Origin of the sequence: Pseudomonas sp. MRSN 12121, from assembly GCF_000931465.1 — a bacterium.
In the GTDB taxonomy this organism is placed as follows: Bacteria; Pseudomonadota; Gammaproteobacteria; order Pseudomonadales; family Pseudomonadaceae; genus Aquipseudomonas.
In genome coordinates, this window is record NZ_CP010892.1 from 2086513 (window position 1) to 2201855 (window position 115343).

At 63.2% G+C, this 115343-nt stretch carries 91 protein-coding genes, 1 other RNA gene and 1 pseudogene (1 of these 93 running past the window's edge); 45 read left to right on the forward strand and 48 right to left on the reverse strand.

Going from position 1 to position 115343, the window contains the following annotated elements:
- Window positions 1–166: 166 nt before the first annotated feature.
- On the forward strand, window positions 167–1651 hold the full coding sequence (prpD, locus tag TO66_RS09575) for a 2-methylcitrate dehydratase (protein ID WP_044462108.1): 1485 nt from the start codon (window positions 167–169) through the stop codon (window positions 1649–1651).
- A gap of 48 nt (window positions 1652–1699) precedes the next feature.
- Here the strand turns inward: prpD and TO66_RS09580 are convergent, their stop codons facing one another.
- Window positions 1700–2518, reverse strand: a complete 819-nt coding sequence (locus tag TO66_RS09580; protein WP_044462109.1) for a pyruvate, water dikinase regulatory protein — start codon at window positions 2516–2518, stop codon at window positions 1700–1702.
- A gap of 174 nt (window positions 2519–2692) precedes the next feature.
- Here TO66_RS09580 and ppsA point away from each other — a divergent pair, with 174 nt between their 5' ends.
- From ppsA to TO66_RS09620, 8 genes are all read left to right on the forward strand, one after another.
- Entirely contained in the window at window positions 2693–5068 is a 2376-nt protein-coding gene (gene ppsA, locus TO66_RS09585; protein ID WP_044462110.1) for a phosphoenolpyruvate synthase, read from the forward strand.
- Between the two features lie 99 nt (window positions 5069–5167).
- A complete protein-coding gene (locus TO66_RS09590) occupies window positions 5168–6157 on the forward strand; it encodes an alpha/beta fold hydrolase (protein ID WP_044462111.1) in 990 nt (329 codons plus the stop codon).
- Between the two features lie 266 nt (window positions 6158–6423).
- Window positions 6424–6915 carry a ribonuclease E activity regulator RraA gene (rraA, locus tag TO66_RS09595; RefSeq protein WP_044462112.1) on the forward strand — a complete coding sequence of 164 codons (492 nt, stop codon included), beginning with the start codon at window positions 6424–6426 and terminating at the stop codon, window positions 6913–6915.
- Between the two features lie 24 nt (window positions 6916–6939).
- Window positions 6940–7935 carry a zinc transporter ZntB gene (locus tag TO66_RS09600; RefSeq protein ID WP_044462113.1) on the forward strand — a complete coding sequence of 332 codons (996 nt, stop codon included), beginning with the start codon at window positions 6940–6942 and terminating at the stop codon, window positions 7933–7935.
- 63 nt (window positions 7936–7998) lie between these two features.
- Entirely contained in the window at window positions 7999–8244 is a 246-nt protein-coding gene (locus TO66_RS09605; protein WP_044462114.1) for a hypothetical protein, read from the forward strand.
- A gap of 2 nt (window positions 8245–8246) precedes the next feature.
- On the forward strand, window positions 8247–9071 hold the full coding sequence (locus TO66_RS09610; protein WP_044462115.1) for a mechanosensitive ion channel family protein: 825 nt from the start codon (window positions 8247–8249) through the stop codon (window positions 9069–9071).
- A gap of 89 nt (window positions 9072–9160) precedes the next feature.
- Window positions 9161–9751 (forward strand): RNA polymerase sigma factor SigX, encoded by a 591-nt coding sequence (gene sigX, locus TO66_RS09615; RefSeq protein ID WP_044462116.1) that lies wholly within the window; start codon window positions 9161–9163, stop codon window positions 9749–9751.
- 107 nt (window positions 9752–9858) lie between these two features.
- Complete coding sequence (locus TO66_RS09620; protein ID WP_044462117.1) at window positions 9859–10845, forward strand: OmpA family protein; 987 nt, start codon at window positions 9859–9861, stop codon at window positions 10843–10845.
- A 77-nt stretch (window positions 10846–10922) separates the two neighbouring features.
- Here the strand turns inward: TO66_RS09620 and cobA are convergent, their stop codons facing one another.
- From cobA to TO66_RS09655, 7 genes and pseudogenes are all read right to left on the reverse strand, one after another.
- A complete protein-coding gene (gene cobA, locus TO66_RS09625) occupies window positions 10923–11672 on the reverse strand; it encodes a uroporphyrinogen-III C-methyltransferase (RefSeq protein ID WP_044462118.1) in 750 nt (249 codons plus the stop codon).
- 10 nt (window positions 11673–11682) lie between these two features.
- Window positions 11683–14400: a nitrate reductase gene (locus TO66_RS09630; protein ID WP_044462119.1), complete on the reverse strand. Its 2718-nt coding sequence runs from the start codon at window positions 14398–14400 to the stop codon at window positions 11683–11685.
- A gap of 8 nt (window positions 14401–14408) precedes the next feature.
- Window positions 14409–15638 (reverse strand): annotated as a pseudogene (locus TO66_RS09635) (NAD(P)/FAD-dependent oxidoreductase); the annotation flags it as partial.
- 409 nt (window positions 15639–16047) lie between these two features.
- Complete coding sequence (locus tag TO66_RS09640; RefSeq protein WP_044462120.1) at window positions 16048–17718, reverse strand: bifunctional protein-serine/threonine kinase/phosphatase; 1671 nt, start codon at window positions 17716–17718, stop codon at window positions 16048–16050.
- A gap of 7 nt (window positions 17719–17725) precedes the next feature.
- Window positions 17726–18937: a NarK/NasA family nitrate transporter gene (locus TO66_RS09645; protein ID WP_044462121.1), complete on the reverse strand. Its 1212-nt coding sequence runs from the start codon at window positions 18935–18937 to the stop codon at window positions 17726–17728.
- A gap of 342 nt (window positions 18938–19279) precedes the next feature.
- Window positions 19280–19855 carry an ANTAR domain-containing response regulator gene (locus tag TO66_RS09650; protein WP_044462122.1) on the reverse strand — a complete coding sequence of 192 codons (576 nt, stop codon included), beginning with the start codon at window positions 19853–19855 and terminating at the stop codon, window positions 19280–19282.
- A gap of 15 nt (window positions 19856–19870) precedes the next feature.
- Window positions 19871–21082: a CmpA/NrtA family ABC transporter substrate-binding protein gene (locus TO66_RS09655; protein ID WP_044462123.1), complete on the reverse strand. Its 1212-nt coding sequence runs from the start codon at window positions 21080–21082 to the stop codon at window positions 19871–19873.
- A 240-nt stretch (window positions 21083–21322) separates the two neighbouring features.
- On the opposite strand from TO66_RS09655, the gene TO66_RS09660 reads away from it, so the two are divergent.
- A complete protein-coding gene (locus TO66_RS09660) occupies window positions 21323–22351 on the forward strand; it encodes a quinone-dependent dihydroorotate dehydrogenase (protein WP_044462124.1) in 1029 nt (342 codons plus the stop codon).
- A gap of 127 nt (window positions 22352–22478) precedes the next feature.
- Here the strand turns inward: TO66_RS09660 and rmf are convergent, their stop codons facing one another.
- A complete protein-coding gene (rmf, locus tag TO66_RS32395) occupies window positions 22479–22694 on the reverse strand; it encodes a ribosome modulation factor (protein ID WP_002553055.1) in 216 nt (71 codons plus the stop codon).
- Between the two features lie 555 nt (window positions 22695–23249).
- On the opposite strand from rmf, the gene rlmKL reads away from it, so the two are divergent.
- Together rlmKL and TO66_RS09670 are read left to right on the forward strand one after the other, a co-directional pair.
- On the forward strand, window positions 23250–25511 hold the full coding sequence (rlmKL, locus tag TO66_RS09665; protein WP_044462125.1) for a bifunctional 23S rRNA (guanine(2069)-N(7))-methyltransferase RlmK/23S rRNA (guanine(2445)-N(2))-methyltransferase RlmL: 2262 nt from the start codon (window positions 23250–23252) through the stop codon (window positions 25509–25511).
- A gap of 115 nt (window positions 25512–25626) precedes the next feature.
- Window positions 25627–28026 carry a diguanylate cyclase gene (locus TO66_RS09670; protein WP_044462126.1) on the forward strand — a complete coding sequence of 800 codons (2400 nt, stop codon included), beginning with the start codon at window positions 25627–25629 and terminating at the stop codon, window positions 28024–28026.
- A gap of 51 nt (window positions 28027–28077) precedes the next feature.
- On the opposite strand, the gene dacB is transcribed toward TO66_RS09670, so the two are convergent.
- Entirely contained in the window at window positions 28078–29538 is a 1461-nt protein-coding gene (gene dacB, locus TO66_RS09675; protein WP_044462127.1) for a D-alanyl-D-alanine carboxypeptidase/D-alanyl-D-alanine-endopeptidase, read from the reverse strand.
- Window positions 29539–29771: 233 nt separating this feature from the next.
- On the opposite strand from dacB, the gene TO66_RS09680 reads away from it, so the two are divergent.
- Entirely contained in the window at window positions 29772–30116 is a 345-nt protein-coding gene (locus TO66_RS09680) for a YggL family protein (protein WP_044462128.1), read from the forward strand.
- Between the two features lie 339 nt (window positions 30117–30455).
- Here the strand turns inward: TO66_RS09680 and TO66_RS09685 are convergent, their stop codons facing one another.
- Window positions 30456–31646 carry a benzoate/H(+) symporter BenE family transporter gene (locus tag TO66_RS09685; protein ID WP_044462129.1) on the reverse strand — a complete coding sequence of 397 codons (1191 nt, stop codon included), beginning with the start codon at window positions 31644–31646 and terminating at the stop codon, window positions 30456–30458.
- Window positions 31647–31939: 293 nt separating this feature from the next.
- On the opposite strand from TO66_RS09685, the gene TO66_RS09690 reads away from it, so the two are divergent.
- Window positions 31940–32704 carry a GntR family transcriptional regulator gene (locus TO66_RS09690; RefSeq protein ID WP_044462130.1) on the forward strand — a complete coding sequence of 255 codons (765 nt, stop codon included), beginning with the start codon at window positions 31940–31942 and terminating at the stop codon, window positions 32702–32704.
- Between the two features lie 132 nt (window positions 32705–32836).
- On the opposite strand, the gene guaD is transcribed toward TO66_RS09690, so the two are convergent.
- The 4 genes from guaD to xdhA form a co-directional block, all read right to left on the reverse strand.
- Window positions 32837–34141, reverse strand: a complete 1305-nt coding sequence (guaD, locus tag TO66_RS09695; protein ID WP_044462131.1) for a guanine deaminase — start codon at window positions 34139–34141, stop codon at window positions 32837–32839.
- Between the two features lie 24 nt (window positions 34142–34165).
- Window positions 34166–35008 carry a xanthine dehydrogenase accessory protein XdhC gene (gene xdhC, locus TO66_RS09700; RefSeq protein WP_044462132.1) on the reverse strand — a complete coding sequence of 281 codons (843 nt, stop codon included), beginning with the start codon at window positions 35006–35008 and terminating at the stop codon, window positions 34166–34168.
- A gap of 140 nt (window positions 35009–35148) precedes the next feature.
- Window positions 35149–37548, reverse strand: coding sequence for a xanthine dehydrogenase molybdopterin binding subunit (xdhB, locus tag TO66_RS09705; RefSeq protein WP_044462133.1), 2400 nt, complete (start codon window positions 37546–37548; stop codon window positions 35149–35151).
- Window positions 37541–38995 (reverse strand): xanthine dehydrogenase small subunit, encoded by a 1455-nt coding sequence (xdhA, locus tag TO66_RS09710; protein WP_044462134.1) that lies wholly within the window; start codon window positions 38993–38995, stop codon window positions 37541–37543. Before xdhA ends, xdhB begins: the two co-directional genes overlap by 8 nt.
- 268 nt (window positions 38996–39263) lie before the next feature.
- Here xdhA and TO66_RS09715 point away from each other — a divergent pair, with 268 nt between their 5' ends.
- From TO66_RS09715 to ffs, 5 genes are all read left to right on the forward strand, one after another.
- Window positions 39264–39923, forward strand: a complete 660-nt coding sequence (locus TO66_RS09715; RefSeq protein ID WP_044462135.1) for a GntR family transcriptional regulator — start codon at window positions 39264–39266, stop codon at window positions 39921–39923.
- A gap of 2 nt (window positions 39924–39925) precedes the next feature.
- Window positions 39926–43414 carry a chromosome segregation protein SMC gene (smc, locus tag TO66_RS09720; RefSeq protein ID WP_044462136.1) on the forward strand — a complete coding sequence of 1163 codons (3489 nt, stop codon included), beginning with the start codon at window positions 39926–39928 and terminating at the stop codon, window positions 43412–43414.
- A 261-nt stretch (window positions 43415–43675) separates the two neighbouring features.
- Complete coding sequence (gene zipA, locus TO66_RS09725; protein ID WP_044462137.1) at window positions 43676–44521, forward strand: cell division protein ZipA; 846 nt, start codon at window positions 43676–43678, stop codon at window positions 44519–44521.
- Between the two features lie 113 nt (window positions 44522–44634).
- Window positions 44635–47001 carry an NAD-dependent DNA ligase LigA gene (ligA, locus tag TO66_RS09730; protein ID WP_044462138.1) on the forward strand — a complete coding sequence of 789 codons (2367 nt, stop codon included), beginning with the start codon at window positions 44635–44637 and terminating at the stop codon, window positions 46999–47001.
- Between the two features lie 284 nt (window positions 47002–47285).
- An RNA gene (ffs, locus tag TO66_RS32405) (signal recognition particle sRNA small type) lies at window positions 47286–47382 on the forward strand.
- Window positions 47383–47466: 84 nt separating this feature from the next.
- On the opposite strand, the gene TO66_RS09735 is transcribed toward ffs, so the two are convergent.
- A complete protein-coding gene (locus TO66_RS09735; RefSeq protein ID WP_044462139.1) occupies window positions 47467–48342 on the reverse strand; it encodes a LysR family transcriptional regulator in 876 nt (291 codons plus the stop codon).
- A gap of 100 nt (window positions 48343–48442) precedes the next feature.
- On the opposite strand from TO66_RS09735, the gene TO66_RS09740 reads away from it, so the two are divergent.
- Window positions 48443–49426: a DMT family transporter gene (locus TO66_RS09740; protein WP_044462140.1), complete on the forward strand. Its 984-nt coding sequence runs from the start codon at window positions 48443–48445 to the stop codon at window positions 49424–49426.
- Here TO66_RS09740 and TO66_RS09745 read toward each other — a convergent pair.
- Together TO66_RS09745 and TO66_RS09750 are read right to left on the reverse strand one after the other, a co-directional pair.
- The gene (locus tag TO66_RS09745; protein WP_044462141.1) at window positions 49360–49734 is read right to left on the reverse strand and encodes a VOC family protein; all 375 of its coding nucleotides are present in this window, start codon (window positions 49732–49734) and stop codon (window positions 49360–49362) included. The genes TO66_RS09740 and TO66_RS09745 overlap by 67 nt on opposite strands.
- A gap of 141 nt (window positions 49735–49875) precedes the next feature.
- Window positions 49876–50190 (reverse strand): helix-turn-helix domain-containing protein, encoded by a 315-nt coding sequence (locus tag TO66_RS09750; RefSeq protein WP_044462142.1) that lies wholly within the window; start codon window positions 50188–50190, stop codon window positions 49876–49878.
- 428 nt (window positions 50191–50618) lie between these two features.
- On the opposite strand from TO66_RS09750, the gene TO66_RS33245 reads away from it, so the two are divergent.
- The gene (locus tag TO66_RS33245; protein ID WP_156162051.1) at window positions 50619–50765 is read left to right on the forward strand and encodes a hypothetical protein; all 147 of its coding nucleotides are present in this window, start codon (window positions 50619–50621) and stop codon (window positions 50763–50765) included.
- 18 nt (window positions 50766–50783) lie between these two features.
- On the forward strand, window positions 50784–52484 hold the full coding sequence (locus TO66_RS09755; RefSeq protein ID WP_044462143.1) for a bifunctional diguanylate cyclase/phosphodiesterase: 1701 nt from the start codon (window positions 50784–50786) through the stop codon (window positions 52482–52484).
- Window positions 52485–52487: 3 nt separating this feature from the next.
- Here the strand turns inward: TO66_RS09755 and TO66_RS09760 are convergent, their stop codons facing one another.
- On the reverse strand, window positions 52488–53255 hold the full coding sequence (locus tag TO66_RS09760; protein WP_044462144.1) for an ABC transporter substrate-binding protein: 768 nt from the start codon (window positions 53253–53255) through the stop codon (window positions 52488–52490).
- A 137-nt stretch (window positions 53256–53392) separates the two neighbouring features.
- Here TO66_RS09760 and dnaX point away from each other — a divergent pair, with 137 nt between their 5' ends.
- From dnaX to TO66_RS09785, 5 genes are all read left to right on the forward strand, one after another.
- On the forward strand, window positions 53393–55486 hold the full coding sequence (gene dnaX, locus TO66_RS09765) for a DNA polymerase III subunit gamma/tau (protein WP_044462145.1): 2094 nt from the start codon (window positions 53393–53395) through the stop codon (window positions 55484–55486).
- Between the two features lie 66 nt (window positions 55487–55552).
- Window positions 55553–55891: a YbaB/EbfC family nucleoid-associated protein gene (locus tag TO66_RS09770; protein ID WP_034138927.1), complete on the forward strand. Its 339-nt coding sequence runs from the start codon at window positions 55553–55555 to the stop codon at window positions 55889–55891.
- A gap of 175 nt (window positions 55892–56066) precedes the next feature.
- Window positions 56067–57101, forward strand: coding sequence for an NADP-dependent oxidoreductase (locus tag TO66_RS09775; RefSeq protein ID WP_044462146.1), 1035 nt, complete (start codon window positions 56067–56069; stop codon window positions 57099–57101).
- 65 nt (window positions 57102–57166) lie between these two features.
- Window positions 57167–57769 (forward strand): recombination mediator RecR, encoded by a 603-nt coding sequence (recR, locus tag TO66_RS09780; RefSeq protein ID WP_044462147.1) that lies wholly within the window; start codon window positions 57167–57169, stop codon window positions 57767–57769.
- A gap of 154 nt (window positions 57770–57923) precedes the next feature.
- Window positions 57924–59072, forward strand: coding sequence for an acyl-CoA dehydrogenase family protein (locus TO66_RS09785; protein ID WP_044462148.1), 1149 nt, complete (start codon window positions 57924–57926; stop codon window positions 59070–59072).
- A 159-nt stretch (window positions 59073–59231) separates the two neighbouring features.
- On the opposite strand, the gene TO66_RS09790 is transcribed toward TO66_RS09785, so the two are convergent.
- The 16 genes from TO66_RS09790 to ccoN (TO66_RS09865) form a co-directional block, all read right to left on the reverse strand.
- Window positions 59232–59780 (reverse strand): adenine phosphoribosyltransferase, encoded by a 549-nt coding sequence (locus tag TO66_RS09790; protein ID WP_044462149.1) that lies wholly within the window; start codon window positions 59778–59780, stop codon window positions 59232–59234.
- Between the two features lie 85 nt (window positions 59781–59865).
- Window positions 59866–60600 carry a Crp/Fnr family transcriptional regulator FnrA gene (fnrA, locus tag TO66_RS09795; protein WP_009047936.1) on the reverse strand — a complete coding sequence of 245 codons (735 nt, stop codon included), beginning with the start codon at window positions 60598–60600 and terminating at the stop codon, window positions 59866–59868.
- A 303-nt stretch (window positions 60601–60903) separates the two neighbouring features.
- Window positions 60904–62286 carry an oxygen-independent coproporphyrinogen III oxidase gene (hemN, locus tag TO66_RS09800; RefSeq protein WP_044462150.1) on the reverse strand — a complete coding sequence of 461 codons (1383 nt, stop codon included), beginning with the start codon at window positions 62284–62286 and terminating at the stop codon, window positions 60904–60906.
- Window positions 62287–62401: 115 nt separating this feature from the next.
- The gene (locus tag TO66_RS09805; RefSeq protein ID WP_044462151.1) at window positions 62402–63085 is read right to left on the reverse strand and encodes a sulfite exporter TauE/SafE family protein; all 684 of its coding nucleotides are present in this window, start codon (window positions 63083–63085) and stop codon (window positions 62402–62404) included.
- Window positions 63078–63308 (reverse strand): cbb3-type cytochrome oxidase assembly protein CcoS, encoded by a 231-nt coding sequence (gene ccoS / locus TO66_RS09810; protein WP_044462152.1) that lies wholly within the window; start codon window positions 63306–63308, stop codon window positions 63078–63080. The genes TO66_RS09805 and ccoS overlap by 8 nt, the downstream gene beginning before the upstream one ends.
- 24 nt (window positions 63309–63332) lie before the next feature.
- Entirely contained in the window at window positions 63333–65783 is a 2451-nt protein-coding gene (locus tag TO66_RS09815; RefSeq protein ID WP_044462153.1) for a heavy metal translocating P-type ATPase, read from the reverse strand.
- 81 nt (window positions 65784–65864) lie between these two features.
- Complete coding sequence (locus TO66_RS09820; protein WP_044462154.1) at window positions 65865–66404, reverse strand: FixH family protein; 540 nt, start codon at window positions 66402–66404, stop codon at window positions 65865–65867.
- An 11-nt stretch (window positions 66405–66415) separates the two neighbouring features.
- Window positions 66416–67831 carry a cytochrome c oxidase accessory protein CcoG gene (gene ccoG / locus TO66_RS09825; RefSeq protein ID WP_044462155.1) on the reverse strand — a complete coding sequence of 472 codons (1416 nt, stop codon included), beginning with the start codon at window positions 67829–67831 and terminating at the stop codon, window positions 66416–66418.
- A 299-nt stretch (window positions 67832–68130) separates the two neighbouring features.
- A complete protein-coding gene (gene ccoP, locus TO66_RS09830) occupies window positions 68131–69117 on the reverse strand; it encodes a cytochrome-c oxidase, cbb3-type subunit III (protein ID WP_044462156.1) in 987 nt (328 codons plus the stop codon).
- Window positions 69114–69299 (reverse strand): CcoQ/FixQ family Cbb3-type cytochrome c oxidase assembly chaperone, encoded by a 186-nt coding sequence (locus tag TO66_RS09835; protein ID WP_003183474.1) that lies wholly within the window; start codon window positions 69297–69299, stop codon window positions 69114–69116. Before TO66_RS09835 ends, ccoP (TO66_RS09830) begins: the two co-directional genes overlap by 4 nt.
- Window positions 69300–69304: 5 nt before the next feature.
- On the reverse strand, window positions 69305–69913 hold the full coding sequence (gene ccoO / locus TO66_RS09840; RefSeq protein ID WP_009042961.1) for a cytochrome-c oxidase, cbb3-type subunit II: 609 nt from the start codon (window positions 69911–69913) through the stop codon (window positions 69305–69307).
- The gene (gene ccoN, locus TO66_RS09845) at window positions 69913–71355 is read right to left on the reverse strand and encodes a cytochrome-c oxidase, cbb3-type subunit I (RefSeq protein WP_044462157.1); all 1443 of its coding nucleotides are present in this window, start codon (window positions 71353–71355) and stop codon (window positions 69913–69915) included. The genes ccoO (TO66_RS09840) and ccoN (TO66_RS09845) overlap by 1 nt, the downstream gene beginning before the upstream one ends.
- Before the next feature lie 475 nt (window positions 71356–71830).
- The gene (gene ccoP, locus TO66_RS09850) at window positions 71831–72784 is read right to left on the reverse strand and encodes a cytochrome-c oxidase, cbb3-type subunit III (protein ID WP_044462158.1); all 954 of its coding nucleotides are present in this window, start codon (window positions 72782–72784) and stop codon (window positions 71831–71833) included.
- Complete coding sequence (locus TO66_RS09855) at window positions 72781–73005, reverse strand: cbb3-type cytochrome c oxidase subunit 3 (protein ID WP_044462159.1); 225 nt, start codon at window positions 73003–73005, stop codon at window positions 72781–72783. Before TO66_RS09855 ends, ccoP (TO66_RS09850) begins: the two co-directional genes overlap by 4 nt.
- 3 nt (window positions 73006–73008) lie before the next feature.
- Window positions 73009–73617 (reverse strand): cytochrome-c oxidase, cbb3-type subunit II, encoded by a 609-nt coding sequence (gene ccoO / locus TO66_RS09860; RefSeq protein WP_044462160.1) that lies wholly within the window; start codon window positions 73615–73617, stop codon window positions 73009–73011.
- A 10-nt stretch (window positions 73618–73627) separates the two neighbouring features.
- On the reverse strand, window positions 73628–75052 hold the full coding sequence (gene ccoN / locus TO66_RS09865) for a cytochrome-c oxidase, cbb3-type subunit I (RefSeq protein ID WP_044462161.1): 1425 nt from the start codon (window positions 75050–75052) through the stop codon (window positions 73628–73630).
- Window positions 75053–75151: 99 nt separating this feature from the next.
- On the opposite strand from ccoN (TO66_RS09865), the gene TO66_RS09870 reads away from it, so the two are divergent.
- Window positions 75152–75847, forward strand: a complete 696-nt coding sequence (locus TO66_RS09870; protein ID WP_044462162.1) for an alpha/beta family hydrolase — start codon at window positions 75152–75154, stop codon at window positions 75845–75847.
- A gap of 176 nt (window positions 75848–76023) precedes the next feature.
- Here TO66_RS09870 and TO66_RS09875 read toward each other — a convergent pair whose 3' ends face one another.
- From TO66_RS09875 to acnA, 3 genes are all read right to left on the reverse strand, one after another.
- Entirely contained in the window at window positions 76024–77589 is a 1566-nt protein-coding gene (locus TO66_RS09875) for a PAS domain-containing methyl-accepting chemotaxis protein (RefSeq protein ID WP_044462163.1), read from the reverse strand.
- Window positions 77590–77766: 177 nt separating this feature from the next.
- A complete protein-coding gene (locus TO66_RS09880; RefSeq protein ID WP_044462164.1) occupies window positions 77767–78558 on the reverse strand; it encodes a CPBP family intramembrane glutamic endopeptidase in 792 nt (263 codons plus the stop codon).
- Between the two features lie 162 nt (window positions 78559–78720).
- Window positions 78721–81462 carry an aconitate hydratase AcnA gene (gene acnA / locus TO66_RS09885; protein ID WP_044462165.1) on the reverse strand — a complete coding sequence of 914 codons (2742 nt, stop codon included), beginning with the start codon at window positions 81460–81462 and terminating at the stop codon, window positions 78721–78723.
- 204 nt (window positions 81463–81666) lie between these two features.
- Between acnA and rlmM the strand changes: the two genes are divergently transcribed.
- Together rlmM and tusA are read left to right on the forward strand one after the other, a co-directional pair.
- Entirely contained in the window at window positions 81667–82737 is a 1071-nt protein-coding gene (gene rlmM / locus TO66_RS09890; protein ID WP_044462166.1) for a 23S rRNA (cytidine(2498)-2'-O)-methyltransferase RlmM, read from the forward strand.
- Window positions 82738–82880: 143 nt separating this feature from the next.
- Window positions 82881–83132, forward strand: a complete 252-nt coding sequence (gene tusA / locus TO66_RS09895) for a sulfurtransferase TusA (protein ID WP_007921329.1) — start codon at window positions 82881–82883, stop codon at window positions 83130–83132.
- Here the strand turns inward: tusA and TO66_RS09900 are convergent.
- A complete protein-coding gene (locus tag TO66_RS09900) occupies window positions 83129–84535 on the reverse strand; it encodes an MATE family efflux transporter (protein ID WP_044462167.1) in 1407 nt (468 codons plus the stop codon). The genes tusA and TO66_RS09900 overlap by 4 nt on opposite strands.
- A gap of 179 nt (window positions 84536–84714) precedes the next feature.
- On the opposite strand from TO66_RS09900, the gene pdxB reads away from it, so the two are divergent.
- A complete protein-coding gene (pdxB, locus tag TO66_RS09905; protein WP_044462168.1) occupies window positions 84715–85860 on the forward strand; it encodes a 4-phosphoerythronate dehydrogenase PdxB in 1146 nt (381 codons plus the stop codon).
- A gap of 101 nt (window positions 85861–85961) precedes the next feature.
- Here pdxB and TO66_RS09910 read toward each other — a convergent pair whose 3' ends face one another.
- Window positions 85962–86141 carry a PA1571 family protein gene (locus TO66_RS09910; RefSeq protein WP_044462169.1) on the reverse strand — a complete coding sequence of 60 codons (180 nt, stop codon included), beginning with the start codon at window positions 86139–86141 and terminating at the stop codon, window positions 85962–85964.
- A gap of 327 nt (window positions 86142–86468) precedes the next feature.
- Between TO66_RS09910 and TO66_RS09915 the strand changes: the two genes are divergently transcribed.
- Window positions 86469–88241, forward strand: coding sequence for an ABC transporter transmembrane domain-containing protein (locus TO66_RS09915; protein ID WP_044462170.1), 1773 nt, complete (start codon window positions 86469–86471; stop codon window positions 88239–88241).
- Window positions 88242–88320: 79 nt separating this feature from the next.
- On the opposite strand, the gene TO66_RS09920 is transcribed toward TO66_RS09915, so the two are convergent.
- Window positions 88321–90249, reverse strand: coding sequence for a transglycosylase SLT domain-containing protein (locus TO66_RS09920; protein ID WP_044462171.1), 1929 nt, complete (start codon window positions 90247–90249; stop codon window positions 88321–88323).
- A gap of 213 nt (window positions 90250–90462) precedes the next feature.
- Between TO66_RS09920 and TO66_RS09925 the strand changes: the two genes are divergently transcribed.
- Window positions 90463–92382, forward strand: coding sequence for an ATP-binding cassette domain-containing protein (locus TO66_RS09925; RefSeq protein WP_044462172.1), 1920 nt, complete (start codon window positions 90463–90465; stop codon window positions 92380–92382).
- Between the two features lie 90 nt (window positions 92383–92472).
- Here the strand turns inward: TO66_RS09925 and TO66_RS09930 are convergent, their stop codons facing one another.
- The gene (locus TO66_RS09930) at window positions 92473–92910 is read right to left on the reverse strand and encodes a universal stress protein (protein ID WP_044462173.1); all 438 of its coding nucleotides are present in this window, start codon (window positions 92908–92910) and stop codon (window positions 92473–92475) included.
- A 104-nt stretch (window positions 92911–93014) separates the two neighbouring features.
- On the opposite strand from TO66_RS09930, the gene TO66_RS09935 reads away from it, so the two are divergent.
- From TO66_RS09935 to TO66_RS09975, 9 genes are all read left to right on the forward strand, one after another.
- Window positions 93015–93452: a hypothetical protein gene (locus TO66_RS09935; RefSeq protein ID WP_044462174.1), complete on the forward strand. Its 438-nt coding sequence runs from the start codon at window positions 93015–93017 to the stop codon at window positions 93450–93452.
- A 567-nt stretch (window positions 93453–94019) separates the two neighbouring features.
- Window positions 94020–96167, forward strand: a complete 2148-nt coding sequence (fadB, locus tag TO66_RS09940) for a fatty acid oxidation complex subunit alpha FadB (RefSeq protein ID WP_044462175.1) — start codon at window positions 94020–94022, stop codon at window positions 96165–96167.
- Window positions 96168–96196: 29 nt separating this feature from the next.
- Window positions 96197–97372, forward strand: coding sequence for an acetyl-CoA C-acyltransferase FadA (gene fadA, locus TO66_RS09945; RefSeq protein ID WP_044462176.1), 1176 nt, complete (start codon window positions 96197–96199; stop codon window positions 97370–97372).
- A gap of 99 nt (window positions 97373–97471) precedes the next feature.
- Window positions 97472–97708 carry a DUF1653 domain-containing protein gene (locus TO66_RS09950; protein ID WP_044462177.1) on the forward strand — a complete coding sequence of 79 codons (237 nt, stop codon included), beginning with the start codon at window positions 97472–97474 and terminating at the stop codon, window positions 97706–97708.
- A 114-nt stretch (window positions 97709–97822) separates the two neighbouring features.
- Window positions 97823–100435 (forward strand): type I DNA topoisomerase, encoded by a 2613-nt coding sequence (gene topA, locus TO66_RS09955; protein ID WP_044462178.1) that lies wholly within the window; start codon window positions 97823–97825, stop codon window positions 100433–100435.
- Between the two features lie 143 nt (window positions 100436–100578).
- Window positions 100579–101100 (forward strand): DUF6586 family protein, encoded by a 522-nt coding sequence (locus TO66_RS09960; protein WP_044462179.1) that lies wholly within the window; start codon window positions 100579–100581, stop codon window positions 101098–101100.
- 50 nt (window positions 101101–101150) lie between these two features.
- A complete protein-coding gene (locus tag TO66_RS09965) occupies window positions 101151–102185 on the forward strand; it encodes a hypothetical protein (RefSeq protein WP_044462180.1) in 1035 nt (344 codons plus the stop codon).
- The gene (locus TO66_RS09970; RefSeq protein ID WP_044462181.1) at window positions 102186–102740 is read left to right on the forward strand and encodes a LemA family protein; all 555 of its coding nucleotides are present in this window, start codon (window positions 102186–102188) and stop codon (window positions 102738–102740) included.
- 110 nt (window positions 102741–102850) lie between these two features.
- Window positions 102851–103084: a hypothetical protein gene (locus TO66_RS09975; RefSeq protein WP_044465990.1), complete on the forward strand. Its 234-nt coding sequence runs from the start codon at window positions 102851–102853 to the stop codon at window positions 103082–103084.
- A 103-nt stretch (window positions 103085–103187) separates the two neighbouring features.
- Here TO66_RS09975 and sulA read toward each other — a convergent pair whose 3' ends face one another.
- Window positions 103188–103661, reverse strand: coding sequence for an SOS-induced cell division inhibitor SulA (gene sulA / locus TO66_RS09980; protein WP_044462182.1), 474 nt, complete (start codon window positions 103659–103661; stop codon window positions 103188–103190).
- Between the two features lie 10 nt (window positions 103662–103671).
- The gene (lexA, locus tag TO66_RS09985; protein WP_007921301.1) at window positions 103672–104280 is read right to left on the reverse strand and encodes a transcriptional repressor LexA; all 609 of its coding nucleotides are present in this window, start codon (window positions 104278–104280) and stop codon (window positions 103672–103674) included.
- A gap of 252 nt (window positions 104281–104532) precedes the next feature.
- Here lexA and TO66_RS09990 point away from each other — a divergent pair, with 252 nt between their 5' ends.
- Both TO66_RS09990 and nagZ read left to right on the forward strand, forming a co-directional pair.
- Window positions 104533–105240, forward strand: a complete 708-nt coding sequence (locus tag TO66_RS09990; RefSeq protein WP_044462183.1) for a TetR/AcrR family transcriptional regulator — start codon at window positions 104533–104535, stop codon at window positions 105238–105240.
- Between the two features lie 204 nt (window positions 105241–105444).
- Window positions 105445–106443, forward strand: coding sequence for a beta-N-acetylhexosaminidase (gene nagZ, locus TO66_RS09995; protein WP_171820132.1), 999 nt, complete (start codon window positions 105445–105447; stop codon window positions 106441–106443).
- Window positions 106444–106497: 54 nt separating this feature from the next.
- On the opposite strand, the gene TO66_RS10000 is transcribed toward nagZ, so the two are convergent.
- The 3 genes from TO66_RS10000 to mfd are packed head-to-tail and all read right to left on the reverse strand — an operon-like array spanning window position 106498 to window position 113226.
- Window positions 106498–109191, reverse strand: a complete 2694-nt coding sequence (locus tag TO66_RS10000; protein ID WP_044462185.1) for a DEAD/DEAH box helicase — start codon at window positions 109189–109191, stop codon at window positions 106498–106500.
- Window positions 109192–109202: 11 nt separating this feature from the next.
- Window positions 109203–109766, reverse strand: a complete 564-nt coding sequence (locus tag TO66_RS10005) for a CsiV family protein (RefSeq protein ID WP_044462186.1) — start codon at window positions 109764–109766, stop codon at window positions 109203–109205.
- Between the two features lie 10 nt (window positions 109767–109776).
- Window positions 109777–113226, reverse strand: coding sequence for a transcription-repair coupling factor (gene mfd, locus TO66_RS10010; protein WP_044462187.1), 3450 nt, complete (start codon window positions 113224–113226; stop codon window positions 109777–109779).
- A 349-nt stretch (window positions 113227–113575) separates the two neighbouring features.
- On the opposite strand from mfd, the gene TO66_RS10015 reads away from it, so the two are divergent.
- Complete coding sequence (locus TO66_RS10015; RefSeq protein ID WP_044462188.1) at window positions 113576–115039, forward strand: glyceraldehyde-3-phosphate dehydrogenase; 1464 nt, start codon at window positions 113576–113578, stop codon at window positions 115037–115039.
- 131 nt (window positions 115040–115170) lie between these two features.
- Here TO66_RS10015 and TO66_RS10020 read toward each other — a convergent pair whose 3' ends face one another.
- Window positions 115171–115343, reverse strand: the final stretch of a protein-coding gene (locus TO66_RS10020; protein ID WP_044462189.1) for an MFS transporter. Its footprint extends 1129 nt past the window's final position; 173 of the gene's 1302 nt are visible here — the last part of the coding sequence; the start codon falls outside the window, past its right edge; the stop codon is at window positions 115171–115173.

Here is a 115343-nt window from a genome sequence, read left to right on the forward strand (position 1 = left end):
AGGAGCGAGCTTGCTCGCGATAGCGATACCCGGCTGGCCATCGATGTCGACAGTCCATCCGTCATCGCGAGCAAGCTCGCTCCTACAATAGGGATTATAAAAATCACCCGATCAGCCTGACCTCGAGGATGCAACCACCCCCAAACCCTTGATGGAGTGAACTGCCATGAGCGCCAATGTCGATCTGAACGACCGCCCCGATTACGACCAGGTCCTGCAGGACATCGCCGACTACGTCCTGGACTACCGGATCGAGTCCCGCGAGGCCCTGGATACCGCGCGCAACTGCTTGATGGACACCCTCGGCTGCGGCCTGCTGGCCCTGCGTTTTCCCGAATGCACCAAGCACCTGGGGCCGATAGTGGAGGGCACGGTCGTGCCGTTCGGCGCGCGGGTGCCGGGCACGAGTTGGCGCCTGGACCCGGTCAAGGCGGCCTGGGACATCGGCTGCATCGTCCGCTGGCTGGACTACAACGACACCTGGCTCGCCGCCGAGTGGGGGCATCCATCCGACAATCTCGGTGGCATTCTCGCGGTGGCCGATCACCTCTCGCAAAAACGCGCGGCCAACGGCGAGGCGCCGCTGACCATGCGCAGCGTGCTCGAGGCCATGATCATGGCCCATGAAATCCAGGGGGTGATTGCCCTGGAAAACGCCTTCAACCGGGTCGGGCTGGACCATGTGCTGCTGGTGAAAGTCGCCTCGACCGCGGTCGCCGCCAAATTGCTGGGCGCCAACCGCGAGCAACTGCTGGCGGCCCTGTCCCAGGCCTTTGTCGACGGCCAGGCGCTGCGTACCTACCGCCATGCGCCGAACGCCGGTTCGCGCAAGTCCTGGGCGGCGGGGGACGCCTCCAGTCGCGGTGTGCGCCTGGCGGACATTGCCCTGCGCGGCGAAATGGGCATTCCGGGGGTATTGAGCGCGCCGCAGTGGGGCTTCTACGACGTGCTGTTCAGCCATACCAACAAGGACCTGGCGCTCAAGCCGCAGGACCGGCGGCGCTTCAGCTTCTCGCAGAAGTACGGCAGCTATGTGATGGAGAATGTGCTGTTCAAGATCAGCTTCCCGGCCGAGTTCCATGCGCAAACCGCCTGCGAGGCCGCGGTCACCCTGCACCCGCTGGTCAAGGATCGCCTGCATGAGATCGACCGGATCGTCATCACCACCCATGAGTCGGCGATTCGCATCATTTCCAAGGTCGGTCCGCTGGCCAACGCCGCCGACCGCGACCATTGCCTGCAGTACATGACCGCGGTGCCGCTGGCGTTCGGCAACCTGGTGGCCGAGCACTATGAGGACGCGTTCCACGCCGCCCATCCGATCATCGATCAGTTGCGCGAGAAGATGCAGATCGTCGAGGAGCCACGTTTCACCCGCGAGTACCTGGAAGCCGACAAGCGCTCCATCGCCAACGCGTTGCAGGTGTTCTTCAAGGACGGTTCGGCTACCGAACAGGTGGTGGTGGAGTACCCGCTCGGCCATCGCCGGCGTCGCGCCGAGGGTATTCCGTTGCTGGAGGCCAAGTTCAAGGCCAATCTCGCCACGCGCTTCACCGCCCAGCGTTCGGCGCAGATCTTCGCCTTGTGCAAGGATCAGGCGCGGCTGGAGGCCACGGCGGTGCATCGGTTCCTGGAGCTGTGGGTGATCTGAAGGGCAAGGCGGACCGTCGGTTCGGTCCGCCTTCTGTCGGAAAAAAACTTATTTGAAACGCCGTTCGACGCCTTTTTCCACCAGGATCTTGGCCGAGATCTCTTCCACCGAAAAATGCGTGGAATTGATGTGCGGAATGTTCTCGCGACGGAACAGGTTTTCCACCTCGCGCACCTCGAACTCGCACTGGGCGTAGCTCGAATAGCGGCTGTTGGGCTTGCGTTCGTTACGGATGGCGGTGAGCCGGTCGGGGTCGATGGTCAGGCCGAACAGCTTGTGCTGGTGGGCGCGCAGGGCGGCCGGCAACTGCAGGCGCTCCATGTCGTCTTCGGTCAGCGGGTAGTTGGCAGCGCGGATGCCGAATTGCATGGCCATGTACAGGCAGGTTGGCGTCTTGCCGCAGCGCGACACGCCCACCAGGATCAGGTCGGCCTTGTCGTAGTAGTGGGTGCGGGCGCCGTCGTCGTTGTCGAGGGCGAAGTTCACGGCCTCGATCCGCTCCATGTAGTTGGAGTTGCCGCCGATCGAATGGGACTTGCCGACCGAGTACGAGGAATGCTCGCTCAGCTCCAGTTCCAGCGGGGCGAGGAAGGTCGAGAAGATATCGATCATGAAACCATTGGACGTTGCGAGGATCTCACGGATGTCCTGATTGACGATGGTGTCGAAGATGATCGGGCGAAATCCGTCCTTTTCGGCGGCCATGTTGATTTGTTGTACCATGGCGCGCGCTTTGTCGACGCTGTCGATATAAGGCCGCGTGAGTTTGCTGAAGGTGATGTTTTCGAACTGCGCCAGGAGGCTCTGGCCGAGGGTTTCAGCCGTGATGCCGGTACCGTCGGAGATAAAGAAAGCAGATCGTTTCATTTGCACCTTGGGCCTTAAGCTAGTGACGAATCTTGGATATGATAGGCGCGATTTGCCGGCCTCCAATGGCCCGCATTCTCACTTATTTTCCAGGTCCAGGCCATACAGCCGGCATGCGCTCCCCCGAGTAGCCGGCTTCTGAGCTTTTCCAACACAGTTAGTGGAGAGATCACCTTGGTAGAGTACGTAGTTTCCCTCGATAAGCTCGGCGTCCATGATGTAGAGCATGTGGGGGGCAAGAACGCATCCCTGGGCGAGATGATCAGTAACCTCGCAGGTGCCGGCGTATCGGTGCCTGGGGGCTTTGCCACGACGGCTCAGGCCTATCGTGATTTTCTCGAGTTGAGCGGTCTGAACGACCAGATCCACGCTGCCCTCGACGCCCTGGACGTCGATGACGTGAACGCCCTGGCCAAGACCGGCGCGCAGATCCGCCAATGGATCATGGAAGCCGAGTTCCCCGAGCGTCTGAACACCGAAATTCGTGCCGCGTTCGCCGAAATGTCCCAGGGCAACCCGAACATGGCCGTTGCCGTACGCTCCTCGGCCACCGCCGAAGACTTGCCGGATGCCTCCTTCGCCGGCCAGCAGGAAACCTTCCTCAATATCCGTGGCGTCGACAACGTCATTCGCGCCGCCAAGGAAGTCTTCGCTTCCCTGTTCAACGATCGCGCCATTTCCTACCGCGTGCACCAGGGTTTCGACCACAAGCTGGTCGCCCTGTCCGCTGGCGTGCAGCGCATGGTCCGTTCGGAAACCGGCACCGCCGGCGTGATGTTCACCCTCGACACCGAGTCGGGCTTCCGTGACGTGGTCTTCATCACTGGCGCCTACGGCCTGGGTGAAACCGTGGTCCAGGGCGCCGTGAACCCGGACGAGTTCTACGTCCACAAGAACACCTTGCAAGCCGGTCGCCCGGCCATCCTGCGCCGCAACCTGGGCAGCAAGGCGATCAAGATGATCTACGGCGAAGAGGCGAAGGCCGGTCGCTCGGTCAAGACCGTCGACGTCGACCCGGCCGATCGCGCGCGTTTCTGCCTGACCGACGCCGAGGTCAGCGAGCTGGCCAAGCAGGCCATGATCATCGAGAAGCACTACAAGTGCCCGATGGACATCGAATGGGCCAAGGACGGCGACGACGGCAAGCTGTACATCGTCCAGGCCCGTCCGGAAACCGTGAAGAGCCGCACCCAGGCCAACGTCATGGAGCGCTACCTGCTGAAAGAAACCGGCACCGTGCTGGTGGAAGGCCGTGCCATCGGCCAGCGCATCGGTGCCGGCAAGGTGCGGATCATCAAGGACGTGTCGGAGATGGATAAGGTCCAGGTCGGCGACGTACTGGTGTCCGACATGACCGATCCGGACTGGGAACCGGTGATGAAGCGCGCCAGCGCCATCGTGACCAACCGCGGCGGTCGTACCTGCCACGCCGCGATCATCGCCCGCGAGCTGGGAATTCCGGCCGTGGTCGGTTGCGGCAATGCCACCCAGCTGTTGAAAGACGGCCAGGGCGTGACGGTCTCCTGTGCCGAAGGCGACACCGGCTTCATCTTCGAAGGCGAACTGGGCTTCGACGTGAAGAAGAACTCCGTCGATGCCATGCCTGAGCTGCCGTTCAAGATCATGATGAACGTCGGCAACCCGGACCGCGCCTTCGACTTCGCCCAGCTGCCGAACGCCGGCGTGGGCCTGGCCCGCCTGGAATTCATCATCAACCGCATGATCGGCGTGCACCCCAAGGCCCTGCTGAACTACGCCGGCCTGCCGCTGGACATCAAGGAAAGCGTGGACAAGCGCATCGCTGGCTACCACGACCCGGTCGGCTTCTATGTCGACAAGCTGGTCGAAGGCATCAGCACCCTGGCCGCGGCGTTCTGGCCGAAGAAGGTCATCGTGCGCTTGTCGGACTTCAAGTCCAACGAGTACGCCAACCTGATCGGCGGCAAACTCTACGAGCCTGAAGAAGAAAACCCGATGCTGGGTTTCCGCGGCGCTTCGCGTTACATCAGCGAATCCTTCCGCGACTGCTTCGAGCTCGAGTGCCGCGCCCTCAAGCGTGTGCGCAACGACATGGGCCTGACCAACGTCGAAATCATGGTGCCGTTCGTCCGCACCCTGGGCGAAGCCAGCCAGGTGGTCGACCTGCTGGCCGAAAACGGCCTCAAGCGCGGTGACAACGGCCTGCGCGTGATCATGATGTGCGAGCTGCCTTCCAACGCGATCCTGGCCGAAGAGTTCCTCGAATACTTCGACGGCTTCTCCATCGGCTCCAACGACCTGACCCAGTTGACCCTGGGCCTGGATCGCGACTCGGGCATCATCGCGCACCTGTTCGACGAGCGTAATCCGGCGGTCAAGAAGCTGCTGGCCAATGCCATCGCCGCGTGCAACAAGGCCGGCAAATACATCGGTATCTGCGGCCAGGGGCCATCCGACCACCCGGACCTGGCCAAGTGGCTGATGGAGCAGGGGATCGAAAGCGTCTCGCTGAACCCGGACTCCGTGCTGGAAACCTGGTTCTTCCTGGCCGAGGGCCAGGGCGCGGTCTGATCGGAATGAAGCGCCGGTCAGCCCAGGGCAGGCCGGCGCTTTGAGATTCAAGTAGGGCGGGCTCCATCCGGATGCCGCCCTTTTTTGTGCAAGAAGATTATGCAAAGCAGCAGCAACTTATTTCCCGTCGCCTTGATCAGTGCCGAACGTCGGGGCGACCTGAGCGAGGATGTCTATCGCCTCAAGCCCGGCAACAGCCCGGACGCCACGGTCGAACTGGCTGTCACCCGCCTGGGGATGGCGGACAAGGCCGAATCCTGCGGTGTTCCGGTGATCCTGCTGCACGGCAGTTTCTCCAACCGGCGTTTCTGGTATTCGCCCAAGGGCATCGGCCTGGGGGCTTATCTGGCGCGTCAGGGGTTCGATGTATGGATCCCCGAGATGCGTGGCCACGGCCTGTCGCGACGCAATGCCGACTATCGCAAGAACCGTGTGGCGGACTACGCGCAATACGATCTGCCCGCCATCGGCGCTTTTGTGCGTGAGCAAAGCGGGCAGATTCCACACTGGATCGGCCATTCCCTGGGTGGTATCACCCTGGCCGCGGCCTTGGGCGGGCAATACCTGGGGGAGCCCGCGGTGGCGTCGGTGGCCCTGTTCGGTTCGCAAGTCAGCCGCACCTATTGGCCGCTGAAAATCCCGGCGGTGGAGTGGGGCGGTCGGTTCATCCTCAAGCGTTTTGCCCAGCTTTCCGGTTCGCGCCTCAAGCGCGGCCCCGAGGACGAGCCCATTGGCCTGGCGCTGGAGAGCCTGCGCTGGTACGGGCTGTTCGGACGTTTTGGCGATGGCAAGAAAGACTGGTGGGCCGGTTTGTCGGATGTGTCGATGCCGGTACTGGCGGTGAGCGCCACCGGTGACCATCAGGACCCTGCCTGGGCTTGTCGCAAGCTGCTCGAGCAGATCGGCTCCGAGCACAAGCAGTTTGTCTGCCTGGGACGCGAACAAGGATTCAGCAGCAATTTCGGCCATGTCGAGATGCTGGTCAGCAAAGCCGCCCAGGCCGAAGTCTGGCCTGTGGTCGCGCGGTGGTTGCAGGATCCACAAAGCGCGTTGCTGGCGCCAAGTGCCGAACTGGCTGCCGCGAGTTGAGTGCGTAGGCCCTGAAAAGGGCATTTCGTTCCGAGGCGCTTGCGGCTAAGATATGACGCATTTGGCGGTTCTGGTCATATTCAGTCGGCGGTTCGGCAAGTTGTTCGTGCCGAGCCGGTCCGCTGAAATCGGCGTATGGTGGGCCGGATAGAGGAACGAGGGGCCGGGACGAAGTTAAACCTTCAGGGGCCGCACTCGTATCTCTTCGTATGAACCCTGCAAATTTCGACACCGCGACGTGTTCTTTCCATTACAGGAGTTGTTCGATGAATCATTACCTCACGCCAGACCTGTGCGATGCCTATCCGGAACTGGTGCAGGTGCTTGAACCGATGTTCAGCAATTTCGGTGGCCGCGATTCCTTCGGCGGCGAAATCGTGACCATCAAATGCTTCGAAGACAACTCGCTGGTCAAGGAACAGGTCGAGCTCAAGGGCCATGGCAAGGTGCTGGTGGTCGACGGTGGCGGTTCCCTGCGTCGCGCGTTGCTGGGCGATATGCTGGCCGAAAAGGCGGCGAAGAACGGTTGGGAAGGGCTGGTGATCTACGGCTGCATTCGTGACGTCGATGTGATCGCGCAAACCGACCTGGGTGTCCAGGCGCTGGCCAGCCACCCGATGAAGACCGACAAGCGCGGTATTGGCGATCTCAACGTAGCGGTGACTTTCGCCGGGGTGACATTCCGTCCGGGCGAGTATGTCTACGCCGACAACAATGGCGTGATCGTTTCGCCAAGCCCGTTGAAAATGCCTGAATAAACGGTCGACCAACAAGGGATGAGGATGTTCGAGGAAGACAACGCGCAATGGGGGCTGGTACATGCCCTGGTGTTGGACGGTAAAGGTGGTGCGCGTGCGATTGCCCGAACTGAACTGGACGACCTGCGGCTGCAACCCCAAGAAAGCCTTTGGCTGCATTGGGATCGCAGCCATCCGCAGACCCAGACCTGGCTGCGCCGATCCAGCGGCCTGAGTGGCTTCAGCTGTGACCTTCTACTCGAGGAAAACACCCGGCCGCGCTTGCTGGCGCTGCCGGATTGCGAGTTCCTGCTGTTTTTGCGGGGCATCAACCTCAACCCCGGTGCCGAACCGGAAGACATGGTTTCGGTGCGCATTTTCGGCTCTGCCCAACGGGTGATCTCCCTGCGCTTGCGGCCATTGCGTGCGACCGACGAGTTGCTGGTGCAGTTGGCTGAAGGCAAGGGACCGAAAAATGCCTCCGAACTCATCCTTTATATGGCCGAGTACCTGACCCATAAAGTGCAGGATCTGGTCAGCGACCTCTCTGAAGTGGTCGATGCCGAGGAAGAAAAGCTGGATGCCGACGAACGGTATACCCCCGAGCACAGCAATATCCTGCAGATCCGCCGGAGGGCTGCCGGGCTCAAGCGTTTCCTCGCTCCGCAGCGGGATATTTTCGGGCAGCTCAGCCGTATCAGGCTGCCTTGGTTCGCCGATGACGATGGCGATTACTGGAACGAATTGAACAACAGCCTGACCCGTTACCTGGAAGAGCTCGAATTGACCCGGGAGCGCGTGGGGCTTGTGCTGGAGGCCGAAGACCGGCGCTTGAGCGTGCGCATGAATCGCATCATGTTCCGCTTCGGGATCATCACCGGAATCTTCTTGCCGATGAGTTTTCTGGCCGGATTGCTGGGGATCAACGTAGGAGGCATTCCGCTTTCCAACAGCCCCTACGGATTTCTGGTCGCCTGCCTGCTGATGGCGCTGGTCGCGCTGGGGCAATGGTGGTTATTCCGACGTTTGCGCTGGGTCTGACGATGAACCATGTGACCCGAAGAAAATTGACTGCGTCTTTCACAGACATATCGAGAGGTGCGTATGCACGATCCTTTTGAACAGTCGTTGCGTGACATGCTCAAGGCCACGCCGTCCACCCGGGACGACGATGCCTGCCTGGGCCGCGTGCTGAAAACCGCCAACCGGCAGGTGGGGGCGGGGGATCTGTTCAGCCTGCTCGGCCGTTGGTTGCCCGCGCTGATGATTGCTCTGAACAACGGATCGGCCCATATCTCGCCGGTTTCCCGTCGAAAATCTACTGCTCGCACTGCTGATAAGGCTGATTGAATATGGAACTTGATCTCTGGACTCAGAGCCTCGTCACTGCGATGACCGCCTTGTGGACCAAGGTCGCGAACTTCATTCCCAACCTGTTTGGCGCGCTGGTCGTGCTGTTGTTGGGGTTCGTGGTCGCCAAGCTGCTGGATACCCTGCTTTCGAAATTGCTCGCCAAGCTGGGCCTCGACCGCCTGATGGGTGGCACCGGCCTGACTAAACTGCTGTCCCGTGCGGGTTTGCAGGTGCCGATCTCTACCTTGATCGGTAAAATCGTGTATTGGTTCGTTCTGCTGATTTTTCTGGTTTCTGCTGCAGAATCTCTTGGTCTTGAGCGAGTTTCGGCTACGCTCGACATGTTGGCGTTGTACGTACCGAAGGTTTTCGGTGCTGCGCTGGTGCTGTTGGTGGGGGTATTGCTGGCGCAACTGGCCAATGGGTTGGTGCGCGGAGCGGCCGAAGGGGTCGGTCTGGATTACGCCAGTGGCCTGGGGCGAATCGCCCAGGGGTTGGTGATCATCATCAGTATTTCCGTTGCGATCAGTCAGTTGGAGGTCAAGACCGACCTGCTCAACCATGTGATCGTGATCGTTTTGATTACCGTTGGTCTGGCTGTTGCCTTGGCCATGGGGCTGGGAAGCCGGGATATTGCTGGTCAGATTCTTGCGGGAATCTATGTGCGTGAGTTGTACCAGGTTGGGCAACAAGTGCGAGTTGGCGAGGTCGAAGGGCAGATCGAGGAGATCGGCACGGTTAAAACTACATTGCTGACCGACGAGGGTGAGCTAGTCTCCCTCTCCAATCGGATCCTGCTGGAGCAGCATGTAAGTAGCCGCTAACCCGGCAAACCCTGCTAATGTATGCCGCCGCAAAAATGCCCTTGCCTGGGCTGCGGTGGACATTGACCTGACTGTCGGCCCGACTCGTTTTGAATAAAGCCCAATCGCTATCCACGCGCTATGACCCCCGTGAGCTCTCTGACGAGGAGTTGGTTGCGCGTTCGCACACGGAGCTGTTTCACGTAACGCGTGCGTATGAAGAGTTGATGCGACGCTATCAGCGAACCCTCTTCAACGTTTGTGCGCGTTATTTGGGGAACGATCGTGACGCGGACGATGTCTGTCAGGAGGTGATGTTGAAGGTGCTGTATGGCCTGAAGAACTTCGAGGGGAAATCGAAGTTCAAGACATGGCTCTATAGCATCACGTACAACGAATGCATCACTCAGTACCGGAAAGAACGGCGAAAGCGTCGGTTGATGGATGCGTTAAGTCTTGATCCCCTTGAGGAAGCGTCTGAAGAAAAGGCGCCGAAACCTGAGGAGAAGGGCGGGCTTGACCGCTGGTTGGTGCATGTGAACCCGATTGATCGGGAAATTCTGGTGCTACGTTTTGTCGCAGAGCTGGAATTTCAGGAGATCGCAGACATCATGCACATGGGGTTGAGTGCTACGAAAATGCGGTACAAGCGTGCGCTTGATAAATTGCGTGAGAAATTTGCAGGCATTGCTGAAACTTAGTTCGGCGCAAATATCTCTTACGTCTAGGTAAGTTCTGATAGACTTACCGCCGAGTTGTCCCCCGGTATGTGGGACTGCTTTACAATCACCAGATGGGGATTTAACGGATGAAACTGAAAAACACCTTGGGCATTGCCATTGGTTCTATTGTTGCCGTGACTTCGTTCGGCGTTCTGGCGCAAGGCCAAGGCGCGGTCGAGGGTGAACTGTTTTACAAAAAACAGTACAACGACAGCGTTAAGCACATCGAAGACGGCTTCAACCCAGGCGCCCGCATCGGCTACTTCCTGACCGATGACCTGTCGTTGGACCTGAACTACGACAAAACCAACCACACCCGTTCGAACGACGGCACTGGCAACCAGAAGATCAAGGGTGACACCGGCAGCCTGCTGGCTACCTACCACTTCGGTCAGGCTGGCGTAGACTCCCTGCGTCCATACGTTTCGGGTGGTTTCGGTCACCAGAGCCGTACCAACGTACAGGCTGACGGCCACAGCGGTCGCGACCAGTCGACCCTGGCTATCGTTGGTACCGGTGTTAAGTACTACTTCACCGACAACCTGTTCGCTCGTGCCGGCGTTGAAGCCGACTACGCAATGGACAACGGCAAGTGGGACTACTCCGCTCTGGTTGGTCTGGGTGTGAACTTCGGCGGCAACGCTGGCAAGGTCGCTCCAGCTCCTGCTCCAGTTCCGGAGCCAACTCCAGAGCCAGAAGCTCCGGTTGCTGAAGTTGTTCGCGTTGAGCTGGACGTCAAGTTCGACTTCGACAAGTCGGTCGTGAAGCCTAACAGCTACGCTGACATCAAGAACCTGGCTGACTTCATGAAGCAGTACCCACAGACCACCACCGTTGTTGAAGGTCACACTGACTCCGTCGGTCCTGACGCTTACAACCAGAAACTGTCTGAGCGTCGTGCAAACGCCGTTAAGCAAGTTCTGACCAGCCAGTACGGTGTTGAGTCGAGCCGCGTTCAATCCGTCGGCTACGGTGAGTCCCGCCCAGTTGCTGACAACGCAACTGAAGCTGGCCGCGCTGTAAACCGTCGCGTAGAAGCGCAGGTTGAAGCACAAGCTCAACAAGCTCAGTAATCTGTAGCTTGCAGCTTTGAAAAACCCGGCCTCGGCCGGGTTTTTCTTTGTCTGCGATTTGCGTGAAGAGACGCGGATCAGGCCGACTTGGCCGTCCCGCAAAGCGCAGCCAGTTGTGCGCCATACGCAGCGACTTCGCCAACGACCAGGATGGCCGGGCTTTTGAGTCCGAAGGCCTGGGCATCATCGCGCAGGGTGTCCAGGGTGCTTCGGCATAGCCGCTGCTCGGGCAGGGACGCGTTCTCGATCATGGCCACCGGTGTTTGCGGCGCCAGCCCTCCGGCGACCAGCTGTTCACGGATTTCCGCCAGTTTGGCCACCCCCATGTAAATCACCAGCGTCGTGCCGCTTTGCGCCAGGGCCTGCCAGTTCAGGCTGCTGTCATCCTGGGTATGGGCGGTGATCAGGGTGACGCCACGGGCGATACCGCGCAGGGTCAGCGGGATGCCGCATTGAGTCGCTCCGGCCAAGCCGGCGGTGATGCCATTCACCAATTCCACGTCGATTCCCCTTTCCTGCAGCCACTGCGCTTCCTCGCCGCCGCGGCCAAAGATGCACGGATCACCGCCCTTGAGGCGCACCACGCACTTGTCTTGCCGGGCGTAGCGCAGCATCAGCCGGTGAATGAACGCCTGGGGCGTCGAGCGACAGCCTCCGCGTTTGCCTACGGCAATGACCCGCGCCTGCGGGCAGTGTTCCAGCACCGCCGGATTCACCAGGTCGTCGATCAGCACCACGTCGGCACCGCCCAGGGCTCGCACGGCCTTGAGGGTCAGCAGTTCAGGATCGCCAGGGCCCGCGCCCACCAGCCAGACTTTTGTGCTCATGTTTATTTCCTCACAGAGGGATTGCGACGGGCTGTGCCGAGGTGGCCAGCAGACGTTTTATTTCGGGGACGCAGGAGCCGCATTGAGTGCCACAGCCCAGTTCCTGTTTCAGGCCGTCCAGGTCCAGGCCGCGGGAAATCCCGGCACAGACCGCGCTCTGGCTGACGTTCTTGCAGTTGCACAAGGTCTTGCCGGTCGTGGCGATCAGCCCGACCGCTGCCGGCGGAGTGCTTATCGGCGCCAGTAGCCAGCGCCGCAATTGCTCGTCGGCCTCGCCTTCCAGCCACAGGTTCCGCAACCAGTGCTGGGCCAGGGTTTCACCGGCCAGGCGGATGGCGGTGATTCGCCCCTGATCGAGGCGTACCCGTTTGCCGATGGCGCGCCGGGGATCGTCATAGGCCAGGACCGGGCCTGCGCTGAGCCCCAGCAACTGGTCGATATCCTCGATCAATTGTGGTGCCGCAGGCTCGGGATTGGCCGCGCGCAGCAGCAGGGCCGGGCGATCGCGCCCGGCCAGGCTCAGGCTGACATAGGCGAAGCTTTCGCAGAGTGGGCGCAGGGCCTCGAAGTGCTGTTGTACGTTGCCTTCGATCAGGACGAACAGCTGCCATGGCAGGTGCACCGGTTCCAGGCGGACACCGCTGTGCTTGAGTTCCGGCTGCTTGGACAACGGGTCGAAGGCCGGTTGGGTCACGGCGTTGATGCCGCCCTTGAGAAAACGATCGCCCCAATGCATCGGCAGAAAAGCCTGGCCCGGGCGTACGCTGTCGTCGTCGGTCACGGCGACGATCACGCTGCCGCGACGGCTTTTCAGCGATACCAGGTCGCCGGGTTTCAGGTTCTGGTGGCGCAGTTCGTCCGGATGCAGGCCCAGGACCGCTTCGCTCACATGTCCGAACAGCTGGGCCGCGGTGCCGGTGCGGCTCATGCCGTGCCATTGATCGCGCAGGCGGCCGGTGATCAGGGTCAGGGGGAATCGCGCGTCCCGCTGTTCCTTGGCCGCCCGGTACGGGTCGCTGATGAAATGCGCCCGCCCGCTGGCGGTCGGAAAGCGGCCGTCAACGTACAGCCGTGGTGTTCCTTGCCCGGCACCGGCGGGGAGAGGCCATTGCTGTGGGCCCAACCGGTCGATCAGCGCGTGACTGATGCCGCACAGGTCCAGGTCGCGACCGCGGGTCAGCCATTTGTACTCTTCGAACACCTGTGCCGGCGTATCCAGGGCGAACAGGCTCGGCCGGCCCGGACGCAGGCGTCGTTCCAGGCGTCGGGCGAAGTCCAGGGTAATGGCCCAGTCCGCCCGTGCTTCGCCGGGGGCGGCCACGGCGCGGCGCACATGGGAGATGCGCCGTTCCGAGTTGGTCACGCTGCCTTCCTTCTCGCCCCAGCTGGCGGCGGGCAGCAGCAGGTCGGCGAACGCCGCGGTCTCGGTGGTGCGGAAGGCCTCTTGCAGGACCACGAACGGGCAGGCCAGCAACGCCTCGCGCACGGCGTTCTGGTCGGGCAGCGATTGCGCCGGGTTGGTGCAGGCGATCCACAGCGCCTTGATCTTGCCGCCGCGCAATTGCTCGAACAGTTCGATGGCGCTCAGGCCGGGGTTGGCCGGCAACTGCTCGACTCCCCAATAGGCCGCGACTTCGGCCCGGTGTTGCGCATTGGCCGCGTCGCGATGCCCCGGCAGCAGGTTCGACAGGCTCCCGGTTTCCCGGCCACCCATGGCATTCGGCTGGCCGGTGAGGGAGAAGGGGCCGGCCCCTGGGCGGCCGATCTGTCCGGTGGCCAGGTGCAGGTTGATCAGCGCGCTGTTCTTTGCGCTGCCGGCGCTGGACTGGTTCAGCCCCATGCACCACAGCGACAGGAAGCTCGGCGAGGTGCCGACCCATTCGGCGCACTGGCGCAACTGCGCGACGCTGATGCCGCACAGTTGCGCGACCCTGTGCGGGCTGTAGTCGTGGACCAGGTCCTTGAGTTCGGCGAAACCCTCGGTATGGGCCGCGATGAAATCGCGATCGATCCAGTCCTGCCACAGCAGCAGGTGCAGGATGCCGTGGAACAGCGCGACGTCGGTGCCGGGCAGGATCGCCAGGTGCAGGTCGGCCAGTTCGCAGGTGTCGGTGCGCCGCGGGTCGATGACGATCACTTTCATCTGTGGCCGCAGGCGCTTGGCCTGCTCCAGGCGCCGGAACAGCACCGGGTGGGCATAGGCCATGTTGCTGCCGACGATCATCACGCAGTCGCTCAGCTCGATGTCTTCGTAGCTGCAGGGCGGTGCGTCGGCGCCCAGGCTGCGCTTGTAGCCGACCACCGCCGAGGACATGCACAGCCGCGAATTGCTGTCGATATTGTTGGTGCCCACCAGGGCCCGGGCCAGCTTGTTGAAGGCGTAGTAATCCTCGGTGAGCAGTTGCCCGGAGATGTAGAAGGCCACGCTGTCCGGGCCGTGCTCGGCGATGGTCTCGGCGAACACGTTGGCCGCATGTTCCAGGGCGCTGTCCCAATCCGTGCGGGCGCGGGCCAGGGCCTTGCCCAGGCGCAGCTCCGGGTACAGGGCGCGTGCGGCGAGGTCGCCGGTCAGGTGCAGGGTGGAGCCCTTGCTGCACAGTTTGCCGTGGTTGGCCGGGTGGCTCGGGTCGCCGGTCACGCCAAGAATGCGTTCGCCGTCGTGCTCGATCAGCACGCCACAGCCAACGCCGCAGTAGCAGCAGGTCGAGGCGGTCGTCTGGCTTTTCATCGGTCGGCATCCCCCAGGGCCTGCTCCATGCCACTTGAGCCGCCGAACATCAGGTGGTCGCGGATTTCGCCGATGGCGTGCTTCTCGCGGATCTGCCGGAAGTACCAGCCGCCGTCGGCGGTGTCGCCGTACAGGCAGGCGCCGACCAGCACGTCGTCCTTGATCACCAGCTTTTTGTACACGCCGCCGATGGGATCGGAGAGGGTGATGGTCTCGGTGCCTTCGCCGCCCATGAAATCGCCGGCGGAGAACAGGTCGATGCCGGTGACTTTCAGCTTGGTCGAGGTCACCGAGCCCTGGTAGCGGGCGAAGCCCAGTTGCGCCAGGTGGTTGGCGCAGACCTTGGCCTGCTCGAACAGCGGGGCCATCAGGCCATAGGCAATGCCGCGGTGGCTGGCGCATTCGCCGATCGCGTAGATGCGCGGGTCGTTGGTTTGCAGGGTGTCGTTGACCAGGATCCCGCGGCTGCAAGGCAAGCCGGCGCGTTCCGCCAGTTCGGTATTGGGGCGGATGCCGGCGGCCATCACCACCAGGTCGGCGGGAATGACGTCGCCATGCTTGAACTGCACCGAGCCGACCCGGCCATTGCCCGCGTCATGCAGGGCCTGGGTCTGTTCGCCGAGGCGGAATTTCAGGCCGCGGCTTTCCAGGGCGCTTTGCAGCAACTGGCCGCTGGTCTGGTCCAGTTGCCGATCCAGCAGCCATTCGCCGATGTGCACCACGGTCACGTCCATGCCGCGCAGCATCAGGCCGTTGGCGGCTTCCAGGCCGAGCAGCCCGCCGCCGATGACCACTGCGTGCTGGTGGGTCTTGGCGGTATCGATCATCGCCTGGGTGTCGGCGATGTCGCGGTAGCCGATCACCCCCCGCAGGTCGTTGCCGGGAATCGGCAGGATGAACGGGGTCGAACCGGTGGCGATCAGCAGGCGGTCGTATGCGGCTTCGCTGCCGTCTTCGGCGATTACACGGCGCCTGGTGCGGTCGATCTGCACCACCTTGCGGTTGAGCAGCAGCTTGATGCCGTTTTCCTGGTACCAGCCAAGGTCGTTGAGCACGATCTCTTCGAAGGTCTGTTCGCCGGCCAGCACCGGGGACAGCAGGATGCGGTTGTAGTTGGCGTGGGGTTCGGCGCCGAAGACCGTGATCTCGTATAGCTCGTCGCTCAGCTTGAGCAGTTCCTCCAGGGTGCGGACCCCGGCCATGCCGTTGCCGATCATCACCAGCTTGAGTTTTTTCATGTCGATCTCCGCGTAGACAGGCTGCCGCTCACGGTGGGCCGGGCCTGGCTCGATAAACGTTGCGCAAACAAAAAAGGCGCCTCGCCAGTTGCCTGGTGAGGACGCCTTTGTCCGGTCCCGTTCTCTCGGGAATACCCACCCTTCGTCGTTGAAGGCCGGGTGGTATGTGCTGTGGGGAGAGTCAATGCAGCGCTTGTGCCAAGTTGCGCCAACCACGGTTTCAGTGCAGGCGCGGCGGTTTTCGGGCGTGGCGAGGGCAAAACCGCACCGATTCAAAGCGCCTTGCCCATTTGCGGAGCATCTGTGTGGTCTGCCAGACCCACAGGGTCGTCTGGCCTGGCGACCGCGGAGTTCCGTAAACCTGGCCACTCGACCTGCATGATTCACACCGTCGTTTGGCTTGGGGCTGTCAGTGATGCAGGAACAGGTAGAGCAACAACAGGTTGAGCAGCAGCGAGGCCAGTGCCAGGGTGCGCCAGACCTTCAGCGGTTCGCGTTCCAGCAGTGGGCGAGGGCGGACGCTGAGGCTGCGGCGCTCGCCCTGTTCGAGGACCAGCAGCCACTCTTCGGCGGTTTCGTAGCGCTGCGCCGGATCGGCCTGCAACGCGCGGTCCAGGCTCTGTTCGAGCCAGTCCGGCAGGTCCGGCCGATAGCGGCTGGCGCTGATTGGCGTGGTGAAGCGCGGTCGCTGGAAGGCTTCGATTTCGCCGTAGGGAAAATGTCCGGTCAGCAGCCGATACAGGGTCACACCCACGGCATAGAGATCTTGCCGGGGGCACGGCGCCGCGCCGCCGAAGGCTTCCGGGGCGATATAGCTCGGGGTGCCGGGCAGCAGGTGCGCCTGGTCTTCCGACAGGCCCGGGCAATAGGCCAGGCCGAAATCCAGCAGGCGCAGTTCGCCGTCGTCGCCGAGCAGCAGGTTTTCCGGCTTGATGTCGCGGTGCAGGATCTGCCGCCGGTGCAGCAGGCCCACGGCGCGCAGCAGGCGCTCGGCCAGGTCCTGCCATTGCGGCAGCGGCAGGGGGCCCTGTTGCTTCAGCGAGTCGGCCAGGGTGATGCCCGGGTATTCGCGCATCACGTAATACAGGTGCTGGCGGGCGGTCGCGGCATGCACTTCGGGAAAGTGCCGGCCGGCCACCCGGCGCAGGAACCACTCTTCCGACAGCAGCGATTGCCCGGCCTGGTGATCGTTGTGCAGGTGGCCGGGCAGGGTTTTCAGCAACCAGGGTTGTCGCTGCGTGTCATGCACCCGGTACAACAGCGATTGCTGGCTGTGCCCGAGCACCTCGGTGACCCGCCAGCCCTCGAAGTCCTGGCCGGGCCTGAGGGCGGGCGGCAGCGGCCATTGCTGCAAGTGGATCAGCGCATCGCCAATGGAGCTTGCGCCCAGGGCGTCGACCCTTACCAGCAGCGCGCTGGCATTGTCCTGGCTACCGGCCAGGTGCGCGGCGCTGACCAGGGTCTGCACCGCGTCGTCGAGGTCGGGCTGATCGCGCAGGATGGCGGCGATGGCGGTGTCGCCCAGGGTGGCCCAGACCCCGTCGCTGAGCATCAGGAAGCTTTCGTTCTCCCGCAATTCGCCGTCGAGGAAATCCACCACCAGGTGCTGGTCCAGGCCCAGCGCGCGCTTGAGCACATGCTGCATGCCGGGCTGGTCCCAGACATGATCGATGCTGATGCGTTGCAACTGCTCGGCGTGCCAGCGGTAGACCCGGCAGTCGCCGACATGGGCCAGGGTGAAGCGCCGGCCCCGCAGCACCAGGGCGCTGACTGTGGTCAGCAGCGGCTGGCCGCCGCCGTTGGCCTGCAGCCAGCGGTTCTGCGCCAGCAGCAGGCGTTCCAGGGCCTGGGCCACGGCCCAGGTTTCCGGGGTGGCGTAGTAATCCAGGGCCAGCGCCTGCAAGGTCGAGCGCGCGGCCAGGCCGCCGTCGGCGCACTGGCTGACGCCATCGGCGATGGCGAACAGCAGGCCCTTGCTGGCGGCCAGGGCCGGTGCCGGGGTGACCAGGCGCAGGGCGTCCTGGTTTTCCGCGCGCGGGCCGATAGCGCTGGCCTGGGCGTGGCTCAGTCGCAGGCTCATGGGAGCTTCAGACCCGTGCCGCGGTGACGGCGGCGGAGCCCCAGGTGGTTCTCCAGCGACGTTTCACCCCATGCAGGCCGAACCAGGCCAGCACCCCGAGGCTGGCGAACAGCCACAAGGCCAATTGATAGCTGCCGGTGCTCTGCTTGATCGCCCCCATGCCCGCCGCCAGGGCAAAACCGCCGATGCCGCCGGCCATGCCGATCAACCCGGTCATCACCCCGATCTCGCGGCGGAAACGTTGCGGCACCAGTTGGAATACCGCGCCGTTGCCGGCCCCGAGGCCGAGCATGGTGCACACGAACAGCGCCAGCGCCGCATAGGAGCTTGGCAGGTTGAAGCCGACCGCGGCGATGCACACCGCCGCGACGCTGTACATCACCAGCAGGGTACGGATACCGCCGAAGCGATCGGCCAGGGCGCCGCCCAGCGGGCGCATCAGGCTGCCGCCGAACACACAGGCTGCGGTGTAGTAGCCGGCGGTGACCGGGCTCAGGCCGTACTGGTCGTTGAAGTAGCCGGGCAGGGCGCTGGCCAGGCCGATGAAGCCGCCGAAGGTCACGCTGTAGAAGAACATGAACCACCAGCTGTCACGGTCGCCCAGGGCCTTGAAGTAGTCGGCCATGGATTTGGCCCTGGGCCGTTGCGGAGCGTTCCTGGCCAGCCAGGCGAACAGCCCGAGGGTCAGCACCAGCGGGATCAGGGCGAAGCCGAACACATTGCCCCAGCCAAACACCCCGGCCAGCAACGGCGCGAACAGCGCCGCGAACACCGTGCCGGAGTTGCCGGCCCCGGCGATACCCATGGCCTTGCCCTGATGCTGTGGCGGATACCATTGCGAGGCCAGCGGCAGGGCCACGGCGAACGAGGCGCCGGCCATGCCCAGGAACAGTCCCAGCAGCAGGGCCTGTTCGTAGCTGTGGATGCCCAGCTGCCAGGCGCAGAACAGCGCGCCGATGACAATCACCTGGCCGATCAGCCCGGCGGTCTTGGGCGACAGGCGATCGGCCAGCAGGCCCATGGCGAAGCGCAGCACGGCGCCGGCCAGGATCGGCGTCGCCACCATCAGCCCGCGCTGCTGGGTGGTCAGTTGCAGGTCGGTGGCGATCTGCACGGCCAGCGGGCCGAGCAGGTACCAGACCATGAAGCTCAGGTCGAAATAGAGAAAGGCCGCGAACAGGGTCGGGGTGTGGCCGGATTTCCAGAAGCTTGAATTCATCGCGCACCTCAGCTGTAAAGAATCTCGAAAGAAGTCATGAGCTTTCAGGTGGGGCGCCGTTGACGGCCGCTCCACCGGCCCCGGGCTGTGGGGCCAAAACGCAAAAGACGCCGCCACCCGTTTCGCCGGAGCGAGCAGGGTGGGCGACGTCTTTGTCGTAGGTGGGGCAACCGCCGTTGGTTACCTGTGGTGATTACATAGCCAGATCTGTGCCAAGAGCTGGCGTGCCGTTGTCCCCTATCGCGGGCAAGCTTCGCTCCTACGGTTCGCAGTGATCTGTAGGAGCGAGCGGGCGGCGATCCGACTTGCCCGCGATAGGGCCGTATTGGCGCGTCGAAGATTTCAGCCGAGCAACTCGTTCATGGCGATGATCTGCTCCGCCACCTGGATCAGCTTCTGCTGCCGGCTCATGGCCTGGCGGCGCATCAGGGTGTAGGCCTGTTCTTCGTTGCAATCTTTCATTTTCATCAGCATGCCCTTGGCCAGCTCGATGCGCTTGCGCTCGGCCAGTTGCTGGTCGCGGGCCTGCAGTTGTGCGCGCAGGGCCTGGTCGCTCTCGAAGCGGGCCATGGCCACGTCGAGGATGGGTTGCAGGCGCTGGGCCTGGATGCCCTCGACTATGTAGGCACTGACCCCGGACTTGATGGCGTGGCGCATCACGTTCGGGTCGTGCTCGTCGGTGAACATCACGATCGGCCGCGGCTGGTCGCGGCTGACCAGCACCACTTGCTCCAGCACATCGCGGCTCGGTGACTCGGTATCGATCAGGATCACGTCCGGGCGCACCGTTTCGACGCGCGCCGGCAGGTCGATAGTCAGGCCCGATTCGTCGATCACCTCGAAGCCGGCTTCCGTCAGGGCCGCCTTGAGCCGCCCGACCTTCCTGGCGGTGTCGTTGATCAGCAGGATACGCAGCATGGTCTCAGGCTCCTGTCAGCGACTGGCGAGAAGAGGCGAGCTGTCGCTCATGGCATGCAACGGGAAGCTGCGGGCATAGGCGGCCGGGTCCGAGCCGTCCCAGCGCTTGCCGTCGATCAGCTGGCTGCTGCGCATGTCCTGGCCCCAGGACGCCACGCCGACGGCGGTGGCGGCCTCGCGATAGAGCGCCAGTTGCTGTACCTGTTGCGCGACGCCAAGGTAATCCGGGTCTTCGCGCAACAGGCCCCAGCGGCGGAACTGGGTCATGAACCACATGCCGTCGGACAGATAAGGCAGGTTGACCGCGCCGCCGTCGTGAAAACGCAGGGCGTGGGGATCCTGCCAGTGGTTGCCGAGGCCATCGGTGTATTCGCCATGCAGGCGCGGCTCGATGCAGGCCAGCGGCGCGTCGAGGTAGGCGCTGGCGCTCAGCAGCTGTGCGGTGCTTTGGCGGTTTTCGCGGCTCTGTTCGATGAAGCGGCTGGCCTCGAGCACCGCCATCACCAACGCGCGCGCGGTGTTCGGGTACTGCTCGACGAAGGCGCGGGTGCAGCCGAGGACTTTTTCCGGGTGGTCCGGCCAGATCGCCTGGCTGGTGGTCAGGGTGAACCCCAGTTCCTGGCTGACCGCGCTGGCGCTCCAGGGCTCACCCACGCAGAAGCCGTCGATACGCCCGGCCTGCAGGTGCGCGACCATCTGCGGCGGCGGTACCACCACGCTGTCGACGTCCCGCAACGGGTGGATGCCCTGGGCGGCCAGCCAGTAATACAGCCACATGGCATGGGTGCCGGTGGGGAAGGTCTGGGCGAAGGTCAGCCTTGCCCGGCTTTGGTGCACGTGGCTGTACAGCGCTTCAGGACTGTTCACGTTCAGGGCCTGCAGCTCGCGCGACAGGTTGATGCTCTGGCCGTTCTGGTTCAGGCCCATTAGCACCGCCATGTCGCTGGCGTTGACCCCGCCGATGCCCAGGTGCACGGCGTAGACCAGGCCATACAGGCAGTGGGCGGCATCCAGTTCGCCGCTCACCAGCTTGTCGCGCAGGCTGGCCCAGGATGCCTGGCGCTTGAGGTTCAGGGTCAGGCCGTAGGGCTGGGCGAAGCCCTGGGTGGCGGCGACCACCACCGAGGCGCAGTCGCTCAGGGCCATGAAGCCGAGATCGATGGTGGTCTTTTCCGGGGCATCGCTGCCGTTGACCCAGGCCAGCGGGCTGACGGGGAGTTCATTCATGGGGGACCGTCCCTAAAAAGCGGCATAAAAAAACGTCGTACCCCCGGGCCAGGCGGAGCCGGGCCGGGTGACGACGCCTTTGTCTTGCGCCCCCGCACCGTCTTTGGCATGGGGACCGATGGAGGTTGTGGTGCAAGGCATATGCCATTGGCCACCGATTTCACCGCGTGCCTCGCCTGCGGGCCCGATGCCCGGCTATAATCGCCGCCTTATTTCGCCGCCACCGAGTCAAGCCCGCCCATGTATACCCTGGCCCGCCAGCTGTTGTTCAAACTCTCCCCGGAAACCTCCCACGATCTGTCCCTGGACCTGATCGGCGCGGGCGGGCGTTTGGGCCTTAACGGCTTGCTGTGCAAGGCGCCGGCGCAGATGCCGGTGAACGTCATGGGCCTGGACTTTCCGAACCCGGTTGGCCTCGCGGCGGGCCTGGACAAGAACGGCGCGGCCATCGACGGCTTCGCCCAGCTGGGCTTCGGCTTCGTCGAGATCGGCACCATCACCCCGCGTCCGCAGCCGGGCAATCCCAAGCCGCGGATCTTCCGCCTACCGGAGGCCGAGGCGATCATCAATCGCATGGGCTTCAACAACCTGGGTGTCGATCACTTGCTGGCCCGGGTGGCGGCGGCCAAGTACAAGGGCGTACTGGGGATCAATATCGGCAAGAACTTCGATACCCCGGTCGAGCGCGCGGTGGACGACTACCTGATCTGCCTGGACAAGGTGTATGCCCATGCCAGCTACGTGACAGTCAACGTCAGTTCGCCCAACACCCCGGGCCTGCGCAGCCTGCAGTTCGGCGAGTCGCTCAAGCAGCTGCTTGGCGCCCTCAGCCAGCGTCAGCAGGCACTGGCGGTGCAGCATGGCAAGCGGGTGCCGCTGGCGATCAAGATCGCTCCGGACATGACCGATGAAGAAACCGCCGAAGTGGCGCAGGCCCTGATCGAAACCGGGATGGATGCAGTCATCGCCACCAACACCACCCTGAGCCGCGTGGGCGTCGAAGGCATGGAACATGGCGACGAGGCGGGCGGCCTGTCCGGCGCGCCGGTCCGCGACAAGAGCACCCACACGGTGAAAGTGCTGGCGGGTGAGCTGGCCGGGCGGTTGCCGATCATCGCGGTGGGCGGCATCACCGAAGGCAAGCATGCAGCGGAGAAGATCGCCGCCGGGGCCAGCCTGGTGCAGCTGTATTCGGGCTTCATCTACAAGGGCCCGGCGCTGATTCGCGAGTCGGTGGATGCGATCGCGGCCTTGCGTCGAGGCGCGTGACCTTTTGCGCGGCCAATAAAAAGGGCTCCTGAAAGGAGCCCCTGGGCCGCAGCCCGCCGTCCGGATGGGACGTGCGTGGTTAAGTCGTTACGTATTCAGATTTTGGTGTCGGAATGTGTGCCCTGTTTTAGCCGACGGCGTGAAGTTCGTTGAGTCTGTGGATCCCCGCAGTGCCGGTCATACCGTCCCAGTTGTCGCCGCGTCCTTCGCGCCAGCCATTGATCCAGGCTTGGCGTACTGACGGTAGAGTAAATGGGCAAAGCTCACGGGACTTGCCATGAACGCCATACTGATATCCGCGCAAAAATGCTCTTTCCAACGGATCACGCTTAAGTCTTCTCATAGGGTGTTTCCCTCACTTGTTGACTGTCTTATGTCCCGTCGGCCTCGTCTGAGGCCGGGCAGAATGCTTCTGCCGTTGGTGCTCGCTGCCGGCGTCGCGAGCGTGGTGTTGGCGTCGTTGCGGCGCCAACCTGAGTTGATTTCTAACCAATGCGTCACAACGTGTGAATGATCGTTTTGTCATAAGGACGTAACGATACTGGTGGTAAGGCCATAAGAATGGCCTGCCTCTTGAACGGGCGATCAGGCAAACCTCGCTATGATCAGCCTCTTACTGAATGATGGGCTTAATGGTTTAGTGAGAATCCCATCCTGTTGCACTCGGGTATTATTCGATGAAAGGTCTACTTATGACCTTTTGTTACGCTGACTTTTTTATCTGCCCCGGCATCTAAGCTCTTTTGACCTCGATGGTCAGCGCAAGCGGTGAGCTGAACAGCAGGGGTGGGACGGCACAGACGGTGCCACGCGAGCGCTCTTCGAGAAAAGCGCTTGATTGAAAACCGGGCGGGCGATGCGTTGTCCGCTCATTTATTGCCAAAGGCCTTGAACTCCCATGTCGGATCGCTACGAACTCTTCCTCACCTGTCCCAAAGGCCTCGAAAGCCTGCTCATCGAGGAAGCCGCCGGGCTTGGCCTTGAAGATGCGCGCGAACATACCTCGGCCGTGCGCGGCATGGCCGACATGGAAACCGCCTACCGCTTGTGCCTGTGGTCGCGCCTGGCCAACCGGGTGTTGCTGGTGCTCAAGCGCTTCCCGATGAAAAACGCCGAAGACCTCTACGACGGCGTGCACGCTATCGACTGGCAGGACCACATGCTGGCGGATGGCACCCTGGCGGTGGAGTTCAGCGGCCACGGTTCGGGCATCGACAACACGCACTTCGGCGCCTTGAAGGTCAAGGATGCCATCGTCGACAAGCTGCGCACGCCGACCGGCGAGCGCCCCTCCATCGACAAGCTCAACCCGGACCTGCGCATTCACCTGCGCCTGGACCGCGGCGAAGCCATTCTCTCCCTCGACCTGTCCGGCCACAGCCTGCACCAGCGCGGCTACCGCCTGCAGCAGGGCGCGGCGCCGTTGAAGGAAAACCTCGCGGCGGCGATCCTGATCCGTTCCGGCTGGCCACGCATCGCGGCCAACGGTGGGGCCCTGGCCGACCCGATGTGCGGCGTGGGGACCTTCCTGGTGGAAGCGGCGATGATCGCCGCCGACATCGCGCCCAACCTCAAGCGCGAGCAATGGGGCTTCACCGCCTGGCTCGGCCATGTCCCGGCGTTGTGGCGCAAGCTGCATGAAGAGGCCCAGGCGCGGGCCCAGGCCGGCCTGGCCAGGCCGCCGTTGTGGATTCGCGGTTACGAAGCCGATCCGCGGCTGATCCAGCCGGGGCGCAACAACGTCGAGCGCGCGGGCCTGAGCGAGTGGATCAAGATCTACCAGGGCGAAGTGGCGACCTTCGAGCCGCGTCCGGACCAGAACCAGAAAGGCCTGGTCATCAGCAACCCGCCCTACGGCGAGCGCCTGGGGGACGAAGCCAGCCTGTTGTACCTCTATCAGAACCTGGGCGAGCGCCTGCGCCAGGCCTGCCTGGGCTGGGAAGCGGCGGTGTTCACCGGCGCGCCGGACCTGGGCAAGCGCATGGGCATCCGCAGCCACAAGCAGTATTCGTTCTGGAACGGCGCCTTGCCGTGCAAGCTGCTGCTGATCAAGGTGCAGCCGGACCAGTTCGTCACCGGCGAGCGTCGTACCCCGGAGCAGCGCCAGCTCGAGCGCGAGCAGGCCGAGGCCGACCAGGCGCCGGTGGTGCAGGAGCGCCAGTACAACAAGAACGGCAACCCGATCAAGCCGGCCCCGGCACCGGTGGTCGAGCAGGCGCGCCTGAGCGAAGGCGGGCAGATGTTCGCCAACCGCCTGCAGAAGAACCTCAAGCAGCTGGGCAAGTGGGCCAAGCGCGAGGGCGTCGAGTGCTATCGCGTCTACGATGCCGACATGCCGGAATACTCCCTGGCTATCGACCTGTACCAGGACTGGGTGCACGTGCAGGAATACGCTGCGCCGAAATCCGTCGATCCGGAAAAGGCCCAGGCCCGTCTGTTCGATGCCCTGGCAGCCATTCCCCAGGCGTTGAACGTCGACAAGAACCGGGTGCTGATCAAGCGTCGCGAACGCCAGAGCGGCACCAAGCAATACGAGCGCCAGAACGCCCAGGGCAAGTTCACCGAGGTCAACGAGGGCGGCGTGAAGCTGTTGGTCAACCTCACCGATTACCTCGATACCGGGCTGTTCCTCGACCACCGACCGATGCGCATGCGCATCCAGAAAGAAGCCGCCGGCAAGCGTTTCCTCAACCTGTTCTGCTACACCGCCACGGCCAGCGTGCACGCGGCCAAGGGCGGGGCACGCAGTACTACCAGCGTCGACCTGTCGAAAACCTACCTCGACTGGGCGCGACGCAACCTGTCGCTCAATGGCTTTTCCGACAAGAACCGCCTGGAGCAGGGCGATGTCATGGCCTGGCTGGAGACCTGCCGCGACGAGTTCGACCTGATCTTCATCGACCCGCCGACCTTCTCCAACTCCAAGCGCATGGAAGGGGTGTTCGACGTGCAGCGCGACCACGTGCAACTGCTGGACCTGGCCATGGCCCGGTTGGCGAGCGGTGGCGTGCTGTATTTCTCCAACAACTTCCGCAAGTTCCAGCTCGAGGAAAACCTCATGGCGCGCTACGCGGTGGAGGAGATCACCGCCAAGACCATCGACCCGGATTTCGCCCGTAACGGCAAGATCCACCGGGCCTGGAAAATCACCGCCCGCTGAGTCCGATTGGATCCACAGAGCCTTGATTTTCAAGGCTCTTTGCTCTAGCCAAATTAGTGGCGAATAGCTATAACTCAAGGCACGCTCACGTTCGCTGGTGTTATGAGTTTCGCTTATGTCGTTGCACTCGATGCGCCCGAAAATCCTGGGCTTTATCAGCGAAGATGTGTCGGCCTGGCTGGTCGCGTTACTGGTGTTGCTGGGAGGCTTCGTGCTGACCGGGCTGCTGGCCTGGTCGACGCTCAATCTCTATCAGCAGCAACTGCGGCAGCGTTTCCAGTTGCTGGCCAGCGAGCGCTATAGCCGCATCGAGGAACGCTTCGACGACCAGGAGCAGCGCCTGGACGGCCTCAAGCGTTTCTTCATCAATTCCGGCGCGGTCTCGCGCCAGGACTTCGACGGTTACACCAAGCCTCTCTTGCACCGCACCCAGGCCTATGCCTGGGCGCCGCGGGTCAGTGGTGCCGAGCGCGCGCTGTTCGAGCGCCGGGCCCATGAGCAGGGCGTGCCGGATTTTTTCATTGCCGACCTGAATGCCGATGGCCATTTGCAGCGAGCCGCCGAGCGCGATGAATACGTGCCGGTGCTCTACAGCCAGACCCAGAGCCCGCTGGGCTCGCCCCTGGGCTTCGACCTGCTGGGCCAACCGCTGCGACGCGACACCCTCGAGCGGGCGCGTTTGCGCGATGGCGTGGCGGTTTCGCAGCCGGTGCAATTGGTCGGCGTCGAGCCTTCCTTTGCGCGGGGCATCATCCTCGCCACCCCGGTCAGGGTGCGCGCCGATGCCGCCTTGCCGCTTCCCGAACCCCACGGTTATGTGATCGCGGTGATCAGCATGCGCCAGTTGGTGGTCGACGGTCTGCCCGAGCAGAACCATGACAACCTGTTCATGCAGATCATCGACCTGTCGACCGATGAAGCCTATGGCCGGCTCTATGAGTCGAGCAATGGCCCGGGGGACAGCCCGTTGGCCGTGAGCCGGGTGCTGAGCCTGGCCGACCACGATTACCAGGTGAATATCCGTCCCAGCGCGCTGTTCCTGCGGGCCAACCATTCTTCGATTACCAGCCAGGTCATCCTGGGCTGCCTGCTCAGCCTGCTGCTCAGTGCCTTGCTGTATGTGCTGGTCAGCCAGCGGCAACGGGCGCTGCGCCTGGTGGAGCAGCGCACCGCAGAGCTGCGGCAGCGGGAGCAGGAATTGCGCGGCACCCACGGGCAGTTGCGCAGCGTGCTGAACGCGGCGACCCAGGTGGCGATCATCGCCACGGACCTGCGGGGCGTGATCAGCACCTTCAACGCGGGCGCCGAACATATGCTTGGCTATGACAGCGCCGAGGTAGTGGGCTGCCGGACGCTGGACAGCCTGCACCTGCCCGAGGAACTGAATGTGCGGGCGCAAGCGCTCAGCCAGCGTTACGGTCGGCAGATTCCGATGTACCAGGCGATGCTGGTAGATGGTTCCGAGGAACGGGGCGAGGAAACCCGGGAATGGACCCTGGTCCGCCGGGATGGCAGCCACCTGGTGGTGAACATGCTGGCCACCCCGGTGCTGGACGACCACGGCCTGTGGGTCGGACACCTGGCCATCTGCATCGATATTACCGAGCGCAAGCGGGTCCACGAGGCGCTGGCGGCCCGCGACCGGCTGTTGAAAAAACTCAGCGCCCACGTGCCTGGCGGCATCTATCAGTTCCAGCTGGATGCCGGGGGACACGCCAGTTTCCCCTACGTCAGCGACGGCATCCGCGACATCTATGAGATCGAGCCGCAACAACTGCAACGGGACGCCGAGCCGGTGTTCGAGCGTATTCACCCCGACGATGTAGCCGCGGTACGTTCATCGATCCTGACGTCGGCGAAAAAACTCAGCCCCTGGCGCGAGGAGTATCGGGTGCTCCTGCCGCAGCGCGGCTTGCGCTGGGTGCGCGGCGAAGCGACACCGGAAAGACTGCCCAGTGGCCGGGTGCTGTGGCATGGCTACCTGACCGATATCTCCGACCTCAAGCGGGTCGAGGAAGAATTGCGCGCCTTGTCGGTCACCGACTCGCTGACCGGCATCTACAACCGGCGCTACTTCCAGGAGCGCCTGCGGGCCGAGATGGCCCGGGTCGAGCGCGGGGGCGGGCAGTTGGCGGTGATCATGCTGGATATCGATCACTTCAAGCGGATCAACGACCAGTACGGCCATGCCATTGGCGACAGGGTCTTGCGCGCTGTCTGTGATCGCATCAGCCATCGCCTGCGGCGCACGGATGTGTTTTGCCGGCTGGGCGGCGAGGAGTTCATGGTCCTGTGCCCAGACACCGATGGGCATCAGGCCTGCATCCTGGCCGAGGAGCTGTGGCGTGGGCTGCGCGGTTCGTCGATCGATGGCGTGGGCCTTGTCACCGCCAGCTTCGGCATCGCCAGCTGGCGTGAACAGGAAGGCGCCGACGGTTTGTTGTTGCGGGCGGATTCCGGGGTCTATGCGGCCAAGCAGGCGGGGCGCGACCGGGTCCAGGCCGAGCTGGCGTAAGGCGGGAATGGGGTGACGCGAGGTTGCCCGCGCGTCACTTCCAGAGGGGGCTTACAAGGCCGAGGCGGTGGCCGCCAGTTTCGGCTGGCGGTACAGGTCCAGCAGCACCTGATCGAGCACCGAGGAGGCACCCCAGGGTTTCGGATCGTTGAGGATCGCCACCACCGCCCAGGTGTTGCCGTTGCTGTCGCGGCTGTAGCCGGCGATGGCGCGCACGGTGTTCAGGGTCCCGGTCTTCACGTGGGCTTCACCGGACATGGCGGTGCGCTTCAGGCGCTTGCGCATGGTGCCGTCCATGCCGGCAATCGGCATCGAACTGATGAACTCCGCCGAATACGGGCTTCTCCAGGCCGCTTGCAGCATGGAAGCCATTTCCCGGGCGCTGACCCGTTCGGCACGAGACAGGCCCGAGCCGTTCTCCATCACCAGGTGCGGCGCGGTAATGCCTTTCTTCGCCAGCCACTGGCGCACCACACGCTGCGCGGCCTTGGCATCGTCGCCGTCGGCGTCGGTGCGGTATTGCGCGCCGAGGCTGAGGAACAGTTGCTGGGCCATGGTGTTGTTACTGTATTTGTTGATGTCGCGGATGATCTCCGCCAAGTCCGGCGAGAAGGCCCGGGCCAGCACCTTGGCGTTGGATGGAACGGCAGCCAGGCGGTCCTTGCCCTGGATGCTGCCGCCCAGTTCCTTCCAGATGGCGCGCACGGCGCCGGCGGTATAGGTGGCGTGGTCGAGCAGCGACAGGTAGGTCTGCGAGCTGCAGCCATCGCCCAGTTGGCCGTTTACGGTCACGGTGACGCTGCCATCGGCCTCGGTTACCGGGTTGTAGCGGACATTGCCGGTGCACTGCTTGCCGCCGACGGCCTTGACCTGATTGTCGATACGGATGCTGGCGATCGGCGGTTCGACGGAAATCAGCACCTTGCCCGAATCGTTGCGCGCCACGAAGCGCAGGGCCTTGAGGTTGACCAGCAGGGCATCGGGCTTGACCAGGAACGGTTTGTTCTCGTCATTGCCGTCGTCATTGAACTGCGGCAATTGCGGTTGCACGAAGAAGTTGCGGTCCAGCACCAGGTCGCCCGTCACTTGCTGCACGCCGTTGGCCCGCAGGTCGCGCATCAGCAGCCAGAGTTTTTCCATGTTCAGCTTGGGATCGCCGCCGCCCTTGAGGTACAGGTTGCCGTTGAGGATGCCGCCGCTCAGGGTGCCGTCGGTGTAGAACTCGGTTTTCCACTGGTGGGTCGGGCCGAGCATTTCCAGGGCGGCGTAGGTGGTGACCAGCTTCATGGTGGACGCCGGGTTAACCGATACGTCGGCGTTGTAGACCGTGGCCGTGCCCGGGCCATTGAGCGGAATCATGACCAGCGACAGGGCGTTGTCCTGCAGCTTGCTGGCCTTGAGGGCCTGCTGGACCTTGGGCGACAGAGTGGTGTTGACGGGGGCGGCGGAGACGGAAATGGCCAGGGGCAGAAGAAGACCGGCAAGAAACAATGGACGCAAAGATTTGATCATGTGAAGTAAAACCCTACAGCCGAGGGGAAAAAAGACGAGGGCATGACGATAAATTCCCTCGGTGGTCACAAAAGTGTCGGCATTATGCCCCAAGGTATAGCGGCTTGTGCCGTGCCACGGCGGGCTAATCCGCTATTTTTTTCCCAATGGCGCGCCGAGCTCCTCATAGAGTCAGGCAATCGGTTGCTTAAACTGTTAAAGTGCCGCCCGTTATTACTTATGAGGATTGTTCCATGGCCACTAACCGTTCCCGTCGTCTGCGCAAAAAACTGTGCGTGGATGAATTTCAGGAGCTGGGTTTTGAGCTGAACCTGGATTTCAAAGAGGATCTGGCCGAAGAGGCTATTGACGCTTTCCTCGACGCGTTCCTGAAAGAAGCGATGGAAGCCAACGGCCTCGGCTATGTGGGTGGCGATGACTTCGGCCTGGTTTGCTTGAGCAAGCGCGGTTCGGTCAGCGAAGAGCAGCGTGCCAAGGTCGAAGCCTGGCTCAAGGCCCGCCCCGAGCTGACCACCGTTGAAGTCAGCCCGTTGCTGGACGTCTGGTACCCGGAAAACTCGATCAATCCGGTAGCCTGATGCACTGAGCCGGTGGCCCGTCCGGGCCGCCGGCTCATGGCTGTCGCCGTACAGCCGTTGTCGATTTATTCCCCCCTTTCCAAACCTTTTAGAGCTCGGGCCTGTTTCCCGGGAATTCGCGTGGGTGGTATTCGTAGCTGCTGCCGCGGGAATGGATATAGCCCGTGTAGCCGCTGCCAAGCGCCAGCGAGGCTGCGATCGCTTGCGTAGCAGGCGCTGGCTCAGGCGAAGCGATCAATCGGACACAACGCGGCGTCAGGTTTTGCGGGGCGGCGTCGGAATGCCGCCCCACCCGATCGCCGCCTCGCCAAGGCTCGGCAGCGGCTTATATGGGACGGATCACGCCTTGTTCCAGTTCAGGATCATCAGGGTCAGCACGCCGGCGACGATGCCCCAGAACGCCGAACCGACGGAAAACAGGGTCAGGCCCGAGGCGGTCACCATGAAGGTGATCAGCGCCGCCTCGCGCTCCTTCGCTTCGCTCATGGCGATGCTCAGGCCATTGATGATCGAACCGAACAGCGCCAGGGCGGCGATCGACAGCACCAGCTCCTTGGGCAACGCCGCGAACAGCGCCGCCAGGGTTGCGCCGAAGATCCCGGCGATGCCGTAGAAAATCCCGCACCAGACCGCCGCGGTGTAGCGTTTGTTGCGGTCTTCATGGGCATGGGGCCCGGTGCAGATGGCGGCGCTGATGGCCGCCAGGTTGATACCGTGGGAGCCGAACGGCGCCAACAGCAGCGAGGCGATGCCGGTGGTGGTGATCAGCGGCGAGGCCGGGACGTTGTAGCCGTCGGCGCGCAATACGGCGACGCCGGGCATGTTCTGCGAAGTCATGGCTACCACGAACAATGGGATGCCGATGCTGATGGTCGCAGCGAGGGAGAAGTGCGGGGTGGTCCAGACCGGCGTGGCGACCTCCAGGTGGAATGCGCTGAAGTCCAGCAGGCCCATCACCCCGGCCAGCGCGGTGCCGACCAGCAGTGCGGCGAGTACCGCATAGCGAGGCGACAGGCGCTTGATCAGCAGGTAAGTGAAGAACATGCCCAGTACCAGGCCGGTGCGGTGCTGCGCGGCGACGAAGATCTCGCTGCCGATCTTGAACAGGATGCCGGCCAGCAACGCCGCGGCGAGGGAAGCCGGGATGCGCTTGACCAGGCGTTCGAAGCTGCCGGTCAGGCCGCAGAGGGTGACCAGTACCGCGCAGGTGATGTAGGCGCCGATGGCTTCGCCGTAGCTCACGCCGGACAGGCTGGTGATCAGCAGCGCGGCGCCCGGGGTCGACCAGGCGATGGTGATCGGGGTGCGGTAGCGCAACGATAGGCCGATGCTGCAGATCGCCATGCCGATGGAAAGGGCCCAGATCCAGGACGATATCTGGCCACTGGTCAGCCCGGCGGCCTGGCCGGCCTGGAACATCAGCACCAGGGAGCTGGTGTAGCCGGTCATCATGGCGATGAAGCCGGCGACTATGGCTGAGGGCGAGGTATCGGCCAGGGGGCGCAATGGCGCGAGGGAGGCATCGGACATGAAACGGCGTTCCTTGTTCTGGTGAAGGCCCTGTCATCCGCGAGCCAGGGGCAGGCGGGCGACGAAAACAGGGTTCAAGCCTAAACGTAAAGGCCGCCCTTCATTGCAATACAGCCAGGGCGGCAAATGGCCGTACAGTCGCGCCAATTGCCAGGGGCCAATACAGTTATTGCGAATGAACCCCATGGGTTGTGTACAATGTGCCAGTGTTTTTACGCGATACTTGTCAGCGACCCGCTGTGCCGTATTACAGTCACGGTCAATTCGCCGCCGTTCTCCCGACTCGAGTGCCCATGAACGAACAGTTGCAACCCCTCAAGAAACAACCGCGAGCAGGCAAGGCCGGTCGCAGCGGGACCCAGGACGATATTGTCTACGCGCATATCTTCGAGGCCATCCTCGAACAGCGCCTGGCGCCCGGCACCAAGTTGAGCGAAGAGGCGCTGGGGGAAATTTTCGGGGTCAGCCGTACCATCATCCGTCGTGCGCTGTCGCGCCTGGCCCATGAAGGCGTGGTGCTGCTGCGGCCCAATCGCGGCGCGGTCGTGGCCAGCCCGAGCGTCGAGGAAGCGCGCCAGGTGTTCATGGCGCGGCGGCTGGTGGAGCGGGCCATCACCGAGCTGGCGGTGCAGCATGCCACCGCCGAGCAGCTTGCCGAGCTGCGGCAGATGGTCAACGACGAGCGCGACAGCTTCTCCCGGGGCGATCGCGGTGCCGGTATCCGCCTGTCGGGCGAGTTCCACCTGAAGCTGGCCGAAGCGGCGAAGAATGCGCCGCTGATCAGCTTCCAGCGCAGCCTGGTGTCGCAGACGTCGCTGATCATCGCCCAGTACGAAAGCGGCAACCGTTCGCACTGTTCCTACGACGAGCACACCCAGTTGATCGACGCCATCGAGGCCCGCGACGCGGAGCTGGCGGTGAACCTGATGATGCATCACATGGATCACATCGACAGCAAGCTCAACCTCGACGAGGAAAGCGCCTCGGACGATTTGCACGCGGTGTTCTCGCACCTGCTGCAGACCAAGAAGCCGGGCCGTTCACCCGCCAAGCTCTGAGCCAGCGCGGTGCGCCCTTCGCGGGCATGGCAATTCTGTAGGCGCGAGGCTTGCCCGCGATGACGGCCTGAAAGGCACAAAAAATCCCCCGGAATCCAACGATCACGGGGGATTTTTTATGCCTGGAAGCCCTTAGCGCTGGTGCACCAGATTACCCGCGGCATAGGTTTGCGCCACGGTGCGGTCGTCGCCCAGGGTCATCAGCACGAACAGCGTCTCGGCAATGTCCTTGGCCTGTTTCAGGCGATAGCTCAGCAGCGGCGTGGCGTGGTAGTCGAGCACCAGGAAGTCGGCGTCGGTGCCCGGCTGCAGGGTGCCGATCCGCTCTTCCAGGCGTAGCGCGCGGGCGCCGCCGAGGGTCGCCAGGTACAGCGACTTGAATGGGCTCAGGCGGGCGCCCTGCAACTGCATGACCTTGTAGGCCTCGTTCAGGGTGTGCAGCAGCGAGAAGCTGGTGCCGGCGCCGACATCGGTGCCCAGGCCGACATTCAGCTTGTGCTTCTCGGCCATCGGCAGGTTGAACAGGCCGCTGCCGAGGAAGAAGTTCGAGGTCGGGCAGAAGGCCACGGCCGAGCCGGTCTCTGCCAGGCGCGCGCATTCGTCGTCGCACAGGTGCACGCCATGGGCGAACACCGAGCGCTCGCCGAGCAACTGGTAATGGTCGTACACATCCAGGTAGCCCTTGCGCTCCGGGAACAGTTCCTTGACCCACTGGACTTCCTGCAGGTTTTCGCTGATGTGGGTCTGCATGTAGAGGTCGGGGTATTCACCGAGCAACTGCCCGGCGAGGGTCAGCTGCTCCGGGGTGCTGGTCGGCGCGAAACGCGGCGTCACCGCATAGTGCAGGCGCCCCTTGCCGTGCCAGCGCTCGATCAGCGCCTTGCTTTCCAGGTAGCCGGATTCGGCGGTATCGGTCAGGTAGTCCGGGGCGTTGCGGTCCATCATCACCTTGCCGGCGATCATCCGCAGGTCGAGCTTCTCGGCGGCGGCGAAGAAGGCGTCCACCGATTGCGGATGCACGCTGCCGAAGACCAGGGCGGTGGTGGTGCCGTTGCGCAGCAGTTCCTTGATGAAGATATCCGCCACTTCCCTGGCGTGGTGCGGGTCGGCGAACTGGCTTTCGCAGGGAAAGGTGTAGGTGTTCAGCCAGTCCAGCAATTGTTCGCCATAGGCGCCGACCATGCCGGTTTGCGGCAGGTGGATATGGGTGTCGATGAAGCCGGGGGTGATCAGCGCGTCCGGGTAGTGGGTGATCTCGGTATCGGCGGCAAGGCTGGTGAGCAGTTCGCTGGCTGGGCCGATGGCACTGATCCGGCCGTTCTCGACCACCAGCAGGCCGTCCTCGAAATACTCGTAGGAGGCTTCGATGCCGACCTCGGCGGGGTCGGCGATGCTGTGCAGGAGGGCGGCACGGTAGGCTTTGCGAGTCAGAGGCATGGGGCAGTCTCGGGTTGTGGCGTTTTAATGAGTGGCCTGACTGCGGCGCGAAGCCGGCAGCAGTTTGGCAATGGGTTCGGCGCGGGCGCTGTGCTGGCCGAAATGGGCGTTGTAGGTGGCGATGATCTCGCCGGCGATCGAGATGGCGATTTCCACAGGCAACTTGCCTTTGACTTCGCCAAGCCCCATCGGGCAGCGCATGCGTTGCAGCACGCCGCTGTCGAAGCCGCGATCGCGCAGGCGGTGCTCGAACTTCACCCGCTTGGTTTTCGAGCCGATCAGGCCGAAGTAGGCGAAGTCGTTGCGCTTGAGAATCGCGGCGGTGAGTTCCAGATCGAGCTGGTGGTTGTGGGTCATGACGATGCAGTAGCTGCCCGCGGGCAGGTCATCGACTTCATCGACCGGCTCCTCGCTGAGGATCTTGCGCACCCCAGGGGGGAGCTGTTCGGGAAATTCCTGTTCCCGCGAGTCGATCCAGCGCACCTGGCAGGGCAGGCTGGCCAGCAGCGGCACCAGGGCGCGGCCGACATGGCCCGCGCCGAACACCGCGATCTGCGCCTGGACCTGGCCCATGGGCTCGAACAGCAAGACCGTGGCACCGCCGCAGCACTGGCCGAGGCTGGCGCCCAGGCTGAAGCGCTCCAGGTGGGTGTCCTGCCGGCCGCTGGCGAGCATCTCGCGGGCGATCTGCATGGCCTTGTATTCCAGGTGCCCGCCGCCGATGGTGTCGAAACTCTGGGCGGCGCTGACGACCATCTTCGAGCCGGCATTGCGTGGCGTCGAGCCCAGTTCCTCGATGATGGTCACCAGCACGCAGGGTTCGCCGCGGGGCTGCAGGTCGGCGAGGGCGCTGATCCAGTTGTACATGTTTCACCTCGGCATCGCTGTTGTCTGTTCGGGCCTCATCGCGGGCAAGCCTCGCTCCTACAGGTTGGGCGTCGTTCGCGCCGTCGCGATACGTGCCTGTCCGTAGGAGCGAGGCTTGCCCGCGATGGGCGCACCCTGGTCTAGAGCGGAGCCAGCTCCGATTCGCTCTCGACGACCTTCGCCACCTTCAGCTGGCGCATCTGCTCGCAGCCCCAGAGCACCCGCTCCGGCGTTGCCGGGGCGTCGATCCGCGGCTGGTGCCGGTAGTCGCCGAGGCTGGCCACGGCATCCTTGATCGCGCACCAGGCGGCGATGCCGAGCATGAACGGCGGTTCGCCCACGGCCTTGGAGTGGAACACCGTGTCTTCCGGGTTCTTGCGGTTTTCCACCAGCTTGACCCGCAGGTCCAGCGGCATGTCGGCCACCGCCGGGATCTTGTAGCTGGCCGGGCCGTTGGTCATCAGCTTGCCCTTGGCGTTCCACACCAACTCTTCCATGGTCAACCAGCCCATGCCCTGGATGAAGCCGCCTTCCACCTGGCCGATGTCGATGGCCGGGTTCAGCGAGGCGCCGACGTCATGCAGGATGTCGGTGCGCAGCATCTTGTACTCGCCGGTCAGGGTATCGACTATCACCTCGGCACAGGCCGTGCCGTAGGCGAAGTAGTAGAACGGTCGGCCACGGGCCTGGGCCCGGTCGTAGTAGATCTTCGGGGTCTTGTAGAAGCCGGTGCTGGACAGCGACACCTGGGCGAAATAGGCCTGCTGGATCAGCGCCTCGAAGGTCAGGACCTGGTCGCGGACGCGCACATGGCCGTTGTGGAATTCCACGTCTTCCTCGCTGACCTTGTAGTGCCGCGCGGCGAATTCCACCAGGCGCTTCTTGATGGTTTCGGCGGCGTTCTGCGCGGCCTTGCCGTTCAGGTCGGCACCGCTGGAGGCGGCCGTGGGCGAGGTATTGGGCACCTTGTCGGTGTTGGTCGCGGTGATCTGCACCCGGTCGATTTCCACCTGGAACACCTCGGCCACCACCTGCGCCACCTTGGTGTTCAGGCCCTGGCCCATTTCCGTGCCGCCATGGTTCAGGTGAATGCTGCCGTCGGTATAGACGTGCACCAGGGCACCCGCCTGGTTGAGGAAGCTGGCGGTGAAGGAAATGCCGAATTTCACCGGGGTCAGCGCCAGGCCTTTTTTCAGGATCGGACTGTTGGCGTTGTACAGGCGGATCGCTTCGCGGCGCTCGGCGTACTGGCTGCTGGCTTCCAGCTCGGCGGTCATCTCTTCGAGCATGTTGTGCTCGACGGTCTGGTAGTAGTGGGTGACGTTGCGCTCGGTCTTGCCGTAGTAGTTGGCTTTGCGCACCGCCAGCGGGTCGAGGGCCAGGTGGCGGGCGATGGCGTCCATCACTTCCTCGATCGCGACCATGCCCTGCGGGCCGCCGAAGCCGCGATAGGCGGTGTTCGACGCGGTGTTGGTCTTGCAGCGATGTCCATTGATGGTGGCGTCGCCCAGGTAGTACGAGTTGTCGGCGTGGAACATCGCGCGGTCGACGATCGAGGCCGACAGGTCCGGCGAGCAACCGCAGTTGCCGGCCAGCTCCAGCTGGATGCCATGCAGGCGGCCGCGGCTGTCGAAGCCGACGTCGTATTCGATATAGAAGGGGTGGCGCTTGCCGGTCATCAGCATGTCCTCGACCCGCGGCAGGCGCATCTTGGTCGGCTGGCCGGTGAGGTGCGCGATCACCGCGCACAGGCACGCGGGGCTGGCGGCCTGGGTTTCCTTGCCGCCGAAGCCGCCGCCCATGCGGCGCATGTCGACCACGATCTTGTTCATCGACACGTCCAGCACTTCGGCCACCAGCTTTTGCACCTCGGTGGGGTTCTGGGTCGAGCAGTAGACGATCATGCCGCCGTCTTCGGTGGGCATCACCGAGGAAATCTGCGTTTCCAGGTAGAAGTGTTCCTGGCCGCCGATGTGCAGCGTGCCCTGGAGGCGATGCTCGGCGCTGGCCAGGGCCTTGGCCGAGTCGCCGCGCTGGTGGGTGTGGCTGTCGAGGACGAAGTGGCGCTTGCGCAAGGCTTCGACCACATCCAGCACCGGCTCCAGGTCCTCGTATTCGATGATCGCGGCCATGGCCGCCTGGCGCGCGGTTTCCAGGTCACGGGCGGCTACCGCCAGCACCGGCTGGCCGACGAACTGCACATCGTCGATGGCCAGCAGCGGGTCGCCGGGCAGCAGCGGGCCGATGTCCTTGAGCCCGGGAATGTCCTGGTGGGTAATGACGATACGCACGCCGTCGAAGGCGTAGCAGGGCGCGGTGTCGATGCTGAGGATCTTCGCGTGGGCCCGGTCCGAGAGGCGCGCGTACACGTGCAACTGATTGGGGAATTCCAGCCGGTCGTCGATGTACACCGCTTCGCCCGAGACATGCTTGGCGGCGCTGTCGTGCTTGACGCTGCGCCCCACGCCGGTGGTCAGGTCCTGTTGGAACAGGGCGCTCAGTTCGGCCTGGGTCTTCTCGACGTTGTGATGATTAGACATAAGCGGTCACCCGAGTCTCGATGTGCGGTGTTTGCAGTTCGATGAAGTATTTGCGCAGCAGGTTCTGCGCGCTGAGCAGGCGGTACTCCTTGCTGGCGCGGAAGTCCGACAGCGGCGTGAAGTCCTCGCCCAGGGCGGCGCAGGCGCGCTCGAGGGTGGCTTCGTTCCAGGGTGCGCCGAGCAGGGCGGCTTCGCAGTGCCTGGCGCGTTTCGGCGTGGCGGCCATGCCGCCGAAGGCGACGCGGGCATCGGTGACCACGGCGTTTTCGATACGCAAGTTGAAGGCCGCGCAGACTGCGGAAATATCGTCGTCCAGGCGCTTGGACACCTTATAGGCGCGGAACAGCCGTGCCGCGCTGGCCCGGGGCACGATGATCTTTTCGATGAACTCGCTTTCCTGGCGCGCGGTGACGCGGTAGTCGATGAAATAGTCTTCCAGGGCCAGGGTGCGGCGGGTGTTGCCTTTGCACAGGACGATCTGCGCACCGAGGGCGATCAGCAGGGGCGGTGAGTCGCCGATGGGCGAGGCGTTGCCGATGTTGCCGCCCAGGGTGCCCTGGTTGCGGATCTGCAACGAGGCGAAGCGTTGCAGCAGTTCGCCAAAGTCCGGGTATTCGGCCTTGAGGGCGTCGTAGCAATCGGAGAGGGGGGTGGCGGCGCCGATTTCCAGGCGGTCGTCGAAGCGCTCGATGCGCTTCATTTCGGCGACATTGCCGACGTAGATCATCACCGGCAACGGACGGTGGAACTGGGTGACTTCCAGCGCCAGGTCGGTGCCGCCGGCCAGCAGCCGGGCTTGCGGGTAGGCGTCGTAGAGATCGGCCAGGTCGCTGACGGTCAGCGGCACCAGGCAGCGCTTGTCGCCGCTGTTCAGCTCGCCGGTATCGCGGGGGGCGATGGCTTTCAGGCGCGCGATGGTCTCGGCTTCGCGGGCGTCGAACTGATCCGGCTGTTTATTGCAGCAGGCCTGTTCGGCGGCGGCGAGGATCGGCCGGTAGCCGGTGCAGCGGCACAGGTTGCCGGCCAGGGCTTCATGGGCCTGGTGCGCATCGGGCTGGCTGGCGTTCTTCTGCAGGGCGAACAGCGACATGACGAAGCCGGGCGTGCAGAAGCCGCATTGCGAGCCGTGGCAGTCGACCATGGCTTGCTGCACGCTGTGCAACCGGCCCTGGTGCTTGAGGTCCTCGACGCTGATCAGTTGCTTGCCATGCAGGGACGAAACGAAGGTCAGGCACGAGTTGAGGCTGCGATACCGGATGTGCTCCGTGCCGGTGTGGTCCGTCTGCAATTCGCCGACCACCACGGTGCAGGCGCCGCAGTCGCCGCTGGCGCAGCCTTCCTTGGTGCCGGGCTTGCCCAGATGCTCGCGCAGGTAATTGAGCACAGTCAGATTCGGGTCCAGGGTGTGCTCGCTACGGAGCTCCTGGTTGAGTAAAAACTGGATCACGGAAGGCCTCGCAGACTCATTATTGTTGTTAACCGACGTGGGCCGAATTTAGTCAGGTCTGACTTTTCGGTCAATGAATTTCTGACTTAAGGGTCAAGAAATTGCCTTTCGCCGATCAACAGCCGCTTTCAAACAGTATTGACCCTCCCGGGTCGCCATGCTTTTTGCTAATTGCGTGCCAAATTCAGGCCCCTGGGCACTCCGCCATGAGCCAGCAATTGCGCTACACTGCGCCGCTTGTACCGATCTAAGAGTTTGAAGGAAAACCATGACGTTCAAGGCGCCGGACAGCCTCGCCGAGCAAATCGCTCACCACCTCGCCGAACGCATCATTCGCGGGGAGCTCAAGCCTGGGGAGCGGATTCAGGAACAGAAGGTCACGCTGGCCCTCAACGTCAGCCGCGGCTCGGTACGCGAGGCCTTGCTCATCCTCGAACGTCGGCACCTGATCGCGATCCTGCCGCGCCGCGGCGCCCACGTGACCGAGCTCACCCCGCACAAGGTGCAGAGCCTGTGCACCCTGATGAGCGAGCTGTACATCCTGCTGGGCAATTCGGTGGCCGAAGGCTGGGCGCTGCAGGCCGACATGGCGCCGTTCCTGCAGATCCAGCAGCGCCTGATCGCTGCCTACGAGCGCCAGGACATCCGCAGCTTCGTCGAAGACAGCTTCAACGTGATGCGCGCCGCCTATCCCTTTGCCAACAACCCGTACCTGCAGGAAACCGTCGAGAGCCTGCAACCGGCGATGAGCCGTGCCTATTTCCTGGCGCTGGAGCAGCGCAAGGCGGAAATGAGCGAGTTCCTCGATCTGTTCGAGCAACTGCTGGCCGCGGTGCTGGCCCGTGACCTGCCGACGATCCGCCTGGTGCTGACGGCCTATGCCCGGCGCAGTTGCGATCTGGTGGTCGCTGCCTTGACGGTTGCCTGAGCGTGCGGCTCAAGTGCATCAAGCTGGCGGGGTTCAAATCCTTCGTCGACCCGACCACGGTGAACTTCCCCAGTAACATGGCGGCGGTGGTCGGGCCCAATGGGTGCGGCAAGTCGAACATCATCGACGCCGTGCGTTGGGTGATGGGCGAGAGCTCGGCCAAGAACCTGCGCGGCGAGTCGATGACCGACGTCATCTTCAATGGCTCCACCAGCCGCAAGCCGGTGAGCCAGGCGAGCATCGAACTGGTTTTCGACAACTCCGACGGCACCCTGGTCGGCGAATACGCGGCCTACGCGGAAATCTCCATTCGCCGCAAGGTCACCCGGGACAGCCAGAACAGCTATTTCCTCAACGGTGCCAAGTGCCGCCGTCGCGACATCACCGACATCTTCCTTGGCACCGGCCTGGGGCCGCGCAGCTACTCGATCATCGAGCAGGGCATGATCTCCAAGCTGATCGAGGCCAAGCCGGAAGACCTGCGCAATTTCATCGAGGAAGCGGCGGGGATTTCCAAGTACAAGGAGCGGCGGCGGGAAACCGAAAACCGCATTCGCCGCACCCACGAAAACCTCGCGCGCCTGACCGACCTGCGCGAAGAGCTGGAGCGCCAGCTCGAACGCCTGCACCGACAGGCCCAGGCCGCCGAGAAGTACCAGGAATACAAGGCCGAGGAGCGCCAGCTCAAGGCTCAGTTGTCGGCCCTGCGCTGGCAGGAACTGAACGAACAGGTCGGGCAGCGCGAGTCGATCATCGGCAACCAGGAAGTCGGTTTCGAAGCGCTGGTGGCGGAGCAACGCAACGCCGATGCGGCCATCGAGCGCCTGCGCGACGGTCACCATGAGCTGTCCGAGCGCTTCAACCTGGTGCAGGGACGCTTCTACTCGGTCGGCGGCGATATCGCCCGGGTCGAACAGAGCATCCAGCACGGCCAGCAGCGTTTGCGCCAGTTGCAGGACGACTTGCGCGAGGCCGAGCGTGCGCGGCTGGAAACCGAATCCCACCTGGGACACGACCGCACCTTGCTCGCCACCCTCGGCGAAGAGCTGGAAATGCTCGAGCCCGAGCAGGAAGTCACCAGCGCCGCCGCGGAAGAGGCGGCCGCAGCCCTGGAAGAAGCCGAAACCACCATGCACGGCTGGCAGGAACAGTGGGACGCCTTCAACCTCAAGTCCGCCGAGCCGCGACGCCAGGCCGAAGTGCAGCAATCGCGCATCCAGCAGCTCGAGGGCAGCATGGAGCGCCTGGCCGAACGCCAGCGGCGCCTGGAGGAGGAGCGGGCGTTGCTGGCCGCCGATCCGGAAGACGCGGCGATCCTCGAACTCAACGAACAACTCGCGGCCAGCGAGGCGACTCTGGAAGACCTGCAGGCCAGCGAGGAAGGCCAGGTCGAGCGCCTGGAGCAATTGCGCCAGGAACTGCAGCAAGCCACCCAGGCCCAGCAACAGGCCCAGGGTGAATTGCAACGTCTCAACGGTCGCCTGGCGTCGCTGGAGGCCTTGCAGCAGGCTGCGCTCGATCCGGGAACCGGCGCGGCGCAATGGCTGCAGGAGCACCAGTTGGCCGATCGCCCGCGGCTGGCCGAGGGCCTGAAGGTCGAGGCGGGATGGGAACTGGCGGTGGAAACCGTGCTCGGCGCCGACCTGCAAGCGGTACTGGTGGACGATTTCGCCGGTTTCGACCTGGCGGGCTTCGAGCAGGGCGATTTGCGTCTGCTCCAGCTGGCTGGCGAGGGTGCGCGGGTGCCGGGCAGCCTGCTGGATAAAGTGGATGCCCAGGTCGATCTGGCGCCCTGGCTGGGGTCGGTCAAACCGGTGGAAAGCCTGGAGCAGGCCCTGGCCTTGCGTGGCCAGTTGGCGGCGGGCGAGAGCCTGATCAGCCGTGACGGTTTCTGGGTCGGCCGGCATTTCCTGCGGGTGCGTCGCGCCAGCGAAGCGGAAAGCGGCATGCTCGCGCGCAACCAGGAAATCGAACGACTGAGCCTGGAACGCGACGAGCGCGAAGCCAGCGTGGAAGACCTGGAAGCCCGCTTGCAGAACCTGCGCGCGCAACAGCGCCAGCAGGAGAACGGTCGCGAACACCTGCGTCGCCTGCTGCAGGATGAAGCCCGCCAGCAGGGGGAACTCAAGGCCAAACTCTCCGCCGGCAAGGCCAAGGCCGAACAGCTGGCCTTGCGCCGCACCCGTCTGGACGAAGAGGTGGCGGAACTGGGCGAGCAGCGTTCCCTGGAACACGAGCAGGTAGGCGAGGCCCGCCTGCAACTGCAGGAAGCCCTCGACAGCATGGCCCTGGACACCGAGCAGCGCGAGTTGCTGCTGGCCCAGCGCGACAGCTTGCGCGAACGCCTGGACCGGGTGCGCCAGGAAGCCCGCCAGCACAAGGATCATGCGCATCAGCTGGCGGTGCGCCTGGGGTCGCTCAAGGCGCAGCACGACTCTACCCGTCAGGCGCTGGAGCGCCTCGAACTGCAATCGGAGCGCCTGACCGAGAAGCGCGAGCAACTCAGCCTCAACCTGGAAGAGGGCGCCGCACCGCTGGAAGAGCTGCGGCTGAAGCTCGAAGAGTTGCTGGAAAAGCGTATGACCGTCGACGTCGAGCTCAAGAGCGCGCAGATCGCCATGGAAGACGCCGACCGCGAATTGCGCGATGCGGAAAAGCGTCGTACCCAGGCCGAGCAGCAATCGCAGCTGATCCGTGGCCAGCTTGAACAGCAGCGGATGGAATGGCAGGCGCTGACCGTGCGCCGCAAGACCTTGCAGGACCAGTTGCTGGAAGATGGCTACGACTTGCAGGGCGTACTCGCCACGCTGACCGAGCAGGCCAGCGAGAAAGAGGCCGAAGAGGAACTCGAGCGGATCGCCGCGCGTATTCAGCGCCTGGGGGCGATCAACCTCGCGGCCATCGATGAATACCAGCAACAGTCCGAGCGTAAGCGTTATCTGGATGCCCAGGATGCCGATCTGGTGGAAGCGCTGGATACCCTGGAAAACGTGATCCGCAAGATCGACAAGGAAACCCGTAATCGTTTCAAGGATACCTTTGATCAGATTAACGGCGGTTTGCAGGCACTCTTTCCAAAAGTTTTCGGTGGCGGCAGCGCTTATTTGGAACTGACGGGCGAAGATCTACTCGATACAGGGGTGACGATCATGGCGCGTCCACCCGGAAAGAAGAACAGCACCATTCATTTGTTGTCCGGTGGCGAGAAAGCATTGACCGCACTGGCATTGGTATTTGCCATCTTCAAGTTGAATCCGGCGCCGTTCTGCATGCTTGACGAAGTTGACGCACCGCTGGATGACGCTAACGTTGGACGCTACGCGCGACTGGTTAAAGAGATGTCGCAGACGGTGCAGTTCATCTATATCACTCACAACAAGATCGCCATGGAAATGGCCGATCAATTGATGGGGGTAACGATGCATGAGCCAGGCTGTTCGCGCCTGGTGGCAGTGGATGTCGAGGAGGCGATGGCGATGGTCGACGCCTGATATCCGGGCGACCAGGGCCGGCAGGCAAGTGGCAAGTAAGAGGTTTTTACCCGCACTGAATGCTGGCTGATCGACATATTGAATGAAGCCGTTGCGACAGACGGTGTAAAGTTGTCTTTGGTCGTGCTAGTTTAATGTCAATTTTTCCTATACGTGGGCAAAAGGCCAGTCAGAACATAGAGTTGGCGCCACGTTTTAAAGCGGTTTGCAGTTTGCTAAACCTCTTATTTTTCAGCATTTTTCATAGAGGCACGGGATTACATGGAAATCGGTCTGCGCGAGTGGCTGATCGTCATCGGCATCATTGTCATTGCCGGTATTCTTTTTGATGGCTGGCGCCGTATGCGCGGCGGCAAAGGGAAGTTGAAATTCCGTCTGGATCGCAGCCTGTCCAATCTGCCGGACGATGATGGCAATACCGAACTGCTGGGCCCATCCCGCGTGCTGGATACCCATAAGGAACCGCAACTCGATGAGCACGACCTGCCGTCGATGAGCGCCCCGGTGCGCGAGCCGCGCGAATCCTCTAAGCGCGGCAAGCGTGCCAGCGAGCCGCAGCAGGGCGACCTGAACCTCAACCTGGATCTGGATGGCGGCCCGAGCTTCAGCAGCCGCGATGACGATTTCCCGGATGAAAACAAAGCGTCCGGGTATGCCGACAAAGACCAGCCGCAAGCCGAAGAAGTGTTGGTGATCAGTGTGATCTGCCGGGACTCCGGCGGCTTCAAGGGGCCGGCGCTGTTGCAGAACATTCTCGAAAGCGGCCTGCGTTTTGGCGAGATGGATATTTTCCACCGTCACGAAAGCATGGCCGGCAATGGCGAAGTGCTGTTCTCCATGGCCAACGCAGTCAAGCCGGGTATCTTCGATCTGGACGACATCGATCATTTCAGTACCCCGGCCGTGAGCTTCTTCCTCGGCCTGCCGGGCCCGCGTCATCCGAAACAGGCTTTCGACGTGATGGTGGCCGCGGCACGCAAGCTGTCCCAGGAGCTCAATGGCGAACTGAAGGACGACCAGCGCAGTGTGCTGACCGCCCAGACCATCGAGCATTACCGTCAGCGCATCGTCGAATTCGAGCGCCGTGCCCTGACCCAGAAGCGCTGAGTCTTCCGCTCCTGGATCGATATTCGGGAGCGGGCTTGCTTCAGGGCCGCAAGGTCCGCCCGAAACATATATTGAGCAGCCTCGGCTGCTCTTTTGCTTTATGAGAGAACATCATGACCGCCGCCGAAACCCGCATTCTTGAGCTGCGCGCTGAGCTGGATCAGCACAACTACCGCTACCACGTACTCGACGAGCCGAGTATTCCCGATGCGGAGTACGACCGCCTGTTCCATGAGCTCAAGGCGCTGGAAGCCGAGCACCCGGAACTGGTCAGCAGCGACTCGCCTACCCAGCGTGTGGGCAGCGCGGCGCTCTCGGCCTTTACTCAAGTGCGCCATGAAATTCCCATGCTCAGCCTGGGCAATGCCTTCGAAGAAACCGACATGCGCGAATTCGATCGTCGGGTGACGGAAGGGCTCGATCTGCCGGTGGGCGATCTGTTCGGCGGTGGCGCGGCAGTGGAATACAGCTGCGAGCCGAAGCTCGACGGCCTGGCGGTCAGCCTGCTGTATCTGGATGGGGTGCTGGTGCGTGGCGCGACCCGGGGCGACGGCACCACCGGCGAAGACATCAGTGTCAATGTGCGCACCGTGCGCAATATTCCGCTGAAGCTGCAGGGCACTGGCTGGCCGGCGACCCTGGAGGTGCGCGGCGAGGTTTACATGTCCAAGGCCGGTTTCGAGCGCCTGAACGCTGCGCAGTTGGAAGTCGGTGGCAAGACTTTCGCCAACCCGCGCAACGCCGCGGCCGGCAGCCTGCGCCAGTTGGACTCGAAGATCACCGCCAGCCGTCCGCTGGAGTTCTGCTGCTACGGGATCGGCCAGGTCACCGCCGACATCGCCGACACCCACATCGGCAATCTGCAGCAGCTCAAGCGGTGGGGCATGCCCATCAGCCGCGAGCTCAAGCTGGCCAAGGGTATCGGCGAATGCTTGGATTACTACCGCGAGATCGGCGAGCGCCGTAACGGCCTGCCTTATGAAATCGACGGTGTGGTGTTCAAGGTCAACAGCATTGCCTCGCAACGCGAACTGGGCTTTCGTGCCCGCGAGCCGCGCTGGGCGATTGCCCATAAATTCCCGGCCATGGAAGAGCTGACCGAGCTGCTGGATGTGGAATTCCAGGTCGGCCGTACCGGCGCGGTGACCCCGGTGGCACGCTTGAAGCCAGTCAAGGTGGCGGGCGTCACCGTCTCCAATGCGACCCTGCACAACATGGACGAGGTCGCGCGCCTGGGCTTGATGATCGGCGATACCGTGATCATCCGTCGGGCGGGCGATGTGATCCCGCAAGTGGTGCAGGTGGTGGCCGAGCGCCGCCCGGAAAATGCGCGCCAAGTGGATATTCCGCACACCTGTCCGGTGTGTGGTTCCCATGTCGAGCGCACGCAACTGATCAAGCGCAGCAAGGGCAAGGAAACCGTCAGCGAGGGCGCTGTGTATCGCTGTGTCGGGCGCCTGGCCTGTGGTGCGCAGCTCAAGCAGGCGATCATCCACTTCGTGTCCCGCCGGGCCATGGATATCGAAGGGCTGGGCGACAAGACCATCGAGCAACTGGTGGACGAAAAACTCATCGGCTCGCCGGCCGATCTCTACAAGCTCAAGTACGAGCAGATCATCGATCTGGAAGGCTTTGCCGAGGTCTCCAGCAACAAGCTGCTCAAGGCCATCGAAGACAGCAAGCAGCCGGGGTTGGCACGCTTCATCTACGCCCTGGGCATTCCCGATGTGGGCGAGGAGACGGCCAAGGTCCTGGCGCGTTCCCTGGCCTCCCTGGAGCGCGTGCAGCAGGCCTTGCCGGAAGTGCTGACCTATCTGCCGGACATCGGCCTGGAAGTGGCGCACGAGATTCATAGCTTCTTCGAAGACAGCCACAACCAGGAGGTGATTGGCGCCTTGCTCGATCCGCAACAGTGCGGCCTGCAGTTGCAGGATCAGGGCGAACTGGGGGCCGAATTCGCCGCCAGCGCCACCCTGGGCGGCATGCTCGACAAGCTGAACATTCCATCGGTGGGACCGGGCGCGGCGCAGAAGCTGGCGGACAAGTTCGTGACCCTGGAGGGCGTGATCAAGGCCGACTGGCTCGACATGCGCCAGACCTTGCCGGAAAAACAGGCCAAGGCGGTGCGCGAGTTCTTCGACAACGCGGAAAACGCCGAACGGGCCCTGGCCATCGAAGCGCAATTGCAGGCCTTCGGCATGCACTGGCAGAGCGAGAAAAAGGTGGTGGAAGGCCTGCCGCTGGCCGGTCAGACCTGGGTGCTCACCGGCTCCCTGGAGCTGATGAGTCGCGATGTGGCCAAGGACAAGCTGGAAAGCCTGGGCGCCAAGGTCGCCGGTTCGGTGTCGGCCAAGACTCACTGCGTGGTAGCCGGTCCCGGCGCCGGCTCCAAATTGGCCAAGGCCAATGAACTGGGCCTGAAAGTGCTGGACGAAGAAGCCTTCGTGGCCTTCCTCGGCCAGCACGGCATCGCGGTCTGATCCCGTCGCTACCGTTCACGGGCCTTGTAGGAGCGAAGCTTGCTCGCGATAGCATCCCCGCAGTATTCTGCCGGACTGCGTTGTTTGCATCGCGAGCAAGCTTCGCTCCTACAGAAATAGGGCTCGCCCGGGATTACCGCCGCGGAATCGGCGAGCGGCCAGGGCAATGATCCAAGTGCTTGAAGCCGTTCAGATTTTTTAATCTGCATGCAGCGGTTGTAACTTCGCCTCAGATAGGTACAATGGCGCGGCTCGCCGTCAGGTGAGCGTCGTTATGGTGGCCCCATTGGTCCCCTCGCAACGATCAGCCGTGAACCCGGTCAGGCCCGGAAGGGAGCAGCCGCAGCGGTGACATTGTGTGCCGGGGTGTGGCTGGTGGGGTCGCCTCCATAACGCCCTCCATCGGTCTTCGATGGATGTTCTAAATTCTCCCTCTGCTTTCCTTCTGATCTGGCCTTCAGCCAGTCATTCGTCCCGTTTCCCCAATTGCTCCCGCAACAGTTGCGCGAACGCATCCCGTGCCGTGTGCCGTTCTATCTCCTTGTTCCAGACAAAACGAATATCGATCGGCTGCAGCTCGGCGAAGCGGTAGCGCGCCAGGCCTGCGGACAGCGTGTAGCGGTCGAGCACGCCTTCCGGGGCCAGGGTCATGCCGGCGCCGGCGCTGACACAGTCGATGATGGTGCCCCAGCTGGCGTAGCCGGTGAGGGAAGCGGTCACGCCGTGGGTGTCCAGCCATTGTTCCAGGGCGCGGCGATAGGGGCAGACGCCTGGCCACATGAACAGCGTCTGGTCCTGCAGGTCCTGCGGGCGCAGTACGGGAGCGGCAGTGGCGCTGGCGACCAGTACCAGGGGCTCGCTGTAGAGCGTGGTGCGATCCAGTTTCGGGTGGGGGATGTCGACGGCGACGAGCGCGCCGTCGAGCCGATGGTGCTGAAGTTCCTCGAACAGCTGTGACCAGGTGCCGGTCACCAGCTCCAGGGTGACCTGTGGAAAGCGCCGATGAAACTCCGCCAACAGTGGCGGCAGCCGCCCGCCGGCACAGGATTCGATGGCGCCGATACGCAGGTGTCCGCTGGGCTCGGCCTGGCGATCCACGGCACGCTTGGCTTCCTCCACCAGCGCCAGGATGCGCTCGCTGTAGCCGAGGATGATTTCCCCGTCAGGGCTGATCTTCAACCCGCGACCGGCGCGGATAAACAGGCTGGTGCCCAGCTCGCCTTCCAGTTGCTTGAGGCGGTTGGTGATATTGGAGGGCACGCAATGCAGTTGCTCGGCCGCGCGGGCAATGCTGCCGGTGCGGGCCACCGCTTTCACCATCTTCAGTTGGGCCAGTTCCATTGCTCATTTCCTGTGAGGTCTGGGCTCAGTATCCGTTAATTGTGGTGAGTTGTGGTAGGTGGGAGACTGAAGGCCTTTCTCGTCGCTGAGTATCCGTCCCTTGAAAACCTCGCCTGTGTTGAAGTTGGTCCTGGCGACCGCTGTGGTGATTGTGTGTTGGGCCTATTCCCCGGTGGGCATCCATATCGGCCTGGAGGGTTATGAACCTGGGCAACTGGCACTGCTGCGCTTTCTGATCGCCTCGTCGTTCATGGGAGTGATCGCGCTGGTGAAAAGAATTGCCCTGCCGCGCTGGCGCGATCTGCCCTGGCTGCTGGTGCTGGGGTTTTTCGCCATTACCCTGCATCACGTCAGCCTCAACCATGGCCAGCAGGGGCTGAGTGCCGGGGCGTCCAGTGTGCTGGCGCAGTCGGCGCCGATCTTCAGCACCCTGATTGCGTTTTTCTGGCTGAAGGAGCCGGTCACGGGCTGGCGCTGGGGCTGCGTCGGGTTGGGCTTGCTTGGGGCGGTCGTGGTGGTGTGGGGCGACCAGGGCATGGCGTCGATCAGGCCGGAGGGGTTGCTGGTGCTGGTGGCGGCCTTTTCGTGGGGCTTGTATTTCGTCCTGCAGCGACGCTATTCGGGGCGCTACGACCTGCTGACCACTGTGTGTTACATGATCTGGTCCGGCACTGTACTGCTGAGCCTGTACGGGTCGGGACTGACCGCGGCGGTGGCGCAGGCGTCGTGGCGAGTGAATCTGGCGGTGCTGCTGTTGGGGGTATTTCCCAGCGCGCTGGCTTACCTCGCCTGGGCCTATGTATTGGCCCGGGTCGAGGTCAGCCGTGCGTCTATCGCGATGTACCTGATACCGCCGGTTGCCATGTTGCTGGCGGCGCTCATCCTGCATGAGCGGGTGCATGGCGTGGTGATGGTGGGGGCGGCGATCGTCCTCGGCAGCGTGATGGCGATGCAGTTGGAGGGGCGCTGGGGGCGGCGCCGCAGCGGGCCGGGTGTGGCTGTCCGCGTGTCGCCCGTTCAGTCCGGGGTCGGGCAGAACATCCTGAGTCGGTGCCCATCCGGGTCCAGGGCGACGAAGGTGTAGCCGAAGTCCATGGCCGTCGGAGCCTGGGCGATGCTCACGCCGGCGTTGGCCCATTGGCTGTGCAGTTGGTCGACCGTCTGGTTGTCGGCCACAGCCAGGGCCAGTTCGCCGCCCCCGCCGGACACCTGGGCGGCGGGCTCGGCATCCTGTCTGGACCAGAGTCCGAGTTTGAGCCCCGAGTCGAGAATGAACAGGGCAAAGGTCGGCGACAGTTCGACCGGCGGCTTGTCCAGCAGGCGGCTGTAGAAGTTGGCGCTGGTAGCGGGGCTGTCGACGTACAGCAGAAGGTAAGTGCTGGTAACGGTCATCATGACTCCTGGGTGGTTGAGCGGTGCGCATCAGCTTAAGGAGCAGCGCTGTCAATTCCTGTCAGGAGTCGTACGGTGGAAATAAAAAGGAGGCAGGCTATCGGCTTCGATAAGTCTGCCTCCTTTTCGTGTTGCTCGGCTCTAAGGCTTGGACAAGGCCAGGTCTACCGCTGCTATCAGCTTTCCCAGGTCCTTCGGGGTGGCTTTATGAATGACACCGAACAGGTACGCCCGCTGTTCGTCTTCGTCGCCCATATCTGCGAAAAAGGCTTTCAGCTTCACTCCCAGCACATCAGCCAGCAGGAACAGGGCTTCGACGCTGGGGGTGTAGGTGCCGGTTTCGAAGCGGCTGATGGTTTTAGGGTCAAAACCGGTTTTTTCGCCTAGTTCAGCCTGAGTAAGCCCCGCTACCTTGCGGTAACGTCTGATGGCTGGACCCAAACTTGAAATTTGCATCGCTCAATTCCCATTTAGAATCAAGAACTTAACGATAAATCTTTGCATTAGGCAACGCCATGATTCATCACCTTGCCTTGCAAAATGTGATGCAATTCGTAGAATCGTCGCTTCGGACAGACATTTGGTGATCTAGTTTCAGAAGATGAATTGATGAAACAGGAACTCATTGCATTTTCCTTGTTCACCAAAATCGAGGGTATGGCGCAGGCGCGAACGTCTCGCTGATGGTTGCCAGTGTCTCATCCGCCAAATTCGGCTGATCCTTAACTGATTTTAGTTGATCTCCGTCGATTCGAAGGCTGCTGCCCGTGCGGGCCGCTGTACGGCTGCATCAATTATGTCAGGTGGGACGAGACGATGCGCCATTTACCGTGGCCGGCCTCCTGCCGGCCGAGTAGGCCGAATGCTGTCTATGGAGTTTTAACGTGCGTCTGAATGTGCCGGTCACCTCTGTCGAGCAGATATTTTCGGGCCAGCAGCCCAAGCCTGCCTGGTACCGCGAAAATAGCGAGGATGAGCGTCCAAACATCTCTTCCGGGCCTCGTGCCCTGGTCGAGCGGTTCAACCGCTAGCGACAGTGAGTCAGACTCATGGATGAGAAATACCGCAGGGCCGTGGACGCAGCCGCCATCTTTTCCGAGACCGACCTCAGCGGTCGGATCACCTACGTCAACGATCAGTTCTGTTCGATTTCCGGCTACAGCCGCGAAGAGCTGCTGGGCGCCAATCACCGGATCCTCGGGTCTGGCCTGCATCCTCCCGAATTCTTCAGCACCATGTGGCGCACCATTGCCCTGGGCCAGGTGTGGAAGGGCGAGATCTGCAACCGCGCCAAGGACGGGACCTTGTATTGGGTCGACAGCACCGTTGTGCCGTTGCTCGATGAAGCCACCGGTCGGGTCCAGCGTTATGTGGCGATTCGTTTCGACATCAGCGAAAAGCGCCAGCTGTTGCACTCGTTGCAGTGGCGGGTCGGCCACGATGTGCTGACCGGCCTGCCCAACCGTTCCTTCCTGTCCGACCTGCTCAACCAGGCGCTGGAATTTTCGCGCAGGGAGAACATTGCGTTGGCGGTGTGCATGCTCGACCTCGACGGTTTCAAGGCGGTCAACGATGGCTATGGGCATGCCAGCGGCGATCTGTTGCTGGTGGAAGTGGCGTCGCGCCTGCGCTCCATCATTCGTGGCGAGGATGTGGTGGCGCGGCTGGCCGGCGATGAGTTCGTGCTGATCCTGCGGCACGTGCGCGACATCAGCGAATTGCGGGCGGCGCTGCATCGGGTGCTGGGGGTGATTGCCACGCCCTATCTGATCCAGGACAAGGAGATCAACGTCTGCGCCAGCATCGGCGTGACGCTGTTTCCCGCCGACAACGACGACGCCGATACCTTGTTGCGGCATGCCGACCAGGCGATGTATGTGGCCAAGCAGAGCGGGCGCAATCGCTTTCATTTGTTCGACGTTTCCCGGGATCGCGAGGTCAAGGCCACCCACCAGACCGTCGAGCGGGTCAGGCAGGCGCTGGCGTCCGGCGAGCTGTGCCTGCACTTCCAGCCCAAGGTCAATATGCGCAATGGCACGGTGGTCGGCTTCGAGGCACTGCTGCGCTGGCAGCATCCGCAGCACGGCCTGGTCGCTCCCCGGGAATTCCTGCCGTTGGTGGAGGAAACCGACCTGATCGTCGAGATCGGCGAATGGGTGATGGAGCAGGTCATGGTGCAGTTGCGGCAATGGCAATTGGTCGGGCAGCGCTGGCCAATCAGCGTCAATATTGCCGCCCGGCATTTCCAGCGGGCGGATTTTGTCGACCGGCTCAAGGCAGTGCTCGAACGCCATCCCCAGGTTTCTCCGCAACTGCTGGACCTGGAGATCGTCGAGGCGGTGGCGGTGGAGAATATCCAGCACGTCAGCGCCTGTCTCGATGCGTGTCAGGCGCTGGGGGTGCAGTTCTCGCTGGGGGATTTCGGCACCGGGCATTCGTCGTTGAGTTATCTCAAGCGCCTGCGTACCCAGACCATCAAGATCGATCGCATGTTCGTGCGCGAGATTCTGCATGACAAGGGCGATCTGGCGTTGACCCAGGCCCTGATCGGCCTCGCCCGGGCGTTTGATCGGCAAGTGGTGGCCGAGGGCCTGGAGTCCATGGAGCACGGCGAGTTGTTGATGTCGCTGGGGTGTGATGTCGCGCAAGGCTATTTCATCGCGCCACCCATGCCGGCCAGCGAGGTGCCGGGCTGGGTGGCGACCTTCCTGCCGCCGCTGGAGTGGTGCCCGCAAGAAGAGGTCGGTTGATGCCTAGGGCGTCTCGTAGCTCAGCGAAGGGTCTTCGGTAGGCCTGCGGCCGGTGTAGAGGCCGATCAGGTCGTCGATTTCCCCCGACATTTTCATGCGCAGCAAAGTGCGTAGCACGCGCTGCACCGGCAGCGCCGGATCGTTGCGGATGATGCAGCCGACCGCCTGTTCCTGCAGGACGGCCACGCCATGCAGTTGCTGGTCGGCTGGCAGGGTCTGGTTGAACCAGTCCAGCGTCCACTGGTTGCTCACAGCGTAGCGATAACGGCCGGCCCAGAGTTTCTGCAGCACTTGCTCCTGATTGCGCGCATCGTCGCGCAGCAACTGGTGGCTGTCGAACAGCGGTTGCAGGGAAGGGTAGGTATAGCTGAGGACGGTGCCGATGGGTTGCGGCGACAGGTCCTTTGGGGTGATCGGGAGGTGTTCCCGGGCGACCAGCAGATCGCGCTGAACGAACAGCGGGACGCTCCAGAAGTAGTCGCCAGGCTGGTCGGCTAGCCAGGACTTGGCGGCGTAGCAGCGGATGTCGATTTCCTTGTGGTCCATGGCCGCCTGCACCCGGGCCCGGGCCAGTACGTGAAATTCCGCCGGGCGCCCGACCTGGGTCGCCAGGCTGGCCAGCATGTCGTGGAGAATGCCCTGGGTGGGCCGGCCACGTTCGATCTGGACCACGGGCATGGCCCAGCTGTCGGCGATCGAAAAGCGCAGTGGGGGCTCGGCGGCAAGACCCTCCATGGTAACCAGCAGCAACGCCCCCCAGGCTGAACGCATAGAGTCTCCGCGCGAAATGGCCTTCGATCAGTCCGACAAAAAGCAGCTTAGCCAGATTAGACGAGCGCACCGGATGCAATTTCGCCCTTGCTCCGCTAGCATTACGGGCTTCCGCTTTCCAGTTGCGACGGTTTTCGATGAGTTATCAGGTTCTTGCACGTAAATGGCGTCCGCGCTCGTTCCGCGAAATGGTCGGCCAGACCCATGTGCTCAAGGCTCTGATCAATGCCTTGGACAGCCAGCGGCTGCACCATGCCTATCTGTTCACCGGCACCCGCGGGGTGGGCAAGACCACCATCGCGCGGATCATTGCCAAATGCCTGAACTGTGAAACAGGTATCACTTCCACGCCCTGTGGCACCTGCTCGGTATGCCGCGAGATCGACGAGGGGCGCTTTGTCGACCTGATCGAGATCGACGCTGCGAGCCGGACCAAGGTCGAGGACACCCGCGAGCTGCTGGACAACGTGCAGTACGCACCGAGCCGCGGGCGCTTCAAGGTCTACCTGATCGACGAAGTGCACATGCTCTCCAGCCACTCGTTCAACGCCTTGCTGAAGACCCTGGAAGAGCCGCCGCCCTACGTCAAATTCATCCTGGCGACCACCGATCCGCAGAAACTTCCTGCAACGATTCTGTCGCGCTGCCTGCAGTTCTCGCTGAAGAACATGACGCCGGAGCGGGTCGTCGAGCACCTGACCCATGTCCTGGGCGCCGAGAACGTACCCTTCGAGGACGATGCGCTGTGGCTGCTGGGCCGCGCCGCCGATGGCTCGATGCGCGATGCCATGAGCCTCACCGACCAGGCGATCGCCTTCGGTGAAGGCAAGGTCATGGCGGCCGATGTGCGGGCGATGCTCGGTACCCTCGATCATGGCCAGGTCTACGACGTCCTGCACGCGCTGATCGATGGCGATGCCAAGGCCCTGCTGGAGGCCGTGCGGCACCTGGCCGAACAGGGCCCGGACTGGAACGGCGTGCTGTCGGAGATGCTCAATGTCCTGCACCGCGTGGCCATTGCCCAGGCGCTGCCGGACGGTATCGACAATGGCCATGGCGACCGCGATCGGGTGCTGGCCCTGGCGCAGGCCTTGCCGGCCGAAGATGTGCAGTTCTATTACCAGATGGGCCTGATCGGCCGGCGCGACCTGCCGCTGGCGCCGGACCCGCGTGGTGGTTTCGAGATGGTCCTGCTGCGGATGCTGGCCTTCCGGCCGGCCGACGCGGCAGATGCGCCGAGACAGCCACTAAAGCCAGTGGGGATCAGCCAGGCCACAGTTGATTCCGCCCAATCCGTGGCGGGTGCGGCCGTTGCCGCGCCGGTAGTCGCCGCTGTCGCGCCGGTTGCGGCTCCGGCTGTGGTGGCGGCTCCGGCCGTGGCTCCCGTCGCGGTGCCTGAGCCGGCTCCGGTAGCGCCCGCGCCGCAACCCGTAGTCGATACACCGCCAGCGGCTGTCGCCGCCGAGGAAGTGATCGACCTGCCGTGGAACGAGCCGGCCGAGCCGATCGTCGAGCAACAACCCGCTGTCGAGCCGGTGCTGGACACCGTGGCGGAGCAGCCCGTGCTGACGCCGATGCCGCTGCCCACGCCGGACAGCGTGGTGCCGGATGCCCCGGAATGGGTCAACGCCCCCGTGCCCGAGCCCAGCGCTGCCGAAGTCGAGGCCGCGACGCCGGGCATGGACCTGGACGACGAGCCGCCGCTGGACGAAGACTACATCGAGCCGGACATGGATTCGGCCTACAGCTACCTGGACGAGTTGGCCAGCGAGCACGCCGCCGAGCCCGAGCCGGAGCCTGAACCTCTGCCGGCCGCCCAGCCGGCCACCGGCCTGGCGCTGGAGTGGCTGGAGCTGTTCCCGAAGTTGCCGATTTCCGGAATGACGGCGAGCATCGCCGCCAACTGCACCTTGATCGCCGTCGACGGTGACAACTGGTTGCTGCATCTGGATCCGGCCCACAGCGCCCTGTTCAACGCCACGCAGCAGCGGCGCCTGAACGAGGCCCTGAACCAGTTCCATGGACGCACGCTGACGGTGAGCATCGAACTGATCAAGCCCGAGCAGGAAACCCCGGCCCAGGCCGCATCGCGCCGCCGCGCCAATCGCCAGCGCGAGGCCGAGGAGTCGATCCACGGCGATCCGTTCATCCAGCAGATGGTGCGGGAGTTCGGCGCGGTGGTCCGTCACGATACTATTGAGCCTGTCGAGGCCCTGGCCAGCCAGGGCTAATAACTGAAGGACGCCGGGTTTTGATGCCGGGCGTCGTTTTTATCCAAGTACTTTGAGGTGATTCCCATGATGAAAGGTGGCATGGCCGGCCTGATGAAGCAGGCGCAGCAGATGCAGGAAAAGATGGCCAAGATGCAGGAAGAACTGGCCAACGCCGAAGTCACCGGCAAGGCGGGCGGCGACATGGTCAGCGTGGTCATGACCGGTCGTCACGACATCAAGCGCGTGAGCATCGACCCGAGCCTGCTCGAAGGCGTCAGCGACGATGACCGCGAAGTGCTGGAAGACCTGTTCGCCGCTGCGGTCAACGACGCGGTGCGCAAGATCGAAGCCAACAGCCAGGACAAGATGTCCGGCATGACCGCTGGCATGCAACTGCCACCGGGTATGAAACTGCCGTTCTGATTCGCGCCAGCGCGTCGTCCGAACCCGAAAATGCCAGGCCTCGTGCCTGGCATTTTTGTTTGTGGGGTGCTGGCGCAGAGCACTGGGCAAGGCAAGGGAAATATCGAACGTCGATCGTTGTACGATGGTCAGCACAATGTGTGGCCCGATCAATTCTCGATAAGGAACTTCTCTGATGTCGCAAGCATTGACCCTCAACCAACGCATCGTGCTGGTTTCCCGGCCCCAGGGCGCCCCCGTGCCGGAAAATTTCCGCCTGGAGCGCGTGGCGTTGCCGGATCTGGCGGATGGCCAGGTGCTGCTCAAGACGCTTTATCTATCACTCGACCCCTACATGCGTGGGCGCATGAGTGATGCGCCGTCCTACGCCGCCCCGGTGGAAATCAACGAAGTGATGACGGGCGGTGCTGTCAGCCGGGTCGAGCGCTCGCTGAATCCGAAATTCCAGGAAGGCGATCTGGTGGTGGGGGCTACGGGCTGGCAAAGCCACTGCATCAGTGACGGTCGCAACCTGATGCCCGTGCCGGCGGGCTTGCCCAGTCCGTCGATGGCCCTCGGGGTGCTGGGCATGCCGGGCATGACGGCGTACATGGGGCTGATGGACATCGGCCAGCCCAAGGCCGGGGAAACCCTGGTGGTGGCCGCGGCATCCGGTGCGGTGGGCTCGGTCGTGGGGCAGGTGGCCAAGATCAAGGGGCTGCGGGTGGTCGGTGTGGCAGGGGGAGCCGACAAGTGCCGCTACGTGGTCGAGGAGCTGGGGTTCGATGCCTGTATCGACCACCACAGTCCGGATTTCGCCGACGAGCTGGCCCAGGCCTGCTTCAAGGGCGTGGACATCTATTTTGAAAACGTGGGTGGCAAGGTATTCGACGCGGTACTGCCGCTGCTCAACGCCAAGGCACGGATTCCGCTGTGCGGGCTGATCGCCCAGTACAACGCCCAGGGCCTGCCCTCGGGCCCTGACCGCCTGCCGCTGTTGCAGCGCAGCCTGCTGACCAAGCGCGTGCGCATCCAGGGGTTCATCGTGTTCGACGATTATGGCGACCGGCAGCCGGAGTTTGTCAGCGCCATGGCGCCCTGGGTGCTGCAGGGCAAGGTCAAGTTCAAGGAAGACATAGTCGACGGCCTGGAGCAGGCCCCGGAGGCCTTCATCGGCCTCCTGGAGGGACGCAACTTCGGCAAGCTGGTGGTGCGGGTCGCGGCGGACTGAGCATTTGACGCTAATCGGAGGCGCGGGTATAAACCGCGTCTCGTCGTTTTGTCGGACCTTTGCCCATGAGCTTCAGCCCCCTGATTCGCCAACTGATCGATGCCCTGCGCACCTTGCCGGGCGTGGGTCAGAAAACCGCCCAGCGCATGGCCTTGCAGCTGCTGGAGCGTGACCGCAGCGGCGGTACGCGGCTGGCTCAGGCGCTCAGCCAGGCCATGGAAGGCGTGGGCCATTGCCGCCTGTGCCGCACCCTTACCGAAGACGATCTGTGCCCGCAATGCTCCGACCCGCGGCGTGACGACACGCTGCTGTGCGTGGTCGAGGGGCCGATGGACGTCTATGCGGTGGAGCAGACCGGATACCGCGGTCGCTACTTCGTGCTCAAGGGGCACCTGTCGCCTCTCGACGGCCTGGGGCCGGAAGCCATCGGCATTCCCCAACTGCTGGCACGGATCGAAGAGCAGGGCAGTTTCACCGAGGTGATCCTGGCCACTAACCCTACGGTGGAAGGCGAGGCGACCGCCCATTACATCGCCCAGCTATTGACCGACAAAGGCCTGATCGCCTCGCGCATCGCCCATGGCGTGCCTTTGGGCGGCGAGCTGGAACTGGTGGACGGCGGCACCCTGGCGCACTCGTTTGCCGGGCGCAAGCCGATCACGCTCTAAGGATTTCGGTCGCATCGATCCTCTCGCGAGCAAGCTCGCTCCCACAGGAGCAGTGAGCTTGTTCGGGATTTGCGCTTTGTCGCTTGCATGCGACGCTTATTGAAAACCAAGCAAGCGCTAGGTAAGTTTCCTCAACCTTCAGAGGAGCGTGCCGATGTCTGCCTGCCAGGAATACTTCGACCCCAGCCATCAGTTGGTCCGTGACAGCGTTCGACGTTTCGTCGAGCGGGAAATCCTCCCGGACATCGATCAGTGGGAGGAAGCGCAAGGCTTTCCCCGCGAGTTGTACCTCAAGGCCGGCGCGGCCGGCATCCTCGGCATCGGCTATCCGGAGGCGCTGGGTGGCAGCCATGAGGGCGATCTGTTCGCCAAGATCGCCGCCAGCGAGGAACTGATGCGCTGCGGCTCCGGCGGCCTGGTGGCCGGCCTGGGCTCGCTGGACATCGGCTTGCCGCCGATCGTCAAGTGGGCACGCCCCGAGGTCCGTGACCGGGTGGTGCCGCAGGTACTGGCGGGCGAGAAAATCAGCGCCCTGGCGGTCACCGAGCCCGGTGGGGGATCGGACGTGGCCAACCTGCAGACCCGAGCCGTGCGCGACGGCGACTGCTACCGCGTCAGCGGGAGCAAGACCTTTATCACCAGCGGCGTGCGCGCCGATTTCTATACCGTGGCGGTGCGCACCGGCGAACCCGGCTTTGGCGGCATCAGCCTGTTGCTGATCGAGAAGGGCACGCCGGGGTTCACCGTCGGCCGGCAGTTGAAGAAGATGGGGTGGTGGGCTTCCGACACCGCCGAGCTGTTCTTCGACGATTGCCGAGTACCTGCCAACCAGTTGATCGGCGCCCCGAACATGGGGTTCGCCTGCATCATGGGCAACTTCCAGAGCGAGCGCCTGGCCCTGGCCTTGATGGCCAACATGACGGCGCAACTGGCGTTGGAGGAGAGCCTGAAGTGGGCCCGGGAGCGCGAGGCGTTCGGCAAGCCGATCGGCAAGTTCCAGGTGATCAAGCATCGGCTGGCGGAGATGGCGACCGCGCTGGAGGTATCGCGTGAATTCACCTATCGCCAGGCGGCGAAGATGGCGGCGGGCCAGGCGGTGATCAAGGAGATCTCCATGGCCAAGAACTTCGCCACCGACACCGCCGACCGCATCACCTCTGACGCGGTGCAGATTCTCGGTGGGCTGGGCTACATGCGCGAAAGCCTGGTGGAGCGCCTGTATCGCGACAGCCGCATCCTTTCCATCGGCGGCGGCACCCGCGAAGTGATGAACGAAATCATCGGCAAGCAGATGGGGTTGTAGGCCTGCCTAAGGCATGGGCTATCCGTAGGAGCGAAGCTTGCTCGCGATGGTCGTTAACGATACCGAGTATTGACTGGGTAAACGTGGCGCTCTCGAGTTCATCGCGGGCAAGCCTCGCTCCTACAGTTACCGGCCCGGCCCCCTTTTCGGCTGTGTGCTTTACCGCTCGCTCAGCGAGAACTGCGTCAGGCAGAAGGTCGGGATGCCCATGTCTTCCAGGCGCTGCGAGCCGCCCAGCTCGGGCAGGTCGATGATGGCGGCGGCTTCGTGTACCTCCGCCCCCATGCGCCGGACCAGGTTGACTGCGGCGATCAGGGTGCCGCCCGTAGCGATCAAGTCATCGAACATCAGCACCGAATCGCCTTCGCACAGGCTGTCGGCGTGGACTTCGAGAAAGGCTTCGCCGTATTCGGTCTGGTAGCCCTCGGCAAGCACGTCGGCAGGCAGTTTGCCCTGCTTGCGGAACAGGATCAGCGGCTTGTTCAACTGGTAGGCGAGGATCGAGCCGATCAGGAAACCCCGGGCGTCCATGGCGCCGATGTGGCTGAAGTCTTCTTCGACATAACGCTGGGCGAAGCTGTCGACGACCAGGCGCAAGGCCTTGGGCGACTGGAACAGCGGGGTGATGTCGCGGAAGATCACGCCGGGCTTGGGAAAGTCGATGACGGGGCGGATCAGGGATTTGATGTCGAAGGAATCGAAAGCCATTGTGGCGGTGTCCTGGCGGGCAAAAAGGAGGGGCGCGCCAGTATAGCCCCGACCGAGCCGCTTGGCTCGGCCGGGAGGCTCTGGTTCAGCCTTCCAGGGAGCCGCCGGCGAGGGCGCACAGCTGGATCGGATCGAGGATGTGCACTTCCTTGCCTTCGGCGGCGATCAGCGCGTTCTGCTGGAAGCGGGTGAATACCCGGGACACGGTTTCCACCGCCAGGCCCAGGTAGTTGCCGATTTCGTTGCGCGACATGCTCAGGCGGAACTGGTTGGCGGAGAAGCCACGAGCGCGGAAACGCGCGGACAGGTTGACCAGGAAGGTCGCGATGCGCTCGTCGGCGGTCTTTTTCGACAGCAACAGCATCATTTGCTGGTCGTCGCGGATTTCGCGGCTCATGACCCGCATCAGCTGGCGGCGCAGTTGCGGCAGCTGCAGGGCCAGTTCGTCGAGGCGTTCGAAGGGGATTTCGCAGACTGACGTGGTTTCCAGGGCCTGGGCGGAAACCGGGTGGATCTCGGTGTCCATGCCGGACAGGCCGACCAGTTCGCTGGGCAGGTGGAAGCCGGTGATCTGTTCTTCGCCGCTGTCGCTGAGACTGAACGTCTTCAGGGCACCGGAGCGTACTGCGTAGACGGAGTCGAAGGCGTCGCCCTGGCGAAACAGGAATTCACCCTTTTTCAGTGGGCGGCCACGTTTGACGATTTCGTCCAGCGCATCCATGTCTTCCAGATTCAGAGAAAGTGGCAGGCAGAGGGGGGCCAGGCTGCAATCCTTGCAATGGGCCTGGTTGTGAGCGCGCAGTTTGACTGGCTCGGACATTCAATAAAATCCTTGTGGGAAAACACACATAAGCCGTAAGGGTAACTCACGGGAGGAGGTTCCGGCCAGTCCGTGGCGTATTGGCGCTTAGTCGTAAAGCTGTCCGTTTATGGCCTCCAGGCCATCGCGGAAAAGTGCGCTCGTGCAGTCCATTCAGGGTATTTCCAGTGCTGGCCGTCACTTGCACCTGCTGATGCTGGTAGCGTCAAGTATCAGGCTCGCAAAGGGTCGGGTTGCAGCGTCGATTTTCTCCTCGTGCCTGCGACAAGTCGTCGCGCCCATTGGCCAGGTAGCGGCCCGTTTTTAGATGACGCGGGAAAAACGCTGTCGATTCTGTTGCTCCAGGTAAGCGTCGAACACCATGCACACCGAGCGCACCAGCAGACGGCCGGCAGGCAGCACTTCGATGCCTTGGTTGGTCAGTTTGATCAGGCCGTCCGCGTCCATGGCCTGCAATTGCGGCCACAGCTCGCCGAAGTAACCGCGAAAGTCGATGTTGAACTGCTGCTCGATGGCCTCGAACTCGAGGCTGAAATTGCAGATCAGTTGCTGGATCACCGCGCGTCGCAAGCGGTCGTCCTGATTGCACACCAGGCCACGGCTGGTGGCCAGTTGCGCGCCGCCCAGCTGGTTCTGGTAGTGGGTCAGGTCGCTGCTGTTCTGGCAGTACAGGTCGCCGATCTGGCTGATCGCCGAGACGCCCAGGCCGATCAGGTCGCAGTGGCCATGGGTGGTGTAGCCCTGGAAGTTGCGTTGCAGGGTCGATTCTTCCTGGGCGATCGCCAGCTCGTCGTCGGGCAGGGCGAAATGGTCCATGCCGATGTAGCGGTAACCGGCGGTGGTCAGCTGTTCGATGGTGCGCTGCAGCATCTGCAGCTTTTCCGCTGGCGCCGGCAGCTCGTGGCTGTTGATCCGCCGCTGCGGCATGAAGCGTTCCGGCAGGTGGGCGTAGTTGAACACCGAGAGACGGTCGGGCTGCAGGCTGATGACTTCCTCGACGGTGCGGGCGAAGTTGTCCGGTGTCTGTTTGGGCAGGCCGTAGATCAGGTCGATGTTGATCGAGCGAAATTGCAGGGTACGCGCGGCCTCGATCACCGCCCGGGTCTCTTCCAGGCTCTGCAGGCGGTTGACCGCGCGCTGTACCGCCGGGTCGAGGTCCTGCAGGCCGATGCTGACACGGTTGAAGCCCAGCTCGCGCAACAGGCCCATGGTCGACCAGTCGGCTTCCCGTGGGTCGATCTCGATGCCGTAGTCGCCGGAATCGTCGTCCAGCAGGTTGAAATGCTGGCGCAGATGGCCCATCAACTGGCGCAGCTCGTCATGGCTGAGAAAGGTCGGGGTGCCGCCGCCGAAGTGCAGTTGCTCGACCTTCTGGTTGGGGTCCAGGTGACAGGCGATCAGCTGGATTTCCTGCTCCAGGCGCTGCAGGTAGGGCAGGGCACGGCCGCGGTCCTTGGTGATGACCTTGTTGCAGGCGCAGTAGTAGCAGATGTTTGCGCAGAACGGCACATGCACGTACAGCGACAGCGGGCGCAGCGCCTTGCGACTTTCGCGCAGGGCATGCAGCAGGTCGAAGGTGCCCACCTGGCTGTGGAATTGCACAGCGGTCGGGTAGGAGGTGTAGCGTGGTCCCGCCAGGTCGTAACGGCGGATCAGATCGGTGTCCCAACGAATGGCGTCGAGCATGCGGGAATTCCCCCGGTAGGCTGGCAATGCTCGCGAGTCTAGGGGGTGGAGGCCCGAGCCATCTTGATTTGCATCAAGGATGGCTGGCGCGTGGCGCCTGTGGCGGCGCCGGGTTTCAGTGGCCCATCAGCCAATGCTGATGGGGCCCGGGCAGGGTCCAGAGGCCGAACAGTATCACCAGCAAGCCACCGGCCATGCGCACGCTGCGCCGCCGCAGCAGCGCCGTGATCCGTTCCGCCGCGAGCCCGGTGGCCAGGAGCACCGGCCAGGTGCCCAGGCCGAAGGCCAGCATCAACAGGGCGCTGTCCAGCGCGTTGCCCTGGCTGGCGGACCACAACAGGGTGCTGTAGACCAGCCCACAGGGCAGCCAGCCCCAGAGCGCGCCCAGCAGTAGCGCGCGCGGCAGGCTGGAGACGGGCAGCAGGCGGCTGGCCACGGGCTGTATATGGCGCCACAGGCCGCGACCGAGGCTTTCGATGCGGGTCAGGCCGCTCCACCAGCCCGCCAGGTACAGGCCCATGGCGATCAGCAACAGGCCGGCCAGTACGCGCATGGCCATGGCTGCCGGGCTGCTGGCCACGGCCCAGCCGGCCAGGCCGATCAGTAACCCGGCCGTGGCGTAGCTGAGGATGCGCCCCAGGTTATAGGCCAGCAGCAGGCGTAACCGGCGGCTGCGCTGCTCCGGGGGGATGGCCAGGGTCAGGGCGCCCATCAGGCCGCCGCACATGCCCAGGCAGTGGCCGCCGCCGAGCAGGCCGAGAATCAGCGCGGAAACCAGCAGGGGCGCCAGCTCAAGCATGGGGCGGTGCCTGGTCTTTGTGCGGCGGCTGGGCGTCCGGTGCTTCGCCCTTGATTTCGTCGACCGCGGCGGTGTGCTTCGGGTCTTGGTCGTCGAACAGAATGCTGTGGGCCGGGCCGTCGAGGTCGTCGTACTGACCGCTGTCGACCGCCCAGAAGAAGATGTAGAGGGCGATGGCCACGATCAGCAGCGCCGCCGGGATCATCACGTAGAGAGCTGGCATGGGTAGGCTCCATGCCCGCGCGGCTCAAGCCGGCAGCGGGCGGGGTTGGGGCGTGGCGTCGGCCCGGGGCCGGCCCGGCAGGCGGGTCAGGCGTAGGGCATTGAGCACCACGGTCAGCGAACTGATGGACATGCCGATGGCGGCCCATACCGGGGTGATCCAGCCGAGGGCCGCGAACGGCAGCATGAGGCCATTGTACAGCCCGGCCCACAACAGGTTCTCGATGATTATCCGGCGGGTACGGCGGGCCAGGCGGAAGGCCTGCACCAAGGCGTCCAGGCGGTTGGACAGCAGCACCGCGTCGGCGCAGGTCTTGGCCAGGTCGGTGGCCGAGCCCATGGCCACGCTGATGTCCGCGGCGGCCAGCACCGGCACATCGTTGACCCCGTCGCCGAGCATCAGCACCTTGCGGCCCTGGCGATGCAGCTGTTGCAGCACGTGCAGCTTGTCGTCCGGGCGCAGGCCGCCGCGGGCCTCGTCGATGCCCAGTTCGGCGGCGACGCTGGCGACCATCGGCGAACTGTCGCCCGAGAGCAGCAGGGTGTTCCAGCCGCGCGCCTTGCAGGCGGCCAGCAACGCCGGGGCATCGCTGCGCAGGCGATCGTCGAGGACGAACCAGGCCAGCGGCCCCCGGTTGTCGCCCAGCAGCAGCCATTGGCCGGCTTCGTCCGGCATCGGCGGGACCGTACAGGCGCTGAGTTCGCAGACGAAGGCAGGCTGGCCGATGCGCAGGGATTGTCCGGCTACCCGGCCTTCCAGCCCCAGGCCGGGCACGCTCAAGACCTCTTCGGCGGCTTGCGGCGCGCGGCCGAAGGCCCGGGCTATCGGGTGTTCGGAGCGGTTCTCCAGGGCGGCGGCCAGGCCCAGGCACTGCTGGCTGTCGAGGTCGCCCAGAGGAAGGATCGAGCGCAAGGCCAGGCGCCCTTCGGTGAGCGTGCCGGTCTTGTCGAAAATCACTGTGTCGATCTGGTTCAGGCCCTCGATGACATGCCCGCGGGTCAACAGCAGACCCAGTTTGTGCAGGGTGCCCGTGGCGGCGGTCAGCGCGGTCGGGGTGGCCAGGGACAGTGCGCACGGGCAGGTGGCGACCAGCATCGCCAGGACGATCCAGAACGCCCGCGAGGCATCCAGTTGCCACCAGAGCAGGCCGATGGCGGCCGCGGCGATCAGGGAAAACAGCAGGAACCATTGCGCGGCGCGGTCGGCGATTTCCGCCAGACGCGGTTTTTCCGCCTGGGCCCGGTCCAGCAGGCGGACGATGGCCGACAGGCGCGTGTCCTGGCCCAGGGCCAGGACTTCGATGGTTAGCGCGCCCTCGACGTTCAGGGTGCCGGCGGTGACCGTGTCGCCGACGCTGCGCGGTTGTGGCAGGTATTCGCCGGTGAGCAGCGATTCGTCGATGCTCGACTGGCCGTCGAGGATCTTGCCGTCGGCCGGCAGGACCGCGCCAGGATGCACCAGCACGCGGTCGCCCAGGCGCAGTTCGCTGAGCAGGATGCGCTCGCTCTGGTCGTCGGCACCCAGGCGCAGGCACGAGGCCGGCAGCAGATTGACCAGTTGGGCGGTGGCGGCGGCGGTGCGTTCGCGGGCGCGGCGCTCCAGGTAGCGGCCGGCCAGCAGGAACAGGGCGAACATGCCCACGGCGTCGAAATACAGCTCGCCGATGCCGGTGATCGAGGTCCAGATCCCGGCAATGTAGGCGGCGCCGATCGCTAGGGACACCGAGACGTCCATGGTCAGGTGACGGGTCCTTAGATCCCTAAGGGCGCCTTTGAAGAACGGCGCGCAGCTGTAGAACACGATCGGCGTGGTGAGAAACAGCGCGACCCAGCGCAGGATGGTGTGCAGCTCGGGGCTCAGGTCGATATTGAATTCCGGCCAGGTGGCCATGGTCGCCATCATCGCCTGGAACCACAGCAGGCCCGCCACCCCGAGCTGGCGCAGGGCCAGGCGGTTTTCGCTGGCCAGCTGCTCGGCGGCGCGGTCGGCCTGGTAGGGGTGCGCGGCGTAGCCGATCGCGCGCAGCTCGCTGAGCATCTGGCTCAACGGCAATTGGCTGTCGGCCCAGCGCACATGCAGGCGATGGTTGGACAGGTTCAGCCGCGCCTCGGCCACCGCAGGCAGGCTGCGCAGGTGTTTCTCGATCAGCCAGCCACAGGCGGCGCAACTGATGCCTTCCATCAGCAGGGTGGTTTCGGCCAGCTCGCCCTCGTGCCGGACGAAGGGCTGTTGCACGTCCGCCCGGTCGTACAGCGCCAGTTCGTCCACCAGTTGCACTGGCAGGGTTTGCGGGTTGGCCGAGGCTTCGCTGCGGTGGCTGTAGTAACTCTCCAGGCCGCCGGCGACTATGGCCTCGGCCACCGCCTGGCAGCCCGGGCAGCAGAACTCGCGGGGGGCGCCGAGCACGACGGCGGTGAAGCGGCTGCCGGCGGGAACGGGCAGGGCGCAGTGGTAGCAGGGCAGTGGCGTGGTCATCGCGGGGTCTTGGTTCCGGGGACGGACCTGATCGCCAGCGGCGGCCTGCGGGGCCGCCTGCTGGCGATGCTCGGTGGGTGCTTACTGGTCCAGGTGTTCCGCGCCTTGCAGCGGCTCGTCACCCAGCAGCAAGTCCTTGTCGTGGCTGACCTGTTCTTCCTCGAACATGCGCCAGGTCTTGTCGCCTTCGACGCCCAGCAGTTCGACGAAGCGCCGGCCCTCGACCTTGTCGCTCAGCTGGCCGATGTAGCGGTCCGGCTCGGTTTCGCTGCGGGCGAGGGTGATCTTGCGGTCCTTTTCCGGCTGGGTCGGCGAGATCAGGTTCAACTCCAGGGTGGCGGGCGCGCTGTTGCCGTTCAGGCGCAGCTCGACTTCGCCGGTGAGGCTGTCCAGGTGCACGCTGGCGCGCAGTTGCAGGGTCTGGGCCAGGAGTTCGCGGTCCAGCGAGCGGTTGATGCCTTTGCCGGCTTCGTAGTAGTTGTCGTTGACCAGGTTGTCCGGGTTGCGCACGGCGATGCTGACCATGGTCAGGCTCAGGCACACCGAGGTGGTCAGGATGCCGATGATGATCCAGGGCCAGAGGTGCTTGTACCAGGGGCTTGTGGCGGTCGCTGCGGGCATGATGACTTCTCTTAACGAATTTGTGGGCCGATGAACCGGCTCTTGGCTTCAACGTGGACGCTTTCGTCGTCGGCGTCCTTGAGGATGAATTTCACCTCGTTGGTGCTCGACGGCAGCTGTTCCGGCGAACTCGACAGCTCGACCGGCATGCTGACGATATCGCCGGCCGCCACCTTGATCTCGCGTTTGCCCTGCAGCTTGAGGTCCGGCAGGCCGGCGGCGTCCAGCACATAGGTATGGTCGCGCTGGTCCTTGTTCATGATCTTCAGGCTGTAGACGTTCTCGATCCGGCCCTCGGCGTTCTCGCGGTACAGCACGCGGTCCTTGCTGACGTCGAAACCCACCAGCGAGCGCATGAAGAACGCGGTGACCAGTAGGCTGATCATCGCCAGCAGCACCAGCGCATAACCGACCAGGCGCGGGCGCAGTTTATGGGTTTTCTGCCCGGACAGGTTGTGTTCGGTGGTGTAGCTGATGAGGCCGCGGGGGTAGTCCATCTTGTCCATGATGTTGTCGCAGGCATCGATACAGGCGGCGCAGCCGATGCATTCGATCTGCAGGCCGTCACGGATGTCGATGCCGGTCGGGCAGACCTGGACGCACATGGTGCAATCGATGCAGTCGCCCAGGCCCATGGCCTTATAGTCGACGCCTTTCTTGCGCGGGCCGCGACCTTCGCCGCGGCGCGGGTCGTAGGAGACGATCAGGGTGTCCTTGTCGAACATCACGCTCTGGAAGCGCGCGTACGGGCACATGTAGATGCACACCTGTTCGCGCAGCCAGCCGGCGTTGCCGTAGGTGGCGAGGGTGAAGAAGCCGACCCAGAAGTACGACCAGCCATCGGCTTGGCCGGTGAAGAAGTCGATGACCAGTTCGCGGATCGGCGAGAAGTAGCCGACGAAGGTCATGCCGGTGACGAAACCGATCAGCAGCCAGAGGCTGTGCTTGCTGAATTTGCGCAGGAACTTGTTGGCGCTCATCGGCGCCTTGTCGAGCTTGATGCGCTGGTTGCGGTCGCCTTCGGTGACCTTCTCGCACCACATGAAGATCCAGGTCCAGACGCTTTGCGGGCAGGTGTAGCCGCACCAGACGCGCCCGGCGTACACGGTAATGAAGAACAGGCCGAAGGCGGCGATGATCAACAGCCCCGACAGCAGGATGAAGTCCTGGGGCCAGAAGGTGGCGCCGAAGATGAAGAACTTGCGCTCCGGCAGGTTCCACCAGACGGCCTGGTGGCCGCCCCAGTTGAGCCAGACCGTACCGAAATACAACAGGAACAGTGCGGCACCGCCGACCATCCGCAGGTTGCGGAAGAGGCCGGTGAAGGCGCGAGTGTAGATTTTTTCCCGGGAGGCGTAGAGATCTACGCTGTTGTTCGAATTCTTGGCAGGCGGGGTAACGTCATGTACCGGAATCTGGTTGCTCATCATTGCATCCCACGGCAGTGGAGAAATGCCCCGGTCAGTACGTGCCGACCGCGATCAAGTAGGGGTGTTGCAGTGGCGCAATGATACGCCTGTCGCTCTAGCTCAAGGGTGCGACCTTTGGTCGCGTTGGGGGAAATCAATTGATGGTGTAATGACTTGAATCAATTGACTTGTGGATTATGGACGCTTTTCCCCGTGCCTGCGTTCAATCGCATCGAAGTGCTTCGGGGGAGGGCGAAATGAAAAGGCCCCGCCAACTTCCGTTGGCGGGACCTTTTTTTTACCCGAAGGCGTCTGCCTTATTGGGCTTCCTGGGCATCCGCCGGCTTGTCGCCGTGGGACAGGCTGTAGACGTAGGCGGCCAGCAGGTGGACCTTGTCGTTGCCTTGCAGCTGTTCCTGGGCAGGCATCTGGCCCTGGCGGCCGTAACGGATGGTCTGCTGCAACTGGGCGAAGCTCGAGCCGTAGATGAACGCGCCCGGATGGGTCAGGTCAGGCGCGCCCATGGCGGGGGTGCCCTTGCCGGCCGGACCGTGGCACGCCACGCAGTTGGCGGCGAAGATCTTCTGGCCGTTGGCCGGGTCGGCCTTGGCGCTTTCCGGCAGCTTGCGGCCATCGAGGTTGGTCAGCACGTAGGCGGCAACATCGCTGACGCCCTGTTCGCCGATGACTTCGGCCCAGGCCGGCATCACCGCGTGGCGACCGCCCATGATGGTGGTCTTGATGGTTTCCGGCTCGCCGCCCCAGCGCCAGTCGGCGTCGGTCAGGTTGGGGAAGCCGTAGGCACCCTTGGCGTCGGAACCGTGGCAGACCGAGCAGTTGGAGGCGAACAGGCGGCCACCCATCTTCAGGGCCTGCGGGTCCTTGGCCACTTCCTCGATCGGCATCGAGGCGAACTTGGCGAAGATCGGACCGAACTTGGCGTCCGAGCGGGCCATTTCCTTTTCCCATTCATGCACACCGGTCCAGCCGCTCTGGCCATTGGCGAAGGGGGTCTGCTTTTCGGTGTCCAGGTAGTTGTAGCCTGGCAGCAGGCCTTTCCAGTTGCCCAGGCCCGGGTACAGCACCAGATAACCCAGGGCGAAGACGATGGTGCCGACGAACAGCATGAACCACCATTTCGGCAGCGGGTTGTCGTACTCCTCGATCCCGTCGAAGGAGTGGCCGACCGTCTCGTCGGTCTGCTCGGCGCGCTGGCCCTTGCGGGTCGACAGCAGCAGCCAGGTCAGGGCGAAGATGGTACCCAGACTGAGGACTGTGACGTACAGACTCCAGAACGTAGTCATTCTTTGTTACTCCTAGAAGCTTGCTCGACGTGCTTGATGGCTTCGGGATCATCCGCGAACGGCAGCAAGGTCGCGTCATCGAACTCGGATTTGCGCTTGGGGCTGAACACCCACAGCGCCAGGCCGATGAAGGCCACCATCACAACAACGGTGCCCAGGCCACGAATCATCCCGATATCCATCTAAATCACCGTTTGCTTTTGATGATGGTGCCCAGGCCTTGCAGATAGGCCACCAGCGCGTCCATTTCGGTTTTGCCCTTCACGGCGTCCTTGGCCCCGGCGATGTCTTCGTCGGTATAAGGGACGCCGAGCGTGCGCAAGACTTCCATTTTTTTCGCGGTGTCTTTGCCGTCGAGCTTGTTTTCTACGAGGAACGGGTAAGCCGGCATTTTCGACTCGGGTACTACGTTGCGCGGGTTGTACAGGTGCGCACGCTGCCAGTCGTCGGAGTAACGACCGCCGACGCGGGCCAGGTCCGGACCGGTACGCTTGGAACCCCACAGGAACGGGTGGTCCCAGACGCTTTCACCGGCGACCGAGTAGTGGCCATAGCGTTCGGTTTCGGCACGGAACGGACGGATCATCTGCGAGTGGCAGCCGACACAGCCGTTGGCGATATAGACGTCGCGACCTTCCAGTTCCAGGGCGGTGCGCGGCTTCATGCCTTCCACCGGCTTGTTGGTGACGTCCTGGAAGAACAGCGGGACGATCTGGGTCAGGCCGCCGATGCTGACGGCGATGACCATGAAGAAGGCCAGCAGGCCGATATTCTTTTCTACGGCTTCATGCTTCATCAGTGAGCTCCAACTACAGCGATCTGAGCAGCGGCTTCCGCTTCAGCCGGGTTCGAGGCGCGAACGGTGCGGAACACGTTGTAAGCCATGAACAGCATGCCGGTGGCAAAGAACGCACCGCCCAGGGCGCGGACGATGAAGCCAGGGTGGCTGGCCTGCAGGGCTTCGACGAAGGAGTAGGTGAGGGTGCCGTCATCGTTGATCGCACGCCACATCAGGCCCTGGGTGATGCCGTTGACCCACATCGAGGCGATGTACAGCACGGTACCGATGGTAGCCAGCCAGAAGTGGGTGTTGATCAGGCCGATGCTGTGCATCTGCTGGCGACCGAAGACTTTCGGGATCATGTGGTACAGGGCGCCGATGGAGATCATCGCGACCCAGCCCAATGCGCCGGCGTGTACGTGGCCGATGGTCCAGTCGGTGTAGTGCGACAGCGAGTTGACGGTCTTGATCGCCATCATCGGGCCTTCGAAGGTCGACATGCCGTAGAACGCCAGGGATACCACCAGGAACCGCAGGATCGGGTCGGTGCGCAGCTTATGCCAGGCGCCCGAGAGGGTCATCATGCCGTTGATCATGCCGCCCCAGCTTGGCGCCAGCAGGATGATCGACATGGCCATGCCCAGGGACTGGGCCCAGTCCGGCAGCGCGGTGTAGTGCAGGTGGTGCGGGCCGGCCCAGATGTACAGGGTGATCAGTGCCCAGAAGTGCACGATGGACAGGCGATAGGAGTAGATCGGACGCTCGGCCTGTTTCGGCACGAAGTAGTACATCATCCCCAGGAAGCCGGTGGTCAGGAAGAAGCCCACGGCGTTGTGGCCGTACCACCACTGGATCATGGCGTCGGTCGCACCCGAATAAGCCGAGTAGGACTTGAAGAAGCTGACCGGCAGGGAGGCGTGGTTGACGATGTGCAGCATCGCGGTGACCACGATGAAGGCACCGTAGAACCAGTTGCCCACATAGATGTGCTTGGTCTTGCGCTTGACGATGGTGCCGAAGAACACCAGGCCGTAGGTGACCCAGACGATGGCCAGCAGGATAGCCAGGGGCCATTCCAGTTCCGCGTATTCCTTGGTGGTGGTGTAACCCAGCGGCAAGGTAACGATCGCGCCGACGATCACGGCTTGCCAACCCCAGAAGGTGAAGGCCGCGAGGCTGTCGGAAATCAGTCGCGTTTGGCAGGTTCGCTGCACGACGTAGTAAGAAGTGGCAAACAACGCACATCCACCGAAGGCGAAAATCACCAGGTTGGTGTGCAGCGGGCGCAGGCGTCCAAAGGTCGTCCATGGCAGGCCGAAGTTCAATTCCGGCCAGACCAGTTGCGAGGCGATGAAGACACCGAGCCCCATGCCAAGGATCCCCCAGACCACCGTCATGATGGCGAACTGGCGGACTACCTTATAGTTATAAGCAGTCGGACTGATTGCTGTGCTCATTCTAAGGTTCCACGGTTTGGGTGTTTTATTGGAGTAAAAATCGGCCGCAAGTATGGAGAAAGCAGGGGGTCATTGCAACGCGCCATGACCTGGGTCAATGCTTTCAAAAGCTGATTCTGCGGCCTTTCCATGCGCGGAGTAAGGGCAAAATCGGCCCGGGACAAAATGTCGCAGCGGATGAAAAAGGCGAGGGGTACAGGTCAGTTGTAACCGGGTGTGTGGCGAGCGCCTGAACGAGCGACAGACGGTAACTGGCGCGACAGCCGGTATATACCAGCCTTTGCGGCCTGTCCTCGAGCGACGGCTTCGAATGGAACGGCTACTTCTGCTCTGTGACCGGCCGTTGCCAGTCCACTGCGAAGCAGCTTAGACCCGAATCCGGAGAGTGGAAAGGCAGGAGGTAGAGAGGGTGCGACACTTGGTCGCGCAAGGGCGGGGAACTGCCGCATCGAGCGATGCGGCAGGGCAGGAGCGGTTATTGCCCGCTTGCGGTTTCAGGCTGCGGCTGGGCAGCCGCGTTGTGCGACAGGCTGTAGACATAGGCCGCGAGCAGCTGGACCTTGTCGTTGCCGAGCAGTTCGTTCTGCGCCGGCATGTGGCCCTGGCGACCATGGCGAATGGTCTGTTGCAGCTGGGTCAGGCTGGTGCCGTAGATGAAGCCGGCCGGTTGCGTCAGGTTCGGCGCGCCCATGATTTCAGTGCCCTGGCCATTGGCGCCGTGGCAGGCGACGCAGGTGGTGGCGAACGCCTGCTTGCCGGCGGCCAGGTCGGCGCCGCTGTCGGCCGGCAGCGGCAGGCCGGCCAGGTCGTGGCGTACATAGGCGGCGACGTTCTTCACCCCATCCTCGCCCAGCACTTCGCCCCAGGCCGGCATGGCGGCCATGCGGCCGCCCATGATAGTGGCCTTGATGGTGTCGGCACTGCCGCCCCAGCGCCAGTTGTTGTCGGCCAAGTTGGGGAAGCCGAAGGCGCCCTTGGCGTCCGAGCCGTGGCAGACCGAGCAGTTGGAGGCGAACAGGCGTCCGCCCATCTTCAGGGCTTGTGGGTCCTTGGCCACCTCTTCCACGGGCATGGCCGCGAATTTGGCGAAGATCGGCCCGAACTTGGCGTCTGCCTTGTTCATCTCCTTTTCCCATTCCTTGGTCTGGGTCCAGCCGTCCTCGTAGCCGGGCAGGACGCCTTTCCAGTTGCCCAGGCCCGGGTAGAGGATCAGGTAGCCGACGGAAAACACCAGGGTGCCGGCGAACAGCAGGAACCACCACTGCGGCAGCGGGTTGTCGTACTCCTCGATGCCATCGAAGCTGTGGCCCATGGTCTGGTCGACGCTGCCCTTGGTCTCGCCCTTGCGCGTGCCGATCAACAGCCAGGTCAGGCCGATCAGGCTGCCTATGGTCAGTACGCAGATGTACGTACTCCAGAAGGTGGTCATGGCCGAATGCTCCTTGTCGCATGCTCTTCGGATTGAGCGTCATCAGATGAAGTGCCGGGCAGTTCCGGCGCAGGTTCGTCGGCAAAGGGCAGCAGGCGTGCCTGGGCGAACTCCGGGTTGCGCTTGGCGTTGAAGACCCAGATCGACAGGCCGATGAAGGCGATCATCACCACCAGCGTGCCGAGCCCGCGGATCATGCCGGTATCGAGTTCAAGACCCATGGCTCACCTCTTGCTCTTGATGGCAGTGCCGAGCACTTGCAGGTAGGCGACCAGGGCATCCATCTCGGTCTTGCCCTTGAGGGAGGCAACGGCTCCGGCGATATCGTCGTCGTTGTAGGGCACGCCGAGGGTGCGCATGGCGCGCAGCTTGGTTTCGGTGTGGCTGCTGTCGACCGGCTGGGTGACCAGCCACGGGTAGGCCGGCATCTTCGATTCGGGCACCACGTTGCGCGGGTTGTACAGGTGCGCGCGGTGCCAATCGTCGGAGTAGCGGCCGCCGACCCGGGCCAGGTCCGGACCGGTGCGCTTGGAGCCCCACAGGAACGGGTGGTCCCAGACGCTTTCGCCGGCGACCGAGTAGTGGCCGTAGCGTTCGGTCTCGGCGCGGAACGGACGGATCATCTGCGAATGGCAACCGACGCAGCCTTCGCGGATGTAGATATCGCGGCCTTCCAGCTGCAGGGCGGTGTAGGGCTTCATGCCTTCCACCGGCTTGTTGGTGACGTCCTGGAAGAACAGCGGGACGATCTGGGTCAGACCGCCGATGCTTACGGCAAATACCATCAGCAGCATCAGCAGGCCGACGTTTTTCTCGATGACTTCGTGTTTCATGGCGGACTCCTCAGGCCATCTGCGCAGCGGCGGTGATTTCGGCAGGCTGTGCCGAGCGCACGGTGCGCCAGGTGTTGTAGGCCATCAGCAACATGCCGAAGAGGAAGATCGCGCCGCCGGCCAGCCGCACGATGAAGCCTGGGTGGCTGGCCACCAGGGTTTCGACGAAGGAGTAGGTCAGCGTCCCGTCTTCGTTGACGGCGCGCCACATCAGGCCCTGGGCGATGCCGTTGACCCACATCGAGGCGATGTAGAGCACGGTGCCGATGGTGGCCAGCCAGAAGTGCGCGTTGATGAGGCCGATGCTATGCATCTGCTGGCGACCGAAGACTTTCGGGATCATGTGGTACAGGGCGCCGATCGAGATCATCGCGACCCAGCCCAATGCGCCGGCGTGTACGTGGCCGATGGTCCAGTCGGTGTAGTGTGAGAGGGCGTTGACGGTCTTGATCGCCATCATCGGACCTTCGAAGGTCGACATGCCGTAGAACGCCAGGGACACCACCAGGAAGCGCAGGATCGGGTCGCTGCGCAATTTATGCCAGGCGCCCGAGAGGGTCATCATGCCGTTGATCATGCCGCCCCAGCTGGGCGCCAGGAGGATCAGCGACATCACCATGCCTAGCGACTGTGCCCAGTCCGGCAGTGCGGTGTAGTGCAGGTGGTGCGGGCCGGCCCAGATGTACAGGGTGATCAGCGCCCAGAAGTGCACGATCGACAGGCGATAGGAGTACACCGGGCGTTCGGCCTGCTTGGGCACGAAGTAGTACATCATCCCCAGGAAGCCCGCGGTCAGGAAGAAGCCCACCGCGTTGTGGCCGTACCACCATTGCACCATGGCGTCGGTCGCACCGGCATACACCGAGTAGGACTTGGTCAGGCTGACCGGCAGTTCCAGGTTATTGACGATGTGCAGGATGGCCACGGTGAGGATGAAACCGCCGAAGAACCAGTTGCCCACGTAGATGTGCTTGGTGTTGCGCTTCATCACCGTGCCGAAGAACACAATGGCGTAGGCCACCCAGACAATGGTGATCAGGATGTCGATCGGCCATTCCAGCTCGGCGTATTCCTTGGAGCTGGTGTAGCCCAGCGGCAGGCTGATGGCCGCCAGCAGGATCACCAGCTGCCAGCCCCAGAAGCAGAACGCGGCGATTTTCGGCGCGAACAGCTGGGTCTGGCAGGTGCGTTGCACCGAGTAGAAGGAGCTGGCGAACAGTGCGCAGCCACCAAAGGCGAAAATCACCGCGTTGGTGTGCAACGGGCGCAGGCGACCGAAACTGGTCCAGGGCAGGTTGAAGTTGAGTTCGGGCCAGACCAACTGGGCGGCGAGAAAAACCCCGAGCCCCATGCCGACGATGCCCCACACCACCGTCATAATGGCGAATTGGCGGACCACCTTGTAGTTGTAGGCGGTACTGATAGAAGTGTTCATGGTTCCCCATCCACGGTTCAGCTGAAGTGAAAGCGACTGCGCACGGCAAGGCGCGCTCACTTCTTCTGGAGTTATAGGCAGACTAAAAGCGAGGTAAGCATGGGCAAACGGCAAGGGGCTGTTATTGACGGGGATCAATGGGCGCAATGCGTGCGGGAACAAGGCTGGCTGTGGGATGTCGCGCGGCAGCCGGCGGCCGGCGAAGCGCTGACCCTGATCCTCGCCCATGGTGCCGGCGCACCGATGGACAGCGCGTTCATGAACGATATGGCTGCACGCCTTGCGGGGCATGGGGTCAACGTGCTGCGCTTCGAGTTTCCCTACATGGCCCAGCGTCGTCTCGATGGTGGCAAACGGCCGCCTAACCCGGCGCCGAAGCTGCTGGAGTGCTGGCGCGAGGTCTATGCCCAGGTGCGACCTCATGTCGCTGGGCGATTGGCCATCGGTGGCAAGTCCATGGGCGGGCGCATGGCCAGCCTGCTGGCCGACGAGCTGGGCGCCGATGCGCTGGTGTGCCTGGGGTATCCGTTCTATGCCGCCGGCAAGCCGGAGAAGCCCCGGGTCGCCCACCTGGCGCAGCTGCGCACCCCGACCCTGATCGTGCAGGGCGAACGCGATGCCCTGGGCAACCGTGCGGCGGTCGAAGCCTATGCGCTGTCGGCGGAGATCGAGTTGTACTGGCTGGCGGCGGCCGACCATGACCTGAAGCCGCTCAAGGCCTCTGGCCTGACCCATGAGCAGCATCTGGAAGCGACCGCGCAGAAGGTCGCCGAATTTCTGCGCCGGCTGCACTGAGCCCCTGCATCTTGTAGGAGCGAAGCTTGCTCGCGATTGCTCTTCAAGGCGATGACGATGCTGACTGACACACTGCATCGCGAGCAAGCTTCGCTCCTACAGGAGGGGCGGGGAGCTGGGAAATCGGCAATAAAAAACCCGGGAGGCGGGCCTTCCGGGTTTTTTATTGCCTGGGTTCAGCGGTTGAAACGTTCGACCAGCGAGTACTGCGTGTTGGCGGTGCGGGTCAGCTCTTCGCTGAGCTGCGCCGAGTTCTGCGCCTGTTCCGAAGTCTGGTCGGCCAGCTGCGCAATGGTGCTGATATTGCGGCTGATCTCTTCGGCCACCGCACTCTGCTCTTCGGTGGCGGCGGCGATCTGGGTGGTCATGTCGGTGATATTGGCCACCGCTTCACTGATGCCCACCAGCGCCTGGTCGGCTTCCAGCACCCGAGCCACGCCTTCCTCGGCCTGGCGATGCCCGGCGTCCATGGTCTGCACCGCGGTGCTGGCCGTCTGCTGGAGCTTGGCGATCAGGTTGTGGATCTGCCCGGTGGACTCGCTGGTGCGTTGCGCAAGCTGGCGAACCTCGTCGGCCACCACGGCGAAGCCGCGGCCCATTTCCCCGGCGCGGGCCGCTTCGATGGCGGCGTTCAGCGCCAGCAGGTTGGTCTGGTCGGCGATGCCCTTGATCACATCGACCACGCCACCGATCTCGTCGCTGTCCTTGGCCAGCTGGGTCACGGTCAGGCCGGTTTCGCCCACCACCACCGACAGGCGCTGGATGGCTTCGCGGGTTTCCCCGGCGATGTCCCGGCCGCGGCCGGTGAGGCGGTTGGCTTCCTGGGTGGCATCGGCCGTGCGCTGCACATGGCTGGCCACTTCCTGAGTGGTGGCGGCCATCTGGTTGACCGCGGTGGCCACCTGTTCGGTTTCCACCCGCTGGCGTTCCAGGCCAGTGGAGCTGTTGTGGGCCAGGGTGTCGGATTGCCGGGCCTGCTCATTGAGGTGCTCGGCGGTGTCCTGCAAACGGGTCAGGCAGGTTTTCAGGCGGGCTTCCTGGCTGAGGATCGACATCTCCAGGCGCGCCTGGGCGCCGCGGCTGTCGGTGTACATCTGGGCGATCAGCGGGTCGGAGGTGGTCTGCTCGGCCAGGCGCAGCAGGCGCTTGAGGCCGCGCTGTTGCCAGCTCAACCCCAGCAGGCCGAGCGGCACGGAAAGGCCGGCGGCGAGGGCGAAGCCCCAGGAGGAGTTGAGCCAGGCGCCAATCAGGAAGCTCAGTTGGCTGACCAGGATGAAGGGCAACCAGTCCTGGAGGATCGGCAACCATTTGTCCCGCTTCGGAATGGCCGACTTGCCCTGGTTGATGCGTTGGTAGAGCGCTTCGGCCCGGCGGACCTGCTCGGCGGTGGGCTTGACCCGCACCGACTCGTAGCCGACCACTTGCTGGCCTTCGAACACCGGTGTCACGTAGGCGTTGACCCAATAGTGGTCACCGGTCTTGCAGCGATTCTTGACAATGCCCATCCATGGCAAGCCTTGTTTCAGGGTCGCCCACATGTGCGCGAACACCGCAGCGGGGACGTCGGGGTGACGGACCAGGTTGTGCGGTGCGCGAACCAGTTCCTCACGAGAAAACCCGCTGATTTCAACGAAGGCATCGTTGCAGTAGGTGATCACGCCTTTGGCATCGGTAGTGGAAATCAACCGCTGCTGAGCCGGAAAGGTACGTTCGCGCTGGGTGACAGGCTGGTTGTTACGCATGGTTTTTCTATCCGCAAGGCTTTGAAAGGTTGTCGGCGGTCTTCGCCATTTGTTGAAGTTTTTTTCAGAGATTTGAGAAGTGCCTCATTGACAGGGGCTTGAATCGACCGCAAGCCGCCTGTAGAGGCGAAGAACCAGAAAAGCCGAGGCCCGGTGCGGGGCCCCGGCTCAGCGTAGTCAACCCGCCAGCATCGGGTAGGTGAACAACCCGAAGTGCAACAGGTTCAAGCCGAAGTGGGTGGCCACCGCGGCGCCCAGGCCGCCGAAACGGTAGGCCAGGCCGTAGCCGACGCCGGCGATGCTCGCCAGCAGCCACCATTGCCAGCCGGCCCCCACATGCACCAGGCCGAACAGCAGAGCCGCGCACAGCAAGGCCAGGTTTTCACCGTAGGGCAGGTGCTGGAAGCGACGGCTCAGGCCACCCTGGATGTAGCCACGGAACAAGGCTTCTTCCACCAGCGTCACCAGCAGCAGGTTGTTCAGTACCCATAGCCAGGCCTGGTCCGGCCATTTCGGTGCCCAGCTGATGATGCCCAGCAGCACCGCGCCGCCCAGGGCCGCCACGGCGGTCAGGGTCAAGGCCAGGGCGGTGGCATAGAGGGACAGGCGCAGCGAGCGTCGTCCGACTATCCAGGGGCAGGCCAGCAACAGCCAGAAGCCGATCAGGGGTTTGTCCTGGTTCAGGTACATGGAAAACGGCACGGCATCGGCGGTGAGGCGCTCAGGGGCGATGGCGCGGCCGTTGTAGAAGCCGGGCAGCCAGTGCATCGCCAGCGCCAGGGCCAGCACCACAAACAGCCCGTGCCCGAGGTAGCGCGCATACAGGCTTTTCTGCTGGCGCACGGCAAAGCCGGCACACAGCAGCAAGGCGATGGAAACCAGCGCCAGCAGGCCCAGCTGGCCATAGACCAGGGCCAGGGCATAGCCAATGGAAAGAAGTGCCAGGTACATCCATGGCAGAACGGTCATGGGAAATCCTTGTTGCGAAAAGAATGGAATCAGCCGCTCGCGCCATCTGCGTCAGCGATCATTGGATAGAACGAACGGGAGGGCAGTATAACGAGGCAGGCGCGATGAATAAGTGAAAACAAAAACACCGCCCGAAGGCGGTGTTGGTGGTAGAGCGTGAGGTTACGCGGCGATCAGCTGCCGCAGGACGTAGTGCAGGATCCCGCCGGACTTGAAGTATTCCACCTCGTTCAGGGTGTCGATGCGGCAGAGCACCTCGACCTTTTCCTGGCGGCCGTCCTCGCGGGTGATCACCAGGGTCAGGTTCATCCTCGGGGTCAGTTCGACGCCGCTCAGGCCCTGGATATCCAGGGTTTCCCGGCCGGTGAGGTTCAGGCTCTTGCGGTTCTGGTCGAGCTTGAACTGCAGTGGCAGCACACCCATGCCCACCAGGTTGGAACGGTGGATCCGCTCGAAGCTCTCGGCAATCACTGCCTTGACCCCGAGCAGGTTGGTGCCCTTGGCCGCCCAGTCGCGGCTGGAGCCGGTGCCGTACTCCTGGCCGGCGATCACTACCAGCGGCGTGCCTGCCTGTTGATAGCGCATGGCCGCGTCATAGATCGACAGTTTTTCGCCGGTGGGAATGTAGAGGGTATTGCCGCCTTCTTCGCCGCCGAGCATCTCGTTGCGGATACGGATGTTGGCGAAGGTGCCGCGCATCATCACTTCATGGTTGCCGCGACGCGAGCCGTAGGAGTTGAAGTCCCGCGGTTCCACGCCCTGCTCGCGCAGGTAGCGGCCGGCCGGGCTGTCGGCCTTGATGTTGCCGGCCGGGGAGATGTGGTCGGTGGTCACAGAGTCGCCGAGCAGCGCCAGGACTCGTGCGCCCTTGACGTCCTCGATCACCGGCAGCGGGCCGGCGATGTCGTCGAAGAACGGCGGATGCTGGATATAGGTGGAGTCCTGCTGCCACACATAGGTGGCGGCCTTCGGCACTTCGATGGCTTGCCACTGGGCGTCGCCGGCGAACACTTCGGCGTATTCCTTGTGGAACATCCGCGTGTTGACCTGGGCCACGGCGGCGGCGATTTCCTGGCTGCTCGGCCAGATGTCGCGCAGGTACACCGGCTTGCCGTCCGCCCCTTCGCCCAGTGGCTCGCGGCTGATATCGATGCGCACGCTGCCGGCCAGGGCATAGGCGACCACCAGCGGCGGCGAGGCCAGCCAGTTGGTTTTCACCAGCGGGTGTACGCGGCCTTCGAAGTTGCGGTTGCCGGACAGCACCGAGGCAACAGTCAGGTCGGCTTTCTGGATGGCTTTCTCGATCGGTTCCGGCAGAGGCCCGGAGTTGCCGATGCAGGTGGTGCAGCCGTAGCCCACCAGGTCGAATCCCAGGGCGTCGAGGTATTGGGTCAGGCCCGCGGCCTGATAGTAGTCGGTGACCACTTTCGAGCCGGGCGCCAGCGAGCTCTTCACCCAGGGCTTGCGCTTGAGGCCTTTTTCCACGGCCTTTTTCGCCACCAGGCCGGCCGCCATCATCACGCTGGGGTTGGACGTGTTGGTACAGGAGGTGATGGCGGCGATCACCACTGCGCCGTTTTTCAGGCGATAGGTCTGGCCCTCATAGTCGTAGTCGGTTTCCCCCACCAGATCGGCATTGCCCACGGCGACGCCACCGCCGCCTTCGCTTTCCAGGCGGTTTTCTTCCTTGCTGGCGGGTTTGAACTGCAGGTCGAGGAAATCACTGAAGGCCTGGCCGACGTTGGGCAGCGAGACCCGGTCCTGGGGCCGTTTCGGTCCGGCCAGGCTGGCTTCGACCGTGGCCATGTCGAGGGCCAGGCTATCGGTGAAGACCGGTTCCTTGCCGGGCAGGCGCCACAGGCCCTGGGCCTTGCTGTAGGCCTCCACCAGCTTGACCACGGCATCCGGGCGACCGGACAGGCGCAGGTAGTCCAGGGTGACTTCGTCCACCGGGAAGAAGCCGCAGGTGGCGCCGTACTCGGGCGCCATGTTGGCGATGGTGGCGCGGTCGGCCAGCGGCAGGTCGGCCAGGCCATCGCCATAGAACTCGACGAATTTGCCGACCACGCCTTTCTTGCGCAGCATCTGGGTCACGGTCAGCACCAGGTCGGTGGCGGTGATGCCCTCCCTGAGCTTGCCCGTGAGCTTGAAGCCGATGACTTCCGGGATCAGCATCGACACCGGCTGGCCGAGCATCGCCGCCTCGGCCTCGATACCGCCCACGCCCCAGCCGAGTACGCCGAGGCCGTTGATCATGGTGGTATGGGAGTCGGTGCCCACCAGGGTGTCGGGGAAGGCGTAGGTGCGGCCGTCTTCCTCTTTGGTCCAGACCGTGCGGCCCAGGTATTCCAGGTTGACCTGGTGGCAGATCCCGGTGCCCGGCGGTACCACGCTGAAGTTGTCGAAGGCGCTCTGGCCCCAGCGCAGGAAGGCATAGCGCTCGCCGTTGCGCTGCATTTCAATGTCGACGTTCTGCTCGAACGCGCTACTGCTGGCGAACTTGTCGACCATCACCGAGTGGTCGATCACCAGGTCCACCGGCGACAGCGGGTTGATGCGCTGTGGGTCGCCACCGGCCTTGGCCATGGCCGCCCGCATGGCCGCCAGGTCGACCACTGCCGGTACGCCGGTGAAGTCTTGCATCAGCACCCGCGCCGGACGGTACTGGATCTCGCGGTCGGAGCGACGCTCCTTGAGCCAGGCGGCGAGGGCCTTGAGGTCGGCGCCGGTCACGGTTTTTTCGTCTTCCCAGCGGAGCAGGTTCTCCAGCAGGACTTTCAACGACATCGGCAGCGGGTCGAGGTCGCCCAGGCTTCTGGCGGCTTCCGGCAGGCTGAAGTAATGGTAGGTCTTGTCGTCGATCTTTAGTGTTTTAAGGGTTCTCAGGCTATCGAGGGATGGCATTGAATCACTCCTTGTGGTCCGCACGGCTACGGACCTGACGGGACGGACAGAGCTCTTAACCTAGCGCTGTTTTCCTTAGCTGGCTAATAACTGGACTCTATGGACAAGTCCAAGGTTCCGATCTCGGCTATCATGCGCCGGTTTTCGTGACAGGCTTTGCGCACTTCGGGCAGGTTTGCGCGTGATCGATTGCCAGGAGATTCGATGAACACCCTCTTTATGCACTGCCGTCCGGGCTTCGAAGGCGAAGTCTGTTCCGAAATCGCCGACCAGGCTGCGCGCCTGAACGTGGCCGGGTATGCCAAGGCCAAGCCGGGCAGCGCCTGTGCCGAGTTCGTCTGCAGCGAGGCGGATGGCACCGAACGCCTGATGCGCGAACTGCGTTTCGCCGAGCTGATCTTTCCGCGGCAATGGGCGCGGGGCGCTTTCGTCGAGCTGCCGGAAACCGACCGCATCAGCGTGATCCTGGCCCAACTGGCGAGTTTTCCGACCTGCGGCAGCCTGTGGCTGGAAGTGCTGGATACCAACGACGGCAAGGAGTTGTCGAACTTCTGCAAGAAATTCGAGGGCCCGCTGCGCAAGGCGCTGACGGCCGCCGGCAAGCTGGTGGAGGATGCGGCCAAGCCGCGCTTGCTGCTGACCTTCAAGAGCGGCCGCGAGGTCTTCGTCGGCCTGGCGGACGCCGGTAATTCAGCGATGTGGCCGATGGGCATTCCGCGCTTGAAGTTCCCCCGGGAAGCGCCGAGCCGTTCGACCCTGAAGCTGGAGGAAGCCTGGCATCACTTCATTCCCCGCGATCAGTGGGATGAGCGCCTGCACGGCGACATGACCGGCGTCGACCTGGGCGCGGCCCCGGGTGGCTGGACCTGGCAACTGGTCAACCGCGGCATGCTGGTCACCGCCGTCGACAACGGGCCGATGGCTGAAAGCCTGATGGACACCGGCCTGGTACAGCACCTGATGGCCGACGGTTTCACCTTCAAGCCCAGGCAGCCGGTGGACTGGATGGTCTGCGACATCGTCGAGAAGCCGGCGCGCAACGCGGCCTTGCTGGAAACCTGGATCGGCGAGGGGTATTGCCGCGAAGCGGTGGTCAACCTGAAGCTGCCGATGAAACAGCGCTATGCGGAAGTGAAACGCTTGCTCGAGCGGATCGAGGAGGGCTTCAAGGCGCGCGGGATTCGCGTGGCCATCGGCTGCAAGCAGCTGTACCACGACCGTGAGGAAGTGACCTGCCATTTGCGCCGGCTGGATACCAAGAAGCCCAGGTCCTGATACGGCGTGTGTCTGTAGGAGCGCAGCTCGCTCGCGATGAACGATATCGCGGGCAAGCCTCGCTCCTGCAGGGTGAGGCAATACGGCAGTTGGCGCCGCTGCCGGCATTGCGCGACAATGCCGGCCAGTTTCAGGAGTGAGTCATGAGTCAAATCATCGATACGCCGGTCGACGGCACGCTGGATGCCACAGGGCTCAATTGCCCGGAACCGGTCATGATGCTGCACCAGCATATCCGTGACCTGCAGCCTGGCGGCCTGCTCAAGGTGATAGCCACCGATCCCTCGACCCGCCGCGACATCCCCAAGTTCTGCGTGTTCCTGGACCATGAGCTGGTCGCTCAGCAGGAAGAGGCCGGCACCTATCTGTACTGGATTCGCAAGAAGTCCGGTTAACCCGCCGCCCGGCTGATACGGATCCGCTTGCGCGCACTGCGTGCCAGGCGGATCGACAGCATCAGCGCCGCACAGCTCAAGCCCGCGATCAAGCCTTCCCACAGCCCGCTCGGGCCGCTGGCAGGACCGAACCAATCGGTCAGCCCCAGCACATATCCCACCGGCAGACCGATGCCCCAATAGGCGAGCAGTGTCAGGACCATGGTCACCCGGGTGTCCTGGTAGCCGCGCAGGGCGCCCGCGCAGATCACCTGGATCGCATCGGAGAACTGATAGAGCGCGGCATACACGATCAGCATCGCGGCCACCTGGATCACCGCAGTGTCCGGGGTGTAGATCGAGGCGATGGACTCGCGCAGCAGCAGGATCAGGCTCGCGGAGAACAAGGCGAACGCCAGCGCCGCGCCCAGCCCGACACCCGCGGCGAAGCGCGCCTGGTGCGGGTTGCCGGCGCCCAGGGCCTGGCCGACCCGCACCGTGACCGCCATGCCCAGGGAGTAAGGAATCATGAACAGCAGGGAACTGATGTTCAGGGCGATCTGGTGCCCGGCGACCACCGTGGCGCCGAGGCTGCCGATCAGCAGTGCAATCACCGCGAAGATGCTCGATTCGGCGAATACCGCGACGCCGATCGGCAGGCCCACGCCCAGCAGGCGCTTGATCACCGCCCATTGCGGCCAGTCGAAACGCTTGAACAGCTGGCTGCTCTGGTAGGCCGGCGCCCAGCGGGTCCAGGCGGCCATGCCGAGCATCATTGCCCACATGACGATGGCGGTGGCCCAGCCGCAACCGACGCCGCCCATGGCCGGCACGCCGAGATGGCCATAGATGAACACGTAGTTGATCGGAATGTTCAGCGCCAGGCCGCACAGGCCCATGACCATGCTCGGCCGCGTGCGGCCCAGGGCGTCGCTGAAGCAGCGCAGGACGTAATACAGGGCCACGGCCGGCATGCCGCTGGCGATGCCGTGCAGGTATTCCATGCAGGGGCCGATCAGTTCCGGGTCGACCTTCATCAGGTGCAGGATCGGTTCGGCGTTGACCAGGATCAGACTGGCGCTCAGGCCGACTACCAGCGCCAGCCACAACGCCTGGCGCACCAGCGGGCCGATTTCGCCAAAGGTGCCGGCGCCGACCCGCTGGGCGACTTTCGGGGTGGTGGCCAGCAGGGTGCCGGTCATCAGCAGGAACACCGGAATCCAGATCGAGTTACCCAGCGCGACCGCCGCCAGGTCCCGCGGGCTGACTCGTCCGGCCATCACCGCATCGACGAAGCCCATGGCCGTGGTCGCCAGCTGCGCGATCATGATCGGCAGGGCCAGGGCCAGCAGGCTGCGCAATTCCAGGCGCACCCGGGCCGGGCGGTTGAGGGAGGAGGCGGGGGTATCGATCACGGAGTTCACAGGCGAAGCGTCCACAGGGTTGATGCGCAGGGCGGCGTATTCTACGCGTTGACGGATGGGTCAGGAAAAAACCTCTGTTGTCGATTTGTAAGCGCCGACAGCTGGCCCCGCGGCGGATTGCTCGCTGGCTCAATACGCTCATCTACGCCTAAACTGCGGCACTGCGAAAGGAGCCTGCCATGCTGATTGTTGCCGACGAAAATATTCCCCTGCTCGATGCCTTTTTTTCCGGTTTTGGCGAGATCCGCCGTTTCCCCGGGCGGGCCATCGACCGCGCCGCCATCGAGGGCGCCGATGTGTTGCTGGTGCGTTCGGTGACCCAGGTCAGCCGCGAGTTGCTCGAAGGCAGCCAGGTGCGTTTTGTCGGCACCTGCACCATCGGCACCGATCACCTGGACCTCGAGTACTTCGATGAGGCGGGCATTCGCTGGTCCAGTGCGCCGGGCTGTAATGCGCGCGGAGTAGTCGACTATGTGCTGGGCAGTTTGCTGACCCTGGCGGAAATCGAAGGCGTCGACCTGGCCCAACGCACTTACGGTGTGGTCGGCGCGGGTGAGGTCGGCGGGCGACTGATCGAGGTGTTGCGTGGCCTGGGCTGGAACGTCCTGGTCTGCGACCCGCCGCGGCAGGCGGCCGAGGAGGGCGACTATGTCAGCCTCGAGCAGATCCTCGCGCAGTGCGACGTGATCAGCCTGCACACCCCCCTGACCAAGGGAGGCGAGTTGCCGACCTGGCACCTGTTGGACAAGTCGAAACTGCGGCGCCTGCGCTCCGGCGCCTGGCTGATCAATGCCAGCCGCGGCGCGGTGGTGGATAACGCTGCCCTGCGCGAGGTGTTGCTGGAGCGCGAAGACTTGCAGGCGGTCCTGGATGTCTGGGAGGGCGAGCCTCAGGTCGATGTGGCCCTGGCCGACCTGTGCGTGCTGGCGACGCCGCATATCGCTGGCTACAGCCTCGACGGCCGGCAGCGCGGTACGGCGCAGATCTATCAGGCGCTTTGCGATTTCCTTGGGCAGCCGCCGTCGATTCGCCTGCATGATCTGCTGCCGCGGCCATGGCTGGCGCAAGTGAGCCTCGATGCCGGCAGCGATCCGGCGTGGTCCTTGGCGACGATCTGCCGGGCCGTCTACGACCCGCGCCGCGACGATGCGGATTTCCGCCGCAGCCTGGTGGGCAGCGTGGCCGAACAGCGCGCCGCATTCGACGCCTTGCGCAAGGGCTATCCGCCGCGTCGGGAAATCGACGGGCTGGCCGTGCATTTGCAAGGCGAGGCCGCCGGCCTGCAGCAGATCGTCACGGCCCTGGGAGCGGTGCTGGTGCGCTGAGCTATTGCTCCTTCGTGCCGCCTTCTGGCGTCGTGGAGGAGGAACGGCGGGCATAAAAAACCCGGCGCCGGGGCCGGGTCAAGAGGACGTGAGGCTAGGTGTCAATCTTGCTGCGCAGGCTTGACCAGTCGCTTTTCCAGTTCGCGGCAGGCGTTCTGGATCATGTCTTCGGTGATCGGTACTTCGCGGCCCTGAGCGTCGATGATGGCGCATCCCAGAGACTGGTCGGGGTGGGTACGAATCACTTCAATCTTGTCATTGCTGCTCTGTTGCAAGGACATGGCCTGTCTCCTCATCAGGTAGGGCGTCATCAGGTAGTGCGCTTACTTTAAAACCGCCAGGTGACCAAGCTGTGACAACTCCCTGCCGGGTTCACTGCGGCGTTTCGCATGAAGCATCAGTCCACCAGAAATGCCGGTGGAGTTCCACTCGGAACTTAGACCAATAGCATCTAGGCTCTAGCGTCAGTGGACATAATTAACCTGACTCATTGTGATTCAGTTTGGTTCAAGCAAAATCAGCTTCCAGCAAAGTCGGGTCCCGGCCCGATTCCCCGCGGGGCCAGGCCGCGGTGGATGGTCCGGCCCGGCTCTCAGGTAGGTTCCCGAATGAATGTCTTGCTCTCTTCGCGTCAACGCCGGGCGATCCGCCTGGCCAGCCGTTTCATCGCGCCTTATCGCTGGCAGGCCCTGGGCGCATTGCTGGCGCTGGTGGTGACCGTGGGCATCACGCTGTCCATGGGGCAGGGTATCCGGCTGTTGGTCGATCGGGGTTTCATGACTGGTTCGCCGGACCTGCTCAACCAGTCCATCGGCCTGTTCCTGCTGCTGGTGGTGGGGCTCGCGGTGGGAACGTTCGTGCGTTTCTACCTGGTGTCGTGGATCGGCGAGCGCTGCGTGGCGGACATCCGTCGACAGGTGTTCAATCACCTGATCTACCTGCATCCGGGCTTCTATGAGAACAACCGCAGCTCGGAGATCCAGTCGCGGCTGACCGCCGACACGACCTTGCTGCAGTCGGTGATCGGTTCGTCGCTGTCGCTGTTCTTGCGCAACGCGCTGATGGTGATCGGCGGCATCGTGCTGCTGTTCGTCACCAACCCCAAGCTCACCAGCATCGTGGTGATCGCCTTGCCCCTGGTCCTGGCGCCGATCCTGATTTTCGGGCGCCGGGTGCGCAACCTGTCGCGCCTGAGCCAGGACCGTATCGCCGATGTCGGCAGTTACGTGGCGGAAACCCTGGGGCAGATCAAGACGGTCCAGGCCTACAACCACCAGTCGCAGGACGAGCGACGTTTTGCCCTGACCGTGGAGGAGGCGTTCAACACGGCGCGGCGGCGCATCGTCCAGCGGGCGTGGTTGATTACCCTGGTGATCGTGCTGGTGTTGGGGGCGGTCGGGGTGATGCTCTGGGTCGGTGGCATGGATGTGATCGCCGGGCGCATTTCCAGTGGCGAACTGGCGGCCTTTGTCTTCTACAGCCTGATCGTCGGCAGTGCGTTCGGCACCCTCAGCGAGGTGATCGGTGAGTTGCAGCGCGCCGCGGGTGCGGCGGAGCGGATTGCCGAACTGCTGCGCTCGGAAAGCCTGATCCAGCCACCCAGCGAGGGGCTGCTGGCCTTGCCCGAGCGGGTGCGGGGCGAGCTGGTGATGGAAAACCTGCGTTTTTCCTACCCCTCGCGTCCGGACACTTATGCCGTCGATGGCCTGAGCCTGAGCGTCCGCGAGGGCGAAACCCTGGCGCTGGTCGGGCCGTCGGGGGCCGGTAAATCGACCATCTACGACCTGCTGCTGCGGTTCTACGACCCGGAGCAGGGGCGCATCCTGCTCGACGGCGTGCCCGTGACCCGCCTCGACCCTCAGGCGCTGCGCCGCTGTTTTGCCCTGGTCTCGCAAAACCCGGCGCTGTTCTTCGGCAGCATCGAGGAGAACATTCGCTATGGCCAGCCGTCGGCCACGGCCGAGCAGGTCAGGGAGGCGGCCAGGATCGCCCATGCCCATGAGTTCATCGAGAGGATGCCCCAGGGTTACCAGACCCATCTGGGCGAAGGTGGACAGGGGCTTTCCGGCGGCCAGCGCCAGCGCCTGGCGATTGCCCGGGCGCTGCTGGTGGATGCGCCGATCCTGTTGCTGGACGAAGCCACCAGCGCCCTGGATGCCCAGAGCGAGCATCTGATCCAGCAAGCCTTGCCCAGCCTGATGCACAACCGCACCACCCTGGTGATCGCCCATCGCCTGGCCACGGTGAAGAACGCCGACCGGATCGCGGTAATGGATCAAGGCCGGCTGGTGGCCGTGGGCACTCACCAGGAACTGATCGCCAGCAATTCACTGTATGCGCGCCTGGCGGCGTTGCAGTTCGACCAGCCGGCGTCCTCCTGAGGCGAAGGTGTCGGTCTGCCCGGCCGCCGGAAACAAAAATGCCCGCATCGTCGCGGGCATTTTCATTGGGCGCTAGCGCCTACAGATCGTCGAAATAGCGTTCATGCCAATCTACCAGTGGCTGCGGCGAATTGAGCTTCTGGCCGTAGATCACCGAATAGGACAGCACGTTCTGCACGTATTGGCGGGTTTCGTCGAACGGGATGCTTTCCACCCAGACGTCGAAACTCAGGTGGTCGGCGCCCCGCAGCCACTGGCGCACACGGCCCGGGCCGGCGTTGTAAGCGGCGGACGCGAGCACCCGGTTGCCATTGAACTGGCTGTGCACCTGGCTCAGGTAGGCGGCGCCGAGCTGGATGTTCTTGTCCGGGTCCAGCACCTGCTGCGGCGAGGCCAGCGGAATGCTGAACTTGCGCGCGGTTTCCTTGGCGGTGCCGGGCATCAGTTGCATCAGGCCGGCCGCGCCCACCCCGGAGCGGGCATCGTCCATGAACGCGCTTTCCTGGCGGGTAATGGCGAACACCCAGCTCGAGTGCAGGCCGCGGACCTTGGCTTCGCGCACCAGGGTGTCGCGGTGGGCCATCGGGAAGCGGATGTCCAGGTCGTCCCAGTATTTCGCCTGGCTGATGGTGCGGATCGCCGGGAAGTACCATTTCAGGTCGTAGGCCAGCTTGGCCTGGGCGACCATTTCGTCGCGGTTGAAGTGGCGGCTGACGTGGTACCACTCGCGACGGCCATCGACGATCTGGCCCCGGGCATGGAATTCCAGGGCCCGACGCACGCCCGGTGTATTGCGTACCTTGTTGATCACTTGCTGGCTGAGCATCAGCGGCTTGTTGTTCAACTGATACGGCAACTGGGTGCGGTCGGCGGCGAGGAAACCGTAGAAGTCGCGCTCGTTGGCCAGGCCTTTATAGAGAGCCTGGGCCTGTGGGTTCTGCGGTTCGGCCAGCTCCAGGCTGCGAGCCTGCCAATAGCGCCAGCGGTTGGTGGTGGCGAGATCCTGGGGCAGCTTGCGGGTCAACTGGTAAGCATCTTCCCAGCGGGCCAGGCGCAGCAGCAGGCGCAGGCGCCACTCGGAAACCGTGTTGTCGCGCAGCTCGGGGTCGTATTGGGTCATCACGTCCAAGCCGCGGCTGTCGAAGCGCCGTGCCAGGGTCAGGCCGATTTCCCGGGCGATCGCCACTTTTTCGTCACGCGAGAAATGCATGCTGCTGGCATAGCCGTCGAGCAGGGCCATGGCCCTGTCCGGGTCCTGGCGAGCCAGGCGGCGCAGGCCCAGGCCGACCACGTCGGACATGGCTTCGCTGGCCGGGGTGAAGCGCGAAGGCTGGCTGAGCAGTTCGGGCTTCTGCGCGACATCGATCAACAGCCGACCCTGGGGGGCGAGGGTGCTCATACCTTTGACCAGGCTGTTGGCCAGCGCGTAGTTGCGCGCTTCGGCGGCCAGTTTGGCGCGCTGCCAGCGTTTCTGCTCGGTCAACTGGCCTTCGGCAGCCCATTGCGCGAACAGCGCGTCGCAGGTGGCTGGCAGGGATTTGCCGCTCAGCCACAGCTTGTCGGTGGCGGCGTAGCCTTCAGCCTTGAGGTTGTGGCCCAGCTGATATTGCGCGTTCAGGCAATCCAGCTCGGTGAAGTTGAGCTTGGGGTCGTAGTACTTGACGAAGGTGGCCCAGTCACCGCGTTCGGCCAGCCAGCGCAGCCAGCGCAGTTTCATCCAGTTGGCCTGGGGCAGGTCGCCGTGCTCGCCGAGGAACTTCTCGATCTCGGCATTGCTGGCCGTCTTGAGCCGGGCAGTCAGCTCGTCATAGGCCAGGTAGGGCTCGAGCGGGTAGTCCGCCAGTGCCTGGCTGTAGCGGAAATACGGCCCGGAGTCGCCCTTGGCCAGGGCGCGCTTGGCTTCATCGTAGTATTGACGCTGGAGGGTGAGGTCCGCGGCCTGCGCAGAGTGCACGGCAGAGGCTGAAAGAAGCAGGCAGGAAAAAAGATTGAAAAGGCGACTGCGCATGAGACATCCGTGCAGAGAAATCATGACAAGTGCCGACGAGGCCAACACTGATTGTTCCCTAGCTTAGCCTTTTGCCAGCAACGGGTGAAAGCTTTGCCCGTCTCTCGCCGCCAGTTCGCGGCAAATGTTGTTCCGGGTGCTTCAGAGGCGAAAATGCCGGCCTTATGGGGCCTCAACTCAGGTAGAATGCGCGCCCGGTTTTTGGAGAAGCTCATGACCCTGCTCAAATTCAGCGATGTGTCCCTTGCTTTCGGCGCTATGCCGCTGTTGGACAAGGTGTCCTGGCAGATCGCCCGTGGCGAGCGGGTGTGCATCATCGGTCGTAACGGTACTGGCAAATCCAGCATGCTGAAGCTGGTCAAGGGCGATCAGAAGCCCGACGACGGTTCCGTATGGCGCACGCCCGGCCTGAAAATCGGCGAATTGCCGCAAGAACTGCCGGTGGCTGACGAGCGGACGGTGTTCGACGTCGTCGCCCAGGGCCTCGATGGCGTGGGCGAGCTGCTGGCGCAGTATCACCACCTGAGCCAGAACATCGTCACCGATGCCGACCTGGAAAAACTCATGCACGTCCAGCATGACCTCGAGGCCCGTGACGGCTGGCGTCTGCAGACGCTGGTGGACAGCACCCTGAGCCGCCTGCAACTGCCGGCCGACAAGACCCTGGCCGAGCTGTCCGGTGGCTGGCGTCGCCGCGTGCTGCTGGCCCAGGCCCTGGTGTCCGAACCGGACCTGCTGCTGCTCGACGAGCCGACCAACCACCTGGATATCGGCGCCATCGCCTGGCTGGAAGAAGCCCTGAAGGATTTCCAGGGCGCGGTCCTCTTCATTACCCACGACCGTTCCTTCCTGCAAAACCTGGCGACCCGGATTCTCGAGCTGGACCGTGGCGGCCTGATCGACTGGAACGGCGACTACGCCAGCTTCCTGGTGCACAAGGAAGCGATGCTGGCGGCCGAAGAGACCGCCAACGCGCTGTTCGACAAGCGTCTGGCCCAGGAAGAGGTGTGGATCCGTCAGGGCATCAAGGCCCGTCGTACTCGTAACGAAGGCCGGGTGCGGGCGCTCAAGGCGCTGCGGGTCGAGCGCAGCGAGCGCCGCGAACGGACCGGCAAGGCCAATATCCAGCTGGAGACCGCCGAGAAATCCGGCAAGCAGGTGATGGTCCTCGAAGACGTGAGCTTCGCCCATCCGGACGGTCCGTTCCTGGTGAAGAACTTCTCCATGGTCCTGCAGCGCGGCGATCGTATCGGCCTGCTGGGCGCCAACGGTACCGGCAAGACCACGCTGCTCAAGCTGATGCTCGGGGGCCTGGTGCCAACCAGCGGCAAGGTCGAGGAGGGGACGCGCATCGACGTGGCTTACTTCGACCAGTTGCGTCATCAACTGGACCTGGAAAAGACCGTGATCGATAACGTTGCCGAAGGTCGCGACTTCATCGAGATCGATGGCCAGAGCCGTCACGTGCTCAGCTACCTGGGCGATTTCCTGTTCAGCCCGCAGCGTGCCCGCACGCCGGTCAAGGCGCTGTCCGGCGGTGAGCGTGCCCGTCTGTTGCTGGCCAAGCTGTTCAGCAAGCCGGCCAACCTGCTGGTACTCGACGAACCGACCAACGACCTGGACGTGGAAACCCTCGAACTGCTGGAAGAAGTGCTGCTGACCTTCCAGGGCACGGTGCTGATGGTCAGCCACGACCGGGCATTCCTCGACAACGTGGTCACCAGCACCCTGGTGTTCGAGGGCGAAGGCAAGGTTCGCGAATACGTCGGCGGTTATCAGGACTGGCTGCGCCAGGGTGGTTCGCCACGCCTGCTGGGCGTGACCGAGAACAAGTCCGGCAAGGCCGAGCTGAATTCGGCGGTGGTCGCGCCTGTCGCGGCGGCACCTGCCGTGGCGCAGGAAGCGCCTGCGGCGAAGAAGAAGCTCAGCTATAAGTTGCAGCGCGAACTCGAGGCCTTGCCTGGCCAGATCGAGGCGATGGAGCAGCAAATCGCTGCCGTGGAGGCGGAAATGGCCGACGCCGGCTTCTATCAGCGTCCCGCCGCCGAGACGACGGCAGTCATCGCCCAGCTGGAATGGCTCAACGCTGAACTGGATGTGCTGGTCGAACGCTGGGCCGAGCTGGATGCCTGAGTGACCTGGTGGCAATAAAAAAGCCCGACATCGATGTCGGGCTTTTTTATAGGGAGGGGTGGTAAGCGCAGGGGCTTGCCGTCGATGGGTTCAGCGTTTGACCAGGTGCACGGCCAATACGTCGCAGGGTGCACCGTGCAGCACGTCGTTGGCGGTCGAGCCCAGCAGCAGGGCCAGGCCATGGCGACCATGGCTGCCGACCACGATCAGGTCGCACTCCTGTTCCTTGGCCAGATGATGGATTTCCTGGCGTGGCTGGCCATAGGTCAGGTGGCTGTATTCCTTGGACAGCTCAGGGTATTTGGTGATGAGGCGATCGAGGCGTTCCTTGGCCTGGTCGAACTGTTGCTGTTGCAATTGGGACAGGTCCATCGGTACGTCGCCGCCGAACGCCATGGCCATCGGTTCGACAATGTGCACCAGGGACAATTTGGCGCCGTTGCTGACCGAGAGCTCGCGAGCCCGGTGAATAACAGGATCGCACTCTTCGGTTAGATCTACGGCGACCAGAATATGGTGGTAGGGCATGAGGTGCTCCTCCTGAGGATTGCAATAGCTTCAAGTATGGCTGGTTTCAAGCGGATTGGTTCCGACCTGGATCAATCGGCTCGTCAAGAATCGGGAGTACAGATATGACGGTCTGGATAGTGGTGTCAATCCTCGCGCTGGTGTTGAGCCCGCTGGCATGGTTGCGTCCGTCGCGCCGCCAGAGCGGGCAGATAGCCCTGCGCATGGAGGCGCGACGCATGGGGTTGGCCATGCAATTGGCGCCCCAGGAGTGGCCGCACTGGATGGTTCCGCAGCCGCCGAACCCCTGTGCGCAGTACCACCGGCCGCGGCGCAGTGCGCAGGCGGCCTGCTGGGTCTATTGGCAAAGCGCGCCGGGCGTGTGGGTCAACCAGTGGCGGGAAGAATGCGAGGACGCGGCCTTGCTCGAGCAGTTCCGAACACTGCCCGCCAATGTGTTCAAGATCGAGGCTGATCGGCAGATGGTCGTCTTGTATTGGGGTGAGCGGGGCGAAGCCAGTGTTTTGCAAGACATTGCCGCGGTACTCAAGGCCCTGGCATGAGGCACTTCTGCGCTGCAATGGCGCAGAAGCAGTGAACCGCGGGCAATAAAAAGCCCGACAGAGTCGGGCTGGGGTTGGCCAGGCAGGCCGGTAAATCCTGTTGATCCCTTTGTTCCGGGGTGTGACCGGATAAATATGCCGTGATCTTACGCCTGGTTTTCGCTCGGCGTGTTCCATTTTTGCTCTAAGGTTGTGCCAGCGTAGTCGCGAGGCGTCTGCGGATGCGGTGTATTAGGGCGATTTTTCTAAAGATTGATCCTATGAATGTCGTGGAATGTGCGTGGGATATCGATGGCGCTGCCGGCCTGGAGTGACCGCGAAGTCGCGTTTCAAACAGCCTTTTGGGCGATTGACAATTGTCGGATTTTCCGTGAATGTGGCGTACCCAAATCAAACGGGCGTATGAATTGAGCGTTTGTATTAGCTGAGCGCTCCTACAGAATCCCGACTATCGCGTTGGCGGGTGTGCCTGGCGGATTGGCGTAGCATCGATGGAAACGTCGCTGTCGAGCCAGAAGTTAGCGTCCGACGTGTACTGTTCAGCTTCCATATCGTGGAGATCAGTTGATGATTTACGAAGGTAAAGCCATCACGGTTAAGGCTCTTGAAAGTGGCATCGTCGAATTGAATTTCGACCTCAAGGGTGAGTCCGTCAACAAGTTCAACCGTCTTACCCTGAACGAACTGCGTTCGGCCGTGGACGCCATCAAGGCAGATGCGTCGATCAAGGGTGTGATCGTCAGCAGTGGCAAGGACGTGTTCATCGTCGGCGCCGACATCACCGAATTTGTCGACAACTTCAAGCTGCCGGATGCCGAGCTTGTTGCAGGCAACCTCGAAGCCAACAAGATTTTCAGCGATTTCGAAGACCTCAATGTTCCGACCGTTGCCGCGATCAATGGCATCGCGCTGGGTGGCGGTCTGGAAATGTGCCTGGCAGCGGACTACCGCGTCATGTCGACCAGCGCCAAGATCGGCCTGCCGGAAGTCAAGCTGGGTATCTACCCGGGCTTCGGCGGTACCGTTCGCCTGCCGCGCATCATCGGTGCCGACAACGCCATCGAGTGGATTGCCGCTGGCAAGGAAAACCGTGCCGAAGACGCGCTGAAAGTCGGTGCCGTCGACGCGGTCGTCGCTCCGGAAAAACTTCATGAAGCCGCCCTGGCCACCGTCAAGCGCGCCATCTCCGGCGAGTTCGACTACAAGGCCAAGCGTCAGCCGAAGCTGGAAAAGCTCAAGCTCAACGCCATCGAACAGATGATGTCCTTCGAAACCGCCAAGGGTTTTGTCGCCGGCCAGGCTGGCCCGAACTACCCGGCGCCGGTCGAAGCCATCAAGACCATCCAGAAAGCCGCCAACTTCGGTCGTGACAAGGCGCTGGAAGTGGAGGCCGCAGGCTTCGTCAAACTGGCCAAGACTTCTGCCGCGCAGAGCCTGATCGGCCTGTTCCTGAATGACCAGGAGTTGAAGAAAAAGGCCAAGGCCTATGACGAAATCGCCCACGACGTGAAGCAGGCCGCCGTACTTGGCGCCGGCATCATGGGCGGCGGTATCGCCTACCAGTCGGCGTCCAAGGGCACGCCGATCCTGATGAAAGACATCAACGAACACGGTATCGAGCAGGGGCTGGCGGAAGCCGCCAAGCTGCTGGTCGGCCGCGTCGACAAAGGTCGCATGACCGCGGCGAAGATGGCCGAAGTGCTCAACGGCATTCGCCCGACGCTGTCCTACGGTGACTTCGGTCACGTCGACCTGGTGGTCGAGGCGGTCGTCGAGAACCCGAAGGTCAAGCAAGCGGTACTGGCTGAAGTCGAAGCCCAGGTCAAAGAGGACACCATCCTCGCCTCGAACACCTCGACCATTTCCATCAGCCTGCTGGCCAAGGCCCTCAAGCGTCCGGAAAACTTCGTCGGCATGCACTTCTTCAACCCGGTGCATATGATGCCGCTGGTCGAAGTCATCCGTGGTGAGAAGTCCAGCGAGCTGGCGGTCGCCACCACCGTTGCCTACGCCAAGAAAATGGGCAAGAACCCGATCGTGGTCAACGACTGCCCGGGCTTCCTGGTCAACCGCGTACTGTTCCCGTACTTCGGCGGTTTCGCCAAGCTGGTCAGCGCCGGTGTGGACTTCGTCCGTATCGACAAGATCATGGAAAAATTCGGCTGGCCGATGGGCCCGGCCTACCTGATGGACGTGGTCGGCATCGACACTGGCCACCATGGCCGCGATGTGATGGCCGAAGGTTTCCCGGATCGCATGAAGGACGACCGTCGTTCGGCCGTCGACGTGCTCTACGAAGCCAAGCGCCTGGGCCAGAAGAACGGCAAGGGTTTCTACGCCTACGAGGCCGACAAGAAAGGCAAGCAGAAGAAAGTGGCCGACCCTTCGGTGCTGGAAGTGCTCAAGCCGATCGTCTACGAGCAGCGTGAAGTCACCGACGAGGACATCATCAACTGGATGATGATCCCGCTGTGCCTGGAAACCGTTCGTTGCCTGGAAGACGGCATCGTCGAAACCGCGGCCGAAGCCGACATGGGCCTGGTCTACGGTATTGGTTTCCCTCCATTCCGTGGCGGTGCGCTGCGCTACATCGATTCGATCGGTGTTGCCGAGTTCGTTGCCCTGGCCGACCAGTACGCCGATCTGGGCGCGCTGTACCACCCGACCGCGAAGCTGCGTGAAATGGCCAAGAACGGCCAGAGCTTCTTCGGTTAAGCGCCCCCTACTAGAGCGAGAGTGAATATATGAGCTTGAATCCTAGAGACGTCGTGATTGTCGACTTCGGTCGTACTCCGATGGGCCGCTCCAAGGGCGGCATGCACCGCAACACCCGCGCCGAAGACATGTCGGCGCACCTGATCAGCAAACTGCTGGAACGCAACGCCAAGGTCGATCCGGCGGAAGTCGAGGATGTGATCTGGGGCTGTGTGAACCAGACCCTGGAGCAGGGCTGGAACATCGCGCGCATGGCGTCGCTGATGACCCAGATCCCGCACACCTCCGCGGGCCAGACCGTCAGCCGCCTGTGCGGCTCGTCGATGAGCGCATTGCACACAGCCGCCCAGGCGATCATGACCGGCAACGGTGACGTGTTCGTGGTCGGTGGCGTCGAGCATATGGGCCACGTGAGCATGATGCACGGTGTCGATCCGAACCCGCACATGTCCCTGTACGCGGCGAAAGCCTCGGGCATGATGGGCCTGACCGCCGAGATGCTGGGCAAGATGCACGGCATTACCCGCGAGCAACAGGATGCCTTCGGCCTGCGCTCCCACCAGCTTGCCCACAAGGCGACGGTGGAAGGCAAGTTCAAGGACGAAATCATCCCGATGCAGGGCTACGACGAGAACGGTTTCCTGAAACTGTTCGACTACGACGAAACCATTCGTCCCGAGACCACCCTGGAAAGCCTGGCGACCCTCAAGCCTGCGTTCAATCCCAAGGGCGGTACCGTGACTGCCGGTACTTCTTCGCAGATCACCGACGGTGCTTCGTGCATGATCGTGATGTCGGCGCAGCGTGCCCAGGACCTGGGCATCCAGCCGATGGCGGTGATCCGCTCGATGGCGGTGGCAGGTGTGGACCCAGCGATCATGGGCTATGGTCCAGTACCGGCTACGCAGAAAGCACTGAAGCGCGCGGGCCTGGGAATTGCCGATATCGACTTCTTCGAGCTCAACGAAGCTTTCGCCGCGCAGGCCCTGCCTGTGCTGAAAGACTTGAAAGTACTCGACAAGATGAACGAGAAGGTTAACCTGCACGGCGGCGCGATCGCCCTGGGTCACCCGTTCGGTTGTTCCGGTGCGCGTATCTCCGGCACCTTGCTCAATGTCATGAAGCAAAATGGCGGCACCTTTGGCGTGTCCACCATGTGCATCGGCCTTGGCCAGGGCATTGCCACCGTCTTCGAACGCGTTTAAGCGTTGCGTCGATGGAAGCCGGGGCCCAGTGCCCCGGTTTTTGTTTTCTGAAGATTTATTTGTTTTTATTTGAAAAAGATTTTGCACGAGGGCCAGAGCATGCAGTTACAACCCGGGCTCTATCAGCATTACAAGGGGCCGCAGTACCGTGTTTTCAGCGTGGCGCGGCATTCCGAGACGGAAGAAGAAGTGGTGTTCTACCAAGCCCTGTATGGCGATTACGGCTTTTGGGTGCGTCCCTTGAGCATGTTCCTGGAGTCCGTCGAAGTTGACGGCGAGCAGGTGCCACGCTTTGCTTTGGTGCAGGCCGAGGCCAGTCTTTTTTCGCCGGTCTGAGCCGGGGTCGCGCAGAACCCTGCGCTTGACCTCACCTTGTTGCCACTATATATAGCGGTGCCGCGTCAGGCGCCAACCGCCTCTCACTTCTCGAATTCAGGAATTTTCCGATCCATGGGCAAATCGCTGGTCATTGTGGAATCCCCGGCTAAGGCCAAGACCATCAACAAGTACTTGGGCAACCAATACGTGGTGAAGTCGAGTATCGGCCATATCCGAGACCTGCCCACCAGCGGTTCGGCGAGTGCCGCCAAAGAGCCTGCCGCCAAGCGTGGCAAGGCGGCTGCTGGTGAAGCGCCCGCGCTGTCGGCCAAGGAGAAGGCACGCAAGCAGCTGGTCTCGCGCATGGGCGTCGATCCGGAACACGGCTGGAAAGCCAAGTACGAGATCCTTCCGGGCAAGGAAAAAGTCATCGAAGAGCTGCGCCGGCTCGCCAAGGATGCCGACACCATCTATCTCGCAACGGACTTGGACCGCGAAGGGGAGGCCATTGCCTGGCACCTGCGGGAAGCCATTGGTGGGGATGACAGCCGCTACAAGCGCGTGGTGTTCAACGAAATCACCAAGAAGGCGATCCAGGAAGCCTTCTCCCAGCCGGGCGAGCTGGATATCGACCGGGTCAATGCCCAGCAGGCGCGGCGTTTCCTCGACCGCGTGGTGGGCTACATGGTTTCGCCGCTGTTGTGGGCCAAGATCGCCCGTGGCCTGTCCGCCGGCCGTGTGCAATCGGTCGCGGTAAAGCTGGTGGTGGAGCGTGAGCGCGAGATCCGTGCCTTCATCCCTGAAGAGTACTGGGAGGTCCATGCCGATCTCGGTACCGCCAAGGGCGCCAATGTGCGTTTCGAAGTGGCCCGCGAAAACGGCGAAGCCTTCAAGCCGCTGAACGAAGCCCAGGCCATGGCGGCCCTGGAGAAGCTCAAGGCCTCGACCTACACCATCGCCAAGCGTGAAGACAAACCGACCAGCAGCAAGCCGTCGGCGCCTTTCATTACCTCTACCCTGCAGCAGGCCGCGAGCAACCGCCTGGGCTTCGGGGTGAAGAAAACCATGATGATGGCCCAGCGTCTGTATGAAGCCGGCTACATCACCTATATGCGTACCGACTCGACCAACCTCTCGGCTGATGCCTTGACGATGGCGCGTACCTACATCGAAGAAGAGTTCGGCAACAAATACCTGCCGTCTTCGCCGAACTTCTACAGCAGCAAGGAAGGGGCCCAGGAGGCGCACGAAGCGATTCGTCCGTCCGATGTTAATACCCACCCGAGCAAGCTGTCGGGCATGGAGCGCGACGCTGAGCGTCTCTACGAGCTGATCTGGCGCCAGTTCGTGGCCTGCCAGATGCTGCCGGCGCAATACCTGTCGACCACCGTCAGTGTCGCCGCTGGCGGCTTCGAGCTGCGTGCCAAAGGCCGTATCCTCAAGTTCGACGGTTACACCCGCGTCATGCCGCAGATGAGCAAGCCGGGCGACGACGATGTCCTGCCGGACATGGCGCAGGGCGATGTGCTGAAGCTGATCAAGCTCGACCCAAGCCAGCACTTCACCAAGCCGCCGGCGCGTTACTCCGAAGCCAGCCTGGTCAAGGAAATGGAAAAACGTGGCATCGGTCGTCCTTCGACCTATGCGGCGATCATTTCCACCATCCAGGATCGTGGTTATGTAGCGCTGCACAACCGTCGTTTCTATTCGGAAAAGATGGGCGATATCGTCACCGAGCGTCTGTCCGAGAGCTTTTCCAACCTGATGGACTACGGTTTCACCGCCGGCATGGAAGAGCACCTCGACGACGTGGCCCAGGGCGAGCGTGACTGGAAAAACGTGCTTGACGAGTTCTATGGCGACTTCAAGAAGAAGCTCGAAGTGGCCGAAGGCACTGAAAGCGGCATGCGCGCCAACCAGCCGGTGATGACCGACATCCCATGCCTCACCTGTGGTCGCCCGATGCAGATTCGTACCGCGTCCACCGGTGTGTTCCTCGGTTGCTCGGGCTACAGCCTGCCGCCGAAGGAGCGTTGCAAGGCAACGGTCAACCTGGTGCCGGGCGACGAAATCGCCGCGGACGACGAAGGCGAGTCGGAATCGCTGGTGCTGCGTGGCAAGCACCGTTGCCCGATCTGCAGCACTGCGATGGACGCCTATCTGCTGGACGAGAAACGCAAGCTGCACATCTGTGGCAACAACCCGGATTGCGCGGGTTATGAGATCGAAGAGGGCAGCTACCGCATCAAGGGCTACGAAGGGCCGAGCCTGGAGTGCGACAAGTGTGGCAGCGAAATGCAGCTCAAGACCGGCCGTTTCGGCAAGTTCTTCGGTTGCACCAACCCGACCTGCAAGAACACCCGCAAGCTGCTCAAGAGTGGCGACGCGGCGCCGCCGAAGATGGATCCGGTGAAGATGCCCGAGCTGAAATGCGAGAAGGTCAACGACACCTATATCCTGCGCGACGGCGCTTCCGGGTTGTTCCTGGCGGCCAGTCAGTTCCCGAAAAACCGTGAGACCCGCGCTCCCTTGGTGATCGAGCTGATTCCGCACAAGGATGAGATTGATCCCAAGTATCACTTCCTCTGCGAAGCGCCGAAAAAGGATCCGGACGGTCGCCCGGCGGTAGTCCGCTACAGCCGCAAGACCAAGGAGCAGTACGTGCAGACCGAAGTCGACGGCAAGCCGACCGGCTGGCGCGCGTTCTACGATGGCGGTAGCTGGAAGGTCGAAGACAAGCGCTAACGTCCGTATCGGGCGTTTCCGCCAGGCCGCGCAGGCTCCTCAAGGGGCGCGCGGCCTTTCTTTTGGGCTTGCGGTTGGCCGGAGTGTTCCACGACACTGTACGGCCAGCCCGCTGTTATTTATTCGTTGTGGAGACTGCCGTCATGGCCCACGAACTCTATACCCGTACCAACCAGAAAATTTATTTTGCCGGCTTGTCGCTGGAAGCCCTGGCGCGGGCCGAAGCGGGCGGGGCGATGAATGCCCAGGCGCTGGTGCAGGCGGGACGAGAGTCGGTGCTGTTTCATCTGTACGGTGCGTTGCTTGGCCTGTGTCATGAGATCGCCGGTTTCTATCGCTTGCCGCAAGCCAACGCGTCGCGTGCGGAGTTGCTGTTGACCCGGGAAGTGCTGCACAGCATCGCCATTCCCGAGCTGGCCGAACTGGTCGAGCTGGCACATAACCCACAGACTTGGCTGGCGAAGTTGCTGGCGGCCCATTCGGCCATGTTCCAGCCGCCACGGGTGCCGCACAAACCCAAGGGCGATGTCACCCAGCCGTTGATCGTTGCCGTCAATCTCGATGAAGAAGAGCCGCCTGAATTGAGTCGGGAAGAATTGGAGCTCTGGCGGCAGAACCTCAAGGCTCTGGCGATTCGCTTCCGTGACGGCTTGAACGAGTGCTGAGCGGCGGTAGCGCAATAGCGACGTGTATGTCCCCCATTCAAGGATGATCAATGGCTGGTGCTAGAGAGGCGAATGCGCTGCCTGCGCTGTTCGATGATGTGGATCGTCTGGTAGATGCGGCCGTCTCGCCTCGGGACCTGCTCAAGGCGGTGGAGCGGATCCGCGATTTTCCCGGACCGCTGGTCCTGAGCCGCTTTGATCCCAACTCCAAAAAACTGGCCTGGTTTCTCTGCATTGCCGGCATCCTCATCTGGCCGCTGTTGATTCCCGGGATCTACCTGATGCAACGACGCGGTGCGACGCACTTTATCCATCCGGATGTGGTGCAAGGGTTATCGCGCAAGATCATCCACAAAGCGGCGCTGCTGAACACCGGCCTGAGTGATGGGACGGCTTTGGCTATGTTGACCCTGGCGGTGCTGATGGATGAGTTTGCGCACTATCGCCGGGGCAACTATTCCCAAGAACTCAAAAGTTCTTTGTCGGGCGTTTATCGTGGTGCGGTGCATGATTTGCCTTATGCGTTCCACCACTTGCATTACGTCGACAAGGAAACTTATGAGGTATCGGTTTCCGATGGCAAAGGTGGTTCTCGTCGGGAAACCAGAACCCGGTTCGTCGGCTACGACCGTTATAGCCTGGTGTTCGAGTTTCCCTGGACTGCCGAGGTGAGTGTTCGTGGTGACAGGCATCGGGCAATGGATCGCGAGCATTCCTACAAGACCACGACCAGGGAGTTCAACTCGACCTTTACATTGACGGGGGCAACCGAAATGGCCTGCGCGACTTTTGCTACGCCGGTTACGGTGCTCAAACTGTTGCAGATTGCCCGGGAATTGAAGGATGTGAACTTTGAGTTTTCCCCTCGGAACCGGCTTTGTGTGAGCTTCAGCAATGATGATGTGGTGGGCATCGAGACGTCGGCCGTGAGCCTTGCAGAGCCGGTCGCTTTTCATGCGGCCTTGATGCGTGGGGTAACCATGCCGCGTTTGAAGCCTGTGCTGGAGTTGCTGCATGAGTTCGCCGAGTTGCACGACGATAATTTCAATCTACCGAAGAACAAAACGCAGCAAATGGAGCCGTAAATGATCATCCTTCTTATAGCGATACTGGTGGCTTGGCTCCTCTGGTACTACTACAACAAGATTGTCGGTGCCGGAAACCGGGCCCAGCGCGCCTGGGCCGATGTGCTTGTGTATGAGCGGCAGAAGATCAAGGTGCTGGATGCCCTGGAGGAGCAGGCTTCCAGTTTCAAGATCTATGAAAGCAACGTGTTGGAGAAGGTGGTAGGGCTGCGTGCGGCACTGGGCAGGTTGCCTGAGGCGGCCAGTGGTGAAGCCCTGAAGTCGACACAGATGGCCACGCGGGAACTGATGGTGGGTCTGAACATGGCCTTCGAGGCCTATCCGGATCTCAAGGCGGCGGGGATCGTCAGCAGTCTGATGAAAGAAATCGTCGAGCAGCAGGCGAATATCGCGGCGGCTGTGACGGTCTTCAACCGGACCGTCGAGGAATTCAATAACTGCATCCAGATGTTCCCCAGTTCGTTCGTCAACGCGATCATCAATAAAAAGCAGGTCATTACGCCGTTTTCCGATACGGAAGCCGCCGCAAGTTTTGATTACAAGCCCAACTTTTGATGACAAATGCCTGCCGGAAGCGGTGGGCATTCAAAGAAAACCGTTGGTCCCCGCGCGAGGGTGGGGTGATGACTGATATAATCCCGGCCTTTCGTGGAGAACAGACTTTTATGCCAACGTCCTTTCTAGAAATTGTCGAATTGCCAGACGGTCGTATCGAGCTGCGCAGGGCCGAGGACGAGGGTTCCCTGGTCACTCTGGACTTTTCAGAGGATGCCAAGGCTTTCTTGCAAGGCCAGCATGTTGAAGTGGCCAAGGCCATGTTGAGCGTGGGTGTGCAGATGGCAGGTCGCCTGGTTGAAGGCGAATTGGAAAAAGAAGAGGGGCCGCGGGTTCTTCACTGAGTCCGTTTGTCGGTTTTTTCGCTGTCGTTCGTCGCTTCCTTTCGGCTTCTCAATCCTGGAGAAGCCTCGTGTCATTCAAGCGTATCCATCGACGCTTTTTCGCTCAGCCCAGACGAATATTCAGGCTTTGTGCGCCGCCTGTGCGGGCTGCGCTGATGAGCTGTTGACGGGCGCTGCTGTTCAACGGGTTGAGCCAGCTGACAACGGTATGGCTACGCCCCAGGCGCAGAGCCTCGCAAGCCAGTTGTTGCGCGCTCTGGGCGCCACGTGGATGCAGCAACAGGATCCTCTCGCGGTTCAGGCCAGCATCACGTAGCCAGGCCTGGGTCAGGCTGGCCGGAGGAGCGATCAGCGTCAACCAGCGCGCATCCTGATCCTGGCTCAGCTCCCGGAGGATAGGGGCCAGCAGGCTCAGGCAGTTCCCGGCCGCGCCGCGAAACGACAATTCACTGAAGACTTCCGGTTCGTTGCTCCAGGGCGATTCGACGACCTCCTTGAGGATCGGTGCCAGGGGCTGGGCCATGAACGCTTCGAACAGTGGCAGTTGCGCATGCTGTGGTGTGTGGGGGAACTGCATAGAGCCTCCTTTAGCGGCGAATGACGCCGACACTCAAGCCTTCGATCACCAGGTCCTGATCTTTCAGGTTGACTTCGATAGGGGCGAACTCGGGGTTTTCGGCAATCAGCCAGACTTTGCTGCCTTCGCGCTTGAAGCGTTTCACGGTGACTTCATCGCCGATACGGGCAACCACGACCTGACCATTACGGGCTTCACGAGTGGTGTGCACGGCCAGCAGGTCGCCGTCGAAGATGCCGATGTCCTTCATGCTCATGCCGTGTACCCGCAGCAGGTAATCGGCACGTGGATGGAAGAATGCCGGGTTGATGTTGCAGGACTCTTCGATGTGCTGTTCGGCGAGAATAGGTGCGCCAGCGGCTACACGGCCGATGATCGGCAGGCTGGAATCGTCGGGCTTGGCTTCGAAACCCGGGATGCGAATGCCGCGGGAGGCGCCCGGTGTCATTTCGATCGCACCTTTACGGGCAAGGGCCTTGAGGTGTTCTTCAGCGGCGTTCGGCGACTTGAACCCCAGTTCCTGAGCGATTTCCGCACGGGTCGGTGGGTAGCCGTTGTCTTCGAGGCAGCGTTTGATAAAAGCCAGAATCTCAGCTTGGCGGGGCGTCAGTTTTAGCATGTCGATCGCTCTGTCTTTTTATACAGTGACTGGAATTATATACAGTGGAAGCCGCTTGGCAATCCTCCTTTTTCCAATCACCGCCCGGCGGTCGGCTCGCCGTTGCGCCTACCTGGCGTCGCCAGGCTGGCTACAGGAAGCGGCAGGTATGGTTAAATAGCTGACTGGCCGGCCGCAAAACGGACAGTCAGGCTTGACAACACAAGGGCTGAAACGTATGTTTCAAACAAGTGTTTGTCAGGCGGAGTAGCCATGGCCCAGTCGGAAACCGTTGAACGCATTCTCGATGCTGCCGAGCAGTTGTTCGCGGAAAAAGGTTTTGCCGAAACCTCATTGCGGCTGATCACCAGCAAGGCCGGGGTCAACCTGGCGGCGGTGAACTATCATTTCGGCTCCAAAAAGGCCCTGATCCAGGCGGTATTCTCGCGCTTCCTGGGGCCATTCTGCGTCAGCCTCGATCGTGAGCTGGAGCGTCGTTCGGCCAAGCCGGACAGCAAGCCAAGCCTCGAAGAGTTGCTGGAAATCCTCGTCGAGCAGGCCTTGGTGGTCCAGCCTCGCAGCGGCAACGATCTGTCTATCTTTATGCGCCTCCTGGGCCTGGCCTTCAGTCAGAGCCAGGGCCATTTGCGACGTTATCTGGAAGACATGTACGGCAAGGTATTCCGCCGCTACATGCTGCTGGTCAATGAAGCCGCGCCGCGCATTCCGCCGATCGAGCTGTTCTGGCGCGTGCATTTCATGCTGGGTGCGGCGGCGTTCAGCATGTCGGGCATCAAGGCATTGCGCGCGATCGCCGAGACTGATTTCGGGGTCAATACGTCGATCGAGCAGGTGATGCGCCTGATGGTGCCGTTCCTGGCAGCCGGCATGCGCGCCGAAACCGGCGTGACCGACGATGTCATGGCTACGGCGCAACTCAAGCCGCGTAGCAAATCGGCTCCGGCGGTCGCCAAGGCCTGACCGGGCGGGTGGGCGCGGCAGCTTACATCCGCTAAGCTAGCCGCCCATGCCGACTCTCGTTTTCTATCTTTCTTCATTCCCTTCGCCGACCTTCGCTCGCCAGGCCTCGCCTTTGGCGACAGGCTCGTGCGTCGGTGTCATGCCGGCGCCCCTGGTGATGCCGGGCGTGCGCCTCGTTACTAAGGAATAGCTATGACCACAGCCCTGCAAGGCTCCTTGATGGTGGATGTCGCCGGTACCTGGCTGACGGCTGAAGATCGCCAGTTGCTGCGCCAGCCCGAAGTCGGTGGGCTGATCATTTTTGCCCGCAATATCGAGCATCCTCGCCAGGTGCGTGAACTCAGTGCAGCCATCCGGGCGATTCGCCCGGACCTGTTGCTGGCGGTGGACCAGGAGGGTGGTCGCGTACAACGCCTGCGCCAGGGCTTCGTACGACTGCCTGCGATGCGCGCCATCGCCGACAATCCGAACGCCGAGTACCTGGCCGAACAGTGCGGCTGGATCATGGCCACCGAGGTGCTGGCGGTGGGCCTGGACCTGAGTTTCGCGCCGGTGCTGGACCTCGACCACCAGCGCAGTGCCGTGGTGGGGACCCGCTCTTTCGAGGGTGATCCCGAGCGCGCCGCGGTGCTGGCGGGGGCCTTTATCCGGGGCATGAACAGCGCCGGCATGGCGGCCACCGGCAAGCATTTCCCCGGGCACGGCTGGGCCGAGGCGGACTCCCACGTGGCGATCCCCAATGACGAGCGCAGCCTCGACGAGATTCGCGCCAAGGACCTGCTGCCGTTCGCGCGCCTGAGCAAGCAATTGGCGGCGGTGATGCCGGCCCACGTCATCTATCCCCAGGTCGATGCCCAGCCGGCCGGTTTCTCCCGCCGCTGGTTGCAGGAGATCCTGCGTGGCGAATTGCAGTTCGACGGGGTCATTTTCAGTGATGACCTGTCGATGGCCGGGGCGCATGTAGTGGGGGATGCCGCGAGCCGTATCGAAGCGGCGCTGTCGGCCGGGTGCGACATGGGCCTGGTGTGCAACGACCGCGCGGCGGCCGAACTGGCGCTGAGCGCGGCGCAACGCCTGAAAGTCACGCCGTCGCCACGCATCGCGCGGATGCGCGGCCAGGCGTTCGCCCGTACCGATTACCGTCAGGATCCGCGCTGGCTGGCGGCGCTTGGCGCCCTCAAGGATGCCCAGCTGATCGATTGAGCCTGGTTTGCCCGGTGCCTGGCGAATACACCGGGTACCGACCCCGAGGCCGGATCAGCGGCCACCTTTCTTGTCGGGCAGCGGGGCGAAGAGGGCTTCGATATCTTCGCTCTGCAGCTTCCAGTCCCCGGCCTTGCGCCCGTCCAGCACGCCAGCCGCCAGGTCTGACTTCTCCTGTTGCAGGTGCTGGATCTTCTCTTCCACTGTGCCGCGGGCAATCAGTTTGTAGACGAATACCGGCTTTTCCTGGCCGATCCGATAGGCGCGGTCGGTGGCCTGGTTTTCCGTGGCCGGGTTCCACCAGGGGTCGTAGTGGATCACGGTATCGGCTTCGGTCAGGTTGAGGCCGACGCCGCCGGCCTTCAGGCTGATGAGGAAGATCTGCAGCTTGCCGCTCTGGAAATCCTTGACCGGCGTGCGGCGGTCGCGGGTCTGCCCGGTCAGCAAGGCATAAGCGATATTGCGCTGTTTCAGCTCGGCTTCGATCAGGCTCAGCATCGAGGTGAATTGCGAGAACAACAGGATACGCCGCCCCTCGTCGAACAGTTCTTCGAGCATCTCCATCAGGCTGTCGAGCTTGCCGGAGGAGCTGCCGCGGATGGGCACTGCGTTTTCGTTGACCAGGCGCAGGTCGCAGCAGACCTGCCGCAGCTTCAGCAAGGCTTCGAGAATGATGATCTGGCTGCGAGCCACGCCCTTGCGGGTGATCTCGTCGCGGACTTTCTTGTCCATGGCCAGGCGCATGGTCTCGTACACGTCGCGCTGGGCTTCATTGAGCTCCACCCAGTGGATGATCTCGGTCTTGGGTGGCAGCTCGGTTGCCACCTGTTCCTTGGTGCGCCGCAACAGGAAGGGTTTGATCCGCCCATTGAGGTGCTGCAGGCGCACTTCGCTGGCGTGTTTTTCGATCGGTACGCGGTAGTCGCGATTGAAACTCTTCACATCCCCGAGCCAGCCAGGCAGCAGGAAATGGAATAGCGACCACAGCTCGCCCAGGTGATTTTCCAGCGGCGTGCCGCTCAGGCACAGGCGCTGGCGCGCATTGAGTTCGCGCGCGGCCTGGGCGGCCTTGCTCGACGGATTCTTGATGTACTGCGCCTCATCCAGCACCAGTACATGCAGGGGTTGGATGGCCAGTTGCTCGACATCCTTGGGCAGCAGCGCGTAGGTGGTCAGGATCAGGTCATAGTCGCTCAGCCGGGCGAAATGCTTCTTGCGGCCGGCGCCATACAGGGCGAGGACCTTGAGCTGCGGGGTGAAATGCGCGGCCTCGTCGAGCCAGTTGGGGATCAGGCTGGTGGGCATTACCACCATGCACGGCCGATCCAGGCGCCCGGCGTTCTTTTCGCTGAGGATGTGGGCCAGGGTCTGCAGGGTCTTGCCCAGGCCCATGTCGTCGGCCAGGATGCCGCCGACTTCCAGCTGGCGCAGGGACTGCATCCAGCTCAGGCCTTCGAGCTGATAGGGCCGCAGGGTGGCGTTCAGGCCTTCTGGCGCGGGCGCCGAATAATCCTTGATGTCGCGCAACCGCTGGGCGAAGGAGCGAATGTGTTCGCCGCCTTCCCAGAGCAGCGGCAGGTCTTCCAACGGATTGAGCCGGGTGGCGTCGGCGCTGCTCAGGCGCAGCGCGGTCTCGCCGGGTTCCTGCAGGTAGAACTCGCCCAGGGTGGCCAGGACCGGCTTCAGCCGGCCATAGGGCAGCGCCACTTGCAGGGGGCCGTGGGGCGAGTTGGGGCGTCCGGGGATGTTGACCAGGATCAGCTCGTCGTCCCGGCGTTTGGCCAGGCGCTCCGGGTTGAGAATCTCGGTATGCGAGCGCATCAGGTTGAGCAGGATCGGCAGCAGGCTCAGGCGTTCGCCATTGACGATGATGCCCAGCTCCAGGTCGAACCAGTCGCGGCCCGGCGCTTCGTCCACGCTGGCGTACCAGTCGTCCACGGCGGTCAGGTCGAAGCCGAAGTCGTCGGCGATCTGCAGCTCCCAGCCCTGGGTGCGCAGCTTGGGCAGTTCGTTGAGGGTGAAGGTCAGCCAGGCGCTGTCGTTGACCATTTCATAGAGTTCGCCGGCGCTTTCCGGCAGGGCCTTGCTCTGTCGGGTGGCGATCTTGAAGCCCAGCCCCCGCAGCTGCTCACGATAACGTTGTTCGATGTCCGGCTGGCGCTTGATGCGCAGGGTCTGCTGTTCCTGGCGGATCAGCACATCGGCGTTCTTCTGTCCGCTGACGTACTCGTCCAGGTAGCTGAAGGACAGCGCCGCCCGGTGCTGGATGTAGCGCTGCATCCTGCCGTTGCGTGGCTCGAAGGCGCTGAATTCGATGCTGGCCAGCCACAAGCGAGGCACCGGTTGTACGTTGTCCAGGAGCTGTTGGGGCAGTGGGGCGGGGCTGCGGTTTTCCAGCACGGCCTGGAGCTTTTCCAGCAGCTCGGCGTCTTTGGCCGCGGCCGGGTAGGCCAGGGTTTCCTCGACTTGCAGCAGGACCGCGGCGATGTGTTTGCAATAGCTGTGGACCGGGCAGGTGCACGACGCGTCGACGATCAGCAGGGTGCCTTTGGCCGACTCGCGCAGGCTGATGGTCTGGCGATAGACGTTGCCTCCCGAACCTTCGCAACTGGCGGTGATGATGCTGTCGCCGGCCTGGGCGATCCTGACACGGTTTTCCAGGGCGTAGCGGCGGCCACGCTCCAGGGCTTGTTCCTTGAATCGGCTGACCCAGGACGGGGCCAGGGGTTTGGTCAGGGTCGGGGGCATAGGGACTTCTGTCAGTCCACGATTTCAGGCGGCGCCTGGCGCGGCGCGGGGGCCGACAGCGAGGTGATCTTGATCAGCAGGGCCAGGTGGCCGTTGTCGAGGTAGTTGAGCTGGCCGTTCTTGGTATGGCTTTGCTGTTTCAGGCGTTCGCTGGCGGTCACCAGGCCATTGCCGTCGATCTGGTTGACCCAGAACTGCGCGTCCACATCGGTGAAGCGCCCGAGTTTCAGGCTCAGGGTGCCCTCGATCGGGAACTGGCCGAATTGCTCCTGGCCTTCGCTGACCGCGACCTTTACCGGCGTCTCGTCCAGCGCCTGCTGCCAGGCCTTGTGCATCAGCACGCTGTAGTCGCCGCTGGCGGTGAGTTTCTCCACCACGCTGCCCAGCGCCGGGGTGCGCAGGCTGTCGGCGCCCAGGCGTTGCGCGCCGGCGGCCCAGTCTTCGGGAGCGGCACGGCTGGCAATCGCGGGAACCGCATTCTGCCGGACCAGGATCATTTCGACCTGATACATGTCGGCGAAGGCCGAGGGAGCGACCAGGGTCAGGAGCAAGGTCAGTGAGCGAAACAGGCGCATGGGGCGTCCTTCAGGCAGTTTTCGGAGTGAGGCGCTCGAACAGCGCCTCCAATGTATTGAAGCGTTCTTCCGGACGTTCCATCGGCACCATGAATTTGAACAGCGTAGCGCCTTCAAACTTGTAGCGATTGGGTTGGCCCTGGATGAGCTTGATCAGCGCCAGCGGATCCACCGGCGTGTCGGCGGCGAACTCGATGCGACCGCCCTGCGGGCCGCCGTCGACCTTCTTGATACCCAGTTGCTCGGCCTGCAGCTTGAGCAGGGTCAGGCGCACCAGGTTCTTGGTCGGTTCCGGCAGCAGGCCGAAGCGGTCGATCATTTCCACTTGCAGGTCTTTGAGGCCGTCCTCGTCGGTGGCCGAGGCGATGCGCTTGTACAGGATCAGCCGTGCATGCACGTCCGGCAGGTAGTCTTCGGGAATCAGCGCCGGCAGGCGCAGGTTGATTTCCGGGCCACCACCCAGCGGCTGGTCGAGGTTCGGCTGCTCGCCCTTGCGGATGGCTTTCACCGCGCGTTCGAGCATCTCCATATAAAGGGTGAAGCCGACCGCCTGGATCTGGCCGCTTTGGCCGTCACCCAGCAGTTCGCCGGCGCCGCGGATTTCCAGGTCGTTGGTGGCGAGCACGAAGCCGGCCCCCAGGTCCTGGGTATTGGCGATCGCCTCCAGGCGCTTTTCCGCGTCCGGGGTGATCTGCTGGCGGGGTGGCGTCAGCAGGTAGGCATAAGCCTGGTGGTGGCTGCGGCCGACCCGTCCGCGCAGCTGGTGCAGCTGGGCCAGGCCGAACTTGTCGGCGCGCTCGATAATGATGGTGTTGGCGCTCGGCACGTCGATCCCGGTCTCGATGATGGTCGAGGCGATCAGCACGTTGAAGCGCTTGTGGTAGAAGTCGCTCATCACCTGTTCGAGTTCGCGTTCGCGCATCTGCCCGTGGCCGATGCCGATGCGGGCTTCGGGCACCAGTTCGGCGAGGTCGGCGGCGCACTTCTCGATGGTCTTCACATCGTTGTGCAGGTAATACACCTGGCCGCCGCGCAGCAGTTCGCGCAGCAGCGCCTCCTTGACCGTGCTCTTGTTCTGCTCCATGACGAAGGTGCGCACCGACAGGCGCCGGGCCGGCGGCGTGGCGATGATCGACAGGTCGCGCATGCCCGACACCGCCATGTTCAGCGTGCGCGGAATCGGCGTGGCGGTCAGGGTCAGGATGTCGACCTCGCTGCGCAGGGCCTTGAGCTGTTCTTTCTGGCGCACGCCGAAGCGGTGTTCTTCGTCGATGATCACCAGGCCCAGGTTCTTGATCTTCACATCGTCCTGCAACAGCTTGTGGGTGCCGATGACGATGTCGATCTTGCCTTCGGCCAGGTCGGCCACCGCGGCATTCACTTCCTTGGCGGACTTGAAGCGGCTCATCACCTCCACGGTCACCGGCCAATCGGCGAAGCGGTCGCGGAAGCTGTTGTAGTGCTGCTGGGCGAGCAGGGTGGTGGGCACCAGGATCGCCACCTGCTTGCCGCCGTGCACGGCGATGAAGGCGGCGCGCATCGCCACTTCGGTCTTGCCGAAGCCGACGTCGCCGCAGACCAGGCGATCCATCGGCTTGGCGGCGAGCATGTCCTCGCGCACCGCTTCAATGGTGGTCTGCTGGTCCGGGGTTTCCTCGAACGGGAAGCCGGCGCTGAACGTGGCGTAATCGGCTTTCGGATCGGCGAAGGCATACCCTTCGCGGGCGGCGCGGCGCGCGTAGATGTCCAACAGCTCGGCGGCGACATCGCGTACCTGTTCGGCGGCCTTGCGCTTGGCTTTCTGCCAGGCTTCGGAACCCAGGCGGTGCAACGGGGCGAGGGCGTCGTCGCTGCCGGTGTAGCGGGCGATCAGGTGCAGGTTGGCCACGGGCACATAGAGCTTGGCGCCCTCGGCATATTCGAGGGTGAGGAATTCGGCGGCCTGGTTGTCGATCTCCAGGATCGACAGCCCCAGATAACGACCCACGCCATGATCGATATGCACCACCGGCGCGCCCTCGCGCAGCTCGGTAAGGTTCTTGATCACCGCGTCGTTGTTGGCGTCGGCGCGCTTCTCCCGGCGCCGGCGCTGCATCACGCGCTGGCCGAACAACGGGCTTTCGGCCACCAGTGCCAGCGCCGGATCGTCCAGCTGCAAGCCTTCGTCCAGTGGCGCGATGGTGATTGCCAGGCGTTCCTTGCTCGCGACGAAATCCGGCCAGCTGTCGACGGTCTTCGGCCGCAGCTTCAGGCGTTCGAGCAATTCCAGCAGCACCTCGCGCCGCCCCGCGGACTCGGCGGTGAACAGCACGCGTCCGGAGAACTGGTCGAGGAAATTCGCCAGGGCCGCCAGCGGCTGGTTGGCCTTGGCTTCGATGGCAAGGTTGGGCAGCGGCTGCGCCGGGAAGCGCTCGCGGCCGGCGCCGGCCTCGATGTCCTGCTGGCTGGCGACCACTCGTGGCCAGCTTTTCAGGCGGGCGAAGCAGTCTTCCACCGGCAGGAACAATTCGGCCGGTGGCAATAAAGGGCGGGACGGATCGACGCGACGTTCTTCATAGCGGTTGCGCACATCGTTCCAGAAGTTCTCGGCCGCCTGCTCGATGCCCGGCAGCGAGAACACCTGGGTGTCCTGGGGCAGGTAGTCGAACAGGGTCGAGGTGTTCTCGAAGAACAGCGGCAGGTAGTACTCGATGCCGGCGGGAGTGATCCCGCTGCTCAGGTCCTGGAAGATCGGGCAGCGGCGGAAGTCGACATCGAAGCGTTCGCGAAAACGCGCCTTGAAGCGGGTGATGGCCTCTTTCTGCAGCGGGAATTCCTTGGCCGGCAGCAGGCGTACCGAATCGACCTTGTCGATCGAGCGCTGGTTTTCCGGATCGAAGGTGCGCAGGGTCTCGATTTCATCGTCGAACAGGTCGATGCGATAAGGCAGTTTGCTGCCCATCGGGAACAGGTCGATCAGGGCCCCGCGCACGGCGAATTCGCCGTGCTCGTAGACCGTGTCGACGCAGCGATAGCCGCTGGCTTCCAGGCGGGTGCGCATCTGCTCGACATCGAGCTTCTGGCCGACGTCCAGCACCAGGCTGCTGCCCAGCAGATATTGGGTCGGTGCCAGGCGGTGCAGGGCGGTGGTGATCGGCACCACCAGCACGCCGTGCCCCAGCTCCGGCAGCCGGTACAGGCTGGCGATGCGCTGGGAAATGATGTCCTGGTGCGGCGAGAACAGATCGTAGGGCAGGGTTTCCCAGTCCGGGAAATGCAGCACGGGCAAATCCGGGGCGAAGAAACTCAGCTCCTGTTCCAGCCGTTCGGCACTTTGGCTGTCGGCGGTCAGCAGCAGGGTGAAGCGCTTGGCGGCGCTGGCAGCCTCGGCGATGGCCAGGCTGAGGGCGGCACCGGGCAGGTTGCCCCAGTGCTGTTTGCCGGCGGCGGCAGGGAGTTGCGGTAGACGCAGAACGGGCACGGAAGGTTGAGCTCCAGCGTTGCGACAAAGTCGGTAATTGTACGGCCCTGCGTACCGGCTGTCAGTTGCAGATGTGTCTATCGCGTGGTCGGGGCAAATGTAGTGGCTATGACAAAAAAACCGGCTTTCTGATGGGAAATGTAGTGCCGTTTCGCGGTGGTGTTACGGAGGGTTACAGACAACGCAGAATACCCATGCAAAATATAGGCTTTTGCAAAGCCGCGTATTTACTGGGCTGGAGCGAGGCGGGATTTTCCCCGAGGGGATTTTGTTACGTTCCGCACGACAGGCGCGCATTGCTACGGTGGGGACTCGGCGGCATAATGTAGCCCCTTTTTTCAGCCCCTACATGTGGAAGGTTCCCGTGACTCAGAAGCCCGACCAGTGTCTTGGTGAATGGATCGACCGTGAAGCGCTCGCAGAAGCGATGATTCCGCTTATCGGTCAGCTCTACCGCAATAACAATGTGGTGAGTTCGATCTATGGCCGCAGCCTGATCAACCAGTCTGTCATCGCGATTCTCAAAGCTCACCGCTTTGCTCGCCATCGTCAGTCCGACGAAAGCGAATTGTCCGTCCACGAAACGTTCCCTCTGCTCAAAGCCATGAGCGAGCTCAAGCTCGGCGCTGCCTCAGTAGACCTGGGCAAGCTGGCCGTCAAATTCAAGACCCAGGGCAATGGCCGCACCGCCGAGCAATTCGTTCGCGAAGAGCTGGCCGAAGTGGTTGGCCAGCAAAACGCCTCGGCCCGTAAAGGCACCGACGTGGTGCTGTACGGCTTCGGCCGTATCGGCCGCCTGCTGGCGCGCATCCTGATCGAAAAAACCGGTGGTGGCGACGGCCTGCGCCTGCGTGCCATCGTCGTGCGCAAAGGCGCCGAAAACGACCTGACCAAGCGCGCCAGCCTGCTGCGTCGCGACTCGGTGCACGGTTCGTTCAACGGCACCATCACCATCGATGAAGCCAACAACACCATCACCGCCAACGGCAACCTGATCCAGGTGATCTACGCCAAGAGCCCGAGCGAAGTCGACTACACCCAGTACGGCATCCACGATGCGCTGATCGTCGACAACACCGGTGTATGGCGCGACGCCGACGGCCTGGGCCAGCACCTGGCCTGCCCGGGCGCTGCCCGCGTGGTTCTGACCGCACCTGGCAAGGGCGCGCTGAAGAACATCGTGCACGGTATCAACCACGGCGAAATCACCGCTGACGACAAGATCGTTTCCGCCGCCTCTTGCACCACCAACGCCATCGTGCCGGTGCTCAAGGCTGTGAACGACCAGTACGGCATCGTCAACGGCCACGTCGAAACCGTTCACTCGTTCACCAACGACCAGAACCTGATCGACAACTTCCACAAGGGCAGCCGTCGTGGCCGCGCCGCGCCGCTGAACATGGTGATCACCGAGACCGGTGCTGCCACTGCCGCCGCCAAGGCGCTGCCAGTGCTCAAGGGCAAGCTGACCGGTAACGCGATTCGTGTTCCGACGCCGAACGTGTCGATGGCCATCCTCAACCTGAACCTGGAAAAGGCCACCACCCGCGACGAGATCAACGAGTACCTGCGCCAGACGGCCATGCACTCGGATCTGCACAAGCAGATCGACTTCGTCAATTCCCAGGAAGTGGTTTCCACCGACTTCGTCGGCTCGCGCCACGCCGGTGTGGTGGACGCTGAAGCGACCATCTGCAACGACAACCGCGTTGTGCTGTACGTCTGGTACGACAACGAATTCGGTTACAGCTGCCAGGTGGTTCGCGTGATGGAAGACATGGCCGGGGTCAACCCGCCAGCGTTCCCGCGCTAAGCCTTAGCCGCACATGAAAACGCCCCGACTTGTCGGGGCGTTTTTGTTTGTGGCGTTTGCCTTGTCGCGGGCAAGCCTCGCTCCTACAGGCACATCAAACCCGTAGGAGCGAGGCCTGCCCGCGATGGCTGCTATTGAGCGCCGCCAGTCACCGCCGCCTGCGCGGTACGCAGCTCATGGCGCTTGCCACGGAACAGCACCAGGGTCGCGATCAGGCCCAGGATCGCTGCGCCGCTGAGCCAGATGCCGGGCGCCGCCTTGTTGTCCAGCACATGGATCAGATAGGTACAGGCCGCCGGGGTGA

Excerpts from the sequence above, each read along its gene's own strand:
- TO66_RS09660 (WP_044462124.1), top strand. The coding sequence starts at position 21,323 with ATGTATACCCTGGCCCGCCAGCTGTTGTTCAAACTCTCCCCGGAAACC.
- hemN (WP_044462150.1), bottom strand. The coding sequence starts at position 62,286 with ATGCTCGACGCCATTCGTTGGGACACCGATCTGATCCGCCGTTACGAC.
- TO66_RS09930 (WP_044462173.1), bottom strand. The coding sequence starts at position 92,910 with ATGCCCTACCACCATATTCTGGTCGCCGTAGATCTAACCGAAGAGTGC.
- TO66_RS09600 (WP_044462113.1), top strand. The coding sequence starts at position 6,940 with ATGTTCGAGGAAGACAACGCGCAATGGGGGCTGGTACATGCCCTGGTG.
- fnrA (WP_009047936.1), bottom strand. The coding sequence starts at position 60,600 with ATGTCCGAGCCAGTCAAACTGCGCGCTCACAACCAGGCCCATTGCAAG.
- TO66_RS09925 (WP_044462172.1), top strand. The coding sequence starts at position 90,463 with ATGACCCTGCTCAAATTCAGCGATGTGTCCCTTGCTTTCGGCGCTATG.
- pdxB (WP_044462168.1), top strand. The coding sequence starts at position 84,715 with ATGCTGATTGTTGCCGACGAAAATATTCCCCTGCTCGATGCCTTTTTT.
- TO66_RS09590 (WP_044462111.1), top strand. The coding sequence starts at position 5,168 with ATGCAAAGCAGCAGCAACTTATTTCCCGTCGCCTTGATCAGTGCCGAA.
- ccoN (WP_044462161.1), bottom strand. The coding sequence starts at position 75,052 with ATGAACACTTCTATCAGTACCGCCTACAACTACAAGGTGGTCCGCCAA.
- TO66_RS09785 (WP_044462148.1), top strand. The coding sequence starts at position 57,924 with ATGTCTGCCTGCCAGGAATACTTCGACCCCAGCCATCAGTTGGTCCGT.
- ccoN (WP_044462157.1), bottom strand. The coding sequence starts at position 71,355 with ATGAGCACAGCAATCAGTCCGACTGCTTATAACTATAAGGTAGTCCGC.
- ccoS (WP_044462152.1), bottom strand. The coding sequence starts at position 63,308 with ATGCCAGCTCTCTACGTGATGATCCCGGCGGCGCTGCTGATCGTGGCC.
- tusA (WP_007921329.1), top strand. The coding sequence starts at position 82,881 with ATGAGTCAAATCATCGATACGCCGGTCGACGGCACGCTGGATGCCACA.
- TO66_RS09650 (WP_044462122.1), bottom strand. The coding sequence starts at position 19,855 with ATGCTGCGTATCCTGCTGATCAACGACACCGCCAGGAAGGTCGGGCGG.
- zipA (WP_044462137.1), top strand. The coding sequence starts at position 43,676 with ATGGAAATCGGTCTGCGCGAGTGGCTGATCGTCATCGGCATCATTGTC.
- TO66_RS09770 (WP_034138927.1), top strand. The coding sequence starts at position 55,553 with ATGATGAAAGGTGGCATGGCCGGCCTGATGAAGCAGGCGCAGCAGATG.
- TO66_RS09775 (WP_044462146.1), top strand. The coding sequence starts at position 56,067 with ATGTCGCAAGCATTGACCCTCAACCAACGCATCGTGCTGGTTTCCCGG.
- ccoP (WP_044462156.1), bottom strand. The coding sequence starts at position 69,117 with ATGACTACGTTCTGGAGTCTGTACGTCACAGTCCTCAGTCTGGGTACC.
- ccoG (WP_044462155.1), bottom strand. The coding sequence starts at position 67,831 with ATGAGCAACCAGATTCCGGTACATGACGTTACCCCGCCTGCCAAGAAT.
- rmf (WP_002553055.1), bottom strand. The coding sequence starts at position 22,694 with ATGAGAAGACTTAAGCGTGATCCGTTGGAAAGAGCATTTTTGCGCGGA.
- TO66_RS09805 (WP_044462151.1), bottom strand. The coding sequence starts at position 63,085 with ATGCTTGAGCTGGCGCCCCTGCTGGTTTCCGCGCTGATTCTCGGCCTG.
- TO66_RS09920 (WP_044462171.1), bottom strand. The coding sequence starts at position 90,249 with ATGCGCAGTCGCCTTTTCAATCTTTTTTCCTGCCTGCTTCTTTCAGCC.
- TO66_RS09950 (WP_044462177.1), top strand. The coding sequence starts at position 97,472 with ATGCAGTTACAACCCGGGCTCTATCAGCATTACAAGGGGCCGCAGTAC.
- fadA (WP_044462176.1), top strand. The coding sequence starts at position 96,197 with ATGAGCTTGAATCCTAGAGACGTCGTGATTGTCGACTTCGGTCGTACT.
- cobA (WP_044462118.1), bottom strand. The coding sequence starts at position 11,672 with ATGAGCACAAAAGTCTGGCTGGTGGGCGCGGGCCCTGGCGATCCTGAA.
- TO66_RS09880 (WP_044462164.1), bottom strand. The coding sequence starts at position 78,558 with ATGACCGTTCTGCCATGGATGTACCTGGCACTTCTTTCCATTGGCTAT.
- ligA (WP_044462138.1), top strand. The coding sequence starts at position 44,635 with ATGACCGCCGCCGAAACCCGCATTCTTGAGCTGCGCGCTGAGCTGGAT.
- TO66_RS09680 (WP_044462128.1), top strand. The coding sequence starts at position 29,772 with ATGGCCACTAACCGTTCCCGTCGTCTGCGCAAAAAACTGTGCGTGGAT.
- prpD (WP_044462108.1), top strand. The coding sequence starts at position 167 with ATGAGCGCCAATGTCGATCTGAACGACCGCCCCGATTACGACCAGGTC.
- TO66_RS09970 (WP_044462181.1), top strand. The coding sequence starts at position 102,186 with ATGATCATCCTTCTTATAGCGATACTGGTGGCTTGGCTCCTCTGGTAC.
- TO66_RS09645 (WP_044462121.1), bottom strand. The coding sequence starts at position 18,937 with ATGAATTCAAGCTTCTGGAAATCCGGCCACACCCCGACCCTGTTCGCG.
- TO66_RS09790 (WP_044462149.1), bottom strand. The coding sequence starts at position 59,780 with ATGGCTTTCGATTCCTTCGACATCAAATCCCTGATCCGCCCCGTCATC.
- TO66_RS09965 (WP_044462180.1), top strand. The coding sequence starts at position 101,151 with ATGGCTGGTGCTAGAGAGGCGAATGCGCTGCCTGCGCTGTTCGATGAT.
- TO66_RS09935 (WP_044462174.1), top strand. The coding sequence starts at position 93,015 with ATGACGGTCTGGATAGTGGTGTCAATCCTCGCGCTGGTGTTGAGCCCG.
- TO66_RS10005 (WP_044462186.1), bottom strand. The coding sequence starts at position 109,766 with ATGCGCCTGTTTCGCTCACTGACCTTGCTCCTGACCCTGGTCGCTCCC.
- TO66_RS09870 (WP_044462162.1), top strand. The coding sequence starts at position 75,152 with ATGGGCAAACGGCAAGGGGCTGTTATTGACGGGGATCAATGGGCGCAA.
- xdhC (WP_044462132.1), bottom strand. The coding sequence starts at position 35,008 with ATGTACAACTGGATCAGCGCCCTCGCCGACCTGCAGCCCCGCGGCGAA.
- ccoO (WP_044462160.1), bottom strand. The coding sequence starts at position 73,617 with ATGAAACACGAAGTCATCGAGAAAAACGTCGGCCTGCTGATGCTGCTG.
- TO66_RS09605 (WP_044462114.1), top strand. The coding sequence starts at position 7,999 with ATGCACGATCCTTTTGAACAGTCGTTGCGTGACATGCTCAAGGCCACG.
- TO66_RS09750 (WP_044462142.1), bottom strand. The coding sequence starts at position 50,190 with ATGCAAATTTCAAGTTTGGGTCCAGCCATCAGACGTTACCGCAAGGTA.
- ccoP (WP_044462158.1), bottom strand. The coding sequence starts at position 72,784 with ATGACCACCTTCTGGAGTACGTACATCTGCGTACTGACCATAGGCAGC.
- rraA (WP_044462112.1), top strand. The coding sequence starts at position 6,424 with ATGAATCATTACCTCACGCCAGACCTGTGCGATGCCTATCCGGAACTG.
- sulA (WP_044462182.1), bottom strand. The coding sequence starts at position 103,661 with ATGCAGTTCCCCCACACACCACAGCATGCGCAACTGCCACTGTTCGAA.
- TO66_RS09690 (WP_044462130.1), top strand. The coding sequence starts at position 31,940 with ATGAACGAACAGTTGCAACCCCTCAAGAAACAACCGCGAGCAGGCAAG.
- TO66_RS09875 (WP_044462163.1), bottom strand. The coding sequence starts at position 77,589 with ATGCGTAACAACCAGCCTGTCACCCAGCGCGAACGTACCTTTCCGGCT.
- TO66_RS09855 (WP_044462159.1), bottom strand. The coding sequence starts at position 73,005 with ATGGGTCTTGAACTCGATACCGGCATGATCCGCGGGCTCGGCACGCTG.
- TO66_RS09820 (WP_044462154.1), bottom strand. The coding sequence starts at position 66,404 with ATGCCCGCAGCGACCGCCACAAGCCCCTGGTACAAGCACCTCTGGCCC.
- TO66_RS09910 (WP_044462169.1), bottom strand. The coding sequence starts at position 86,141 with ATGTCCTTGCAACAGAGCAGCAATGACAAGATTGAAGTGATTCGTACC.
- TO66_RS09685 (WP_044462129.1), bottom strand. The coding sequence starts at position 31,646 with ATGTCCGATGCCTCCCTCGCGCCATTGCGCCCCCTGGCCGATACCTCG.
- TO66_RS09620 (WP_044462117.1), top strand. The coding sequence starts at position 9,859 with ATGAAACTGAAAAACACCTTGGGCATTGCCATTGGTTCTATTGTTGCC.
- TO66_RS09735 (WP_044462139.1), bottom strand. The coding sequence starts at position 48,342 with ATGGAACTGGCCCAACTGAAGATGGTGAAAGCGGTGGCCCGCACCGGC.
- guaD (WP_044462131.1), bottom strand. The coding sequence starts at position 34,141 with ATGCCTCTGACTCGCAAAGCCTACCGTGCCGCCCTCCTGCACAGCATC.
- rlmKL (WP_044462125.1), top strand. The coding sequence starts at position 23,250 with ATGTCGGATCGCTACGAACTCTTCCTCACCTGTCCCAAAGGCCTCGAA.
- TO66_RS09915 (WP_044462170.1), top strand. The coding sequence starts at position 86,469 with ATGAATGTCTTGCTCTCTTCGCGTCAACGCCGGGCGATCCGCCTGGCC.
- TO66_RS09610 (WP_044462115.1), top strand. The coding sequence starts at position 8,247 with ATGGAACTTGATCTCTGGACTCAGAGCCTCGTCACTGCGATGACCGCC.
- TO66_RS09580 (WP_044462109.1), bottom strand. The coding sequence starts at position 2,518 with ATGAAACGATCTGCTTTCTTTATCTCCGACGGTACCGGCATCACGGCT.
- TO66_RS09670 (WP_044462126.1), top strand. The coding sequence starts at position 25,627 with ATGTCGTTGCACTCGATGCGCCCGAAAATCCTGGGCTTTATCAGCGAA.
- TO66_RS09835 (WP_003183474.1), bottom strand. The coding sequence starts at position 69,299 with ATGGATATCGGGATGATTCGTGGCCTGGGCACCGTTGTTGTGATGGTG.
- dnaX (WP_044462145.1), top strand. The coding sequence starts at position 53,393 with ATGAGTTATCAGGTTCTTGCACGTAAATGGCGTCCGCGCTCGTTCCGC.
- TO66_RS09745 (WP_044462141.1), bottom strand. The coding sequence starts at position 49,734 with ATGACCGTTACCAGCACTTACCTTCTGCTGTACGTCGACAGCCCCGCT.
- TO66_RS09960 (WP_044462179.1), top strand. The coding sequence starts at position 100,579 with ATGGCCCACGAACTCTATACCCGTACCAACCAGAAAATTTATTTTGCC.
- acnA (WP_044462165.1), bottom strand. The coding sequence starts at position 81,462 with ATGCCATCCCTCGATAGCCTGAGAACCCTTAAAACACTAAAGATCGAC.
- recR (WP_044462147.1), top strand. The coding sequence starts at position 57,167 with ATGAGCTTCAGCCCCCTGATTCGCCAACTGATCGATGCCCTGCGCACC.
- TO66_RS10015 (WP_044462188.1), top strand. The coding sequence starts at position 113,576 with ATGTGGAAGGTTCCCGTGACTCAGAAGCCCGACCAGTGTCTTGGTGAA.
- lexA (WP_007921301.1), bottom strand. The coding sequence starts at position 104,280 with ATGCTAAAACTGACGCCCCGCCAAGCTGAGATTCTGGCTTTTATCAAA.
- TO66_RS09640 (WP_044462120.1), bottom strand. The coding sequence starts at position 17,718 with ATGAGCCTGCGACTGAGCCACGCCCAGGCCAGCGCTATCGGCCCGCGC.
- TO66_RS09755 (WP_044462143.1), top strand. The coding sequence starts at position 50,784 with ATGGATGAGAAATACCGCAGGGCCGTGGACGCAGCCGCCATCTTTTCC.
- rlmM (WP_044462166.1), top strand. The coding sequence starts at position 81,667 with ATGAACACCCTCTTTATGCACTGCCGTCCGGGCTTCGAAGGCGAAGTC.
- TO66_RS09630 (WP_044462119.1), bottom strand. The coding sequence starts at position 14,400 with ATGAAAAGCCAGACGACCGCCTCGACCTGCTGCTACTGCGGCGTTGGC.
- ccoO (WP_009042961.1), bottom strand. The coding sequence starts at position 69,913 with ATGAAGCATGAAGCCGTAGAAAAGAATATCGGCCTGCTGGCCTTCTTC.
- TO66_RS09975 (WP_044465990.1), top strand. The coding sequence starts at position 102,851 with ATGCCAACGTCCTTTCTAGAAATTGTCGAATTGCCAGACGGTCGTATC.
- TO66_RS09990 (WP_044462183.1), top strand. The coding sequence starts at position 104,533 with ATGGCCCAGTCGGAAACCGTTGAACGCATTCTCGATGCTGCCGAGCAG.
- topA (WP_044462178.1), top strand. The coding sequence starts at position 97,823 with ATGGGCAAATCGCTGGTCATTGTGGAATCCCCGGCTAAGGCCAAGACC.
- xdhB (WP_044462133.1), bottom strand. The coding sequence starts at position 37,548 with ATGTCTAATCATCACAACGTCGAGAAGACCCAGGCCGAACTGAGCGCC.
- TO66_RS10000 (WP_044462185.1), bottom strand. The coding sequence starts at position 109,191 with ATGCCCCCGACCCTGACCAAACCCCTGGCCCCGTCCTGGGTCAGCCGA.
- TO66_RS09655 (WP_044462123.1), bottom strand. The coding sequence starts at position 21,082 with ATGAATGAACTCCCCGTCAGCCCGCTGGCCTGGGTCAACGGCAGCGAT.
- TO66_RS09815 (WP_044462153.1), bottom strand. The coding sequence starts at position 65,783 with ATGACCACGCCACTGCCCTGCTACCACTGCGCCCTGCCCGTTCCCGCC.
- dacB (WP_044462127.1), bottom strand. The coding sequence starts at position 29,538 with ATGATCAAATCTTTGCGTCCATTGTTTCTTGCCGGTCTTCTTCTGCCC.
- TO66_RS09715 (WP_044462135.1), top strand. The coding sequence starts at position 39,264 with ATGACGTTCAAGGCGCCGGACAGCCTCGCCGAGCAAATCGCTCACCAC.
- TO66_RS09760 (WP_044462144.1), bottom strand. The coding sequence starts at position 53,255 with ATGCGTTCAGCCTGGGGGGCGTTGCTGCTGGTTACCATGGAGGGTCTT.
- fadB (WP_044462175.1), top strand. The coding sequence starts at position 94,020 with ATGATTTACGAAGGTAAAGCCATCACGGTTAAGGCTCTTGAAAGTGGC.